Origin of the sequence: Saccharothrix deserti (genome assembly GCF_009769385.1) — a bacterium.
Taxonomy (GTDB): Bacteria; Actinomycetota; Actinomycetes; order Mycobacteriales; family Pseudonocardiaceae; genus Actinosynnema; species Actinosynnema deserti.
Genome location: NZ_VKAB01000035.1, coordinates 1 through 98,872, shown reverse-complemented (window position 1 = coordinate 98,872; position 98,872 = coordinate 1). Strand labels below are relative to the sequence as shown.

Here is a 98,872-nt window from a genome sequence, read left to right as displayed (position 1 = left end):
CGAACAGCCATCCTCACCCAAAGCGTGTCACTAGGCGAATTCGCATTTTTCGCTAGCGGTCACTGCGCTGACCTGCGACTTCATCCGTCGCGTCGACCAGAACAGGCCCGCAACTGTGGAACGCGGGACGAACGAGTGGATTATGTCGAGGTCAGGGCACGAGTCGATCGGGAAACCGGTGAGACGAACGCGACATACTCCGGCTACGACCACAAGCCCGTCAACATGTACCCGAACCCCACTGGACGGACATCGTGACAACCGTGGCACGCCACGACGTCGACCCTGAGCTTGCCGAACAGATGATCGCGGAGTTCTCGGCAAGCCTGCCGAAGTTCATCGACCTGGTGGAGCGGACGCCGCTCGCGTTGACCACCGTGCTGGACCGGTCGCTGACACTGGCGGCGCTGCGCACAGTGCCGGACCCCACCGCGAAGGACGTGCTCACGTGGGACGACCTGGTCACCGCGATGCAGGCCGCGTCGGCGCTGTTCGCGGTGATCGACACGTCTGCCGAGTCGATCGAGTACACCGTCGGCCGCAGGCTGCGCATCCCGACGACTCCGCCGGGGCAGCACAACCGCGCCGGGCGCTGGCTCACCGCGACGTGGCTGGCGGTCGTCTGCCGCGAGCGGCAGCGGTTGACGGCGCTGGCCTCGGTTCCGGAGGAGGTGCTGCGCGCGGCGGATGTCGGCTATGACGCCTACATGCTCTCCTGGGTCGATACGTTGCAGACCTTTTTCCGCAACGGCCCGGACCTCGATGCGAAGTTCGCCGCGACCGTGGAGTCGGTGAACCGCGCCGCGAACACTCCCCAGGAGTTGGTCACGCGGTTGATCTACCCGCCGATGGAGCTGCTGTACCACGTGCTCGACCGCGACGCGGACCGGTTCAACGAGTCGTTGGAACGCGCGCTCGAACTGCACCGGCAGCACTGGTCCACCGGCGGCAGGGAGACGAATCCCGACGGCTTCATCGCGCTGGCCCCGCTGGCGATGGCTGTACTGGCCCAGGAGGTCGGCATAGAGGTCCTGGTGGAATCCGAATACCTGCCCAAGTACCTGCTGTCCGGCGCCTGGGTCGGGGAGACGCCGACCTCCTGAGGGCGTCGGTCGGTTCGATGGTGGCGTCGAGCCCGCCGCACCACTGCGGGGCCGACGACGTGGGGCGGCCTGGATCGCACAGCACCCCGACCGCATCCGTCAACCAGGGCACTGTGCTGTGCGGCGTCAGGTGTCGAAGCGTCCGGCCTTGATCGCGGTCAACATCGAGGTCAGGTCGATGTGCAGGACCGGTCCGGTCGGGTTCTTGCTGTCGCGGACCGCGCCGTTGCCGATCGGCGCGACTTCGACGCAGTTGGACTGCGACTCCGACCGGGACGACTTCCGCCACGTCGGCGCTGGTAGCTGCATGGTTCACACGTCCATTTCGTCTCGCAGGGCGATGATCCGGCGCAGCGACATTGTCGCACTCAGCGCGACTTCACCGAGCCGTGCCGCCCGACGCAGGTAGGGCGTGGTGAACGGCTCGTCGTCCAGGAACGCGCCGGACCGCGCCATCTCGATGTGCACCACGATCGCGGGCGCCACGTCGAGGATCATGAACGCGCTGACGCGTCCGAGTCGCGGCATCGCCCGGATCGGAACGACGCGGATGGTGACGTTCGGTCGCTCGGCGGCCTTGGCCAGTGCGGTCAGCTGGTCGCGGTGGATCTCGTCGTTGCCGATCAACGCGGGTTCGCCGATCAGGGCGGTGTAGTGCACGTCGTCCCGGCCCAGGCGCTGATGCCGGCGTTGCGACGAGGGGAGTTGGCGGCGGAAGCCGGGGCGCACGAGGAGGCCGAACAGGTGCGCGTGGCGGCACATGCGGCGATCGAAGCGGCCGATGCCGCGAACGCGGCGGTGGAGGCCGCGGTCGAGGCGATGCTGACCGCCGAGGAGGCCACCACGGCGGTCACCGTGGCAGTCGCCGCCTGCGGCCGGGTGCCGACGCCTGAACGTGGAGTTCGGACTGCCTGAGCGTTGAACTCACGCGACCGAGTGCTGAACTCCCGGGTCTTGAACGTTCGACTTTCGGGACGTGAGTGTCCGACTCACGGTGGCGTTGCCCTTGTGGGCAACCGGGGCTGCCCCAAGGTTCGCCGGGTAGCCGCTGGTCGCGGATAAGCAGCCGGGTCATCGTGGGAGCGTGATCCACGAGGTTGACGAGGCGCTGAGGCGGTTGGTCCGGGACGACGCGTTGCGCGGCACGGACGTCGAGGTCGCGTTCGAGGCGCCCACGAAGGAGTGGGCCGCGCGGCGGAACGCGCCCACCGTCAACGTCTACCTCTACGACATCCGCGAGGACGTCCGCCGCCGGCAGCGGGGCCTGCTCAACGAGTACGAGAACGGCCAGGTCACCGCCCGCCGCCTGCCACCGCGCCACATCAAGCTGTCCTACCTGATGACGGCCTGGACCCAGCGCTCCGAGGACGAGCACCGGCTGCTGTCCGAGCTGCTGATCGGCTTCCTGCGGCACGAGTCCGTGCCGGTCGGGCTGCTGACCGGGTCGCTGGTGGAGCTCGGACTCCCGGTGCCGATGACGGTCGCCCTGCCCCCGCCGGAGGACCGCGCGTTCGCGGACGTCTGGACGGCGCTCGGCGGCGAGCTGAAACCGTCGCTGGACGTGGTGGTGTCCGCGCCGATCGACTCCGGCCGGGTGTTCGCGGCCGGGCCTCCGGTGGAGGAGGGCATGCGGCTGGCCATGGGCGACGACTCGGTCGGCCACCGCGTGACCGACGACTCGGTCGGCCGCGTGGCGATGAGCCGCAGGCACCCGTGAACACCGGCGGCCCGCCCCACGTGTTCGCCCGGCTCGCCGCGCTGGAGCGGCGGATCAGGGCGGCGGTGGCGGCACGGCGCAGCGCCGACCCCAACCCGGACGACCCGTTCCGCGGCCTCTACCTGTCCGACGAGGCGATCGACGCCCTGCTGGTCTCCCGGCGCGAGCCGTTCGTGCCGTTCCAGGCCTCGGCGGCGTCCGGCCGGCTGGGTCGGCTGGCGGAGACCGCCGGACTGTCCGGACTGGACGTCGAGCTGCTGCTGGTTGCCCTCGCGCCGGACGTGGACAGCCGGTTCGAGCAGTTCTACGGCTACCTGAACGACGACGTGACGCGCCGCCGTGCGACCGCGGGCCTGGCGCTGCGGCTGTGCGGGCTGCCGGAGGCGTCGGCGGCGGGCCGTGCGCGGCTCGACCCGTCGTCACCGCTGCGGTCCGCCGGGCTGCTCGTGGTGGACGACCGGGAGCGGCCGTTCCTGTCGCGTTCGCTGCGCGTGCCGGACCGGGTGGTCAACCACCTGCTGGGCGACGACCTGCCGGACGCCGCGCTCGCGGGTGTCGCGCGGGTCGTGGACGAGGTCACCGCGGCCGACGTCGGCAAGCTGGTGCGCGCGTTCCGGGCCCACGTGCGCCTGGCCTACCTGCGTGAACGTCCGGGTGGCGGTGCCCGGGAGGTGGCCGCCGCAGCGTTGACGCACGCCGGGTTCGCCGTGCTGGAGGTCGACGCGGCGCGCCTGCGCGCGGAACCGGACCAGCAGACGGCGACCGCCGCCGTGCTGCGCGAGGCCGTGTTGCGCCACGCCGGGGTGGTGCTCGGCCCCGTCGAGGAGGAGCCCCCGCTGGCCGCGCTGACCCATCCCGCGATCCCGCTGGTCGTGTTCGGCCCGAACGTGTGGGACCCGCGGTGGAGCGCCGACCCGCCGTTGCTGCACGACGCGTCACCGCTGCCCGCCGCCGACCGCGCCGACCTGTGGCGCACCCGGCTGGACGGCCGCCTCGCGCCCGGCGTCGACCCGGCCGCCGCCACCGCGCACTTCGTGCTGGGGCCGGGTCAGATCACCCGCGCCGCACGGGCCGCGTCGGTGTCCGCGCTGGTCGACGGTGGCGTGGTCACCACGGAACACCTTCGTGCGGGCGCGCGCAGCCAGAACGCGGCCGGCCTGCAACGCCTGGCCCGCCGCATCGAACCCGCCGTCGACTGGGACGACCTGGTGCTGCCCACCGGCGTGGTGGGCCTGCTGCACGAACTGGCCGCCCGCGCCCGACACCGCGACCAGGTCATCGACGAGTGGCGGATGCGGCCGGGCGGCGGCCGGGGACGCGGCGTCACCGGGCTGTTCGCGGGCGACTCCGGCACCGGCAAGACGATGTCCGCCGAGGTCATCGCCGCGTCGCTGGGCCTGGACCTGTACACGGTGAACCTGGCGACCGTGGTGGACAAGTACGTCGGCGAGACCGAGAAGAACCTGGAGCGGATCTTCACCGAGGCGGCGGGCGTGAACGGCGTGCTGCTGTTCGACGAGGCCGACGCGATCTTCGGCAAGCGGTCCGAGGTACGTGACGCGCACGACCGGTACGCCAACATCGAGAGCGCGTACCTGTTGCAGCGCATGGAGACCTTCGACGGCATCGCGGTGCTGGCCACGAACCTGCGCGCGAACCTGGACGAGGCGTTCACCCGCCGGCTGGACGTGGTGGTCGACTTCCCGATGCCCGACGAGCCGCTGCGCCGCCTGCTGTGGGACCGGTGCCTCGGCGTGACGGCGCCGCGCACCGAGGTGGACCTGGACTTCCTCGCGGCGGCGTTCGAGCTGGCCGGCGGGCACATCCGGTCGGCCGCGGTGACCGCCGCCTACCTGGCGGCCGAGTCCGGCGGCCCGGTGGGGATGGCGGAGGTGGTCGGCGCGGTGGCGCGCGAGTACCGGAAGCTGGGGCGGCTGGTGGGTGAGCGGGAGTTCGGGCGCTACCTCGGCCTGGCGGCGGAGGGAGCGGTGCGGTGACTGCCCTTTCGGGCAGCGAGCGCCGCCCTCGTGGTCCTGGTTCCGCGGTGGGCGGGGTTGGAGGATGGATGCGGACTCCTGTCGAGCCGTGGGGCACAGTTAGGGGGCAACCATGCGCGGGCACGAGCACGATCACGACGGTGACGGCGGGTTCCGGCCGAAAGGCGATCGCGCCGAGCGCGACGACCCCGACCTGATGGGACGCGCGGCAGCCGCCGGGCGGCCGGACGTCCTGGGCACCGCCGGGATGCTCGGCCTGCAACGGGCGGTCGGCAACGCGGGCGCGAGCACGCTGGTCGAGGAACAGGCCGAGCAGTCTCACGTGCACGACGTGGTGCGGTCCGGCGGCACGCCGTTGGACCCCGGTGTGCGCGAGGACATGGAAAGCCGCTTCGGGCAGGACTTCGGCGACGTGCGCGTGCACACCGACGGCGCGGCGCACGAATCGGCGAAGTCGGTCAACGCGCAGGCCTACACCGTCGGCTCGAACATCGTGTTCCAGCGCGACAAGTACGACCCGACGTCCGACTCCGGCAAGCACATGCTGGCGCACGAGCTGACGCACGTCGTGCAGCAGCGCAACGGTCCCGTGGACGGCACCGACGCCGGTGGCGGCGTGAGGGTGAGCGACCCGTCGGACCGCTTCGAACGTGAGGCCGGCAGCAACGCCGACCGCATCATGTCCGCGCCCGCGCCCGCACCCGCCGTCCAGCGCGTCGAGGACGAAGTGCCCGAGGAGGAGACCGCGCAGACCTACGTCGCGCCGTCCGTGCAGCGCGAAGAGGACGACGAGGAAACGGCCTGACCGAACACCGGACCCCGCCGTGCCCCAAGCAGGGGCGCGGCGGGGTTTTCGCGTGTCCGGGCCAGGACGGCTGCACCTTTGGGCAGCTATCGGCGTACCCCGGCACAGCCTCGTGGTCGTTTCGCACGTCGTCGAACCGCAGCAGCATTCACGGCACAGCACAAGCATTCGCGGCACAGCACGACACAGCCGGTTCCGCACGACTCGTTCCGCACAACTTGGGGAGGCAACGGATGCCCACCTATCTCTCGCCGGGGGTGTACGTCGAGGAGGTGGAGGCTGGTGCGCGGCCCATCGAGGGCGTGGGCACCGCCGTCGCCGCCTTCGTCGGCTTCGCGGCCCGAGGCCCGTTCAACACGCCGACGCTGGTCTCCAACTGGGGGCAGTACACGCAGGTCTTCGGCGACTTCGTGCCGGACTGCTACCTCGCCCAGTCGGTGTACGGGTACTTCCTCAACGGCGGCACGAACTGCTACGTCGTCCGCATCGGCGGCGAACGGGCCAAGACCAACGGCCAGCTGCCCGCGGGCACCGGCGCGCAGGCCGCGCTGAGCGGCTACAAGGTCACCGCACGCGAGCTGGGCGCCGCCGAGATCACCGTGGAGATCGCCGACGCCACCGGCGAGAACCCGCCGGACGACCGGTTCACGTTGCTGGTCAAGCAGAACGGCAAGGTCGTCGAGACGCACAACGTGACCACCAAGCGCACCAAGGACAACGTCGTCACCGTCGTGCAGGAGAAGTCGAACCTGATCACGATCGAGGAGACGGCGAACGGCGGCGTGGCCAAGGTGGAGAAGGGCAGCGTCACGCTGAAGGACGCGGTCGACCCGTCGCCCGTGCCGCGCAAGATCGCGGCCGACGACTACGTCGGCGACGTCTCCGACCGCACCGGCTTCGGCGGCCTGGAGGCCGTCGAGGAGATCACCATGGTCTCGGTGCCCGACCTGATGAGCAGCTACCAGCGCGGCGCGATCTCGCTGGAGTCGGTGAAGGCCGTGCAGCTGGCGATGATCGCCCACTGCGAGCTGATGGGCAACCGGATCGCCGTGCTCGACCCGCCGCCCGACCTGAACCCGCAGCAGGTCAAGGACTGGCGGATGAACGGCGCGGGCTACGACTCGAAGTACGCCGCGCTCTACTACCCGTGGATCAAGATCTTCGACCCGGCCAGTGACGACCACACGTTCATCCCGCCCAGCGGCCACATGGCCGGCGTGTGGGCCCGCACCGACGCCACGCGCGGCGTGCACAAGGCTCCCGCGAACGAGGTCGTGCGCGGCGCGGTGGCGCTGGAGACGCAGCTGACCAAGGCCGAGCAGGAGCTGCTGAACCCGATCGGCGTCAACTGCGTGCGGTCGTTCCCCGGTCGTGGCATCCGGGTGTGGGGCGCGCGCACGCTGTCGTCCGACCCGGCGTGGCGGTACCTGAACGTGCGGCGGCTGTTCAACTACCTGGAGGAGTCGATCCTCAACGGCACCCAGTGGGTCGTGTTCGAGCCGAACGACGACGCGCTGTGGGCCAGGATCCGGCGCACCATCAGCGCTTTCCTGGTCACGGAGTGGCGCAAGGGCGCGCTGTTCGGGCTCACGCCCGACGAGGCGTTCTACGTCAAGTGCGACCGCGAGACCAACGCCGCCGAGACCATCGACCTCGGCCAGGTGATCTGCGAGGTCGGCATCGCGCCGGTCAAGCCCGCCGAGTTCGTGGTGTTCCGGCTGTCGCAGTTCTCCGGCGGCACCAGCCTCGTCAACGAGTAGTCGTCACGTCGTCATCTCGTCATCGGGTCCTAGTTAAGGCGGTTCGTCATGGCTCTTCCCGACCTCGACACCTCGGTCGGCCACTCGTTCGGCCTCGAAGTCGACGGCGTCGCGATCAAGCAGATCTCCGAGGTCTCCGGGCTGAAGATGGAGCAGGACGTCATCGAGCTCAAGCAGAACACCCCGGACGGCAAGTACGTCATCAAGAAGCTGCCCGGCAGGCCGAAGGCGGGCGAGGTCACCCTCACCCGGGGTCTCACCGGCGACAACAGCTTCGAGCAGTGGGTCAAGGACGCGCACTTCGGCAGGATGGCCAACGCCCGCAAGGGCGGGGCGATCATCGTCTACGACTACGAGGGCCAGCCGATCAAGCGGTACAAGCTGACCAACGCGTGGCCGAAGTCGTTGGAGATCGGGTCGTTGAAGGCCGGCGACACCAGCGTGCTCACCGAAAAGCTCGTCGTCACCTACGAGATGATGGAAGTCGAGTGACGCCATGCGCAGGGTGATGACGGCGGTCGCCCCCGATGCCCCGGTCGCATCCGCCCCTGTTCCTCCGGGTTCGCCGGGTTCGGACTCGGGCGGGCAGATGCGCACGGAGTTCGCCTTCGAGCTGCCGCGCGGGTACGTCGACGACAGCGGTGTGCTGCACCGCTCCGGCGTGATGCGCCTGGCGACCGCGCGGGACGAACTGGTGCCGTTGCGCGACGACCGGGTGCGGGAGAACGCGGCGTACCTGACGGTCGTGCTGCTGGCTCGGGTGATCGTCCGGATCGGGTCGGTGACCGACGTGCACGTCGGTGTCGTGGAGAACCTGTTCGCGTCGGACCTGGCGTTCCTGCAGGACATGTACCGGCGGATCAACAGCGAGGGGCACACCCGTGCGGCGGTGGCCTGTCCCGAGTGCGGGCACGGGTTCAGCGTGGACGTCGCGGGTGGGCGCCTGGGGGAATCGTGACGTACGCGGCCGACCGGCTGCACGAGGAGGTCGCGTACGTGGCGTACCACTTCCACTGGTCGTGGGACTCGATCCTCGACCTGGAGCACCCGGACCGGCTGCGGTACGTGGCCGAGATCGCCCGGATCAACACGAGGATCAGCCAGGGACGGTGAGGGGCGATGTGGCCGTGGCGACGTGAGACGGCTCGGCCGGTGTCGCCGGAAGCGCCGGTGTCGCCGGCACTGCCCGTGCGGCGCGGCGAGTGGCGTGGGCTGCCGCCGATCCAGCGGGTGGTGGCGGCGCACCCGTTGGTGAACCCGGTGGAGCGGTTCTCGGGGTCTTTGGCGTCGTGGCGGTCGCCGGCCTACCTCGCGCCGTTGGCGCACAGGGTTGGAGTGGACGAGCCGTCGGGCGTGATCGACGGTGTCGTGCAGCGCGTGGTCGAGTCGCGTGTGGTCGAGCCGCGTGTGGTCGAGATGCCCGTCGCCCAGCCGCCCGCGCCCAAGCCCCGGAACTTGTGGTCGCGCCTGTGGGGTTCGGCTCCGGCGGCCCCGGCCCAGAGCGGGACTCAGAGCCCTGTCGTTCAACGCCAAGTGACACAAGGTGAAGTGACGCAACCTGAAGCGGCGCAACCGGTGCAGCGGTTGGAGGCGGACAGCGACCCCGAAACCCAGATCGAAGCCGCTGCCGAAGCCGCTGCAGAAGCCGGCGGCGAATTCGGAGGTGGAGTCGGCGGCGAAGTCGGCGGGAACGCGGGTATTCATATCCCCAACCGCGAACCCGAAGCCGCACCAACCCTCGAAGCTTCCGGGCCAACTCATGAAGCCAGGCCAACCCTTGAAGCCAGGCCAGCCCTCGAAACCGGGCCAGTCCTCGAAACCCGGCCGGACCCTGAACCGGAGTCGAGACTTGAAGCCGGACCGAAGCCTGAAGTCGGACCGGTGATCGCGGTCGAACCCAAGCCAGTCGTGGAAGTCGGACCAAAACCGGGACGAGAGGTCGTGTCCAGGCTGGAGGTCGGGCAGAAGCCGGCGGTCCGGCCTGAGCCGAAGCCCGCACCGAGGCCGCAGATCGGGCCGAGCGATGCACCGGCGGTGAGCCGAAACGTTGAGGTTGCCGGCGGCGAAACGCCGGTGGCACACGGGTTGCCGGTCGTGCAGCGGGCAGTAGCTGAGACCAACCCGTCACCGAAACCGGAACCCGCCGCGCCGCCCGAGCCAGCGCACCACCCAGCGCCCGAACTGCCGCAGGTAGGACACACATCGCCGCCCGCAGAACACACATCACCGGCGGCAGAACACACAGCGCCGCACGCAGAACAGGCATCGCCGGCGACAGAACAGGTATTGCCGCAGGCATCGCCGGATCCTGCCCCCACGCCGCCAGAGCACTCGCGCCCGACGCTGGAGGTATCTCGCCTAGCGGACGAGCCATCGCATACAACATCCGAACCCCCCGATGTCGGGCCGGAGCGGTCGTTTGCGACACCCGAGCCCTCGCAGGGACTAGGGATATCGCATACGACAGCTGAGTCGTCGCCGGAAATTGGGCTATTGCATACGGCATCCGAGGCATCCCAGGCGTCCGAGATGGTGCCGGTTCTGCCTTACGCGGCAACGGAGATGGTGTCGCGCGGCAGGTCTGGGGCGAGTGGGTCCGTTGGGGTGCAGCGGGTTGAGGTGTCGGAGGTGGTGAGGTCCGCTGAGTTGCCGGTGCGGCGGACTGCTGAACCTGCGGGTTTGCCTGGTCAGACTCCTGGTCGGTGGAGTGAGAGCGGTCCGGTCGGTGAGGTTGCGGTCGGTGGGGCGACGGAGTCTGTTGCGCCGTTGATCGGGGCTGAGGTGCCGGTGGTCGGTGTGGAGACTTCTCGGTCGCTTGATGTGCCCAGTGCCAGTGCCAGTGCCAGTGCCAGTGCCAGTGCCACCGCCGGTGGGCTGGGCGCGCCGGTTGTCGGGCGTCAGGTCGGGGTTCAGCGGTTGGCCGCGTCCGAGATTGCCCGGCCGGTGAACGAGCCGAAGGTGGAGCTTCCTGCGTCCACGGTCGGGTTGGGGATGCCGATCGGTGTCCAGCGGTTTCGGGGTGAGCCGGCTCCTGCTGACGGCGTCGCAGGACCTGAAGTGACCGGGCCTCTTATCGGAGGTCGGCCTCGGTTGGCCGCGCCGGTGGTGCAGCGGGCCGTTGTCGGGACGACTGGCGCACGTGCGGGGCGGCCGGGGTTGGGGTTGGGGCGGCCCCTGGCCGAGTTCGAGTTCGTGCAGCGGGAGGTCGAGGTACCGCCTTCGCCGTCCGCGACGCCAACGCCTACCGAGCCGATCGAGGCGGTCCCGTCGATCCCGTCGATCGCGGCGTTCTCGGCGTTCTCGGCGGCCCCGGAGACAGGCGCGACGGCAGGGGCAGCAGGCCAGGCAGCCCAAGCAGGGACGGCCGGTCAGGTGGCGGCACCCGGGCGGGAGCCCGAAGAACTGCTCAAGAAGCTCTACGACCCCCTGGTTCGCCGGCTCAAGGCCGAGCTGTGGCTCGACCGTGAACGGCGCGGAGCGTTGACCGATCGGTGGAGGTGAGCGGAATGGCCGAGGTGGATGAGGCGGTGGCCGTGTGCTTCGTCGTGCGCATCGACGACGAGAGCCTCGGCTCCTTCAACAGCTGCGACGGGCTCGGCATCGAGTTCACCGTCGAACAGCGCGAGGAGGGCGGCAACAACGGGATGGTCTGGCAGTTGCCCACCCGTATCAAGTACTCCAACGTCAAGCTGTCCCGCCCGGTCACCAAGGACAGCGCCAAGATCATCAAGTGGATCGCGGGCATGGCGGCCGGCGTCACCCGCAAGACCGCGATCATCGAGGCGCGAACGCTTGCGGGCACGGTGATCGCCAGTTGGGCGCTCTCCGGCGTGGTCCCGGTGCGGTGGAGCGGACCCCAGCTGTCCGCCGACTCCCCGAAGGTCGCCACCGAAACCCTCGAACTCGCCCACCACGGCTTCCTCAGCACGGCGAAGTGACCCCGACATGGCCTCCCCGATCACCTTCACCTCGGCCGGCACGAGTGCCAAGGCCAACAGCTACGCCGCGCCGACGAACCTCCAGAAAGCCCTGCTCAGCGTGCACCGCCCACCGAAGGCGGGCGGCGCGGCCAAGCCGGGCGACCTCATGCACGAGATCACCTTCCAGTTCAACCCGAAGGAGCTCTCGCTCAGCAAGAACGCCAAGTGGGAACGCAGCCGCCAACCGAACGTGGCGAAAAGCGGCACCCCCGAGTTCAAGGGCTCCGACCCGGTCAAACTCGCCCTGGAGGTCTTCCTCGACGCCACCGACCACATGGACGACAGCGTGGTGAAGAAGGTCGAGCAGCTGTTCGCCTGCTGCGTGCCGACGGAGGACAGCCGTCAGCACGGCAAGGGCTCGCCGCCGTGGGTGATCTTCAAGTGGGGCGGCATGACGGGCTTCCCGGCGTTCGTCGGAAGCGTCAGCGCCAAGTACACCCTGTTCACGCCCGCCGGCGTCCCGGTCCGGGCGACCTGCACGGTCAACCTGGAGGAGATCGCGGGCGAGCAGGGCGGCCAGAACCCCACCTCCGGCGCCCTCGCGGCACGCGACTCGCACGTCCTCGTCGCCGGCGACACCCTGCAGTCCCTCGCCTACAAGGCCTACGGCAACGCCGAGCTGTGGCGGGAGATCGCGGAGGCCAACGACATCGACGACCCGATGCGGCTGCGGCCCGGCTCGCGGCTGCTGGTGCCCGCGTTGGAGGAGATCCGCGATGCCCAATGAGACCTTCGCGAACTCCCTCGTGGTCGAGGTGGAGGGCGGCCCGCTGCCCGCCGACGTCAAGTCCCTGCTCACGCACGCGTTCGTGGACGACAGCCGCAACCTGCCGGACGTGTTCGTGCTCCGCTTCCGCGACCCCGGCCACGTCGTGCTCGGCAAGGCCGGGTTCAAGATCGGCGCGAAGATCGCCCTCAAAGTGCAGACGTCCGACCCGGGCGCCCCGCAGCCGTTGATGAGCGGCGAGGTCACCGCGGTCGGCGTGGACCTGGACGCGGGCGGCACGTTCACCGAGGTCCGCGGCTACGACCTGGCGCACCGGCTGTTCCGCGGCAAGAGGGTCGCCTCCTACCCGAACATGACCGTCGCCGACGTCGTGCGCAAGGTCGCGCAGCGGGCGAAGATCCCGGTCGGTCGGATCGACGACGTCAAGGGCTTCGGCCGCCCGCACACCCAGCTCAGCCAGGACGGCGTCAGCGACTGGGAGTTCCTGTCCCGGATCGCCGCGCTGGTCGGCGCGCAGATCGCGGTGGTGGAGGGCAAGCTGGAGTTCCAGCTGCCCGAGGAACCCAAGTCCGCGCCCGCCACGAACGCCAAGGCCAAGGCGAACCCGCTGGTGCTGGAGATGCACCGCAACCTGCTGTCGCTGCGTGCCGCGATCACCGCCGCCGAACAGGTGCCCGAGGTCCAGGTCCGGGGCTGGGACCACGAGAACAAACAGCAGGTCGTGGCCACCAAGCAGCCGAGCGCGCTGGGCACCGAGGTCTCCGGCGTCGACCCGGTCGCGTTGGGCGGGAAGTTCGGCAGCCCGCCGTTCCTGGCCGGCGGCCCGCACCGCACCCAGGCCGAGGCGGACGCGGTGGCCGCCGCGCTCGGCACCCAGCTGGGCGGCGCGTGCGCGGAACTGGCCGGTGTGGCGCGCGGCAACCCCAAGCTGCGCGCGGGCACGGCGGTGGCGCTGACCAACATCGGCGAGCCGTTCGCGGGCAGGTACACGCTCACCAGCACCCGGCACCTGTTCGCCGAACAGGTCGGCTACACCACCGAGTTCACCGTGTCCGGCCGCCAGGAACGCTCCCTCTACGGCCTGGCCAACGGCGGTCCGACCGGTCAAGGCGGACGGGGCCTGGTCCCGGCGGTGGTCAGCGACGTCCGCGACCCGGCGAAAGCGGGCCGGGTCAAGGTCACCTACCCGTGGCTGTCACCGGACTTCGCCAGCGGCTGGGCGCGCACCGTGCACAGCAGCGCGGGCAACGGCTACGGCGAACTCGTGCTGCCCGAGGTCGGCGACGAGGTGCTGGTCGGCTTCGAGCACGACGACTTCGACGCCCCGTACGTCCTCGGCGGCCTCTACAACGGCAAGGACAAGCCGCCCACGCTCACCAAGGACCCGGTGGACGGCAACAGCGGCGAGATCGCGACCCGCGGGTTCGTCTCCCGCAAGCACCACAAGGTCGAGTTCGTCGAGGACGAGGGCATCGTCATCTCCAGCGGCGACGGCAAGTTCGTGGTCAAGCTCGACCAGAAGAACCAGGTCGTCGAGGTGACCAGCGGCAAGGCCGTGACGGTCAAGGCGCAGAACGGCGTGACCATCGACTCCGGCACCGGCCCGCTGGAGCTGAAGGGCCAGAAGATCACCGCCAAGGCCCAGACCGACGTGACCATCGAGGCGGGCGCGCAGCTCAAGGCGTCCGGCACGGCCGGGGTCAAGGTCGAGGGCGCCACGGTGGCCGTGACCGGGCAGGGCCAGGCCGAACTGACCGCGAGCGGCCCGGTGACCGTGCGCGGCGCGGTCGTCCGGATCAACTGAGGGGACGGGGACATGCCACCAGCGGCGAGGGTCGGCGACCCGACCGGACATCCCGGCGTGCTGGCGCCGCCGGGCGTGCCGACCGTGCTCATCGGCGGCATGCCCGCCGCCACCGTCGGCAACCTGCACACGTGCACGTTCCCAGGCCTGCCACCGCACCCGCCGACACCCGTGCTGCCGCCCGGCTGCCCGACCGTGCTGATCGGCGGTAGGCCGGCGGCCCGGATGGGCGACCTGGCGGGCTGCGGCGCGCCGATCGTCGTCGGCTGCCCGACCGTTCTGATCGGAGGGTGACGTGGACTTCATCGGCCGCGGCCTGGCGTTCCCAGTGCACACCGACGCCACCGGTTCCGTCGCGCTCGTCGGCGGCGAACGCGAGATCGTGGAGAGCATCAGGCTGATCCTGGCCACCGCGCCCGGCGAACGCCCGATGCGCCCAGAGTTCGGGTGCGCCATCCACGACCTGGTGTTCGCGCCCGCCGACGCGGCCACCGCCGGCCGCATCGCCTACGAGGTGCGGCTGTCCCTGGAGCGCTGGGAACCGCGCATCACGCTCGACGACGTGTCCGTCGGCTTCGACGAGGTCGACCGCGGCACCCTGCTCATCGACATCCGGTACTCGCTGCGCGGCACGAACGACCCGCGCAACCTGGTGTTCCCCTTCTACGTCATCCCGCCGCACGAGGCCGACGAGGAGGGCGCCCGATGACGTCCCTGCCCACACCCAACCTGGACGACCGGCGCTTCCAGGACCTCGTGGACGAGGCCAAGCGCCGCGTGCAGCAGCACTGTCCGGAGTGGACGGACCACAACGTGTCCGACCCCGGCGTGACGCTGATCGAGGCGTTCGCGCACATGGTCGACGAGCTGCTGTACCGGCTGAACCGGGTGCCCGACCTGCACTACCTGCGGTTCCTCGACCTGATCGGGGTGAAGCTGTTCCCGCCGACGGCGGCGCGCGGCGACGTCACGTTCTGGCTGGCCGCGCCGCGCGACGTGCCGGTGGTGGTGCCGTCGGGCGCGCAGGTGGCCACCGAGCGCAGCGAGGTCGAGGACCCGGTGGTGTTCACCGTGGACCGGGAGCTGAGCATCGTGCCGTGCTCGTTGACGCACCTGGTCACGGCGGTGGCGGACGTCGGCATCCCGCCCGCCGACCGCACCGACGAACTGCGTGACGGCAAGGAACCGGAGGTCTTCGCCGAACCGCCCGCGCCCGGCGACGCCGTCCTCTTCGGACTGTCCGACGCCGTGCCCGGCTGCGCGGTGCTGCTGCGGATCGAGGCGCACGCGCAAGGCCGGGGCGTCGACCCGCGCGACCCGCCGTGGGCGTGGGACGCGTGGAACGGCACCGGCTGGAGCCCGTGCGAGGTGGACCGCGACACCACCGGCGGCTTCAACCAGCCCGGTGACATCGTGCTGCACGTCCCGCGCACGCACGCCGTGTCCGTCATCGCCCGGCAGCGCGCCGGGTGGCTGCGGTGCCGCGCCGTCGCGCCCGCGCCGGACCGGCCGTTCTACCAGGAGCCGCCTCGGCTGGTGTCCGTCACCGCGGCCACCATCGGCGGCACGACCAGCGCCACCCACGCGGACGTCGTGCGCGGCGAGACGATCGGCGTGTCCGAGGGCGTGCCGGGACAGCGGTTCCCGCTCGCCCGCACGCCGGTCGTGGTGGACGACGGCGCGCTGGTCGTGGAAGTCGCCACCCCGGACGGCTGGGAGCAGTGGCAGGAGGTGCGGTCGTTCGCCGAGTCCGGGCCGGGCGACCGGCACGTGGTGCTGGACCGGGTCGGCGGCGAGGTGATCTTCGGCCCGGCGGTGCGGCAACCCGGCGGCGGCGTGCGCCTGTACGGGGCGATCCCGGCGAAGTCCGCCGCGATCCGGGTGCCCGAGTACCGGACCGGCGGCGGGTTGCGCGGCAACGTCGCCCGCGGCCTGCTCCAGGTGCAACGCGACCCGGTGCCGTTCGTGAGCACGGTGACCAACCGGCAGCCCGCGTCCGGCGGGGTGGCGGGGGAGTCGGTGCGCGACGCGGCGCTGCGCGGGCCGTTGCTGCTGCGGACGCGCGACCGTGCCGTGACGGCCGAGGACTACGAGGTGCTGACGCGGGAGGCCGCGCCGGAGATCGCCAGGGTGCGGTGCGTGCCGGCCGGGCCGGGGTCGGCGGCGGTGCGGGTGCTGGTCGTGCCGTCCGTGGGCGCGCACGAGGAGTCGGACTTCGCCGCGTTGCAGCCCGGCGCGGACGTGCGCGGGCGGATCGAGCGGTTCCTGGAGGAACGCCGGTGCGTCGGCGCGCGGGTGTCCGTGGAACCGCCCTACTACCAGGGGGTCACGGTGGTGGCGCAGCTCAAGGCGAAGGCCGGCACACCCGAGGACGTGTTGCGGACGCGGTCCGTGCAGGCGTTGTACGACTACTTCAACCCGGTCAGCGGCGGGCCGGACGGCGACGGCTGGCCGTTCGGGCGGCCCGTGCAGTCCGGTGAGGTGTTCGCCGTGCTGCAACGGCTCGCCGGGGTCGAGCTGGTCGAGGAGATCAAGCTGTTCGGGGCGAACCCGGTGACGGGCGAGCGCGGCAACGCGGTGGCACGGCTGGACCTGCCGCCCAACGCGCTCGCGTTCTCCTACGGACACCAGGTGCGGGTGGCGCGATGACGACCCCGCACCCGCTGGCCGACCGGCTGCCGGCCGTGTACCTGGAGGACCTCTTCACCCAGCGGTTCCTGACCGCGCTGGACGAGGTGCTGGCGCCGGTGTTCACCACGCTGGACGGGTTCGCGGGCTACCTCGACCCGCGGATCGCGCCGGAGGACTTCCTGGAGTGGCTGGCGCACTGGGTGGCGCTCGACGTCGGCGAGGGCTGGTCCGTGCCGCAACGGCGGGCGCTGGTGGCGCGGGCGGTCGAACTGCACCGGTGGCGTGGGACGCGGCGCGGGTTGGCGGAACACGTCGCGCTGCTGACCGGCGGGCAGGTTGAGGTGCGGGACAGCGGCGGCTGCACGTCGACCGACCGTCCGGGCCTGGCGGTGGCCGAGAACCCGCCGAGCGTGCACGTCCGGGTGCGCGTGGCGCGGCCGGGTGAAGTGGACCGGACCCGGCTGGTCGCGGCGATCGCCGATGCGGTGCCCGCGCACGTCGCGGTGGAGCTGGAGGTGGTGGGGGCATGATCGTGTGCGCGCAGTGCGGTGAGAGCAACGCGCCCGGCTCGGAGTTCTGCGGCGCCTGCGGGACGTACCTGGAGTGGGAACGCGCGCAGGCGCGCCAACCCCTGCCCGGTCCGGGGGGACGAAGCCAAGCCGGCCCCGGTCAGACCGGACACGGCCAGGCCGGTCAAGCGCCACCGGACAACCAGCCGGTGTCCTGGCCTCTGCCGACCCGGGGTGGATCGCAGCCGGGTCCGCCGTACCAGCCCGGCCCGCCACCGAACGTCGGTTCTCGGCCGCACCAAGCCGGACCACCCGGACAAGGTGGGGCCGGTCATCCACCGGTCGGGCAGCCCGGCCCGCTACAGCCGGGCGCGATGCGGCCGACCGACCAACAACCCGCCGCCGGCGCGCACCGCCCCCGCCTCACCGAACGCCGCGCACCCCAACCCGGCGACCTGATCTGCGGCCAGTGCGGCGAGGCGAACCCGCCCACCCGCAAGTTCTGCGCCCGCTGCGGCTCGGCCCTGGTCGAGCCCGAGGTGGTCGCCGAGAAGTGGTGGCGACGCCTGCTGCCCAAGCGCAAGCCACCGGAGGCGGGCACGCGTCGCCACCGCCGCACCGGCGCCGCCCGTCGCGGCATCGGCAAGGCGCTCCGCTGGTCCTTCCTGATCGCCCTGCTCGCCGCGATCGGCGTGTACGGGCTCGTCCCGTCCTTCCGCAGCCTCGTCAACACCCAGGCCGTCTCCGTCGCCGAAGACGTGAAGGGCGTCTTCGTCACCGAGCTGACCCCGGTGCGCCCCACCGGCGTCTCCGCCAACGCCGAGTCGCCCGACCACCCGCCGCTGATGGCCGCCGACAACGCGAAGAACACCTTCTGGCTCGCCCCGGTCGAACCACAGCAGCCGGCGCTCCTGCTCGACTTCGGCCGCGAGGTCGACCTGCGCGAGGCCATCGTCCGGGTCGGCAACCCGGACGACCTCCAGGCCGCGCACCGGCCCAAGAAGCTCCACCTCGTCTACTCGACCGGCAAGACGTTCGACGTGGACATCGCCGACACACCCGACGAGCAGAAGGTCGGGATCGAGAACAGCGCGGGCGCGACGAACGTCGAGGTGCACGTGGTCGAGCTGCACAGATCGTTGCGGGGCAACGAGGTCGCGCTCGCCGAGATCGAATTCTTCGCGGTGAGGTGAACGAACGGTGAGACACCTGGCGCTCGTGGCGGTCCTGCTGGCCGGCCTGCTGCTCGCCGACCGGCCGACCACGGCCACGGCCACCGCCACCGCCCAGCCGGGAGTCCTGGCGCCCTACCGGATCGCGGTCAGCAGGGGCGATCCCGGGGACATCTGGAGCACGGACGCCAGAGGCGGCGATCCGCGGCAGATCACCGACACCCCGGACGAGTCCGAAACCGACCCCGCCTACTCGCCGGACGGCACGCGGATCGCCTTCACCCGGTTCTTCGGGGACGGGTCCGACGTGATCGTGGCCGACGCCGACGGCAGCGACGAGCGGTTCCTCCGCTTCGGCAGGCACCCGTCCTGGTCGCCGGACGGCTCCATGATCGCGCTGGTCGCCAGCGGCGTGATCCGCGTGATCCGGGTCTCCGACGGCGTCGAGGTGACCACCATCCCCAGGCCCCGGCACCTCATCGGCCACGACGAGAAGCCCGCCTGGTCACCGACCGGCGACGTCATCGCGTTCGGCCGCCGCACGGACATCGTGAGCCCGCCCCACGTCCAGCCGTACGTCGTGGGCGCGTCCACCTCCGGCACCGGCACGTTCACCACCACCGCGACCGTCCGCACCCCGTTCGTACCCGCCCGTCCGGAGATCATGTTCCTGCTGGACACCACGTCGTCCATGACCGACACGGTGGACAACGTCCGGACCAACATCCGCACGGTGATGGAGCGGATCGCCACCGCCGAGCCGCAGGCCCTCTTCGGCATCGCCACCTACCAGGACGCCACCGACGGCGCGGGCCGCTACCGGCTGGTGCAGAACCTGACCACCAGGGACGTGCTCCAGGCCGTGCTCGACGTGCCCGGGAACTTCCCGATCGGGTTCGGCGGCGACCTGCCCGAGGACTGGTTCAACGCGCTGCACCGCCTCGCCCGCGACCGCGACCCGGACGGCGGCGGCTACGTCACGTTCAGCGAGGACGAGGGCGTCACCCGGATCATCGTGCTCGCCGGCGACGCGGCCAGCCACAACAGCCCGGACACCTGCGATGTCGTGACGTACCCGGACTGTCCTAGCGCCACGCCCTACTGGACCGAGGAGGAGATCACCTCGGACCTGACCGACCGCGGCATCCACCTCGTCGGCGTGCCCGTGCTGATCGTGCAGGACCCGCCGTACCCGGAGAAGCTGGACAACCGGCTCCAGGCCACCCGCCTCGCCGCCGCCACCGACGGGGTGCTGGTCGACGGTTACGAGCCCGACCAGATCGTCGCGGGCATCGAGCACGGCATCACCAGGCTGCCGGTGACCGTGACGCCGGAGGCCACTTGCCCGCCAGGGGTCTCCGTCCGGTTCACCCCGCCCACGGCCCGCGCCGCGGGCGACACGGACGTCACCTTCACCGAGACCGTGACGCTGGGCGAAGCGCCCACGTCACGGGCGGCGGTGGACCTGGAGTGCCAGGTTCGGTTCAGGTTCGACGGCAAGGAGCCCGCCGAGCCGTACGAGCAGTTCATCGACATCAGCCTGGCCGGCCCCGCCCTGCCGACCGTGGTGGTGAACGCGAACGCCGCGCCGAGCCCCAACCGCACGCCCGTGCCGGTCGCCTTCACGGCCACCGCCACCGACGCCGCCGGGGCCCCGCTCACCCCGACCTGCGACGCCACGTCCGGCTCGCTGTTCCCGGTCGGCCTGACCACCGTCACGTGCACCGCCACCGACAGCGGCGGCCGAACCGGCCGGGCGAGCAGCGTGATCACGGTCTACGTGCCGGCGGGAGGGGAGACCGACGACATCTGGCTCGCCCGGCTCGACGGCGCCGACCTCGCGCAGCAGGTCAACCTGTCGTACTCGTTCGCGACGCCGTGCGCCCACCAGGACACCTCGCCCGCGTGGTCGCCGGACGGCAACCGGCTCGTGCACCGGCACGGCGACGTCCTGTGCGTGGCCGACGCCACGGGCGCGAACGCCACCCCGATCACCTCGGGCGGCGAGCCGCCGGACGAACCCGCGTGGTCCCCGGACGGGGCGCTGATCGCGTTCTCCATGAGCGATCCCGACGAGTTCCGCCGCGTGTGGACGGTCGCACCCGGAGGCGGCACGCCCGCCAGGCTGATCTCCTTCACGGAGGAGGACGTCAACCGGCCCGCGTTCCAGCGCCTGCCCGACCTCGTGCTGACCGGTTCCGCCTCGCCCGCCGCGGTTCCCTTCGGCGGCACCACGACCATCAGCCTGCGCGTCACCAACGTCGGCCTGACTGCGCCGAGCGCCGCCGACCTGGCGCTCACCGTGCCCGCCGGGCTGCGCGTGGACGCGATCACCACCACCGTCGGCACGTGCGCGGCGACGACCTGCTCGTTGGGCCGCCTCGCCCCCGGCGATCTCGCCGACGTCCAGGTCACCGTCACCGGCACGGCGGCCGGACAGCAGGTCTTCCGCGCGTCGCTGGCCGACGACGTCAACCCCGGCGACAACCGGGTCGACGTGCCGATCACCGTCGCCGAGGAGATCAAGCCGCCGGACAACCCCGGCTCGCTGTCGCTGGCCGTGGCCGTGGTGCCGCAGGAGAGCTACGTCGGCGGTGACGACCTGGTGCTGTCCTTCCGGGCCCGCAACGGCGCGCCCGTGCCCATGACCGACGTCCGCGTGGTCACCTCCCTGCCGCCGCAACTGCTCCCGGTCAAGGCCGTCGCGGGCTGCGCGGCCGACGGCGCGACCTGCGCCCTGGGCACGCTCGCGCCCGGCCAGGAAGCCGAGGTGCGGGTCACGCTGCCCGCCAAGGCCGCCGTGGAGAGCACGGCAGGCGGCTCGGTGCTCGGCACCGGACCGGACAACAACGCGGCCGACAACACCGCCGTGGCCCGCGTCCTGGTGCGGCAGCCCGAGATCACCGTCGACCCCGGCATCGGGCCGACCGGGTTCGTGCCGCGCGCCACCGGCAAGTCGTTCCCGCCCGGCGCGAGGGTCAAGCTGGCCTGGACGCTCGGCATCTCCCCGACACCGGGTGAGGTCGTCGTGCGCGCCGACGGCACGTTCGACACGCAGGTCCTGGTGTTCCACAACGACCGCATCGGACCCCGGCAGCTCGAAGGCACAGCGCTCCTCGGCCCGCCGTTCGGCGCGGTGCGGTCCAAGGACTTCCTGGTCGTGCCCAGAACCCTGCAACCACCCGATTTCGCCACCCGGGGATGACGCCGACACGGCCGGCTGCCCGTTGGGGCAGCGCCGGTCGCACCACGTCCCACCCTTCCGCCAGTCCCGAGACCGCTCCGACCACCGGAGGATTCACGCCATGGGCGCAACCGCGACGCTGTCCGCCACCGGCTTGGCCGTGGCGCCCGGCGAAGACGTCACCTGCACGGTCGTCGTGCGCAACACCGGAGACCTGGTCGACGAGTTCACCGTGGACGTGGTCGGCGACGCGGCCGGCTGGGCCACCGCCGAACCCGCCTCGGTGAACCTCGTGCCGCAGGCGTCCGCCTCGGTGGTCGTCCGGTTCGCGCCACCGCGCGCCGCCGAGGTGGCCGCGGGCTCGGTGCCGTTCGGCATCCGCGTCACCTCGCGCGAGGACCCGTACGGGTCGGTGGTCGAGGAGGGCGTGGTCGAGGTCGGCGGGTTCACCGACATCTCGGCGGACCTCGTGCCGACCAAGGTGGAGGCCGGTTCGAAGGGCAAGTTCGAGGTGGCCATCGACAACGTCGGCAACCACCCGGTCGCGGTGCGGCTGCACCCGGCCGACCCGGAGGGCGACCTGGAGTTCAAGCTCGACCGGTCCGACGTGATGCTCGCGCCGGGCACGGCGGCGTTCGTGAAGCTGATCGCCAAGCCCCGCAACACGTTCCTGCGCGGACCGTCGCAGCCCCGGCCGTTCCGGGTGGAGGTCGTGCCGAGCTCAGGTCCGCCGCTGTCCGCGGCGGGCACGCTCGTGCAGCGGCAACTGCTGCCCAAGTGGCTGCTGCCCGCGTTGATCACGCTGCTGGCGCTGGCGGCGGTGCTGGCCACGCTGTGGTTCACCGTGCTGCAACCGGCGGTGAAGTCCGCCGCACGGGAAGCCGCCGCGCAGCAGGTCGACGACGTCAAGGCGGCCGTCGACCAGGCCCAGGCGGGCGCCGGGCAGGCGCAGCAGCAGGCGAAGGAGGCCGAGGTCAAGTCCGAGGAGGCCATGAAGGCGGCCGGCCTCGACCCGAACGCCCCGGCCGGCTCGCCGCAGACCCCGAGGCCGAACCAACCGGCGGCCCAGGCGCCCGGCGAGCCCACCGACTTCCGGGTGGCGGCCGACGCGGCGATCGTGACGAACCAGGAGGTGTTCACCGACTTCACCTTCACCCCGCCCGCCGACAAGGCGCTGCTGATCACCGACATCGTGCTCCAGAACCCGCGCGGTGACGCCGGGACGGTGCGGGTCCTGCGCGACGCCAACGGCACCCGCAGCGTGCTGCTCGAAGTGGGCCTGGCCAACTTCCGCGACCTGGACCGGCACTACGTGGAACCGCTGCAGTTCAAGAAGGGCGAGAAGGTCGTGGTCCAGGTGAGCTGCCAGAACCCGACCGAGAAGGGCAACTGCAAGCCGTCGGTGTCCTTCTCCGGCCGAGCCGTGTGAGGTGTCGTCAGATCAGGCCCTCGCGGAGGGCGAACGCCACCGCGTGCGCCCGGTTGCGCAGCTGGAACCGGTTGGTGATGTCGTGCAGGATGCTCTTGACCGTGCGCTGCGAGTAGCACAGCTTCTCGGCGATCTCGCGGGTCTCGAAACCGTCCGCGATCAGCCGCAGCACCTCGGTCTCCCGGTCGGACATGCCCGACATGGTCCAGCCGTTCGGGTTGAGCACGTTGCGCTGCAACCGCGACACCCGGTCCAGCAGCCGGCCCAGCAGGTCCGGCGGGAGGGCGCCCTGGCCCGCGGCGGTGGCCTTCACCAGGCGCACCAACGTGTCGGGCGTCGCGTCGGACCTCCGGATCACCGCGGACACGCCGCTGCTGACCACGTTCAGCAACTCGGGATCGGCGATGTCGCCCGCCACCAGCACGATGCCCGCGCTGCCCGGCGCCTGGAGCCTGCGCAGCAGTTGCCGCGCCTCACCGTCCAGTCCCTCCAGCACGACCAGCGCCACGGGCGCCGGCTCGTCCGGCTCGACCAGCCGGATCTCCGGCCGCGACCGCAGCGCCGCCGTCACCCCGGCCCTGGTGATGGAGTCCGTCGCGTGCAGTGCCACCGCGATCTGCTCTGCGTTCATCTCGTGCTCCCCGCCCTCGTGCCCGGTGTACCCACCTGTTCCGCTGTGCTTGTCGGATGGGCTACAGCGCAATCGTCACGTCCCGGCGCGTCCCGGCACTATGGGCCGGCTGTCCCGACTTGTCCCGATCCGGTGTGTCCCGACGCCTCGCCCAGACCGGCCTGCTTGGCCCGGGACACGGCCTGCGCGCGGTCGGCCACGTGCAGCTTGCGCAGGATGTTCGACACGTGGTTGCGCACCGTCTTCGGGCTGAGCACCAGCGTCCGGGCGATCGCGGTGTTGCCCTTGCCGTCGGCCATCAGCCGCAGCACGTCCCGTTCCCGCGCGGTCAGCTCCGGGAACGCCTCCACCCGCTCACGCGGCGCGCTGCCGAAGAACGCCAGCAGCCGCACCGCGATCGCCGGGCTGAAGATCGCCTCACCCTCGCCGACCGACCGCACCGCGCGCACGATCTGCTGCGGCCGTGACGCCTTGAGCAGGTAGCCCAACGCGCCCGCGCGCATCGCCGCGAACACCGAATCGTCGTCGTCGAACATGGTCAGCACCAGCACCCGGACGCCCGGGTCGTGCGCCACGATCCGCCGCGTCGCCTCCACCCCGCCCACGTCCGGCATGTTGAGGTCCATCACCACCACGTCCGGGTGCAGCGACACGGCCATCGACACCGCCATCCCGCCGCCCGACGCCTCGCCGACCACCTCCAGCCCGGGTGCGGCCGACAGCGCGGCGGCCACCCCGAAGCGGAACAGCGGGTGATCGTCCACGACCAGCACCCGGAGCACGGCGGGTCACACCCCGCCCGCGAGCGGCAGGTCCGCCACGATCCGGGTGCCACCCGCGGCGACGTGCTCCATCAGCCACGTGCCGCCGACCTCGCGGGCCCGCTCGCACATCGAGCCGAGCCCCACCCCGTCGCCCCCGTCCACGACCGCGCCGACGCCGTCGTCCACGACCTCCACGTGCAGGCAGCCGTCCAACCGCAACCGCACCGAGCAGTGCCGCGCGCCCGCGTGCCGCACCACGTTCGTCAATGCCTCGCAGATGATCCGGTAGGCCGCCACCTGCACCGCCACCGGCAGGTCGGGGACGTCCGCGCACTGCACGTCCACCTGGACCGGGTACCGGTCGGTCAACGAGGCCACGTGCGCCCGCACCGCGCCGATCAGCCCTAATCGCGCCAACACCGCCGGGCAGGCGCCGGAGACGAGGCGGCGGATCTCGTCGACCGCCGTGTGCACCTCTTCTTCCAGCCGGGCCAGCAGCGTGCTCGCCGAACCGGGATCGTGGAGGGCCAGGTGGCGGGCCGCGCGCAAGCCCAGCCCTATCGCCGCGAGCGACGGCCCCAGACCGTCGTGCAGGTCCCGCAGCAACCGGCGTCTCGCCTCGTCGGCGGCGTCGGTGGGAACGATGAACTCACGGCGCATGTCCCCTCCCCCCAACTGGGTGAGTGCTCGGCCTGCCTCACCGTGACGCCGGGGCCGCCTCGCCTGTAAGGAGAGTCGCCGGAGTGTCACACCGCGTTTCAGACAGCGGCCAGGTTCCCACGTTGGGAGGAATACGGCCGAAGTGTCGTGACCGAATGACGTATCACGGCGGGCCGGCCGTGCTCCATACGGATAGCGAGGACCACGGGAGGGTGGAATGGGGCAGACGAGCGGCCGGGCCGTGCTGCAGGTCCACCCCACCAGGCTGTGCAACCTGCGCTGCCTGCACTGCTACTCCAGTTCGGGTCCGGACGTCACCGAGTCGATCCCCATCACCGTGCTGTCCACCGTGGTCCAGGACGCCGCCGGACTCGGGTACGACGTGCTGAACGTCTCCGGCGGCGAACCGTTCCTGTACCCCGAACTCCCAGCTCTGCTGCGCGCGGCCCGTGCGGCGGGCATGCGGACAACAGTTACCACCAACGCCGTGGCACTCACCCAACGCCGCATCGGTTTGGTGCGCGGCCTGGTCGATCTGGTGGCAGTCTCACTGGACGGCGACCGGACCACCCACGACCGGATACGGGACCAAGAGGGCAGCTACGGGAAGGCCCTGGCCGGTATCCGCAGACTCACCGAGGCCGGGATCCCGGTCGGCGTCATCACCACCCTGACCCAGGGGAATGCCACCCAACTGGGTGAAATCGCCCTCGCCGCGGCCGAATCCGGCGCCCTGCTGCTCCAAGTGCACCCCCTCGAACCGGAAGGCGCCGCGAACAGGCTGATGGCCGGCGAACGCCCGGACGCCGTCGAACTCGCCTACGCCGCGGTCGAACTGGGCCGGATCTCCCAGGAACACGGCCTAGCCGTCCAACTGGACGCCGTCCCGCGCACCATGCTGGCCCGGAAACCAGAAGCCTTCATGGCCACACCCATCGACAACGACCACCCCCTGGGCCGCTGGCTGACCCCGCTGGTGATCGAGGCGAACGGCACGGCCGTCCCGGTGTCCTACGGCTTCGACCGCCGCTACGCCCTGGGCAACATCCACCACAGGCCACTCGCGGACCTGGCGGCCTGCTGGAACGCCACCCCGTTCCAAGCCCTCTGCAGGTCGACCTGGCAACGCCTGGTAGACGGACGAACCGGCCCCCTCGTCCCCTGGTACGGCCACCTGGTCCGAGCCTCCCGCACCCAACGCCCCGCCACCGCCACCGCCAACACTCACCGCTCATCGATCACCGACCCGGCAACTCGTCCGCCTCCAACGTGTTGATCACCCGATCCGGTGTCACGCCACACTCCTCAGCCCGCTCACACCCGAACGACACCCAGTCCAACTGCCCAGGCGCATGAGCATCGCTGTCGATCGCGAACGAACACCCCATCTCCACCGCCAACCGCAACAACCGCCCCGGCGGATCACGCCGCTCCGGCCGCGAGTTGATCTCCACCGCCGTCCCGTGCTCGACACACGCCGAGAACACCGCCTCCGCGTCGAACGCGGACTCCGGCCGTCCCTTCCCGATCACCAACCGCCCGGTGCAGTGCCCGAGCACGTCCACATACGGGTTGGACACGGCGGCCACCATCCGGGCGGTCATCTCACGCTCCGGCATCCGCAGCTTCGAGTGCACGCTCGCCACCACCAGGTCCAGCCGCTCCAACAACTCGGGCCGCTGGTCGAGCGCCCCGTCCTCCAGGATGTCCACCTCGATCCCGGTCAGGATGAGGAACGGCGCCAACCGGACGTTCAGCTCCGCCACCACCTCCAGCTGCCTGAGCAGCCGGTCGGCGGACAGCCCGTTGGCGACCGTCAGCCTGGGCGAGTGGTCGGTCAGCACCATCCACGAGTGCCCCAGGTCGCGCGCCGTCTCGGCCATCTCGCGGATCGGGCTGCCGCCGTCCGACCAGTCGGAATGGGTGTGGCAGTCGCCCTTCAGCAACGCCCGCAGCGCCTGCCCGCCCACCACCGGCTCACGGAACCGGCTCAGATAGCCGGGTTCCCGCCCGGCCACCGCGTCCGCGATCACCCCGGCGGTGGCCTTGCCGATACCCGGCAGGTCGGTCAACGTGCCCGCCGCGGCCCGCCGCGCCAACTCCCCGTCCGGCAATGCGGCCACGACCTCGGCGGCTCTCCGGAACGCCCGCACCCGGTACGTGGGTTCACCGGCGCGTTCCAGCTGGAAAGCCACCTGCCGCAATGCCCAAAGCGGATCCACGACGTCCTGTCTACTCCGCCCGGCCCAGGAACGCGCGCCAACCGCCGAACCCCGTGATGTCCTCGGCCCCCGCCAACGCGTGCCGCTCGCAGGTGAACCCGGACACCCACGACCCGTCCGCCAGCTCCACCCGCCCGATCGCCATGGGCGTCGGCAACGAGGCCACGAAGTCACCGAACGCCGCCACCGGCAACTCCCACACCTCGGCCTCCACCGCCTTGCCGCCACCGTCCACATCCCGCACCAGCCCCGGCTTGGACGGCACCGTGTCCAGCGCGAACAGCCGGTAAGCGGCGGCCGTGGCGGTCTCCGACACCAACACCCCGCCCCGCGACACCAGCTCGACGTTCAACGGCTGCCCGCTCAGGTGCGCCCCGACCACGGCCACCCGCACCACGTCGGTCACCGACCGTGCGACCGATGCCAACAACGAGTCCGAGTGCCCCGGACCCACCAACGAGATCCCGAACGGCAACCCGTCCACGGTCCCGGCCGGCACCGCCAACGCCGCCAACCCGAACAGGTTCGCGAAGTTGGTGAACCGCCCCAACCGCGCGTTGACCCCCACCGGATCGGCCTCGACCTCCGCGATCGTCGGGTGCTCGACCGTCGTCGGCAGCACCACCGCGTCCACCTGGTCCAACTGCTCGAACGCGAGCGCCCGCAGCCGCGCCAACTCCTCCTGGTCCGCGAACAGCCGATGAGCCGGGATGTCCCGAGCCGCCGAGATGATCGCCCCGACCGTCGGATCCACGACGTCGAGATGAGCGGACACGAACTCACCCACCGCCGTGTACCGCTCAGCCACGAACGCGCCCTCGTACAACAACCGGGCGGCGGCCAGGAACGGCTCCAGGTCGATCGGCACCAACTCCGCCCCGGCGAACCGGAACCGCTCCACAGCCGCCGAGAACGCCTCCGCCCACCCCGGCGCCAACGTCCCCACCGACACCGGCACCCCCAACCGGTAGGGCAGGGACAACGGGGGCGCGACGCCCAGCTCGCCCACACACGCCAACGCCAGCGACGCCTCGTCCACCGTCCGGGCGAAGATCGACACGCAGTCCAGGCTCCGACAGGCGGGCACCACCCCGTCGGCGGGAACCACCCCGTACGTCGGCTTCAACCCGACGATCCCGTTGAACGCCGCCGGCACCCGCCCGGACCCGGCCGTGTCCGTCCCCAGCGCGAGATCGACGATCCCCAACGCCACCGCGACCGCCGACCCGGAACTGGACCCACCGGACACCCGAGCGGGATCGACCGCGTTCCGCACCGCACCGTACGGACTGCGCGTGCCCACCAACCCGGTGGCGAACTGGTCCAAGTTGGTAGTCCCGACCACCACCGCCCCGGCCGCCCGCAACCGCCGCACCACCTCGGCATCCCGCTCCGGCGCGTACGCGTAGGCGGGACACCCGGCCGTGGTGGGCAGCCCGGCCACGTCGATGTTCCCCTTGACCGCGACCAACTTCCCCGCCAACGGCCCCGACGCCACGGCGAACTCGGCCTGGACGTCCTCCTCGGGCCGCAGATCGATCCAGATCTCCGGCCGATCCACCTGCCGAATCCGCTCGTAAGCCGCCGAAACCCGGTTCACGCCGCACCCCTTCCCGCCAGCACGACCAACGCCGTGCCCGGTCCCACCTGGTCACCCGGCGTGGCCAGGACCTGCACCACCTCACCATCGGCGGGAGCGAAGACGACCGCTTCCGACTTCATCGCCTCCAGCGCCAGCAACGGCTCACCGGCCCGGACGTAGTCACCCGGACGGACGTCCACCCGCCACACCGTGGACACGAAAGGCGCCTCCACCACGTGCCCGCCGGGCGGAGCGGTCACCGTCACGGGCTCCACGACCGCCAACTCGGGCTCCGGCCTGGGCGCGAACTCGCCCGCCGCCTCCCACGCCGCGCGTTCCGCCGAGAACGCCGCCGCCTGCCGCGCCCGGAACTCCGCGATGCTCGAAGCGTTGCGCGCCAAGAACTCCTCGTGCTCCGACAACACGAACTCACCCGGCTCGACCCGCAGTTCCAACCGCCCGGCCGCCATGTCCGCCCGCAGGTCCAGCAACTCCTCGGCCGACACCGGGTACCACCGGATCCGGTCGAAGAAGCGCAGCAGCCACGGGTCGCCGGCCTGCCAACTGCGCCACACCTGCACGGTCCGCCCCACGAACTGGTACCCGCCGGGACCTTCCATGCCGTATACACAGAGGTAGGCGCCGCCGATGCCGACCGAGTTCTCCGCCGTCCACGTCCGCGCCGGATTGTATTTCGTGGTCACCAAACGATGTCTGGGATCCAGGGGAGTCGCCACCGGCGCGCCCAGGTACACATCACCCAGGCCCAGCACCAGGTACTCGGCGTCGAACACCGTCCGGTACACATCGTCTACAGTGGACAGACCGTTCACCCGCCGGATGAACTCGATGTTCCACGGGCACCACGGCGCGTCGTCCCGCACCCCCGCCATGTACCGGGCGATCGCCTCCCGGGTGGCCGGGTCGTCCCACGACAACGGCAGGTGCACGGTCCGGCTCGGCACCACCAGATCGCGCGTCGCCGGCAGCGTCTCCTCGACCTCCCGCACCAGGTCCAGCACCTCGTCCGGGTGCGCCCGCACCTGCAACGACCGGATCCCCGGCGTCAACCCGGTGATCCCGCGCTCCGCCAACGCCGAGGCCAGCGCGTGCACCCGCATCCGCAACGCCAGGTCCAGCTGCATCGGCCCGTACTCGACCAGCAGGTTGTCGTCACCACTGCGCCGGTACGTCACCGAAGGCCGCCCCGCCGCCTCCTCCGACCGCGCCAACACGCCACCGTCGACGTGCGCCGACCGCCGACCCCCCGACACGGTCACCGGCACGAACCGCACCGTGTCACCCGGCCGCAACTGCCCGAGCTTCCACCGCTCACCCACCACGACCGTCGCCGGGCACACGAACCCGCCCAGGCTCGGCCCATCGGGCCCGAGCAGGATCGGCAGGTCACCGGTGAAGTCCACCGCACCCACCGAATACGGCGTGTCGTGGATGTTCGACGGGTGCAGCCCCGCCTCGCCACCGTCACTGCGGGCCCACCGAGGCCGGGGCCCGACCAGCCGCACACCGGTGCGCGCCGAGTTGAAGTGCACCTGCCAATCCGTGGCGTAGAACGTCTCGACGTCCTCCACGGTGAAGAACTCCGGCGCCGCGTGCGGCCCCTCGACCGCCCCGATCTCCCAATGATTCGCACTGTGGCTTGAACCGATGGCGGGCACCTCCAACACCGGCACCCGCTCACCACGAGCCGAACCCGCCCGCAGCACGTCCCCGGTCCGCAACGCCCGCCCGCCGTGCCCGCCGAACTTGCCCAACACGAACGTCGACGCGCTGCCCAAGTACGCGGGCACGTCCAACCCGCCCTCGACCAGCACATACGTCCGCAACCCGACGGTCGCCCGCCCCACGTCCAGCACACCGCCCGCAGGCACGACCACCGGCTCCCACTGCCGCACCGCGACCCCGTCCACGGTCACCGAAGCCGACGCACCGGTCACGCACACCGTCGTCGCCACCGAAAACCGCAACGCCGGCCCGTCCACCGTGCACTCCAGCCCCGCCGCGCCCTCGGGGTTGCCCAACACCCGGTTGCCCAGCCGGAACGACCGGTCGTCCATCGGTCCCGACGGCGGTACGCCCACGTGCCAGTACCCGACCCGCCCCGGCCAGTCCTGCACGGCGGTCATCGTCCCCGGCCGCACCACCTCGATGCGCGGCTCGAGATCCCGAACCCCCGCCAACGTCGCCGTGCTGTGCTCACCCGCCGACACGGCCGGCGAAGCGCACACCGCCCGCAGCAGTCCGAGGTTCGTCTCGATCCCGTCCACCCGACTCTCGGACAACGCCGACCCCAGCCGCGCCCAAGCCTCCTCCCGCGAGGAGCCGGAAGCGATCACCTTGGCCAACAACGGGTCATACGACGTACCGACATCCGTCCCCGGCTCCACCCACGAGTCGACCCGGACATCAGCGGGGAACCGGACCGCCGTCACCACCCCCGCACTGGGCTGGAAATCACGCGACGGATCCTCCGCGTACACCCGCGCCTCGACCGCGTGCCCACGCGCCGGGGGCACCTCGAACGACGTCTCACCCCGGGCCAGCCGCAACATCCACTCGACCAGGTCGACCCCGAACACCGCCTCGGTCACCGGGTGCTCGACCTGGAGCCGCGTGTTCACCTCCAGGAACGCGATCTCCTCCCGCCGCGCGTCGTAGACGAACTCCACCGTCCCCGCGCTGCGGTAGGACACCGACGACGCCAACGCCACCGACGCCTCCACCAGCCGCGCCCGCACCGCGTCGGGCAAGTGAGGCGCGGGAGCCTCCTCCACCACCTTCTGGTTGCGCCGCTGCACCGAGCAGTCCCGGTCGCCCAACGCCAGCACCCGACCGGAACCGTCGCCGAACACCTGCACCTCGACGTGCCGGGCGTGCTCGACCAGCCGTTCCAGGAACACCCCTGACCCGTCGAAGTTCGCCGCCGCCATCCGCCGCACCGCCGACCACGCCTCGACCAGCTCGTCGGCGTCCCGGCACGCCCGCATCCCGATCCCGCCGCCACCGGCGGTGGCCTTGAGCATCACCGGATATCCGATCCGCGACGCCTCCGCCACCGCTTCGTCCACATCGGACAGCAGCCCGGTGCCCGCCAGCATCGGCACCCCGGCCGCCCGTGCCGCCGAACGCGCCGTGTGCTTGGCCCCGAACAGCTCCAGCTGCTCCGGCGTCGGCCCGACGAACACCAGACCGGCCTCCTCCACCCGCCGGGCGAACGAGGCGTTCTCGGACAGGAACCCGTACCCGGGGTGCACGGCGTCCGCACCGGTCTCCAGCGCCGCCTCCAGCAGTCGGTCCACCACCAGGTAGCTCTCCCGTGCGGGCGCCGGCCCGAGCCGCACGGCGGTGTCGGCCAGCCGCACGTGCGGCGCACCCCGGTCGGCGTCGGAGAACACCGCGACCGTGCGCAGCCCCATCCGCCGCGCGGTGCGCAGGATCCGCACCGCGATCTCACCCCGGTTGGCCACCAGCAACGTCCGGACCTCCGGCACGTCCGCCATCAGGCGACCTCCAGCCGAACGGGCGTGGGATTGAACCCGTTGCACGGGTTGTTGACCTGCGGGCAGTTCGACACCAGCACGATCACGTCCACCTCCGCCCGCAGCACGACCTTCAGCCCCGGTGACGAGATGCCGTCCACGATGCCGAGCGTCCCGTCCTGTTCGACCGGCACGTTCATGTACCAGTTGACGTTGCTGACGAGATCGCGCTTGCCCAGCCCCCACTTCGCGCCCTCGGCGAGGAAGTTCTCCACGCACGCGTGCTGCGGACGGGTGTGGTGCCCGTACCGGAGCGTGTTGGACTCCTTGCTGCACGCCCCGCCGATGGTGTCGTGCCGCCCGCAGGTGTCCTCGACCACGGTCATCAGCGGGTTGCGCTCGTTCGACATCAGCACGGACCCGGTGGTGAGGAAGATGTTGCCCTGCGCGGTGATCGTGTCCTGGGCGCTGTACCGCTCGGCGGTGTCGGCGGCCGAGTAGACCAGGAAGTCGACCGCCTGGTTGCCCTCCAGGTCGACGATGGTCAACGTCTGCCCCGCGCCGATCAACGCCGACCAGCCCGCGTTGGCCGCGACGACCGTCATGCCGACCCCCTCGCGCTCAGGTACTCGTGGGTGTTCTCGAACGCCCGCCGCCCCTCCGGCGTGGCCGTCCACAGTGGATCGTCCGGTCCGGTCGGCTGATCGCGCCACGCCGTGACCTCCAGCCGCGTGCACGCGCCGTCCGGGTCCAACGGGTGCGCGGTGTTGGCGATCAGCACCACCAGCGGCAGCTCGGCGCGCAACGTCACGACGTCCCCGGCCGGGCCGGTGAAGTGCAGCGACCCGTCCGGCCGGACCCGCGCGCCCTGGAAGAACGACAGGCTCGGCGGCAGGTCCCGCTTGCCCAGCCCGTGCTTGGCCGCCGCCCGCACGAACATGTCCCGCCCCTTCGGCGTCGTGCCGCACAGCGCGTCGTACCCGCTCTCCGACTCGACCGACGCCAGCACCCGCCCCTGGTCGGACAGCAGCAGGTGACCGCCGTAGGCGTTCCACTGCACCTTCACCGTGTCGGCCACGTTGAGCCGTTCCCACGGCTGGTCGACGTGGTGCAGCAGCACGTGCGCGCAGGCCCCGCCCTCGGGGTTGGCCAGCCGGAACACCGTGCCACGGGCGAGCACGCGGTGCGTGTAGCCGTCCGGGGCGACGTGCTCGGCCCACACCGCGCCCTCCGGCGCCTCCGGCCGCTCCACGTCCGTCTCCTGGGCCCGAGCGTGATCACGGGCCCCGTACGTGGTCGCGGTGCTCGGTGATGCGGTGTTGAACGATTCGGCTGCGAGCCCGCTCATGCCGTCACCAGCTCTCCGACCACGACCGGCCTGCGGGTGCGCCACCACGCCACCCAGCCGACCAGCACCGCCGCCGCGACGAACTCCACCGGGAACAGCAGCGCCCACCACGACCCCGTGCCGCCCAGGTCGTACACCTCGGCGCGCGGCCACGCGATGTTCACCACCATCGCCAGCCCGTAGACCACCGCGCCGATGTTGACCACCAGGCCCCAGCGACCCAGCGAGAACCCGTTCGTGGTCGCCGTGCCCCGGAACCGGTGCACCAGCAGCGGCACCGTGACCAGCAGGTACGCCAGGTACACCACGACCACCGAGGTCGCGGTCATCGCGGCGAAGATGCCGGCGTTGCCGAGGTTGAGCAGCAGCAGCCCGATGGCCAGCGCGCCGCACACGACGGCGGGCAGCACGGGCGTGCCGGTGCGCGGGTGCACGCGGGCCAGCCGCCGCGAGCCGGGCAGCGCGCCGTCGCGGGCCATCGCGAACAGCAGCCGGATCGTGCCGGTCTGGATGGTCAACGTGCAGATCACCACCGCGATCGCCACGTCGACCAGGAAGATCCGCCCCGCCACGTCGCCGAACACGGCCGTGATCACGTACGGCAGGCCCTCCAGCCCCAGCCGCCCGTCGGTCAGGCTCGGCGCGGCCATCAACGCGAACAGCACCACCAGCAGCCCGCCGACACCCGACACGAGCAGCGCCCGCAGCACCGCGCGCGGTGCCCTGCGGCCGGCGTCCTTGGTCTCCTCGGACACCGACGCGGCCGTGTCGAACCCGAACAGCACGTAGGCCGCCATCAACGCCGACATCAGCAGCCCGCCGGTCGCCACGCCGCCGGTGTTCTGGACCACGATGTCCGGCCCGCGCACCGCGAACCACGCCAGACCGCCGAGCAGCACGACCACGCCGACCAGCTCGGCGGCCACGCCGATGTCGTTCACCCGGGCCATCACCCGCACGCCGGCCACGTTGATCACCGTCGTGCACGCGATCAGCAGCACGCCCAGCAGCACGGCGTTCGTCGCGCCGGTGGGCGAGGTGACGGCCGGGTCGCCGCCGACGAACTGGAAGCCCGACCACACCGACGGCAGCACGACCTGCAGCGCGATCGCCGCCGCCGCGAGCGCGACCGTGCAGCCCAGCAGCATCATCCAGCCCGCCAGCCAGCCGCCGAAGCCCCGGCCTCCGGAACCCGAGCCGAGGTGCTTGGCCCACTGGTAGATCGAGCCCGCCAGCGGGAACCGGGCGGCCAGCTCGGCGAAGTTCAGCGCGACCAGCAGCTGGCCCAGGATCACCACCGGCCAGGTCCAGAACAGCAGCGCGCCGCCGAACGAGAAGCCGAACCCGAACAGCTGGAAGACGGTGGTGAGGATCGAGACGAAGGAGAAGCCGGCCGCGAAGGCGGAGAACCCGCCGAGGGTCCGGCGCAGTTCCTGCCGGTACCCGAACGGGGCTAGATCATCGGACATGGTTGCGGACCTCCGTGCTGTCTGTGCAGGTCAGAGGATTTCTGTCGTTTGATAGAAATTAAGGTCGATCCGCGACGACCGGATGAAGAACCCGTGACGAGCGGGTTAGCCGGACCCACTGGAGGTGACAGCCGCGTTGCCACTTCCTCACCGCCGCGCCCCACGTGCGACGATGAGTGGGTGGTTGGACGACCCAGGGCGACCGGGGAGTCGGCGGGGGCGCGTGATTCGCGGCGGGACCTGCTCGACGCCGCGGCGGAACTGTTCACCGAGCGCGGGTACACCGCGACGTCGACCCGGGCCGTCGCCGAACGCGCCGGGCTGCGGCAGGCGTCGCTGTACCACTACTTCGGCGGCAAGGAGGACATCCTCGCCGTGCTGCTGGAGGGCACCGTCCTGCCGTCCCTGCACACCGCGCGGGCGTTGCTGAAGGAGGACGCGCCCAAGCCCGCCAAGCTGTGGGCGCTGTGCCGGTTCGACCTGGAACTGCTGTGCGGCGGCACCCACAACCTCGGCGCGCTGTACCTGCTGCCCGAGGTGCGGGCCGAGCGGTTCGCCCAGTTCCACGCCGAACGCGCCGAGCTGAAAGCGGCATATGGGGCACTGGTGGACGACGACCTGGCGGCCGACCTGGTGTTCGGGCTGGTCGAGGGCGTGATCCTCACCAGGCGGTCCAAGTCCATTCCGGACGTGGAGGCGTACGCGTGCGCGGGGGCCGACGCGGGGGTGCGGATCGCCGGCGGAGCTTTCGACTTGGCGGCGGTGCGTGCGGAAGGCTTGCGGCTGCTGGGTCGCTGAACCGAGGATGTCCGCCATGTCCCCACGTGCCGGCACGGTCGGGTCGCGGCGCAGACCCAGCAAGGGTGACCTCACCTCGCAGGCGATACTCGACACCGCCGAGCGTTTGCTCCAGACGCGCTCCCTGGACGACATCGCCGTCGACGAGCTCGCCTCGGGCGCGGGTATCTCGCGGTCGACCTTCTACTTCCACTTCGCGTCGCGGGAAGCGGTGCTGCACGCCCTGTCCGGCGGCATCCTCGAAGCCCTCTACGAGGCGGCGTCGTCGTGGCTGCGGCGCGGCAGCGAGCCACCCGAGGACTCCATCCGGCGTGCTCTGGGCGCCAGCCTCGCCCTGTGGCGCAAACACGGCCCGGTCCTGCGCGCCGCCGTCCGCGCCCGCGACACCGACCCCCTGATGCGCGACTTCTGGACCGGCGTGGCCCGCCGCTTCACCGAGGCGACCGCCTCGCAGATCGACATCGAAAGGGCAGCCGGCACCGCCCCACCGGGCCCGGACGCCAAGTCACTGGCGGCGGTCCTCGTGTCGATGAACGAACAAGCCTTCCTGAACCGCTCGCGCGCCCGCCGATCCGCCGCCCGCGACCGCGAGCTCGTGGACACCCTGACCTGCGTCTGGCTCCGTTCGGTCTACGGCATCTGCCCCTGATCCCGGGTCAGCGGAACCAGGTGCCGCCCGGGGCCCGGCGGTAGCCCAGCGCCCGGTACACGGCGTCCACAAGGGACTGCCCGCGCTCGTTGACGCCCACACCCGGCCCCATCTGCGTCATCACGTACCCGAACGACATGCGCGCCACCGGGTCCGCGAAGCCGAGTGAGCCGCCCATCCCCGAGTGCCCGAACGCGTCCTCGGACATCAGCACGCCCTGGTCGGCGACGGGCAGGTAGTGGTTGTCCACCGACTTCAGGAACCCCGGCGAGAACCGGGTCGGCGCGAGCAGCATCTCGTCGAACCCGGCCGACACCACGCCCGACATGACCGGGACCTGCGTCTCGTCCACCAGCCGCACCCCGTTGTACTCGCCGCCCAACGCCAACGGCCGGTACATCTGCGCCAGCCCGCGCGCGTTGCTCATCCCGCCGACCGCGCCGTACAGCGCCGCGTGCGCCTCACGCGTGTTCGACGCCTCGATGTACCCGCCGTTGTTGGTCAGCAGCAGCGCCTGCATCGACTCGGGCCTGGTCATCGCCGCCGCGTACAGGCTGGGCACGGTCTCGCCAAGTGCGGCCGGGATGGTCGGCGCGACCAGCGGCTCCAGGTCGTCCGGCAACGTCAGCCAGAAGTCCAGCCCCAGCGGACCGGACACCTCCTTCTCGAAGAACTCGGCCAACGACACCCCGGCGACCCGCCGGATCACCTCGCCGATCAGGTGCCCGAACGTCAACGCGTGGTAACCGTGCCGCGTGCCCGGCACCCAGAACGGCTCCTGCCGGGCCAGCAGGTCCGTCATCGACTCCCAGTCGAACATCCCGCCCGCCGGCACCGGCTCCCGCAACGCCGTCAACCCTGCCTGGTGCGCCAGCAGGTGCCGCACCAACGTCCCGGCCTTGCCGTTCTGCCCGAACTCCGGCCAGTACCGCACCACCGGCGCGTCCAGGTCCAGCTCACCCCGCGACGCCAGCACGTGCGCGCACAACGCGGTCGCCCCCTTGGTGCACGACCACACGTGCGTGATCGTGTCCTCGCGCCAAGCCCGCCCGCCCGCGTCACCGCCCCAAAGATCGACCACGGTCTCGCCGTCGACCGTCACGTGCACGCCCGCCCCGACCTCGCCCCGCGCGGCGAAGTTGCGTTCGAACTCGGCGCGGACCTCGGCGAACGCGTCGGCGCAGGTGCCCTCGACAGTCATCGGCCCTCCAGGTGAGTCGTCGACCCCATGCCACCACCGTGAGCCGCGACACGTGAGTAGGGATTCCTCAGTCGGTAGGGCCGCCGAACCCGCCGCCGACTGCTCGGAGCCCTCTTGCTAGCACTTCTCTATCGACTTCGCTACACTTGTGTACGTGGCAGGCTTGAGTGTGCGTGAAGCGGCACAGCGCCTGAATGTGAACCCGGCGCGTGTTCGTGCGCTGCTGAAAGACGGCGGCCTTACCGGTCGGCGCATCGGATTCCAGTGGGTCGTCGACGATGACTCGGTGAGGCGTCGGCTCGACTTGGTCGCGTCGGATCGTGGTCGCCCGCTGTCGCGGAGGAGCGCGTGGAGCGCAGCAGCATTGTTGGACGGACAGGCCACACCCTGGCTGGCCAGCAGTGAGCGATCGCGGTTGGGTGCCCGACTGAAGCGACATGTCGCAGACGGTGTCGACATCTACAGATGGTGGATGCGGAAGCGGGCATCGGTTGCCCGCTATCGCATCGCCGCTGCCGACATCGCCGAGTTGATCGCGGACAGGGCTGTGGTGGTCGGGGGTATCAGCGCGTCAGCACCCCACGACCTGGGGCTGTCGTTCGCGGACGAGGCCGAGGTCTACATCGGTGCCTCCGACGTGACCAGGCTCGTCGACGAGTTCTTCCTGGTCGGGTCCGAGCGCGGAAACCTCGTCCTGCATGTCGAAGACAGCGGTTTCGGTTGGCATCAGCGCACAGCACGCGTGGTCAACGGAGTGTCAGCAGTCCCGAGACTGGTGGTCGCTACCGACCTTCTGGACAGTCACGACACCAGAACCAGGAACGCAGGGGCAGATTTGCTCGGGCACTTGCTGCATTCGATGGCGGACGGGCGTGTTTCGCGTGACTGACGAACATCTACCGGGCAACAAAGAGGTACTCGACGCGCTGGCGGTCGTCAGCGGCGAACCCCGTGATCACCTCGACGCCGCGTTCCGGGCGGCGGTGGAAGACGACGCGACCGCCGCAGCCCCGGAGCATGTCATCGAAGCGCTCGGTGCCGCTGTCCGGCACGTCCGCCTCGCGCCGATCGAGTTCGATGCCAAGGCGCCTGTCATCGAGCCGCTCAAGCGGCTCGTGCTGTCGCCCCCGTCGCTCTGCGAGGCGGACATCGCGGCGTGGCGGAAGCTCTCGAAGGAACTGCCCGTTCGGATCGTGGACATCGTGCGAGATCCGGTCGAACTACCGGCTATGACACCGCCTCAGGAAGCGGCGTGGTCGACCATCCTCGACCTCGAAGACGGGCTGGACTGCCATTGGTCGCTCATCGGCGGCCAGATGGTGGCACTGATCAGCGCGGAGTACGGACAAGCCATCCCGCGGGCAACCACTGACGGTGACATCGTCATCGGCGTCTGGCTCGATCGCGATGCACTGCGGCAGGCGAGCGCACTGCTGACGAAGCGAGGGTTCGCAGAGGACGAGACGGCCGACGGATACGGCTATCGATACCGGCGAGGTACCGCCAGAATCGACCTGCTGGTGCCTGAGGAGATGGGCCGCCAGCAACGAATCCCGACCACCACCACGGGGCGTCGTGGGGTTGAAATGCCCGGCGGGAACCAGGCGTTGATCCGGAGCGAACGCCTTCCCGTTCGGCTTGCTGATCGCATCGGCTTGGTACGCCGTCCCAACCTTCTCGGCGCGCTCGTGGCCAAGTCCGTGGCCTCGGTGGCCGACTCCAGGGATCCCGACCGCCATCGTGAGGACATTGCGGTCCTCGGTCAGATCGCGCTCAATGCGGGTGCATTCCGCAAGATGAGGGGAATGAGTCGGGACAAGGACCGCAAGCGGATGAGGCGTGCCCTTGCCCAGATGCCGGACTCGCACCCGGCGTGGCAGCAGATTCCCGAGCCCCGGGAGGTCTACCACGCGTTGACTCGGCTGGCCGGACCGCCACCGGTTGGGTGAGGGGCGTTCCGGTAGGGATCGGTAGGGTGAGTCACCCCAACGACGGGAGGTCGCCTTTTGCCCTCCTCTTTCGGCAGGAGCTTCTTCGGCACCGGCTTCTTCGGCCGGGAAGACGAACTGGCGGCCGTGTTCGAGGCGGTCGACCGCGTGCCGGCTGCCGGGTTGGTGACCGTCGTGGTGTCCGGTGAGCCGGGGATCGGCAAGTCGAGCCTGCTGGCCGAGGCGTGCCGCCGGTTGCGCGACCGGGGTTGCGCGGTGGCGGCGGCCGAGTCGGACGACGTCAGCAGGCGCATCCCGTACGCGGCGGTGGCGACGGCACTGCGGCCCCACACCGACGCGCTCGACCTCACCGAGGTCCCCGACGCCACCTGGTTCGGCCGGTCCTGCGAACTGGTCGCCCGCGTGCTCACCGGCCTCACCGCCGAACGTCCCGCCGCACTCGTGCTGGACGACCTCGACCAGGTGGACGACGACTCGCTGGCCATGCTCGCCGTGGTGCTGCGCCGGGTCACCGCCGCGCCGCTGGTGCTGATCACCGCCGTCCGCGCGCACCACCACAACCCCGGTGTCGAGGAACTGCTGGACCGGCTCGAACGGCACGCCGAGGTGGTGCGCGTGCGACTGGCCCCGTTGAGCGGCGGTGACGTGGCGCGGATCGTGGAGACCGTGCTGGGCACGCCGGTGGACGACGGCTTGGCGCACGAGGTGCACCAGCGCGCGGACGGCAACCCGTTCTTCGCGGTGGAGATCGCCCGGTCGCTGCGCGAGCTGGACCTGGTGGCGGTGGACGGCAACCGGGCCCGGCTGACGGTGTCACCGTCGGCGATCCGGCTGACCAGGCGGGAAGCCGTGCTGCGCCGGGTCGCGCCGCTGGACCGGGACACCAGGGCGGTCGCCCGCGCGGTGTCGATCTTCCGGCGGGTGCGGCTCGACCAGATCGGGCTGCTCGCCCGGGTGTCGTCGCTGCCCGAGCACACCGTGGTGGACGCGTTCGACGAGTTGCTGCGCGCGCACATCGTGGTCCGCGACGAAGATCGCGGCTACCGGTTCTCGCACGCCCTGGTCGGCGAGGCGCTGTACCAGGAGATCGGCCCCGCCCAACGCCGTCACCTGCACAGCCTGATCAGCGCCCGGCTGCTGGACGACCGCTCGCGCGGCCTGGCCGTGGACGAGATGGAGCTGGCCTGGCACCTGGCCGAGTCCGCGCCGCCCGGTGACCTGCGCGCCGTCCGGGTGATGGCCCAGGCCGCCGCCGCCAACCGCACCACCGCGCCGGAGACGGCGGCGGCGTTGTGCGCGCGGGCGTTGGAACTGCTGCCGGTGGCCGCGCCGGAACGGGCCGGGCTGCTGGCCTCGCAGTGCCGGGCGCTGGCGCACGCGTCCCGACCGGCCGCCGCGATCGCGCCCGGCCTGGCCGCCCTCGACGCCCTGCCGCCCGGCCCGGAACGGTCGCGGTGCGCGGTCGTCGTGCTGACCAGCCTGTTCCTCGTCGGCCGGCTCGCCGAGGCGTTGCGCCTGGCCGACGCGGAGGTGCCGGTGGAGGTGCCGGCCGAGGGGAAAGCAGCCGAGGGGAAGGCACATGCCGACGGCGCACCGGCCGCGTTGCACGCGCAGCGCGCGCTGTTGCTGGTGTTCGCCGGACGTCACGCCGAAGCCCTGGCCGCCGCCGACCGGATCGAGGCCATGCCGTTCACGTCCGCCGCCGAGGGCGTGGTGGTGTTCGACCGGTTGGCCGTGATCACGTCGATGCTGTTCCGGCACGACAAGACGGTGGACTACGCCAACCGCTCCCTGCGTTCGGCCGCCGGTCAGCCGATGCTGGAGTTGCAGGCGCTGGCCGTCGGCGCGTCGACCGGTGCCCTCGCGGGCCTGGTGCACGACGCGTCGTGGCGGCTGCGGCGGGCGGAGGAGCTGCGGGAACGGACGGGCGGCCACGCGTTCCGCGGTGAGTTGGAGATGGCGCGGGTGGCGCTGGACTGGTTCGGCGGCGCGTGGGAGGCGTGCCTGGAGCGCGTCGGTCGGGCCGCTGCCGAGCTGGAGTCGCGGCAGGAGCTGATGATGCTGGACGGCCTGCGCGCGATCGAACTGGAGGTGCGGACGTGGCGCGGCGAGCTGGACATCGCCGCCCGCCTGGCCGCGCTCGACCCGCCGACCAGCCCGAACATGTCCCGCCTGCACGCCTTGGCGATGGCCGGCTACCTGGCCGCGCGCGGTGACGCGGAGGGCGCCCGGACCACCCTGGTCGAGGCCGTGGACGACGACGGCATGACCGCGTACAGCTGCGTGCTGCTGGGTCGCCTGATCGAGTTGGACTTGGCACACGGTCGGGTGGAAGAGGCGCGGCAGACCGTGAAGCACCTGCACGTCGTGTCGGCGGATCGGGTGGCGCCGTGGACCCGCACGACCGTCCGCCGGGTGACCGGTCTGGCCGAGCGGGACGCCGTCGTGCTGCGCGAGGCCGTGCGCGAAGCCGAGACGGGCGGCCTGGTGTTCGAGAAGGCACGGGCGCAGCTGGCGCTCGGTCTGGTCGACCGCGCCGCCGTGCCCGAACTCCTGGAAGCGTATGCAGTATTCCAAAAACTGGGCGCCCACGGCCTGCGCCGCCAGACCGGCGGCCGGCTGAGAGAGTTGGGCGCGAAGGTGCCGCGCGCTCGCGCCAAAGCGCCGGGTGTGCTCACCGAGGCGGAGGAGAACGTCGCCCGACTGGTGCAACAAGGCATGCGCAACCGAGACATCGCCGCAGCTCTGCACTACAGCCCGCGCACGATCGAGGTCTACCTGTCCCGCATCTACGCCAAGCTGCACGTGTCCTCGCGCCTGGAACTGGCCCGCGTCCTGGACGGGCGCGCTTAGTTGTCGTGGACTCCGCACTACCGACCGGTAACCCGGCCGTGTTGCCTCGGTGACGTGGAGGTCGTCGCGGACGCCGGGCACCGGGAGCGCTTGACGGTCCGGCTCGGCGCGGACATCGCAGTCGACCCGTCCGCCCCCGGTGTGGCTCGGCAGAGGATGGTGGTCGCCGCGTTGAGCGAGTCGACCGGCCCGACCTCCGCCGGGCGTCCGCGACCAGTCGCGTTGGCCCGAACCGTCGTTTGAGGAGTCGTATGCGCACCGCCTACACGACCTGCCCGCTGTGCGAGGCCACCTGCGGCCTGGAGCTGACCGTCGAAGACGACCGGATCACGGGCGTCCGGGGTGACCGGCAGGACACGTTCAGCGGCGGGTTCCTGTGCCCGAAGGGGGCCTCGCTCGGCGCGCTGGACGCCGACCCCGACCGCCTGCGCACACCCCTCGCACGCCGGGGCGGCGAGTTCGAACCCGTGTCGTGGGACGAGGCGTTCACCCTGGTCGACCAGCGGTTGAACGAGATCATCGCCGAGCACGGCCGGGACGCGGTCGGCATGTACCTGGGCAACCCGACCGTGCACTCGCTGGCCGGCGGCCTGTACGCGGGCGGGCTGCGCAGGGCGTTGGGCTCGCGCAACGTCTTCACCGCCTCCACCGTCGACCAGATGCCCAAGCACGTGTCCTCCGGCCTGCTCTACGGCGGCATCTTCACCATCCCGGTGCCCGACATCGACCGCACCGACTTCCTCCTGCTCCTGGGCGCGGACCCGTTCTCCTCCAACGGCAGCCTGTGGACGGTGCCGGACGCGCCGGGCCGGCTCAAGGCACTCCGGAAGCGCGGCGGGTCGTTCGTCGTGGTCGACCCCCGCCGCAGCCGCACCGCCGCGGCCGCCGACCGGCACCTGCCGATCGTGCCCGGCACGGACGTGTTCCTGCTGCTGGCCATGGTGAACGAGCTGTTCGCCGCATCCCTGGTCGACCTCGGCGAACTCGCGCCGCACGTCGCGGGTGTGGACGAGGTGCGCAAGCTGAGCGAACCGTTCACCCCGGAGGCGGTGGCCTCGCGGTGCGGCATCGACGCGGACGAGATCCGAGCCCTGACGCACCGGCTGGCAAAAGCACCCCGCGCCGCCGTCTACGGGCGGATCGGCACCACGACGGTCGAGTTCGGCACGGTCGCCAGCTGGCTGGTCGACGTGCTGAACATCCTCACCGGCAACCTGGACCGGCCCGGCGGCGCGATGTTCCCGCTGCCGGCCCACGTCCGACGCGGCACCGGCACCGGCAAGGGCTTCACCACCGGCCGCTGGCACAGCCGGGTGCGCGGCCTGCCCGAGGTGGCCGGCGAGTTCCCGGCGGTCACCCTGGCCGACGAGATCGAGACCCCCGGCCCCGGCCGGATCAGGGCGCTGGTGACGGTGGCGGGCAACCCCGCGCTGTCCCTGCCCAACTCGGCCCGCCTCGACGCCGCGCTGTCCACTGTGGACTTCATGGTGTCGGTCGACCCGTACCTCAACGAGACCACCCGGCACGCTGACGTGATCCTGCCCCCACCGCCGCCCGGCAGGCGCGCCCACTACGACATCGCGTTCCTCTCGTTCGCGGTGCGCAACGTGGCCAAGTACTCCCGCCCCGCCGTGCCGCTCGCGCCGGGCGAGCTGGACGAGGGCGACATCCTGCTGCGGCTGACCGGGATCTTCGCCGGCCTCGGCCCCGCCGCCGACCTCGACGCGCTGGTCGGCCTGCCAGGCGGGACGGAGGCAGAGACGTACACCCGCGAGGAACGGCTGCTGGACGCGCGCCTGCGGTCCGGCCCGTACGGACTGTCGGTGGAGGCCCTGCTCGACCAGCCGCACGGCGTCGACCTCGGCCCTCTGACCAGTCGCGTGCCGGAGATCCTGCGCACCCCCTCCGGCCGGGTCGAGCTGTGCCCCGACCCGATCGCCGCCGACGTGCCCCGCGTGCTGGAAGCCTTGCGCACGCCGACCGACGGCCTGGTCCTGGTCGGCCGCCGCCACCTGCGGTCGAACAACTCGTGGCTGCACAACGTGCCGGCGCTGGTGAAGGGCAAGCCGCTGTGCACCCTGCTGGTCAACCCGGCCGACGCCGCACGCCTGGGCCTGCAGGACGGCTGCGCGGCCCGCGTCACCTCACGCGTCGGTGAGGTCGAGGCGACCGTCGAGATCACCGCCGACATGGCCGCCGGCGTGGTCAGCCTGCCGCACGGCTGGGGCCACGACCGGCCGGGCACCCGCCTCACCACCGCCCAGGCGCACCCCGGCGTCAACGTCAACCTGCTCACCGACGACCTCGCGCTGGACCCGCTCTCCGGCACCGCCGTGCTCAACGGCGTCCGCGTGCACGTCACCCCGGCCCAGCCCACCCCGTCCACCCCGGCCCAGCCCACCCCGCCGGCCGGGCAAACGCAACCCGCGGCCCAGTGAGGAGCACCGCCATGCCCGTGACCACGGCGCGCGTCATCGCCGACCTGCCCTTCGTGGCCGCCCAGGTGCACGACGACCGGGTGGCGTGGCGCCACCAGCGTGACGGGCAGTGGCACGACCTGACGTTCACCGACGTCGCCGAGTGGGTCATGGAACTGGCCTCCGGCCTGGTGCACCTGGGCGTCGAGCCGGGCGACCGGGTGTGCGTGCTGTCGGAGACCCGGCCCGAGTGGTCGGCGGTGGAGCTGGCGGTGCTCGCGGCGGGCGGCGTGGTGGTGCCGATCTACCCGTCCAGCGCGCCGGAGGAGTGCGCGTGGATCATCGGCGACTCCGGCGCGGTGGTCCTGATCGCGGAAACCTCCGAGCAACGCGCCGAGGTCTCCGGGATCCGCGACCAGGTGCCCGCGCTGCGGGACGTCATCGTCATCGAGGACGGCGGCCTGGCCGAACTCCGGTCGCAAGGCCGCACGTCACCGCTACCGGGCGAGCTGGACGACCGCCGCGCCGCGATCGACCCCGACGACCCGACCGTCATCATCTACACCTCGGGCACCACCGGCCCGCCCAAGGGCTGCGTGCTGACCAACCGGAACTGGCTCACCATGTGCCGGCTCACCGAGGAGCTGTCGTACGTCGTGCGGGACGACGTGGTGTACCTGTTCCTGCCGCTGGCGCACGTGTTCGCGCAGATCGTGCTGCTGTCCGGGATCTTCACCGGGGCCGCGGTCGCCTTCTACGGCGGCGACACGTCGAAGATCGTGCCGGAGCTGTCCCAAGTGCGGCCGACGTTCCTCCCGTCCGTGCCCCGGATCTTCGAGAAGATCTACACCGTCGCCACGGCGAGCGTGCCGGAAGACCAGCTGCGCCAAGCCGTCCGGGTCGGCTTGGCCGTCCGCGAGCTCCAGGCCGCCGGGCAACCCCTGCCCGCCGACCTGGCCGCCGCGTTCGACCAGGTGGACCCGGTCTTCGCCAGAGTCCGGGCGATCTTCGGCGGCAGGCTCCGCCAGGCCCTGTCCGGCGCGGCGCCCATCTCGGTCGAGGTGCTGGAGTTCTTCACGGCCGCCGGCGTGCCCGTGCTGGAGGGTTACGGCATGAGCGAGTCGACGGGCGTCGGCACGGTCAACACGTTGGCGCGGCACAAGCTCGGCTCGGTCGGCACGTACGGCATGTCGGGCCTCCAGCTGAAGGTCGCCGAGGACGGCGAGATCCTGATGAACGGCCCGCACGTGTTCGCCGGCTACTGGAACAACCCCGCCGCCACCGCCGAAGTCCTCACCGACGGCTGGCTGCACACGGGTGACCTCGGCGTGATCGACGACGACGGCTTCCTCACCATCACCGGCCGCAAGAAGGACATCATCATCACCGCCGGCGGCAAGAACATCGCCCCCGCCAACGTCGAGAACCAACTCCGCCAGTCCCGCTGGATCTCGCACGCCGTCGTCTACGGCGACCGCAAGCCGTACCTGGTCGCCCTCATCACCCTGGACGAGGACGAGATCGTCCCGTGGGCCACCGCCCAGGGCCTACCGACGGACCTGCCCACCCTCGCCCGGACGCCGGAAGTCCAAGCCCTGGTCCAAGGCGTGGTCGACGAGGCCAACTCCCACTTCGCCCACGTCTCGCAGGTCAAGCGCTTCACCGTGCTGGACCGCGACCTGAGCCAGGAGGACGGCGAGCTGACCCCGACGTTGAAGGTCAAGCGCAGGGTCGTGCACACCACGCACGCCGAGCGGTACGACGGGCTCTACCGCTGAACCGGCCCGGTGGCCCGCGCCCGTGCCCGCGCCCGCCGCAGGCGCGGGCCACCCTCGACGTCCGCCCGCAGGTCGTGCTCGTCCGGCCACGCGGCGATGGTCGCGGCGATCGCGGCGGGTTGGTCGTCCGGCGTGTGATGACCGGCGACCCCGTGCCCCGCGATCTCCAGGCTCACGACGTTCGCGGCGCACCAGTGGAGTCGAGGACGTGTGCGACAGGCATGGCGTTTCCCCCTGTCTTCGGCCGGGTCACTTGAACGCGGCGACGTTGCGCGCCGCCCACTCGGCGAAGGTGCCCGCCGGACGGCCGAGGACCCGCTCCACGTCCGGGCTCACCCGCTGCTCGTCGGACGACGGCGTGCCGAGGATACCGAGGGTGGCCTCCACGACCGGCTCGGGCATGTACTGCACCATCTGCGCACGCGCCTCTTCGCGGCTCTGCTCGACGAACCGCACCGGCTCGCCCAACGCGTCCCCGATCGCCGCGGCCTGCTGCCGGGGTGAGATCGGCTCCGGCCCGGTCAGCGTGTAGACGGCGCCGCCGTGGCCTGGCTCGCGCAGCGCGACGGCGGCGACCTCGGCGATGTCGTCCGGGTCGACGGCCGGCAGCGCGACGGCCCCGAACGGTGCCGTGACCACCCGTTGTGCGCGGACCGAATCGGCCCAGTGGAGCGTGTTGGAGTCGAAGTTGCCCGGCCGCAGCACCGTCCACTCCAGACCGGACTGCTTGACGGCGTCCTCCAGGTCCGAGGGGTGGCGTCGCGTGCCCACGCCCTGGGAGGACAGCAACACGACCCGTCGGACGCCGACCGCCCGCACGACGGTCACGACGTCCTCGATGTTGCCGTTCGCCAGGAACTCGGCGGAGGTCAGCAGGAACAGCGCTTCGGCTCCGTCGAGGGCGGGCTTCAGGCTTTCCGGCTCCACCAGGTCGGCCCGCACGTGCCGCACGCCCGCGGGCACGTCCGCCGCCGAGATCCTCCGCGACACGGCGGTTACCTGCTCACCGCCCGCGACGAGCGCCCGCACCAGCGTCCGCCCGATGTTCCCCGTCGCACCGGTCACCACGATCATGATCACTCCCTTGCCCGAGTTCCAAGTACTCGGAGGAAGCTACTGTCCCCGGTATAGTAGGTACCTAGAGGAAAGTAATGGTGGAAGGGGCTCATCGTGACCGGTACCACATCCCGGGCGGAGGTCAGCCCGGAGCAGGCGTGCCCCATCGCCCCGGTGGTCGACATCGTCTTCAGCCGCTGGACCACCCCGATCCTGTGGGCGCTCAACGAGTACGGGCGCCAGCGGTTCGTGGAACTGGCCCGCCGCATCACCACGATCACGCCCAAGGTGCTGACCCAGCGCCTGCGGCAACTGGAACGCGACGGCCTGGTGGTCCGCACCTACCACGCCGAAGTCCCACCACGGGTGGAGTACGAGATCAGCGACCTGGGCCGCAGCCTGTCGCCACTGTTCGCGTCACTCTCCGAGTGGTCGGTCAACCTGGACAAGGTCGAACAGGCCCGCCTCGCCTACGACGCCAGGCAACCACCCTCCGCTCGACGCTGAAGCTGAAGCTCAAGCGAGCGGCGGCGCGTGCTGCCAACCGGGTCCTCGTGTGATCGGATCCAGGGTCGTGGACCCGGACCACGTGCGGTGGCAGGTGTCGCCTCTGTCGTGGTGCGGGTGCCGGTGTCGGCATCCGATGGGCAAGTCGGATCGAGGAGGTCGGGCGGTGGACCGGACGGCGTTGGACGCGCTCGCGGCCGGCATGGGGGAGCGCGCCGATCTCGGGCGTGAGCAGGTGTTCAAGGAACTCCGGGAACGCCGCGATGTCGCCGATGGAGTCCGTCTACGTCGCGTCGCGCGTCCTCGGCATCTCCAGGTCGGAGGCGAAGGCGGCCATCTTCGCGAGCGCCGCGTGGCGTGACCGGCGCGAGGACTGGGAGCGGCTTCACGCCGAACTCGAAACCTGACTCGATGACCGACGCCACTCGCCCGGGATGATCTCGACCGAGTTGCAAAGGTGTCTTTGCAACGGTAGCTTTGCATCATGGTCGCACCACGGGAGATCTCTGACGTCGACGAGTTGCGGACGCTCGCGCACCCGTTGCGCCAACGGATCCTGCGGCACCTGGCGCAGCACGGTCCGGCGACGGCCAGCATCCTGGGCAAGGCACTGGGGGAGAGCAGTGGCGCCACCAGCTACCACCTCCGGATGCTGGCCAAGCACGCCTTCGTCGAGGAGGTGCCCGAGCGGGCCCACGGTCGGGAACGGTGGTGGCGGGCGCCGGTGCAGGACCTCCGCTCGCCCCGCGCACCGGAGGACCCGGAGATGCGGGCCCTCGTCGAGCAGCTGAACCAGCTCAAACTGGCCGCCGATCAGGAACTGTTCGCCGGTTTCCTGGCCCGACGGGCGGAACTGGGGGAGTGGGCGGACGCGCTGCCGTACTCCCGCGGCTCGATCCGCGTGACCCTCGCCGAACTGCACGAGTTCTTCGACGAGTACATGGCGTTGCTCAAGCGCTACCAACGACCGGTGGAGGAAGCACCCGCGGACGCCCGGCTCGTCGCCGCCCGCTTCTTCGCCTTCCCGGTCCCCGACCCCGGCGCACCACAGCCGGACGACCGCACCTGAAAAGCCCTGGGCCGCCGAGCTGGCACTCGACGGCCCAGGAAGACGGAAGTCGCAGCACCACGCCGAAACCGGCGTGTCCTCGTACGCACGAACCTCCTCGGGAAGGAGAGCACCTGTGCTCCCCGAACGCAACTCGTCGATTCGCCATGCCCTCGAACGACTGCTCGTGGCGATAATCGCGACAGCCGCGACCACCGGCCTCGCAGCGCTGTCACCGATGCCGTTCGCCCAAGCCGCACCCGCCACCGCCACCGTCGCCACCACCGCACCAACCGGCTTGACCGAGCAGGACGTCACCTTCTCGAGCGGTGACCTGACCCTGCACGGCACCGTGATCGCCCCGGCCGACACCTCGGACACACGGCGGCCCGGCATGGTGATGGTGCACGGCTCCGGCCGCGTGTCGAGGGAGGGCTACCGGGAGGAGGCGGAGTCCTTCGCGCGTTCCGGCATCGTGACGCTGATCTACGACAAGCGCCCGAAGCAGTCCAAGTCCGACGTCGATTTCACACTGCTGGCGGACGACGCGCTGGCCGGGTTGCGGGCGCTTCGGGCCAACGCGGGCGTGGACCCCGCCCGGACCGGCCTCTGGGGTGTCAGCGAGGGCGGCTGGGTCGCGCCGCTGGCCGCGTCCAAGTCCCCCGACGTGGCGTTCGTGGTCACCGTCGGCGCGCCCGGCGTGTCGCCCGAGCGCCAGCAGTCGTGGAACCTCGCCAACCGGCTCGCCGCCGCCGGGGTGTCCGGCTCCCTGGTGGACACCGTCTCGCGCACCACGCTCGGCCTCCTCGTCGGCGCGGGCCTGTTCCCCGAGTCCGGCTACGACCCGGCGCCGGTGCTGGAACGGATCAACCGGCCGGTGCTCGGGCTGTGGGGCGATCTCGACCGGGTGATCCCGGGAGCCGAGAGCATGCGCACCTTCCAGGAGGCGTTCGACCGGGCCGGCAACAGCCACTACACCCTGCGGGCCGTCCCCGGCGCCGATCACACGATGCGCCGTTCGCCGGACGGCTACCAGAAGTCCGACGAGATCTCCCCGGCCTACCTGGAGCAGGTCGCGTCCTGGGTCGACGGGCTCGCCGCGGGACCACCGGCCGCGAGTGCGGGCGCACCGTCGCAGCAGGAGCGGCAGAGCACGCCGGTCGAGCCGGGATCACCCCGGGTGCAGGTCGCCGCCTTCGTGGTGCTGCTGTCGGCGTTCGCCGCATACGGGTTGAGCGCGCCGGCCCAGCGGTTGCGCGGGCGTCGCGGCGTCCCACCGGTCCGACGTCCGGCGCGCTGGCTCGCGACGACCGGCCTGCTGAGCGTGGCGGGGCTGCTCGGTTACCTCGGCTACCTCGCGTCCAGCGGCGCGAAGAACCTCGGCCCGGTGGTGCTGGGCCGGCCGGTGCCGTGGCTGGTGCTGCAGTTCCTCGCGCTGGGCGTCGTGGCCGCCACCGTGGCCACGGCCGTGGTGTCGTGGCGGGCCAGGTCCGACCTCTCCGGGGTGCACCGAGTGCGTCTCGGCCTCCTGGTCGCCGGTGGCGTGGTGTTCGTGCCCTGGGCACTGCACTGGGGTCTGCTGCTGCCGTAACCGCGGGCTAGTCCGGGTCCTTCGGGTCCTTGTCGCCCACGATGTAGGGCAGTCCCATCAGGAACGTGCGGCCGGGCCCGAGTTCGCGGGCACGGCGTACTGGAACTTCCCGGGGTTGGCCTTCACCCGGGCCGGCAGCTCGTCGATCATGCCCTGCGTCGACCGCAGGTTCCCGGCCACGTCCAGCACGTTCAGCTCCACCGGCGCGGACGGCTTGTCGGGCACCGAGCTGTACGTCGGCGCGGCGGGACCACCGGTCGGCGCACCGCAGGCGGCCACCACCAGCACCGCGGGTAAGAGCACGGCGGGCAAGCCGAACCGCGTCGTCGTCGAGCGCATTCGCTCCCCTCCCGACGGGCGGTCCGCACACAACACCCGGTGAGTCCGAACGTCGAACGGATCGGGGAGTGTCCGAACGCCGAACCAATTGAGAGCGCCACTGGACGTTACTGGGGAAAGCCCTTACCGTTTGCGTACCAGGACGATGACTGCACGTGACCGGCTCGGGGGTCGACAAGTTGCGCAAGCGCAGACCCTGATCCCGAAGCGGGCGGATCACATCGTCCTGTCGACCTGCCTTCGCCGCGGGTCGGACCCTCCGCCGCCACACCGCCGCACCCACACCGCCGCACCCTTCCCCCTCCGTTCGGGGGAGTCGCCAACGATTGTGGAGGCTTCTGTGGCACCACGTACCCGGCGCTTGTCGACCGTGCTCGGCACGCTCGCCACCGCGCTCGTGGTGGCCGCGCCCGCGAGCGCGGCCCCTGTTGTGTCGTCCCGAGGAGAACCCGCGTCCGGCTACCAGATCGGAGCGGTGACGCAACTGGCCACCGACACCGACGTGCCGTGGGGTCTTGACTTCCTGCCCGACGGTTCGGGTGTCTACGCCCGCCGCGACGCGTTCAACATCGTCAAGCTGTCCCCGTCCGGGGTGAAGACCAACCTGGGCACGGTGCCGGGCGTCGCGGGCACCGGAGGCGAAGGCGGCCTGCTGGGCCTTGAGGTGTCGCCGAACTTCGCGTCGGACAACTACCTGTACATCTACCACACCTCCGCGAACGACAACCGGATCGTGCGGATGAAGGTGCAGAACAACGCCCTGGTCCCGAGTTCGCACCAGGTCCTGCTCAGCGGCATCCCCCGCAACCGCTACCACAACGGCGGCCGGCTGCGGTTCGGCCCGGACGGCAAGCTGTACGCGGGCACCGGCGACGCGCAGAACGCGAACTGGGCGCAGGACCGGAACAACTTCGGCGGCAAGGTGCTGCGGCTCAACGCCGACGGCTCCGCGCCGACCGACAACCCGTTCTACGGCAACGGCGGCAACGCCCGGTACGTCTGGACCTACGGCCACCGCAACGTGCAGGGCCTGGCGTTCGACGGCCAGGGCAGGCTGTGGCAGGCCGAACTGGGCAACACCGTGATGGACGAGCTGAACCTGTCCGAGAAGGGCGGCAACTACGGCTGGCCCGCGTGCGAGGGCACGTCCGGCACCTGCTCCGGCTACATCGCGCCGAAGCGGACGTGGAGCACCGCCAGCGCCTCGCCCAGCGGTATCGCCATCGTCGGCAACGCCCTGTTCGTCGCCGCGCTGCGCGCCACCAGGTTCTACGAGTTGACGATCAGCGGCACGTCGGTCGGCTCGCAGCAGACGCACTTCCAGGGCACGTACGGCCGGCTGCGCACGGTCGAACCCGCACCGGACGGCACCCTGTGGCTGACCACCAGCAACGGCGACGGCGACAGCACGCCGAACAACTCCAACCGCATCCTGAGGGTGCAACTGAACTGAGAGGGCTGACCTGAAAGGGCTGAACTGAGAGGTCGCCGCCGAACCGAGCGCACGAGGTGGTCCCCACCAGGACCGCCTCGTGCCGTTCAGCGCCCGTCGAAGCGGACCTCCCCGACCAGGTGCGCCGTCTTGAACGCGGCGGCGAACGAGGTGATGTGCCCGCGCAGCAACTCGGCGGCACGGTCGGCGTCACGGGCCTCCGCCGCGTCCAGGATCGCCACGTGCTCGGCCGTCTCCGCCGCCCACGTCGCCCGCAGCCGCCACCCCGTCGCCGAGATCAACGCGCCCCGGTCGCCCAGCCCGTCCAGCACGTCAACCAACAGCGGGTTGCCGCACTCGTAGTACAGACCCCGGTGGAACCGGCGGTTCGCCGCGCTCCGCACCGCGCTGTCCTCGGTGTCGGCCTCGTTCAGCGCGTCCCGCGCGACGAAGAAGTCCACCTCGCGCCGCACCGACCGGGCCAGCGCCTCCGGCTCCAGCAACGCCCGCAGGTCGTACACCGAGCGCACCAGCTCGGCGTCCACCGCCCGCACCACCGCGCCCTTGTAGTTGCTGATCGTGACCAGGCCGGATCCGGCGAGCAGCTTCAACGCCTCGCGCACGGGCGTCTTCGACACCCCGAAACCCTCCGCCAGATCGGCCTCGACCAGCGGATACCCCGGCGGGAACCGTCCACTGAGGATCTCGTCCCGGATCGTGTCGCGGACGAAGTCGGTCCTGGATTTCGGAGCGGGCCTTTCGTACATCATATACGAGAGGCTACTTCCCAAACATCACCACCACGTTGAACCGAACGTCCCACGGGTCCGTGTCAGGGGTGCCAGTCACCAGTCCAGCCACCAGTCCGGTCGCCAGCAGAAGGGCACCCGCCGATGCCGTCCACCCGCCGCACCACCAGCGACGACCGCCGCCGCAACCCCTCGCCGCTCGGCAACCGTCCGAGCGCGAGCTGAACGACGAGCGCGAGCTGAACGAGAAGAGATGCACGATCCGATCCTCGAACGCACACTGCGCCAGGTCCGCACCGAGAAGGCGCGCGACCGGAAACGCCGCGGTGGCGTCGTCACGGCGGTGAGCACCGCGCTCGCCGCCGCGGTGTTGGCCGGTGGTGTCTACCTCGGCCGGCACAGCGTGTCCGGGGAACGGGTCCTGGTCGCCACCACGGCGACCGGTGTCCGGATGACCGCCACCCTCACGCCCGCCGACGGCTGGGTGCGGCTGCGCGCGGTCGTGGACGGGATCGACGCCGGTGAGAAGTGCCAGCTCGTCGTCACGGACCTGCGCGGCAGGCGTTACGTGGCGGGCGGTTGGGTCGCCTCACGGCCGGGTGACTCACGGCCGGGTGACTCACGGCTGGGTGATTCACAGCTGGGTGACTCACGGCTGGGTGACTCACGGCTGGGTGACTCACGGCTGGGTGACTCACGGCTGGGTGACTCACGGCTGGGTGGCACCGCCCTCGCGGGCGCGGCCATGGTCGACCTGGACGAACTCGCCACGATCAGCGTGGTGACCGTCGAAGGCCGCGTCCTGGTCACCGCCACCCCGTACGACACCGCCACTCGGACACGCTGAATCACCCGTTCGGGGCAAGTCGGACGGCGCGTTCGCGCGGTGGGCCGTCTCAGCGGGGCGGCGGGCCGGTGCCCGGTCGGGGGTGTCCGAATAAGCTGTCGTGCGTGAGGTGGGCGCCCCTGTTGCTGTTACTCGTGTTGGTCGCCGGCTGCGCGGACAGCCGGACGGTGGCCATCGACGAGGTGCCGGTGGCGGTGGAGGCGGTGGTCACCACCCAGGACGCGTCCACCGGCACGTTCACCGTCGACTGCGGGCGCAACGAATCGCGCCACCTCAACGCGGACAACATGGTCATCGCACCAGGTCAGCCGTTCGGCGCGCACCACACGCACGAGTACGTCGGCAACCTGGGCACGAACGCCCTGTCCACCGAGGAGTCGCTGGCCGCCGCCGCGACCACGTGCGCGGCGGGCGACCCGTCCACCTACTACTGGCCCGTGCTGCGGCTGACCGACCGGACCGGGCACGACGCGCACCAGCCCGGCGGCGGGGTGCACGGCAACACCGGTGAGGTGCTGCCGCCGTCGAGCGTGAGCATCACGTTCACCGGCAGCACGGTCAGCGAGGTCGTGCCGATGCCGCGGTTCCTGCGCATGATCACCGGCGACCCGGCGGCGCTGAACACCGGGCGCGGGCGGGCGCGGTGGAGCTGCACCGGGTTCGAGGACCGGCACACCGACCGCTATCCCGAGTGCGCGCCCGGCAGCAAGGTGCTGCGCACGTTCGACTTCCCCAGCTGCTGGGACGGCCGCAACACCGACAGCCCGAGCCACCGGGCGCACGTCGAGTTCCCCGAGTCCAACGGGGTGTGCCGGAAGGGGACGTTCCCGGTGCCGAAGCTGCGCGTCCGGGTCGCCTACGACGTGCCCGCCGGGCGGCCGTACGCCATCGACAGCTTCCCCGAGCAGCTGCGCGACCCGCGCACCGATCACGGGATGTTCGTCAACGTCATGCCCGACGCGCTGATGGACCGCGTCACGACCTGCCTGAACACCGGCCAGACCTGCTCCTAGGAACTTTCTCGCGCCAACGGTGAACCGAACGCGTCCGGCGTCCGTGTCCGTGGCGAGAGTTGACGAGAGGAGTGGGTGGATGGCGGCTCTGTGGTCCCGGAAACGGGAGGCCGCGGCCGATGAGGCACTGATCCGATCCCTCTACGAGGAGCACGGTCGGGCGCTGCTCGCCTATGCGACGCGGTTGACCGGTGATCGGGCGGCGGCCGAGGACGTCGTCCAGGAAACCCTCGTGCGCGCTTGGCGGCACCCGGACGCCCTGGTGAACGGCAAGGGCTCGGTCCGCGGCTGGCTGCTCACGGTGGCGCGCAACATCGTCACGGACCGGATCAGGGCGAAGGCGGCCCGGCCCCAGGAGGTGGCCGAGACACCGACGACCCCGCCGGTGGAACGCGACCACGCCGATTCGGTGGTGGATTCGATGGTGGTGCTCGAAGCCCTGGACCGGTTGTCGTCCGATCACCGCGACGTGCTGATGGAGATCTACTTCAACGGTCGGAGCGTGACCGAGGCGGCCGCGGCGTTGGGCGTGCCTCCGGGAACGGTGAAATCGAGATCGCACTACGCGCTGCGGGCGTTGAGAGAGACGTTCGTCGGACAACAGGTCGCGCTGAAGGGGGTGGCCGGATGACCACGAACCACGATCCACAACTGCTCGGCGCCTACGTGCTGGGCGTGCTCGACGCGCGGGAGGTGCGTGCCGTGGAGGACCACTTGGCGTCCTGTGCGCGGTGCAGCGCCGAGTTGGCCGAGCTGCGGGCGATGGAAGAAGCCATGGGCGACGTTCCGCCCGAGGCGCTGCTCGACGGCCCACCCGAGGGCGGTGACCTGCTGTTGCAGCGCACTTTGCGGCAGGTGCGGTCCGAACGCGCCGGTCAGGTGCGTCGTCGTCAGGTCGGCATGGGGTTGGTGGCGGCGGCCGTGGCCGCGGTCGTGCTGGGCGGTGGTTTCGCGGTCGGCCGGGGCACCGCGCCGGAGGTGGGCTTCGCGCAGACGTCGACGCCGCCCGCGCCGCCCGCCGGGACCATGCTCGGCTCGGCCACCGACCCGGAGACCGGTGCGCGGATGACCGTGCAGGTCAAACCGGCGGCCGGGTGGGTGCGGGTGAACGCGTCCGTCGCCGGTATCGCGGAGAACGAGAAGTGCAAGCTGTTCGTCGTCGCCAAGGACGGCAGCAGGCAGGAAGCGGGCAGTTGGCTGGTCTCGTCGGCCGGTGAGAAGGACGGCACCAACCTCGACGGCTCGGCGCTCATCGCGCCCGAGGACGTCGCGGCGATCGAGGTGCGCAACTTCGAGGGCGAGCAGATCGTCACCGTGCCCGTGTAGGTCACCGTGCCCGTGTAGGACCGTGGCCTGTCCGAGGGGGAAGCCCCCGTGCGCTCACCGCGCGCGGGGGCCTTCGACTGTTCGGGGCCTGTGAACGTCGTCGGGGCTTGATTCGCGGCCGGAGCGGGGTCACACGTTGGCGAGCATGGCCAGGATGTCGTCGTAGGTGCCGTTGGCTTCCGCGTAGCGCACGAACTTGGCGCGCTCCACGATGATCTCCTTGGCGTCGGGCTGGGTGCTCAGGAGGGTCATGGTCTCGGTGAGGAAGTCGTCCAGCGGCATGGAGTTCTCGTCGTTCTCCTGCCCCATCAAGGCCGTCCGCACGGCCGGCGGGGCGAGTTCGATCACCTGGACAGGGGTGTCGGCGAGTTGCACGCGCAGGCTCTCGGTGAACGAGTGGAGGGCGGCCTTGGTCGCGTTGTAGGTGGGGGTGATCGGCAGCGGCACGAACGCGAGCGCGGAGGAGACGTTCATGACGACCGCGTCGTCCTTGTCCACCAGCAGCGGCAGGAAGGTGTAGGTCATCCGGATCGTGCCGAGCAGGTTGGTGGTGACGGTGCTCTCGGCGACGTCGAGAGAGCCGGGGTCGAGGAGGTCTTCCCGCAGCATGATCCCCGCGTTGTTGATCAGGACGTTCAGCTCCGGGTGGTCGGCCGCCACCTTTTCACCGACGCGCGCGATCGACGCGGGGTCGGCGACGTCGAGGAGGATCGTCTCGACGCCCGGGTGGTCGGTCGCGATCCGGTCGAGCAGTTCCTCGCGTCGGCCGGCGACGATCACCTTGTTGCCCGCCTCGTGGAAGCGCAGGGCCAGGCCGAGCCCGATGCCCGAGGTGCCGCCGGTGATCAGGATCGTGTTGCCGGTGGTCTTCATGCGGTGTTGTCCCCTTCGCGGCGGGGTAGAGTGGACCTAAGCGGACAACTGTCCGCCGGGTCCGAACGTACCGGACAGTTGTCCGCTTAGCAACGTCGGTCCGGCCGTGCGTTGGGAAGGGGGGAGTGGTGCCGGAGGAGAAGGACGCGCCTCAGCGCTCGGACGCCGTGCAGAACCGCGAGCGCATCCTGGAAGTGGCGCTGGCGGAGCTGACCCGCTCGGCCGACGTCCCGTTGAGCGCGATCGCGAAGAAGGCGGGTGTCGGGCAGGGCACGTTCTACCGCAACTTCCCCAACCGCGAGACCCTGGTGCTGGAGGTCTACCGCTACGAGATGCAGCAGGTCGCCGACGCCGCGACCCAGCTGCTCCGGACCCGGCCGCCCGACCAGGCCCTGCGGGAGTGGATGGACCGGCTCGCCCAGTACGCCATCGCCAAGGCAGGTCTGGCCGACGCGATGCGCCAGGCCGTCGGCACGTCGGGCGGCCCGGCGAAACCGGGGTACGCCACGATCATCGAGGCGGCCGAACTCCTGCTCCGCGCGGGTGAGGAGGCGGGGGTCATCCGGCCGGGAGTGACCGCGGACGACTTCTTCCTCGCCACCGCCGGCCTCTGGCAGATCGATTCCCAGGGGGACTGGAAACCTCGCCTCACCCGGCTCCTGGACCTCGTCATGGACGGGCTGCGCGCAGGAGCCCCCGGACCGCGCTGACCGTGCTGACCGCGCTGACCGCGCCGACACGGCGATCCGGGGCAGCGCGTCTGTCCGAGGTGAAGCCCCCGTGCGGCATGGCATCACGCACGGGGGCTCGCTCTCGTCAGGGCTTGAGCACGACCTTGCCCACGGTGGCGCGGCCTTCCAGCGCGGTGTGCGCCTTGCCGGCCTCGCTGAGCCGGAACGTCGTGGTCAGCGGGATGAGGCGCTGGTCGGCGAGGGCGCGGAGGGACAGTTCCTCCAGCGTCCGCAGGTTCATGCCCTTCATCATCCGCGGCCCGACCGCCACCGACGCGGTGAGGCCGCGGCTGTAGAGGTCGGTGGTGTCGATGCGGGTGGGTTCGCCCGCCGACCAGCCGAACATGATGATCCGGCCGCCGATGCCCAGCAGCTCCAGGGCTTTGCGGCCGGGCTCGCCGCCGACGCCGTCGAGCACCACGGTCACCTCGCCGAGCCCGTCGGACCAGCCCGGCCGGGTGTAGTCGGCCACGACGTCCGCGCCCAGTTCGCGGACCAAGTCCAGCTTGGCCGTGCTCGCCACGCCGACCACCTTGGCCCCGATCGCCTTGGCCTCCTGCACGAACAACGCCCCCAACCCACCTGCGGCCGCCGTCACCAGCACCACGTCGTCCGCGGTGATCTCGGCGATCCGCAGTACACCGATGGCGGTGCGGCCGGTGCCGATCATGGCGACCGCCGCCTCGTCGGAGACGTGGTCGGGCAGTTCGTGCAGCGACGCCGCGTTGGCCACGGCGAGCTCCGCGTACCCGCCGCCGGCCTGCCCGAGGTGGGCGGTGACCCGCTTGCCCAGCCAACCCGGCTCGACCCCGTCACCGAGCTTGGTGACGACCCCCGCGACCTCCCGACCAGGCGTCATGGGCAACTCGGGCAACGGGAAGGGCCCACCGTGCTCACCCCGTCGGATCGACGTGTCGAGCAGGTGCACCCCCGCCGCCGACACCGTGATCCGCACCTGGCCGGGCCCCGGCTCCGGGTCGGGCATCTCCTCGTAGCGCAGCGTCTCGGCCGGACCGAACTCGTGCTGGCGGATGGCGTGCATCTCGTAATCCCCTCTGCTGTGGACGCCCGCCACGCTAGGAGTTCGAGTTAACTGGAGGTCAAGGGTCGAGCGATCTTGGTGTGACGGGTGAACTGCGCGGGCTCGGTCCGGCCCCCGCCGGTCGCGGTGGGGGGACCGGTCGTCGTCACTGTGCGAGGTCAAAAGCCGAGGAGGACTCGGTCATGCCCGGCGCGCGGTTCCGGCGGCACCTCTGCCGGCGCTACTCGATGGTGTGGACGGCCGGCCGCGCCAATTCGCATACACCATAAATGTTTTGACGACAACGGGTCGCCGGAGAGATAGTCGTACCGACACCGCGGTGGTGTTCTACTAGCTCGAAGGGGATCTTCGTGAACAGCAGGGAGACCGAGTGGAACGGCTCGGCCACGCGCCCGTCCGCTGACTGCGGCAAGCGCTCCTGACCTGCCCGTACGTCGGATCCGACGAGACGGCGCGGAATTATTCGAAAACCGTATCGACTGATTTGTCACGGTGATCGGCACGCATTTCGCGCAGTACGACGGCCCGACCTTCATGGGGTGGGTCGGGGCGGATAAACCCCGGCACGACGGGGGAGAGTGACTCCTGTCGGGAACGGGGGGCGGGTTCGTGCGCCCGTCCCCTACCTCCATTCGGCCTACAACGCGGGTCCGGGTCTCCCGGACCCGTTTGCCGTTCGAGTCGGGTGGGTAGTCGGTGGTCGTCCGGAGCCCGGTTGTCGGGCTCGTGGTCCTCAGTTGGAGGGCGAGATGACCCACCACTCGACCGTCGGTCGTGTCAAGGTCGCGGGTCTCCAGCCCGCCCAGGTGCTGGCAGGCCTGGTCGGCCTGGTCTTCCTCGCGTTGGGTGTGCTGGGCTTCGTGCGCACCGGGTTCGGTGACTTCGCGGGCGACCAGCACGCGATGCTGCTCGGGTTCGCGCTGAACCCGCTGCACAACGTGGTCCACCTGGTGTTCGGTGTGCTCGGCCTGCTCATGGCGAGCGGTTCCGGCCTGGCCCGGCTGTACGGCTGGATCCTGTTCATCGGCTACGGCGCGGTGCTGCTCTGGGGCCTGGCGCTGGCCGGCGTCTTCTCGACCAACCCGGTCGAACGCCTGGGCAACCCCTTGGCGCTCAACGTCAACGACAACTGGCTGCACCTCGGCCTCGCCGCCGTGGGTCTGCTGATCGCGGTGCTGCCCGCGCGGCGCAAGATCGTCGTGCCGGAGCCGGAGCCGGTGGTCGACCAGCGGACCGGGGAACCGGTCGTGGACCGGCGTGACGACCCGAAGCGCTACGAGCGGGACGCGAGCATCCGCGACCCGCGGGCGGACCCGGCGACCCAGGAGATGCCGACCCAGCGCGTCGACTCGCGGCACGACGATCCGCGTGACCCCGGCGCGCACCGCGACGACCGGATCGAGTCGATGGACCCGACCGTGAGCCCGCGGCCGGTCCAGCCGATCGACCCGGCCATCGCCGAACAGCACAAGGCGCGGTTCACGCGCTGACAGCGCAACGCGCCGACGGCACAAACCACAGCGGTGCACGGTCCGAAGTGGACTGTGCACCGCTGCTGCGTGTTCAGACCGCGGAGTTCATCCGCTGGACCTGGTCGTCGTCCAACTCGACCTCCAGCGCACCCAGCGTCTCCTCCAGTTGCGCCACCGTGCTGGCCCCCACCAGCGGGATGATGCCCTTGCGCAGCACCCACGCCAGCACGACCTGGTTGACCGTGGCGCCCAGCTCACCGGCCACCTCGTGCAGCACCGCCAACCGCCGAGTGGTGCCCGGGTGGTCGAAGTGCTCGTCCAACGGCTTGTCCCGGTACCGGCCGGCCAGCAGCGAGAAGTACGCCACCAGCGACACGTCCCCCTCGGCCGCCGCGTAGTCGAACAGCTCGTCGGTCATCTGCACGTGGCCGTTCTCCGGCAGCGTCACCCCCGGCCGCGGCTGGACGTAGCTGTACCGCTGCTGCACCGCCGTGTACAGCGGCCAGCCGTTGGCCCGCGACACCGCCCGCGCCCGCTCCAGCCGCCACGTGGCGTGGTTGCTCGCCCCGATCTCACGCACCGTGCCCGCCTCGGCCAGCGCGGCGAACCCGCCGAGCGTGTCCTCCAGCGTGACGCTGCGGTCCTCGACGTGGCTGTAGTAGAGGTCGATGTGGTCGATGCCCAACCTCTTCAGGCTCGCCTCGGCGGCACTGCGGATCGTCTCCCCGGACAGACCCTCGGCGTTCTCCAGGCCCGTGCCCGGCGTCCGCGGCCGGGCGCCCATCTTGGTGGCGACCACCACCTCGTCGCGGTTGCCCCGCGCGGCCAGCCAGCGGCCGACCATCTCCTCGCTCTCGTCGCCCGTGCCGCCGTCCCAGAACACGTAGTTGTTGGCCGTGTCCAGGAACGTGCCGCCCGCCTCGACGAAACGGTCCATGATCGCGAACGAGGTCTGTTCGTCCACGTACTTGCCGAACGGCAGCGTGCCCAGGGCCAGGGTGCTGACTTCCAGTGATCCGATGTGCTGTCGCCTCATGCCGGCAAGCCTGGGTGCTGGAGTGCGCTCCAGGTCAAGCCCCCGGCTCGTGGCATCCTGGACGGCGATGTCGACGATCACGAAGTGGGCTCCCGCCGTCCTGGCGCTGGTGTTGGTGGCCAGTCCCGGCGTGTGGCGGTACAGCAGGCACGTCATCACCATCGCGCACGAGGCCGGACACGCCCTCGTCGCGCTGCTCACCGGCCGCAGGCTGGAGGGCATCAAGCTGAACTCGGACACGTCCGGGGTCACGGTGTCGCGCGGACGGCCCACCGGGGTCGCCGTGGTGCTCATGTACTTCGCCGGGTACGTGACGCCGTCCCTGCTCGGCCTGGGCGCGGCGGCGCTGGTGACGGCCGAGCACGTCCGGCCGTTGCTGTGGGCGACGGTGGGGTTGCTCGCCGCGATGCTGATCATGATCCGCAACGCGTTCGGCGTGCTGTCGGTCGTGCTGACGGGCGCGGTGATGTTCACCGTGTCCTGGTACGCCACGGCCGAGTGGCAGGCGTCGTTCGCGCTGTTCGTGACGTGGTTCCTGCTGCTGGGCGGCGTCCGGCCGGTGGGGGAGTTGCAGGGCAGGCGGATGCGCGGACGCGCACCGCAGTCCGACGCCGACCAACTGGCCCGGATCACCCGCGTCCCCGGCCTGGTGTGGGTGTTCCTGTTCGCCGCCGTGACGGTCGGCACGCTCCTGCTGGGCGGCCGGATGCTCCTGCCGCTCTAGCCCCTGTGCCGCTCCGGCGCTGTGCTGCTCCGGCGCTGTGCCGCTCCGGCGCTGGGCGGCTTTAGCCCGGGGTAGGTCCGGGTAACCCCTGCCTTTCGAGGGAGGGCGCCATGACCACCACCGTCGCCGACTTCGTGCTGCGCCGCCTCCGCGACTGGGGCGTCGACCACGTCTTCGCCTATCCGGGAGACGGCATCAACGGTCTGGTCGCGGCCTTCGGGCGCAGCGACGACCAGCCGAGGTTCATCCAGTCGCGGCACGAGGAGATGTCCGCGCTCGAAGCCGTCGGGTACGCGAAGTTCAGCGGACGCGTCGGCGTGTGCCTGGCCACGTCCGGGCCCGGCGCGATCCACCTGCTCAACGGCCTGTACGACGCCAAGCTCGACCACGTGCCGGTGGTCGCCGTCGTCGGGCAGACCGCCCGCACCGCGATGGGCGGCAGCTACCAGCAGGAAGTCGACCTGCACGCGTTGTTCAAGGACGTCGCGTCCGAGTACCTGGTCGACGTGACGGTGCCCGAGCAGCTGCCCAACGCGCTGGACCGGGCCATCCGGACCGCCGAGGCGCAGCGCGCGCCGACCGCGGTGATCATCCCGGCGGACGTGCAGGAACTGGAGTACACGCCGCCCGAGCACGCGTTCAAGCACGTGCCGTCCAGCGCGCCGAGCCACTCGTGGGCGACCGCCGTGCCGTCGCAGGACGACGTGACCCGCGCCGTGGAGGTGCTGAACGCGGGGGAGCGGGTGGCGATCCTCGTCGGACAGGGCGCGCGGGGCGCCGCCGACGAGGTGCGCGAGATCGCCGACGTGCTCGGCGCGGGCGTGGCGAAGGCGTTGCTGGGCAAGGACGTGCTGCCCGACGACGAGCCGTGGGTGACCGGTTCGATCGGACTGCTCGGCACCCGGCCCAGCTACGAGCTGATGCGCGACTGCGACACGTTGCTGATCGTCGGCTCCAGCTTCCCGTACTCGCAGTTCCTGCCGGAGTTCGGCTCCGCGCGGGCGGTGCAGGTCGACGTCGACGGCCGGATGATCGGCATGCGCTACCCGACCGAGGTCAACCTCGTCGGTGACGCCGCCGCGACGTTGCGGGCGATGCTGCGCGCGTTGCGGCGCAAGGAGGACCGGTCCTGGCGGGAGACGGTCGAGCACAACGTCGCCGACTGGTGGGAGACGTTGCAGGCGCAGTCCTTTGTGGACGCATCGCCGGTGAACCCGATGCGGATCATGTGGGAGCTGTCGCCCCGGCTGCCCGAGGACGCGATCGTCACCGCGGACTCCGGGTCGGCGGCCAACTGGTACGCGCGGCTGGTGAAGATGCGCGGCCGGATGCGCGGGTCGCTGTCGGGGACGCTCGCCACCATGGGCGCCGGCGTGCCGTACGCGATCGGCGCGAAGTTCGCCCACCCGGACCGGCCCGCCGTGGCGCTCGTCGGCGACGGCGCGATGCAGATGAACGGGCTCGCCGAGCTGATCACCATCGCCCGCTACCACGGCGAGTGGGCCGACCCGAGGTGCGTGGTGTGCGTGCTGCACAACAACGATCTCAACCAGGTGACGTGGGAACTGCGGGCGATGGGCGGCGCGCCGAAGTTCGAGCAGTCCCAGGTGCTGCCCGATATCGGGTACGCGGCCTTCGCCCGGTCGATCGGGCTGGACGGCATCGACGTGGACGACCCGGTGGACCTCGGCGCGGCGTGGGACCGGGCGTTGTCCGCGTCCCGGCCCGTCGTGCTGGACGTGCGGTGCGACCCGAACACGCCGCCGATCCCGCCGCACACGACGTTCGAGCAGACCAAGGCCACCGCCGAGGCGATGCTGAGGGGCGATCCCGATGCGTGGGACGTGGTCAAACGCGGCGTTCGGACCAAGGTTCAGGAAATCCTGCACGGGTAACCGTTGGCCATGGTCAGCATCGGTTACTTCCTCTCCAGTGAGGAGTTCGGACCTCGTGAGCTCGTGCGGCAGGCGCGGTGGGCGGAACAGGCGGGCTTCGAGCGGCTGTGGATCTCCGACCACTACCACCCGTGGAACGGCGAACAGGGCGACAGCCCGTTCGTGTGGTCCGTGATCGGGGCGCTGTCCGAGGTCACCTCGTTGCCCATCACGACCGCCGTCACCTGTCCGACGCTCCGGATTCACCCGGCCGTGGTGGCCCAGGCCGCCGCGACGGCCGCCGTCCAGTGCCGCGGCGGGTTCACCCTCGGGGTGGGCACCGGTGAGGCGCTGAACGAGCACATCTTCGGCGACCGGTGGCCGTCCGCGCCGGAACGGCTGGAGATGCTGGAAGAGGCCGTCGAGGTGATGCGGGCACTGTGGACGGGCCACGAGGTCAGCCACCGCGGCAGGCACTACACGGTCGAGAACGCCCGGCTCTACACGCTGCCGCCGTCACCGGTTCCGGTGTACGTGTCGGCGTTCGGGCCGAAGGCGGCGGTCGTGGCCGGCCGGATCGGGGACGGCCTGTGCTCCACCATGCCCGACGCGTCGCTGATCTCGAAGTTCCGCTCAGCCGGTGGCGAGGGCAAGCCGACGCAGGCCGGGTTCAAGGTGTGCCACGCGTCGTCCGCCGAGGCCGGCGTGAAGACCGCCCACCGGTTGTGGCCCAACGAGCACCTGCCCGGCGAACTGGCCCAGGTGCTGCCGACGCCCCGGCACTTCGAGCAGGCGTCGACGCTGGTCACCGAGGAGATGGTGGCGTCCGCGCTGCCCACCGGGCCGGACCCGCAGCGGTACGTGGACGCGGTCCGCGAGTACGCCGACGCGGGCTACGACGAGGTGTACGTGCAGCAGATCGGGCCCGACCAGGAGCAGTTCTTCTCGTTCTGGGCCGATTCGGTGGCGCCCGCGCTGGGTCGTTCACCGGTGGGTTCGCAGCAGGGAGGTGCGTGATGACCGATCCGAACGAACGTCCGCTGGACGAGACCGAGCAGCTGGACGAGGACGAACTCGACGTCGACCCGCTCGAGGGTGGCATCGACCCGCCCGAGCACTGGAGCGGCGCCGACCGCCACGGCACCACTCAGCGCGAGCTGCGCGAGCGGGAGAGCCTGGACGAGCGGTTGGCGCAGGAGGAACCGGAGTAATCCGACACGGTGGTCCGGCGTGGGTCAACCCCTTTGGCCCACGAATCCATCCGATGAGGCGCAGCACGTTTGCCCTCCCCCGACCAGCGGGTACGCCGTGATCAAGCACCTGTGACACCGCAAGGGGGTTCATCCGATGACCAGCACCGCGCGCCTGCCGAAGCCCGTGACCGACGTCTGGGACTGGCAGAAGGACGGGCTGTGCCGAGGCCGGGACAGCGCCGTCTTCTTCCACCCGGACAACGAGCGGGGCTCCGCCCGCGCCGCCCGTGAGGACAAGGCGAAGCAGCTGTGCGCCCGCTGTCCCGTCGTGGTCCGGTGCCGTGAGCACGCGCTCGCGGTCCAGGAGCCGTACGGCGTGTGGGGCGGCATGGGCGAGGACGAGCGCCGCCGAATCATCGCCAGCCGCCGCCGCTCCGCCGCCTGACCAGCACAGCTCTGCCCGCAGCACAGCTCTGCCCACCGCACGTTCTGCCGCCCGACCCGCCCAGTTCACCGCCGCCCTGGCAGACCGCAGCACTCCGGTCGTTCCCCCCGACCGATCCGCACCCCTGACCGATCCGCACTCCGGTCGCTCCGCCCGACCGGTCCGACCGAGCCGGCCGCCCCGGCCTCCACCCCAGGGGCCGAATCCCCGGAACATGCCGAGGCCGCCTGACCCGGAAGTCAGGCGGCCTCGAATCGTGTCGGCGTATTCGTGTTCGGCGTAGTCGTGTCGGCGTCCCACCCGGTCGCGCGGTGAGTCCTATTCGGTCAGACCTTCGCGCAACTGCCGCAGCGTCTTGGCCAACAGCCGCGACACGTGCATCTGCGAGATGCCGACCTTCTGCGCGATCTGAGTCTGCGTCATGTTCCCGAAGAACCGCATCACCACGATCTTCCGCTCCCGCTCCGGCAGCTTCTCCAGCAACGGGTGCAGCGCCTCCCGCTGCTCGATCGCCTCCAGCTCCGGGTCCTCCTCGCCGAGCGTGCTGCCCAGCGAGATGGAGCTGTCGTCGGCCACGAGCAGGTCGTCCAACGACGCGCTGTGGTAGGCGTTGCCCGCCGCCAGTCCCTCGTGGATCTCCTCGCGGCTCAACCCGAGGTGCTGCGCCAGCTCGCTCGGCGTCGGCGCCCGACCAAGCTCCTGCGACAGCCGGGCCGACCCGGCGTTGATCGCCAGGTGCAGCTCCTTGAGCCGCCGCGGCATGCGGACCGACCAGCTGGAGTCCCGGAAGTACTTCCGGACCTCCCCCATGATCGTCGGCACCGCGAACGACAGGAAGTCGCTGCCCCGCTCCGGGTCGAACCGGTCCACCGCGTTGATCAGGCCGACGGTCGCGACCTGCACCAGGTCGTCGTACGGCTCACCGCGGTGCCCGAACCGGCGCGCGATGTGCTTGGCCACGGGCAGGTGCTCGGTCACCAGCTCGTCGCGCAGCCGCTCCCACGCAGGGTCTTCCTTGGCGGTCGCGGCGAGCTGGACGAACAGCGGCGCCAGGTGGTCGTAGTCCCCCTGCGCGCCGGACCGCGTCGTGCCCCCGTCCGACCCCGTCACGCATCCACCGTCCCCAGTGACCGCTTGACCAGGTCGATGTGCACCTCGTACGCGTCCGCCTGCGGCGCGACCCACGTCGTGACCGAGTCGACCAGCGCGCTCAGCACGCGCCACCCGAAGCTGTCCCGGTCAGGAGGCGCCGACCGCTCCGAACCCACCTTGGTGAACACCTGCACCGAGCCGTCCACCACGATGAACTGGGCGCTGAGCACCGCACCCTGCGTGGCCAGCGAGATGAGCGTCGAGCACGCCTCGTCCACCGCCAGCTTCAAGTCCTCGATGGAGTCCAGGTCGAAGTCCTGGCGCATGGCGATGTCGGCGGCCACGGCCCGGACGATCGACAGCTGCGTGGGGTCGGCCGTCATCCTCAACTCGACCCCGGCCAGGGCGTTCTCCGACTCACCGCTCCGCGGCTCAGTGTGCGACACGCTCACCTCGTCGTCCGTTCTGTCTCGTTGTGTTGCTGAAGCTAGCGGTACCCGAACTGATCGTCGCTCACACGTGTAGCCGACGCGCGGGCTGGGAAGACTGACTGGTGCGACGGGGAGGGCTTGTGACCGATCAACTCGCGGACCACCACTGGGGAGTGGAGTTCCCGGCACAGGCCGGGCAGCTCGCGGCGGTCCGCGCCCGGCTCGACGACTGGCTGGCCGGTGAGGGCCTCGGCGAGGACGACCGGTACGACCTGCTCATCGCGGTGAACGAGGCGGCCAGCAACGCCGTTGAGCACGCGTACGGCCCCGACCAGCCCGGCACCGTCCACATCGACGCCGAGGCACGGCCCGACGGCACCGTGCGCGTCGTCGTCGCCGACTGCGGCACCTGGCGCGTGCCGCCGCCCGCCCTGTCCAGCCGAGGTCGCGGGCTGCTGCTGATGCGCGAGAACGTCGACGAGGTGCTGGTCGACCGGCAGCCGAGCGGCACGACCGTCACCCTCGTCGTGACGCCGCGGCACAGACGTCGCGGCACGTTCGCCGCCGCGCCACCACTGCCGCCGCCACGGCCACCGGCGCCGCCCGAACCCGTGCACGTCACCGCGCGCGAGGGCTGGGTGGAGGTGCTGGTGCTCGGCGACGTGCCCGCGCCCGCCGCGCCCGCCATCCGCCGCCGCATCCTGACCGCCGCCCGCGGCGGTTCCGTGCCCGTCGTGGTCGACCTGCGCGCCCTCGGCGAGCGCAACGAGGGCCTGATCCGCAGCCTGCGGGCGGTCGCCGAGGCGGCCGCGGCGGCGGGCAACCGGGTCGTCGTGCGCGCGCCCGAAAACGGCCACGCCCGCCGCGCACTCGTCGCGGCGGGCGTTGATCAAGTCATCGACTTGGTGCCGCACGTCTAGACCCGTTCGGTCTCTGTGGTCTCTGTGGTCTCTGTGGTCTCTGTGGTCTCTGTGCGTTCAGGCATCTGCCGTCAGCGGACCTCGTCGGCCTCCAGCGCCTGCTCGACCGACTCGAACACGCTGAACACCTCGCCCAGGCCGGTGGCGGCCAACGGTCGCGTCACCGCGCGCTCCACCGCCGCGACGCGGAACGCCGCGCCCCTGCGCTTGGCGTGCTGCGACGCCTCCACCAGCACCGCCAGGCCGGCCGAGCCCAGGAAGCTCACCCTGGACAGGTCCAGCACGAGCGTGCTGCTGGCATCGAGGTGCTGCAGGACGTCCGCCCGCAGCTGCGGGGCGGTGAGCATGTCGACCTCACCGCTCACCGCCACCACGGTGACGCCTTCGGCCACGGTGCGGACGGCGAGCCCGAGCTGCCCGGCCCGCGGGCTGTTGGCCGCGGCGGACTCGGCTCCGCTCGTCGCCACGACGTCCGGATCCTGAACCGTCACGAGGCTCTCCTCTTCAGCTGGAATCGCTGGGTGGGAAGCCCGGGCACGCGAACGCGCGCAGCACGGATGAGCAGCGTGGCGGAAACGTGCCCGCTAGCCGGACTTCCCGGCGCGGCTGTTGGCTCAACCGCTGCGCCACCCACCGTACGTAGCCCGTGGCGACACCACAAGCTCGTGGGCGGCATCATGATCAGTACCAGTGTAGTGCGGCTTTCGGTGTGCGGCGGGTGACGCACGGTGAACGGTTTGGAGCCGGCGAGGCCGGTTACACCTCGGGAGAAGCGGTTCGAAGGGTTCTGCGCAACTCGTCGACTCCAACCGTCCGGTGGGCGAGGACGCGGCCGGAACCGGAGGTGGGCTCCACCACAGTCGCGCAGAATCCGGTGCGGGGGATAACGCCGCGAAGGTCGTGAGCGACACCCTTGGTGGAGGGATTGAAGAACATGAGCACCAGAACGGAAACCGAGTCCGAGCCGGCTAAGCCCAGGGCAGCGCGTGCCGGCACAACCGGCGCGGGTCCGCTGCCCACAGCCCCGTGCAGCGTGGTCTGGAGCAAGGGCCACGCCTACGTGCTCGAAGGTTTCCGCGCCCGTTGGGTCGGCGTCGACGACCGGGGTCGTCCGCAAGCGCTCAGCGGTGACGAACTGCAACGCCGCGGCTGGAGCCGCACCCGCGCCCACTGACCCACCCCACACGCGCCCACCACCGCGTGTGTCCAACGCTCAACCCGCGTGTGTCCTACACCCAGACCGCGTGTGTCCTACGTTCGGAACACCCGAGTTGAACGCTCGGAACACGCGAGTCCACCCGGACACCGCGCGTCCTCCGGTCGATCACAGCGAGTCGGCCATCGGGGCACGTCGGGCGGCCTCTAGAGTTCGTGCGTGCCGCGCGATCCAGCCGACCGGCTGCTGACCATCCCGAACGCGCTCAGCGTGTTGCGGCTGCTCGGCGTGCCCCTGTTCCTGTACCTGCTGCTCGGCCCGCAGGCCGACGGCTGGGCACTGGTGGTGCTGGTCGCCGCGGGCCTGTCCGACTGGCTCGACGGCAAGATCGCCCGCTGGCTCGACCAGACCAGCAAGCTCGGCGCCCTGCTCGACCCGGCCGCCGACCGGCTCTACATCCTCGCCACGCTGCTCGCCTTCGTCGTGCGCGGCATCGTGCCCTGGTGGGTGGCGGTGGTGCTGGTCGGCCGCGAAATCATCGTCGGCGCCTGCCTGCCCGTCCTCCGGGCCCGCGGCTACGGCCCGTTCGAGGTCAACTACCTCGGCAAGGCCGCCACGTTCAACCTGCTCTACGCGTTCCCCATGCTCCTGCTCGCCCAGGGCACCTCCACGGCCGCGCAGATCGCCCGTCCGGTGGCCTACGCGTTCATGATCTGGGGCGGCGCCCTCTACCTCTGGTCGGGCGTGCTGTACGTCTACCAGTTCACCCTCGCGTTGCGCCGACGGCCGGGGGTCGCGCCCGGCTGAACGCGACGTGGGAAGATCCGGCAGCGAAGATCCACCGTCATTGAAGGAGCACACCGCGGTGATTCCCGAGGAGCTCAAGTACACCGAGGAACATGAGTGGGTGCTGCGCACAGGTGAGGACACTGTGCGCGTGGGCATCACCGACTACGCCCAGGAGCAGCTCGGCGACGTCGTGTTCGTCCAGCTCCCCGAGCTCGGCGAACAGGTCGCGGCCGGTCAGACGCTGGGTGAAGTGGAGTCCACCAAGAGCGTCTCGGACATCTACGCGCCGCTCGCCGGTGAGGTCGTCGCCCGGAACGACTCGCTGGACCAGCAGCCCGACCTGGTGAACTCTGACCCGTACGGCGAGGGGTGGATGGTGGAATTGCGGCTGGAGGACCCGTCCGCGGTCGACGACCTGCTCGACGCCGCCGCTTACCAGGAGCTGGCGGCGGCGGAGTGACGTCGATCTTCCGGCGGCTCTTCGGTTGGTTGGGGAGCCGCTCCTCAGACAAGGGTTCGGGCACGATAGGTTCTAGCGGTCTCGAAGGTTCCAGCAGCAGGAGGAGAGCTCAGGTGAGCACGAACGACGGGCCAGGCGTTCCGCCCGAGCAGTCCCCGGAGCGGACCTCCGTTTTCCGGGCCGACTTCCTCGCCGAGGTCGAGGGCGCCGAGGCACCCGCCCAGGAGCCGGCCGTCGCCGGTGTCGACGCGCTGCCCGCTGGGTCGGCTCTGCTCGTGGTCAAGCGCGGCCCCAACGCGGGGTCGAGGTTCCTGCTGGACCGCGACACGACCAGTGCGGGTCGGCACCCCGACAGCGACATCTTCCTCGACGACGTGACGGTGTCCCGCCGGCACGCCGAGTTCCGCCGCGAGGGTGGCGAGTTCGTGGTCATCGACGTGGGCAGCCTCAACGGCACCTACGTCAACCGCGAGCCCGTCGACCAGGCGGTGCTGGCCAACGGCGACGAGGTGCAGATCGGCAAGTTCCGCCTGGTGTTCCTGACCGGTCCGGGCGCCGGGGGCCAGGGGGCCTGAGCGATGGGGCTCCGGTGACGGCGGCCGGGCGGCCACGCGGGGGGTTGAGCATCGGAGCGGTGCTGGCGCAGCTCCGATCCGACTTCCCCGACGTCACCATCTCCAAAATCCGGTTCCTGGAGTCGGAGGGGCTGGTCCGCCCGGCGCGCACGGCCTCGGGGTACCGCCAGTTCACGACGGCGGACGTCGAGCGCCTGCGGTACATCCTGGCCGCGCAGCGGGACAGGTACCTGCCGCTGAAGGTCATCAAGGAGCAGTTGGACGCGGCCGACCAGAGCGCGTCCAAGGCGTTGCGCGCGGTCGACCTCACCCCGACCGCCGGGCACCGGGTCACCCGCGAGGACCTGCTGGCGCGGGCGGGCATCGAGCCCGGCGTGCTGGCGGACCTGGAACAGCACGGCCTGATCAGGGCCGGTGCGGGCGGGTTGTACGACCACGAGGCGGTGCAGATCGCGTCGACCGTGCGGGCGATGGTCGAGCACGGGTTGGAGGCGCGTCACCTGCGCCCCTTCCGCGCCGCCGCCGACCGGGAGGTCGGGCTGGTCGAGCAGGTCGTCGGCACCCTGCACCGGCAGCGTGACAGAGCGCGAGCCGACGAAGTCGTGCGGGAGTTGGCGGCGCTCTCGGTAACCCTGCACACACTCCTCGTGAAGGTCGGTTTGCGAGATGTCGCAGGTGGTGTCGCAGGTGGCCGCGTTTCGTCGAGGTGAACACGTGTCCGCATCGTGATCCGAAGGTGCCGGGCGGTTGCGCACACAGCCCGCTTGGCGGGTAGCGTCGAACGGGTACGTGGGGGATCCTCGTTGGTAGCGGGGACGCCAGAATTTCAGCGCGCTGAGGGAGGCGAGACCCGATGAGCGAAATGCGCGTCGTCGGCGTGCGGGTGGAACTACCTGCCAACCAGCCGATCCTGCTGCTGCGCGAAACCGAGGGCGAACGGTACCTGCCGATCTGGATCGGATCGGTCGAGGCCACGGCGATCGCGTTGGAGCAGCAAGGTGTCCGTCCTGCCCGGCCGTTGACGCATGACCTGCTCAAGGACGTCATCGGTGCCCTCGGCCGGCAGCTGGAGCAGGTCCGGATCACGGACTTGCAGGAGGGCACGTACTTCGCGGAACTCGTGTTCGACGGTGACATCCGGGTGTCCGCGCGGCCCAGCGACTCCGTGGCGTTGGCGCTGCGGATCGGTGTGCCGATCCACGCCGAGGAGTCGGTGCTGGCGGAGGCGGGCCTCATCATCCCGGACGAGCAGGAGGACGAGGTCGAGAAGTTCCGCGAGTTCCTCGACTCCGTCTCGCCGGAAGACTTCCGCGGCGCCGACACGTAGCCGACGACCGCCCGCCGCTGTGGTCGGGTGGTCGCGTGTGCCCTGGTGGGCACGTGCAGTCGCGTCATGCTTGGAATGGGTCCCGTGCAGGGGCCCTGCTTCGTCCTGCGGGCGTTGCCGCAGGTCCCGGAACGCTTCCCGCAGGGGTCCCCGCCGAGGGGGCCCCTGCTTTGATTCTGCCGCCCGCGATGGCTGCCGGCTCCGGGCGTGCCCGATGGCCCTGGCCCACTTGGTGCCGGGCCGCACGGCGAGCGTCGCGTCGGTCCCGCGAGAAGTGCGACCGGTCGGGCGACACCTACGAGGGGCCGGGACGTCGGCCGTGTGCCGTGAACGACCCCTCGTAGGTGTTTGCGGTGCGTTGTGGATCAACGCTGCATGCCACCCCCCGGTGTCACACCCATGGGTTACACAACGTCAACGTTATTCCGCTAAACGATCACTAAACGTCACCCGAATGGCTTACATCGGGCGACGCTCTAACCCTCTACTTGACGTTTACGTCAGACACGCCCCGCGCGTCGCGTTGACCTGCCCCCTAGGCGGTCTTACCGTCGAGCTCAGGTGAATTGCCACGGTGTGATTCGGACACCGCGGCGGCTTCACGTTGGTCGCCGGTCGTCGTGACCGGACCGAGGGGAGGCAGGCGTGGTCGAGGAAGCGCCCATCCGGGCCGGATCCGGCGAACAGGGTGAACTGTTCCCGGACTCCTCGCTGCCGGACGAACTCGTCGGGTACCGCGGCCCCGCCGCGTGCCAGATCGCGGGAATCACCTACCGCCAGCTGGACTACTGGGCACGCACGGGGCTGGTCAACCCGACCATAAGGAGTGCCCACGGCTCGGGTAGCCAACGGCTCTACTCGTTCAAGGACATCCTGGTCCTCAAAGTCGTCAAGCGGCTCCTGGACACCGGTGTCTCGTTGCAGAACATCCGGGTCGCGGTCGACCACCTGCGCCGCCGCGGCGTCCAGGACCTGGCCCGGATCACGCTGTTCAGCGACGGCACCACCGTCTACGAGTGCACTTCGCCGGAGGAGGTGGTGGATCTGCTCCAGGGCGGCCAGGGGGTGTTCGGCATCGCGGTGAGCGGTGCGATGCGGGAGATCAGCGGCACGATCCACGAGTTCCCCGCCGAACGCGCTGACGGCGCCGAGATCGTGGACGCGGCCGACGACGAGTTGTCCCGCCGCCGCCGCACCCGGGCGATCGGTTGAACCCCCGGCGAACGCCGGTAAACCGTTGAGATCCACGTCGCGCCCGCGATACCGCGGGCGCGTCAGCCGGGTACGATTTCGCACGTAGTCGCTTTATCCCGCGCGGGAGAGTCCGAGGCAGCAGTCTCGGCGCCGAAGGAGCAACTCCTCCCCGGAACCTCTCAGGCGCAAGGACCGCGCGGGTGAGACGCCTCTGGAAAGCGGGTCGGCCAAACCGGATCGACCCCGCCGACGGTGCAAGCCCGCCAGCCGGGTGAAGCTCTCAGGCTGCCCGCCGACGGGCAGAAGACAGAGGGGGAGGGCAACGGCAGAAGTGTTTCCCCTGCGGGAAACCGGCCCAGCCCTGGAGGCGCATCAATGACGCAGGACCGCATCCCCCTCGCCGCACTCGAGCACGGCACCCCGTTCGCCGACCGGCACGTGGGCCCGCGGCCCGCCGAGCTGGCGCGCATCCTCGACGTGATCGGCGTCGGCTCCCTGGAAGAGTTGGCGCAGCACGCCGTGCCCGAGTCGATCCGCGAGCGCGACCTGGTGCTGGACCTGCCGTCGCCCGCCACCGAGACCGAGGCGCTGGCCGAACTGCGCGCCCTCGCCGCCCGCAACCGCCCGATGACCCAGATGATCGGTCTCGGCTACTACGGCACCACCACGCCGCCGGTGATCCGCCGCAACGTGCTGGAGAGCCCGGCCTGGTACACCGCGTACACGCCGTACCAGCCGGAGATCTCCCAGGGCCGTCTCGAAGCGCTGCTCAACTTCCAGACCATGGTCGGCGACCTGACCGGCCTGCCGCTGGCGAACGCCTCGATGCTGGACGAGTCCACCGCCGCCGCCGAGGCGATGACCCTGGTCCGCCGCGCGGGCCGGTCGAAGTCGGACAAGTTCGTGGTGGACGCGGACACGCTGCCGCAGACCCTCGCCGTCATCGAGACCCGCGCCGAGCCGCTGGGCATCGAGATCGTCACCGCCGACCTGTCGCAGGGCCTGGAAGGGCTCGGTCTGGGCGGCGACTACTTCGGCGTGCTGCTGTCGTACCCCGGCGCGTCCGGCGTGGTCCGCGACCACGCGGGGGTGATCGCGGAGATCCACAAGGCCGGCGCGCAGGCCGTGGTCGCCGCCGACCTGCTGTCGTTGACGCTGCTGCGCCCGCCCGGCGAGATCGGCGCGGACGTCGTCGTCGGCACGACCCAGCGGTTCGGCGTGCCGATGGGGTTCGGCGGTCCGCACGCGGGCTACATGGCGGTGCGGCAGGGCTTGGAGCGGCAGCTGCCCGGACGGCTCGTCGGCGTGTCGGTCGACGCGGACGGCTCGTTGGCCTACCGCCTGGCGCTGCAGACGCGTGAGCAGCACATCCGCCGGGAGAAGGCGACCAGCAACATCTGCACCGCGCAGGTCCTGCTCGCGGTGATGGCCTCCATGTACGCCGTCTACCACGGGCCGGAAGGGCTGAAGGCGATCGCGTCCCGCGCCCACCGGATGGCGACCGTGCTGGCGGCGGGCCTGGCGGAGGCGGGCGTCGAGGTCGTGCACGGCGAGTTCTTCGACACCGTGCGGGCGCGTGTCGAGGGCCGTGCCGCCGACGTCGTGTCCGCCGCGCGTGACCTGGGTGTGAACCTGTGGCAGGTCGACGCCGACGTGGTGTCCATCGCGTGCGACGAGACGACCACGCGCGAGCACTTGGAACTGGTGTGGAAGGCGTTCGGCGTGACCGTCGCCGACGTGGACGGCCTGGACGCCGACACCGCCGACGGCATCCCCGCCGACCTGCGCCGCACCAGCGACTACCTGACCCACCCGGTGTTCCACTCGCACCGCTCCGAGACCGCGCTCCTGCGCTACCTGCGCGCGCTGTCGGACAAGGACGTGGCGCTGGACCGCAGCATGATCCCGCTGGGCTCGTGCACGATGAAGCTCAACGCGACGGCCGAGATGGAGCCGGTCACGTGGCCGGAGTTCGCCGAGCTGCACCCGTTCGCGCCCGCGTCGGACGCTTCCGGGTTGTTGACGATCGTCGGTGACCTGGAGCGGTGGCTGGCCGAGGTCACCGGCTACGACGCGGTGTCGTTGCAGCCCAACGCGGGCAGCCAGGGCGAGTTCGCGGGTCTGCTGGCGATCCGCGCGTACCACCGGGCGAACGGCGACGCGCACCGCGACGTGTGCCTGATCCCGTCCAGCGCGCACGGCACCAACGCCGCGTCCGCCGTGATGGCCGGGATGCGGGTCGTGGTGGTCAAGTGCGACGAGCACGGCAACGTGGACGTCTCGCACCTGCGCGCGACGATCGAGGAGCACCGCGACTCGCTGGCCGCGATCATGATCACCTACCCGTCGACGCACGGTGTGTACGAGGACACCGTGCGCGAGGTGTGCGGGCTGGTGCACGACGCCGGTGGTCAGGTGTACGTCGACGGCGCGAACCTCAACGCGCTGATCGGGCTCGCGCAGTACGGCAAGTTCGGGTCGGACGTGTCGCACCTGAACCTGCACAAGACGTTCTGCATCCCGCACGGCGGCGGCGGTCCCGGTGTCGGGCCGATCGGTGTGCGGTCGCACCTCGCGCCGTTCCTGCCGAACCACCCGCTGCAGCCGTTGGCCGGTCCGGCTTCCGGTGTCGGTCCGATCAGCGCCGCGCCGTGGGGTTCGGCGTCGATCCTGCCGATCTCGTGGGCGTACGTGCGGATGATGGGCGCGGACGGGCTGCGCCGGGCGACGTTGACGGCGGTGGCGGCGGCGAACTACGTGGCGCGGCGGTTGGACGAGCACTTCCCGGTGCTCTACACCGGTGAGGACGGGTTCGTGGCCCACGAGTGCATCCTCGACCTGCGGCCGATCACGAAGGCGACCGGTGTGACGGTGGACGACGTGGCGAAGCGGTTGGCGGACTACGGGCTGCACGCGCCGACCATGTCGTTCCCGGTGGCGGGGACGCTCATGGTGGAGCCGACCGAGAGCGAGGACCTGGGCGAGATCGACCGGTTCATCGAGGCGATGATCGCGATCCGGCACGAGATCGACCGGGTCGGGTCGGGCGAGTGGCCGGTGGACGACAACCCGCTGCGCAACGCGCCGCACACGGCGGCGTCGATCACGGCCGAGTGGAACCACCCGTACAGCCGTGAGGTGGCGGTGTTCCCGGCGGGCACGTCGGCGCCGAAGATCTGGCCGCCGGTGCGCCGCATCGACGGCGCCAAGGGCGACCGGAACCTGGTCTGCTCCTGCCCGCCCGTCTCCGCCTACGGCGGCTGATCGGCACATCATCCCGCTCGGGAACCCTGGTTGCGAGTTCGCGCTCGCGACCAGGGGTTTGTGCTGTGCGGGGACCCACGACCCGGCCTGGGCGACCCGCACAGGCCGGGTCGCCACCCGACGTCTCGATCAGGGCAGGTGGTAGTCCAGTTCGAACCGGCCCGGCTCGCCCTGGGCCCAGGTGATGCGGCCGGTGCCGGTGAGGCCGGTCAGGGCGTCGGTGGCGGAGACGACGGTGACGGTGGCGTCGGCTACGCCGTCCCGGTAGCCGCCGGTGTGGTGGAGGACGAAGGTGCCCTTGCGGCCGTCCAGGGTGCCGGTGACGACCTCGTAGGCGGTCGAGACGCAGGAGTCGTCGTCCGGGTACGACATGACGAATCGCATGTCGCCCACGGCTTCCAGGGCGCCGCTGTACGCGACGGTCATGGCGCCGGTCGTCTGCTTCGGGCCGGTGACCTCGTCGTAGCGCTTGCCGTCCCAGGTGTGCTCGTCCCAGCTCTTCATCTCGGCACCGGCGGTGGCGTGTGTGGTCATGGCGGGAATCGTGCCGGGCATACCTGACAGCTCCTGTCAGGATGGGTCGATGCGCGCGAGTCGGTTGTTGTCCCTGCTCCTCCTGCTCCAGTCACGCGGGCGGATGACGGCTCAGGAGTTGGCCGACGAACTGGAGGTCTCGGTCCGCACCGTCTACCGGGACGTCGAAGCGCTCGGTTCGTCCGGTGTCCCGGTGTACGGCGATCGCGGGCCGGCCGGCGGTTACCAGCTGGTCGACGGCTACCGCACCCGGCTCACCGGGTTGACCACCGAGGAGGCCGACTCGCTGTTCCTCGCCGGTATGCCGGGCCCGGCGGCCGAACTCGGGTTGGGCGCGGTGGTGGCCGCGGCGCAGCTCAAGGTGCTCGCCGCACTGCCGCCGGAGCTGCGGTCGCGTGCGGCGCGGGTGCGGGAGAGGTTCCACCTGGACGCGCCGGGCTGGTTCCGCGGCAACGAGGGGACGCCGCACGTGGCCGAGATCGCGGAGGCCGTGTGGCAGCAACGACGCCTCCGCATCCGGTACGTGCGGTGGGCGCAGGTCGAGGTGGAGCGGACGGTCGAGCCGCTCGGCCTCGTGCTCAAGGCCGGGACCTGGTACCTCGTCGCGCGCACCGACGACCTGCGCACGTACCGGGTCTCGCGGGTGGTGGAGCTGACCGCGTCGGACGAGCCGTTCGACCGGCCGGAGGGGTTCGACCTCGCCGAGTACTGGCGGGGCTGGTCGGAGCGGTTCGAGGAGCGCATGTACCCGATGCGGGTGACGGTCCGGATGACGCCGAACGGGCTCAAGAGCGCCCAGGTCCTGCTCGGCCTGGTCGCGGCCCGTGAACTCCGCGAGGTCGAGCCCGAAGGCGACTGGACGACCGTGCGGGTGCCGGTCGAGTCGTTGGACCACGCGGTGGTCGACCTGCTCCGCCTCGGTCCGGAGGTCGAGGTGCTGGAACCACCGGAGCTGCGGGAGCGCGTCATCGCCAGGATCGCCGCGATGACCGCTGTCTACCAGCGGTGAACGTGCTACGGTTACACGTGTAAGAGAATTCTTACATGTGAAGGAGCGCCATGACGGGCAGCCGGCCGACCGGTGACGAGCTGGTCGAGGTGCTGGCCGCGCTGTCCAACCCGTTGCGGCTGCGCATCGTGGCCACGCTGGCGGGCGGGCGCGACTACGTGAGCCACCTCGCCCGCGTGATCGGGGTGAGTCGGCCGCTGCTCCACATGCACCTGCAACGGCTGGAGGCGGCCGGTCTGGTCGTCGGCAGCCTCGAGCTGTCCGAGGACGGCAAAGCCATGAAGTACTTCGAGGTCGCGGACTTCGACTTCACCCTCACCCCGTCGGCGCTGGCCGAGGCGGTCCTGACCCTGACCACAGCGGACCAGAAGCGCGGTCCGGCACGCGAGGAGCCTTCCTGATGGATCTCAGCGAGACGACCTGGCCCGCCGCCATCCTCACGGTCGGCGTCCTGTTCCTGGTCCTGGTCTTCGTGATGTTCCTGCTCAACAGCTTCCTGGAGATGCGCAAGGCGAAGATCGACGCCGGGCAGGCCGAAGGGCTGCGACAGCTCGTGCGCCGCTACGAGCAGCTGGCCGAGAACACCCTGGACGTCCAGCAGCGCACCGCCGCCGACCTGGCCGACCTGCGCACCCGCACCGCGTCCGTCGAACACATCCTCAGAACGGTGGAGTGACCATGAAGGCGATCGTGCACGACGAGTACGGCGAGCCGGACGTGCTGGACTTCCGGGAAGTCGACCGGCCCGAGCCGGGCGGGAAGCAGGTGCTGGTGCGCGTGCACGCGGCGGGGGTGAACATCGCCGACTGGTTCATCATGACCGGCACCCCGTACATGGTGCGCCTGGCGGGCTTCGGGTTGCGCAGGCCGACGAAGCGGCCCGTACCCGGCACGGACGTCGCCGGCACCGTGGAGGCCGTCGGCAGCGCGGTCACCCGGTTCAAGCCCGGTGACGAGGTGTTCGGCGAGGGCCGGGCGACGTTCGCCGAGTACGCGTGCGCCGACGAGGACGACCTGGTCGCCAAGCCCGCGAACGTGACGTTCGAGGAGGCCGCGGGCGTGCCGCTGGCCGGGATCACCGCGTTGCAGATGCTGCGTGACGCCGCACGCCTGTCCTCCGGGCAGCGGCTGCTGGTCAACGGCTCGTCCGGCGGCATCGGCACGTTCGCGGTGCAGATCGCGAAGTCGATGGGCGCGGAGGTGACCGCGGTGTGCGGCCCGCGCAACGTCGAGCTGGTGCGGGAACTGGGCGCGGACCACGTCGTGGACTACTCCCGCGAGGACTTCACGCACACCTCCGAGCGGTACGACGCGATCCTCGACCACGTCATGAACCACCCGTTCTCCGCGCTGCTGAAGCTGCTCACGCCCACCGGTGTGCTCATGCCCAACAGCGGCAACGGCGGCAAGTGGCTCGGTGGGGCCCGGCACACGATCAAGGCCGCCGCGCTCTCGCCGTTCACGCGCCGCCGGCTCGCGCCGCTGCTCGCCCGGACCACGCGCGCCGACCTGGAGGAAATGGCCCGCATGATGGAATCCGGGCAGCTCGGGACCGTTGTCGGCGGCACCTACCCGTTGAGCGACGCGGCACGGGCCGTCCAGCACGTCGCCGAGGGCCACGCCCGCGGCAAGGTCGTCATCACCGTCCAGAGCACGGGCTAGCTGGACAGGAGTTGGCCGAGGGCGGCGTCCACACCGCGACCGTCCTCGACCACCGACAGCGTGCCGCCGGTGGACCGGGCCAGTTCGGTCAGCGGTTCGCGTTCCGGGTCGGGGCCGAGCGCGATGACGTCGATCACGACGTCCTTGCCCGGCTGCTTGACCGCCGCGAGCCGCGACGTCAGCTGCTCGAACGTCAGCCCGCCGTCGTTCACGCCGTCGGTGAGCACCACGATCCGGTTGCGCTTGCCGTCCTGGTGGTCGGCCAGCATCCGCTCGTACAACGCGAGCACGCTGGTGTAGAGCTGGGTGGCGCTCTGCGGCTTCAGCGCGGCCACGCCGTCCAGCAGCGCCTGCCGCTGCCCGGCGACCGGCCCGGTGGGCACGACCTGCCGGTACGGCTTGTCGCCGTCGAGCTGCCGGGAGAACTCCCACAGCCCGAGCGACCCGGACAGCGACCGGTTGACCTGCCCGGACAGCGCCTGCTTCACCCAGTCCATCCGGCTGCGGCCCTCGCCGCCGGGTTCCTCCATCGACTTCGACGTGTCCACCAGCACGGTGACGACCTGGCCGTTGTCCGCGGTCGCCCACGCGGCCGAGATCTGCTGGGTCGTGTTGGCGTCGGCGGGCGTGAGCATGTCGGTGACGGCGGCCCAGCGGATGCCGGGCGACGGCTTGGGCCGCTCGGTGGTGGCGTCGACCCGCAGGCCCGCGCCGGCCAGGATCTTCTGCTGGTCGTCCTCGCGCAGGAACTCCCGGAACGCCTGCGACGCGCGCACCTGGGCCTCACCGACCCAGTCGCCCGCCAGCGGCACGAACGGGAAGTCCGCGATCGGCGTCGGCCCGCCCGCCGCCACCCCGTACAGGGGCTGCGCGGGCGCCGTGCCGCTGTCCTTGCCGGTGTTGTGCCGGTACAGGTCCACCTCGAACACCGGCACCGCGCTGAACCCGGCCGCGTTCACGGCGGTGTCGCCGGACAGCTGGTTCAACGCCTCCCACGTGCCGACGGGCGTCTGCGCCGGCTTGGACGACGCCAGCCTGCTCATCGTGCTCTTCACCGGGTCGAGCGCCAGCATCTCGGTGGTGACGGGCCCCTTGCCGTCGGGGCTCGCGCCGGCCAGCGCCGACTGCACGGCCATCGCGGTGGCCGAGTTCGTCGCCGGATCGGGCATCGCCACCTTGAACTGGCCCCACTCGGGGTGCCCGAACCTGCCCCAACCGTCCGCCGCGCTGGTCAGGTCCGGCAGGTCGGTCCACCGGAACCCGGCACCGGACTGCACGGCCTGCGCCGGCTCCTGGTGCAGGGCGAGCAGCACGGGGCTCGCCGCGATCGACTCGGGCGCCGCGCCGAGCAGGGTGGCGTTCTGCGCGCCGAGCCGGTTCGCCCACAGCATCGAGTCGGTGATCCACGCGTGCGGGCGTTCGCCGAGCTTGGCGGTGTCCCAGCCCTGGGTGAGGCCTTGCAGCACGACCTCGGAGTCGATCGACTGGACCTCGACCTGGATGCAGTGGTCGTAGACGACGGGCCGCTGCTTGCTCCACGCCTCGGCGACCTGCTTGACCGCCTCGGCGACGTTGGGCGTCGCGGAGACCCGGAGCAGCGCCTCGCCCTCGTTGCACTCACCCGCCTGTGCGGCGGCACGGCGTTCCAGGATGCCGCCGACCCAGCTCCAGCCGAGCCAACCGAGCACCACGAGGACCACCAGGGCGACGATGGCCACCGGCCACGTCGCGATGCCGCGCCGCACCTTCGTCCGCAGCGCGCGGTGTCGAGACATCGTCTTCCCTCTCAGCGTCCGACCGACTACGGCTGGCGAATCCCGACCGGCGTCACGCTAACAGGTGACAACTGTGAAGTGGGTGAAGTCACTCGGAGTCATCCCGCGGTGACGAGACCGGCCGACAGCACCCGGGTCAGCTCGATCAGCCGGGCTCGCAGCGGCGCGGCGGCCTCGGCGAACGCGCTCTGCTGCCGCACGTACTCGGCACGGCCCTCGGTCGTCTCGATCGGCACCGGCCGGTAGCCCAGCCCCGTCAGGTCGTACGGGCTCGCCCGCATGTCCAGCTCGCGGATCCGCAGCGCCAGCTCGAAGCAGTCCGCGACCAGCTCGGACGGGGTGGCCGGGTCGAGCTTGTAGGCCCACTTGAACAGGTCCATGTTCGCGTGCAGGCAGCCCGGCTGCTCCAGCTCCACCTGGGTCTCGCGGGTCGGCTGGAGGGCGTTGCGCGGCCGGGCGTCCGGGGTGAAGAAGCGGAACGCGTCGAAGTGCCCGCACTGCACCCGCTGCGACTCCACCACCCGGTCGGTGCCCGTGCTGCCCAGCCGCAGCGGCCACGCGTTGTGCCGCACCTGTTCCGGCTGCTGCCGGTAGACCATCGCCCATTCGTGCAAGCCGAAGCAGCCCAGTCGGGGCACGCGGCCGGCGGTGGCGGTGAGCAGTCGGCCGGCGAACACGATCGTGTTGGCCCGTTCCCGCGCGAACGCCTCCACGTCCAGCGTTACGCCGTCGTCGGTGCGCTTGTAGACGGGCCACTTGAGGTAGGCGCGCGCCGCGTCGCCTTCGAGGACCACGCCGGGGCCGGGGTGCCAGCGTTCCAGCCGGGACGGGCGTTGCGAGTAGTACGAGAAGAGGAAGTCCAGCACGGGGTGCTTGACGCCGGCGGCCTTGCGCTCGTGGTGCGGGCCGGTCCAGCGCCGGACGCGGTCCGCGTGCGCGTCACGGCGCGCGGTCCACTCGGCTTCGGACAAAACGACCCCCACAACCAGCCAGGGTACTTCCCCGCGGACCGGTGCCGGGCCGAGACCGGTGCGCGATGACACCACCTCACGTGCCTCGCGTCGGCTGACCGCGAGACCGGGGGGGCCGGCTTGGTCACCCGCGCTGAAAACGTCTGGGCGGCGTCACCCTCTGCTGACAAGGTGTTGACCATGTCCAGGGGGTGGGTGCGGCTACAGGCCGTCGTGGTGTCCGGTTCGGTGGCCGAAGGCCTGATGTTGGCGGTGGTGCCGTGGATCGCGGCGACGATCACCTCCGATCCGCGTCAGTTATCGCTGGTCAACGTGGTGGGCCAGTCGCCGTGGCTGTTGTTCTCGCTGTTCGCGGGTGTGCTGATCGACCGGGCGCGGCGCAGCACGGTGCTGGCGTCGGCGTACGCGGTGCAGGGGTGTGCGGCGTTGGCGCTCGCGGTGGCGGGTGCGACGGACGCGTTGAGCCTGCCGTTGCTGGTGGTCGTGGCGTTCGTGGTGACGTCGGCGCAGGTGCTCGGTGACGGTGCGACCGGCGCGTTGATGCCGGAGGTGGTCGAGCCGGAGCGGCTGGCCACGGCGAACACGCGGCTGATCGTGATCGATCGGGGCGTGGTGCAGTTCGTGGTGCCGCCGGTGGCCGGTTTCCTGGTCGCGTTCGGTCTCGGCACGCCCGCGTGGGTGGCGTGCGTGGCCGCGGTGGTCGCGTTCGCGTTGGTGCGGGGTCTGCGGTCGGCGCAGGCCACGCCGTCGGCCAAGCACCCGTTGCGCGATATCGCCGAGGGGTTGAAGTTCCTGGTGGCCACGCGGCTGCTGTTGTCGATCACGATCGCGGTGGCGCTCGGGTCGTTCGCGGCGAGTGCGGCGATCGCGATGTTCGTGCTGTACGTCAAGGAGGAGTTGGGGCTCGGGTCCGTCGGGTACGGGGTGATGCTGGCGTGCACGGCGGCCGGGTGGGTGCTGTCGTCGTTCGTGGTGGGCCGGGTGGTGGGCAGGCTCGGCTACGCGTGGTCGATGCGGCTGGCCCAGGCCGGCATGGTGGTCACGCTGGCGCTGATCGCGGTGCTGCCGCCGTGGGCGTGGGCGATCGGGGTGGTGTCGCTCGTCCAGTCGGCGATCGTGATGGTGTGGAACGTGTGCTCGCAGTCCAGCAGGCAGCGCTTCACGCCGCCCGCGCTGCTCGGGCGGGTGCTGACCAGCCACCGTGCGCTGGCCTGGGGGCTGACCCCGCTGGGCGCCCTGGCCGGTGGTTTCGTGGCCGCCGGGTTCGGGCTGCGGGCGGTGTGGGTGATGGCGGCGCTGATCCAGGTCCTCGCCTTGGCCACCGCGTGGCTCGGGTTGTCGCCACGGGCGTTCCGGGAGGCGGAGGCGGTCGCGGCGAGCCGCTGAACAGGTCAGAGCGGGGGGATCAGGCCGGGGAACTTGCGGGCACCGTTGCAGTGGGGGCATTCCCGGCCGTTGTCCACGGTGCGCGGCGCGCCGCCGATGACCGCCGACGTCGGGTTGGCGATGAACCCGGCCCCGCCGCACAGGTGGCAGATGGTGCGGGGCTCCGAGGTCACGCCGAACAGGTCGTCCTCGTCCTCGACGTCATCCTCGTCGAACCCGTCCTCCTCCTCTTGGGAGTCGAACTCGTCCTCGTCGTCGTCATCCTCATGCGGATCCACGTGACCAACCGTAGTCGGGTGGGGCCGCGTCCCGGCGGACCGGCCCCACCCGCCGCGGTCAGGGCCGCTGCCCCGGCTGGTCCACGATGGCCTGCGCCGCGATCGCGTCGAAGTTCGTGCCGAGCAGCTCGTACGTGGTCGGGTCGAACACGATCACCACCGGCGTGGCCTTCGACGACGACCCCGGCGGGGTCGGCCAGGTGATGCCGATTCCCGGCCGTCCCGCGCCGTCACGCGCGTCCTGCACCACGCTCAGCCCCGGCACGCGCGCCGCCGCCTCGTACAGCGCGGCCCTGGCGAGCGGCGGCAGGTAGGACTCCCTGATCAGGCCGAGCACGTCCTTGCCGCGCGCGTTGACGCTGCCCGGCTCGCCGCTGGCGTTCGCGTCGAGGTAGGCCAGCATGCCGTCCACGTCGGTGGGCAGGTCCGACCGGTACGCCGGGCGGGGCTCGCACGGCTCGGTGCCGAGCACCACCTCGGGGTCCTTGAACACGTCCATCTGCCCGTCCTTGCACCCCGCCATCCGCGTCGTCGAGCTGTCGTGGTTCTTCAACAGCCCGTCGCGGGTGCCGTCGACGGACAGCCAGATCTCCCGTTCCCCGGCGCCGCCGGCGGGGCCGCCCGCGAAGGTGCTGCGGGTGTAGACGAACTGGTCCGGCCGGGGCGGCGCCGTCGGGTCGGCACGGGCCGTTTCGGCGGCGTAGCCGAGCAGCCGCACCGCGTCCGTCACCGGCTTCACCTCAGCCGACGACGCGGACGGTGACGGTTGCGACGGCGCGGTGGCCACCGCCTGCCCGCCGGTGGCCGGCTGACCCGCCGGCATCAGCGTGATCGTCGCCGCGACGGCCGCCGCCAGCCCGATCGCCGACGCGCCGACCAGCGCGTACCGGGACCGCCGCTTGCGCAGCCGCACCGGCCCCCGCCCGGAGATCCCGGCCAGGAACGCGGCCCGCGCGGGCGCCAGCGCCGCCTGGTCCGGCAGGGGCGTCTCGTCGCCCAGTTCACGCACCAACTGCAGTTCATCCATTGTTCAGCAACTCCTCGACCTCGGTGGGGTTCTGCCCGCCCAGCGCCTGCCTGACCTTGCGACGGGCCCGGTGCAACCGGGACCGCACCGTGCCGACGGGGATCGCCAGCGCCGCCGCGACCTCCTCGTAGCTCAGCTGTTCCCACGCGACCAGGAGCAGCACGTCCCGGTCCTCGTCGGACAGCCCGCCCAGCGCGCCGGCCAGCATCGACCGCATGGCGCGGGCGGTCACCTCGGCGGCGACGCGGTCCGCGTGGTCCTGCTCGGCGGCGTCCGCCTGGCCGGCGTTGTCCGACGAGCGGGCCTGGTAGCGGCGTGCCTCCTGCCTGCGGTGCTGTCCGACGAGGTTGGTCGCGATGCCGTACAGCCACGGCCGGGCGTCCGGTCGGGCCTGGTCGTAGCGCTGCCGCTTGTCGAACGCGGTGAGGAACGTCTCGGCCACGAGGTCGTCCGCGACCTGCGGGCCGAGCCTGCGCGCGAGGTATCGCTGGATGTGCGGCGCGTGCCGGTCGAAGATCGCCGCGAAGGCGTTCGGCTCGTGCCGCGACCGGTCGATGATCTCGGCGTCGGTGGGTGTCATGGTGGCCTTTCCGGCTGTTCCCGGGTGAAGGGCGGTCGCCTGTTGTCCACCGACGGGCCCGATCGGGTTCACGGGTGTGAGCGGAAGTTGACCGGTGTGTGAGGCCCCTGCGGTAGCAATGACATCCAAAGCGGATCAGGGGGAGCAAGTGGACAAGGTGAAAGCGGTGCAACGCCGACGTCCCGTCGGCGCGGCCGAAGGCCGGATCCTCACCACGCCGGTGGGGCTGGCGTTCCCGCGGGACGTCACGTTCGAGACGTGGGAGCAGGCGGGGCAGCGGATCTCGCGCATCGCCAGCTCCTCGGCGTGGTACCTGGGCGACTGGCTCGTCTTCGGCCAGGACAAGTACACGGACCGGTACCGGCGGGCGGTCGAAGCTGTGGGGCTCGACTACCAGACGCTGCGCAACTACGCGTGGATCGCGCGCAAGTTCGAGGCGTCCCGGCGCCGTCCGGGGCTGCCGTTCCAGCACCACGCGGAGGTCGCGGCGCTGCCGCCCGAGGAGCAGGACAAGTGGCTGGACCTCGCGGAACGGGAAGGCTGGTCGCGGACGGCGCTGCGGCGGGCGCTGCGGGACAGCCGCGACCCCGGCTCGAAGGTGTTCCGCGCGGTGATGCCGCGGGTCAGCGCGGACACCGAGGCGGTGGACCGGTGGCGGCGGGCCGCGATGGCCGCCAACGCCGATTTCGAGGCGTGGATCGTGGCGGCCCTCGACCGCGCCGCCGACCAGGACCTGGAGCTGGTCAGCGTGCCGCCGCTGGCGGTGTCCGCCCAGGAGAGGCCCACCGACCGGGAACGGGAGCTGGTCGGCCTGCCCGCTGTGCGGCCGGCGTCATGATGTCCTGGCGACGCCCCTAGGCGGACGACGGTGGTGCGGGTGTCGGAATCACGACACCCGCACCACCCCGGTCACAGCTCGCGACGGACGTGGGTGCCGTCGCGGACCGTGCCGACGTACTCCTCGACCAGGTCCTCCAACGCCACCACGCCGTGCACGACACCATCGGCGGACACGGCCTGCGCCAGGTGGCTCTGCGAACGCCGCAGCGCCGCCACCGCGTCGTCCAGGCTCGCGTCCACCGACACCTGCGGCAGGCCGCGCACCCGGTTCGGCGGCACCCGCGTCGACGGGTCCGCGTCCGCCAGGTCCAGCACGTCCTTGACGTGCAGGTACCCGATCAGCCGGTCGTCCTCGCGCACCGGGAAGCGGGAGAAGCCGGTGGCCGACACGGCGGCCTCCACCTCGCCCATGGTGGGCCGCACGGACACCGACGTGATCCGCTCCAACGGCACCAGCACGTCCGCCACGGTCCGCTCGGCCGACGACAGGGTCTGCGCCAGCCGCCGGTGCTCGGAGTCCTCCAGCAGGCCCTCCTGCCGCGACTGCCCGATCAGCAGGGCCAGCTCGTCCCGGGTGTACGCGGACTCCAACTCGTCCCTCGGCGTCACGCCCACGAGCCGCAGCACCGCCGTCGACGCCACGGTGAACCCGCGCAGCAGCGGCGCGACCAGGCGGCAGAACCACAGGTGCGCGGGCACCAGCAGCAGCGCGGTGCGCTCCGGCCCGGCGATGGCCAGGTTCTTCGGCACCATCTCGCCCAGCACGGTGTGCAGCGCCACCACGATGATCAGCGCCAACGCGAACGCCACACCGTGCAGCACCGCGTCCGGCACGCCGATGCCGTGGAACGGTGCCTCCAGCACCGCCGCCACCGCCGGCTCGCCCAGCGCGCCCAGGCCCAGCGAGCACAGCGTGATGCCGAGCTGCGCGCCCGCGATCAGCAGCGGCAGCTCGCGGCCCGCCTTGATCACCGTGCGGGCCCGGGTGCTGCCCTGCTCGGCCAGCGCCTCCAGCCGGTCGCGGCGGGCGGTGATGATGGCGAACTCGGCGCCGACGAAGAACGCGTTGCCCGCCAACAGCAACATGATCACCAGGACGCTCACCGCGACACCCCCGACGCGTCGACCGCGGGATCGACCCGGGCCACCCGCAGCTCGGCCACCCGGTGCCGGTCCATCTGCACCACGGTGATCCGCCAGTCGTCCACCCGGATCTCGTCACCCGCGTCGGGGATGCGACCCAACCGCGCCAGCACCAGGCCCGCCACGGTCTCGTAATCGCCCTCGGGCATCCGGAACCCGGTCGCCTCGGCGACCTCGTCGTCCCGCAGCAGCCCGGACACCAGCCACGCCTCGCCGCCCAGCCGCCGCACCGGCGACGTCTCCCGGCGGTCGTGCTCGTCGCGCACGTCGCCGACGATCTCCTCGACGATGTCCTCCAACGTGACCAGGCCCGCCGTGCCGCCGTACTCGTCCACGACCAGCGCGGTCTGCAGGCCGGAGGCGCGCAGCCGGTCCAGCAGCGCGTCGCCCTCCAACGTCGCGGGCACCGTCTGCACCGGCCTGGTCAGCGCCGACACCGGCGTGGTCGCCCGCTGCGACCGGGGCACCCCGAACGCCTGCTTGACGTGCACGATGCCGCGCACCTCGTCCAGGTCGCCGTGGTACACCGGGAACCGGGAGAAGCCTGTCTTTTGCGCCTTCGCCACCAGGTCCAGCACGGTCGCGTCCGCGCGCAGCGACTCGACCCGCACGCGCGGCGTCATCAGCTCCTCGGCGGTGCGGTCGCCGAACCGCAGCGAGCGGTCCAGCAGGGTCGCGGTGCCGGGGTCGATGGTGCCGTGCTCGGCGCTGGAGCGGATCAACGCGCCCAGCTCCTGCGGCGACCGGGCCGACGCCAGTTCCTCGGCGGGCTCCACGCCGAGCCTGCGCACGAGCCAGTTCGCGGTGCCGTTCAGGCCGGTGATCAGCCACCGGAACACGGCGGAGAACCCGGCCTGCACGCCCGCGACGGCCCGTGCGGTCTGCAGCGGCCTGGCGATGGCGAGGTTCTTCGGCACCAGCTCGCCGAACACCATCGACAGGGCCGTGGCCAGCGCCAACGCGATGGTCAGCGCGATCGGCCCGGCCGCCGACTCCGGCACGCCCAGGCCGGTCAGCCCGGGTGAGACGAGCTCGGCGATGGCGGGTTCGGCGATGTAGCCGGTGATCAGCGTGGTGATGGTGATCGCCAACTGGGCGCCGGACAGCTGGAACGACAGCGACCGGTGTGCCTTCTCCACCCGCCGCGCCTTGGCGTCGCCGACCTGGGCGACGTGCGACTCGACGGTGCTGCGCTCCAGCGCGGTCAGGGAGAACTCGGCGGCGACCGCGATGAACGTGCCGATGGTGAGGACCACCACGGCGCCGAGGCCGAGAACGCTGAGAAGGATGGTCATCGGACCCGCCTACGGCGGGTCGGGCGGGGCTGGCAGCCGGGTATCGGACCCGGCTCGGTACTGCAGCCCGGGGACTGCGCGTCGCGCACGGAAGGGATCACTCCTCGTGAGGGGTGGTCGAACGGGGTCCAGTTTAGAGCGTAACCGCCGGTCAGCGCAGTCCGGTACCGCTGGGCGACGAAGTGCTGGCCCGCAGCACGACCTCGCCCGCCACCCGGACCGTGCGCGGGCCGTCCGCCACGTCGTCCAGCACCAGCCGTGCCGCCCGCTCGCCCATGTCCTCCAACGGCAGCCGCACCGTGCTCAGCGCCGGCACCAGGTCGCGCAGGGTGGGGATGTCGTCGAACCCGGCCACCGAGACGTCCTGCGGCACCCGCAGCCCGTGTTCCCGCAGCGCCGCCATCGCACCCATCGCCATCACGTCGTTGACGACGAACACGCAGGTCGCGCCGGTGCGCGCGGCGATCAGGTCGGCCACCGCCGCGTAGCCGCCGTCGCGGGTGAAGTCGCTGCCGATGATGTTCGCGTCGGGCAGCGCCAGGCCCGCGTCGGCCAGGCCGGCCTTGAACCCGGACACCCGGTCGCGCGCCACCAGCAGGTCCGGCGGACCGCCCAGCACGGCGAACTTGCGGTGGCCGAGCGCGGCGAGCTGACGGGCCAGCGCCCGCGCGCCGGCCCGGTTCGAGGGCACCACGGTGTCCGCGCCGAGCTTGGCCTGTGAGACGCACGCCACCCGGCCGCCCTGCGCGGTGAACGCGGTGATCTCCTCCGCGAGCCGCTGCGATGCGTGCCGGTCGGTGGTCCGGCTGCCCGCGATCACCACGGCGCGGGCCCGGTGCGCGCGCAGCGTGTTGACCAGCTCCACCTCGCGGCGCGGGTCGCGGCCGGTGGTGCCGAGCACCACGACGAGGCCCGCGTGCTCCGCGATCCTCGTCACACCGGCGGCGATGCTGGAGAAGTAGGGGTCCGCGATGTCGTGCACCACGAGGCCCACCAGCACGCTGGAGTTGCGGGCCAGCGCCTGTGCCGACGCGTTGGGCAGGTAGCCGAGCTCGCGCGCGGTGCCGAGCACCCGTTCGCGCAGCTCTTCGCTCACCTGCCGGGTGCTGCCGTTGAGCACGCGCGACGCGGTCGCGAGTGACACACCCGCGAGCTTCGCCACTTCCGCCAGCGTGACCTGCCGCGACGCCAACGCCGCCTCCTTCGCCCGTCCTGGTCGGGGAGAGTAGTCCGCCGGGGTGTTGACGTCCCGGAGGAGCCGACCGTAGCGTGTTGGAAAGCGCTTTCCACATCACTTGAGCGGGGTGTACGCATGGCGGTGCGCACGATCGGCGTCGCGTTGAACGGGGTCACGGGGCGGATGGGGTACCGGCAGCACCTGGTCCGGTCGATCCTGGCCATCCGCGAGCGCGGCGGGGTCAGGATCGGCGACGACGTGCTGGTCCCCGAGCCGCTGCTGGTCGGCCGCAACGCCGCCAAGCTGAAGGAGATCGCGGAGCGGCACGACCTGCCGCGCTGGACCACGGACCTGGACGCCGCGCTGGGCGACCCGGATGTCTCCGTCTACTTCGACGGGCAGGTCACCTCGGCGCACGTGGCCGCGTTGACCAAGGCGATCGACGCGGGCAAGCACGTCTACAGCGAGAAGCCGGTCGCGGCGACCCCCGAGGAGGTGCAGGGCCTGGCCCGGCACGCCGACGCGGCGGGCGTCAAGCACGGCGTGGTCGCGGACAAGCTGTACCTGCCGGGCATCCGCAAGCTGAGGCGGCTGCTGGACGGCGGGTTCTTCGGCCGGGTGCTGTCGGTGCGCGGCGAGTTCGGCTACTGGGTGTTCGAGGGCGACTGGCAGAGCGCGCAGCGGCCGTCGTGGAACTACCGCGCCGAGGACGGCGGCGGCATCGTGGTGGACATGTTCTGCCACTGGAGCTACCTGCTGGAAGGGCTGCTCGGGCCGATCGAGGCGGTGACCGCGCGGGCCGTCACGCACATCCCGGAGCGGGTGGACGAGAACGGCGCGCCGTACGCGGCGACGGCGGACGACGCGGCGTACGCGATCTTCGAGATGGCCGGCGGCGTGGTGGCGCAGGTGAACTCGTCGTGGGCGACGCGGGTGAACCGCGACGAGCTGGTCGAGTTCCACGTGGACGGCACGCTGGGCAGCGCGGTGGCCGGGCTGCGCAACTGCAAGGTGCAGTCCCGGGCGATCACGCCCAAGCCGGTGTGGGACCCGGACGTGCCGTCGTCCATCGACTTCCGGTCGCAGTGGCAGGAAGTGCCGGACAACGAGGTGTTCGACAACGGGTTCATGGTGCAGTGGGAGGAGTTCCTGAAGCACGTCGCCGTCGGTGCGCCGTACTCGCACGACTTCCACTCCGGGGTGCGCACGGTGCGGTTGGCCGCGCTGGGGCTGGAGTCCTCGCGCACCGGTCGGCGGATCGAGGTGCCGGCGTGACCTCCGTGATGTTGCCCGGCCGGGACGGGGCGTTCCGGAAGCACCGGCTGCGTTCGCCGCGGGTGTGGGAGAAGGGGCCGTTCGAGTCGCGGGTCGCGTTCGCGGCGGCGCACGTGGTGGCCGACCCGTTCGGCGGCAACGTCCCCGGCGCGCCAGCCGTGCTGGACTGGGACGCGACGCTGGCCTACCGGGTGCGGTTGTGGGAGCACGGTTTCGGCGTCGCCGAGGCCATGGACACCGCGCAGCGCGGCATGGGCCTGGACTGGGACACGGCGTTGGAGCTGATCCGGCGCAGCGCCGCGATCGGCGGCGGCCGGTTGTCGGCGGGCGTCGGCACCGACCACGACACCGCGGACCCGTTGACGGCGTACCGGGAGCAGTTGGCGGCCGTCGTCGAGGCGGGCGCGCAGCCGATCCTGATGTGCAGCCGGAAGCTGGCCGCGGCGGCGCGTGGGCCCGAGGACTACCAGAAGGTGTACGGGGCGCTGCTGGAGGAGGTCGACCAGCCGGTGATCCTGCACTGGCTGGGCACGGCGTTCGACCCGGCGCTGGAGGGCTACTGGGGTTCGTCGGACGTCCCCACGGCGACCGGGCACTTCCTGGACCTGATCAAGGCGTACCCGGACAAGGTGGACGGGGTGAAGGTGTCGCTGCTGGACGCCGCGCACGAGGTGGAGTTGCGGCGGGCGCTGCCCGCCGGCGTGCGGTGCTACACCGGCGACGACTTCAACTACCCGGAGCTGATCGCCGGGGACTCCGTCGGGTACAGCGACGCGCTGCTGGGGATCTTCGACGCCATCGCGCCGGCCGCGTCCACCGCGTTGCGCGCGTTGGACGCCGGTGACCTGGTCCGGTACCACGAGGTGCTGTCGCCGACGGTGGCGTTGTCGCGGCACCTCTTCGGGACGCCGACGTACTACTACAAGACCGGTGTGGTGTTCCTGGCCTGGCTGGGCGGGTTCCAGGACGCGTTCGGCATGGTCGGCGGGTTGCAGTCGGCCCGGGACGTGGTGCACCTCGGTGAGGCGCTGCGGTTGGCGGACCTGGCCGGGCTGCTGCCCGACCCGGACCTGGCGGCGGCGCGGTGGGGACGACTGCTGGACGTGCTGACGTGAGGCTGTCGCTGAACCAGGCCACCGTGAAGCGGGCGTCCGTGCCCGAAGTGGTCGAGGTGTGCGTGCGGAACGGGATCCCGGCGGTCGGGCTGTGGCGCGACCCGGTGGCCGAGTACGGGCTGGAGCGGACGGCTTCGCTGGTGGCGTCGGCCGGGCTGGAGGTGTCGTCGCTGTGCCGCGGCGGGTTCTTCACCGGGCTGGACCAGCGGCTGGACGACAACCGGCGGGCGATCGACGAGACCGCCGCGCTGGGCGCGCAGTGCCTGGTGCTGGTGCCCGGCGGGGTGCCGGACCGGGACCTCGTGGCCGCCCGTGCGCGGGTCGCGTCGGCGTTGGAGGTGTTGGCGCCGTACGCGGCTTCGGCCGGGGTGCGGTTGGCGTTGGAGCCGATGCACCCGATGTTCTGCGCCGACCGGGGCGTGGTGTCGACGTTGGGGCAGGCGTTGGAGTTGGCCTCGCCGTACCCGGACTCGGTCGTCGGCGTGGTCGTCGACGCCCTGCACGTGTGGTGGGACCCGGCGCTGGCGGTCGACGTGAAGCGGGCCGGCTCGCGCATCCACTCCTACCAGGTGTGCGACTGGGTGACGCCGCTGCCGGCCGACGTGCTGCTCGGGCGCGGGCTGCCCGGTGACGGGCACATCGACCTCGTCGGGCTGACCTCGCTCGTCACCGACGCCGGGTACACCGGGTACGTCGAGGTCGAGGTGTTCAACGAGGAGGTGTGGGCGCGGCCGTTCGACGCGGTGGCGGCGGACCTGGTGGCGCGGCACGCCACGGGGTGGGAGCCGGTCGTGGACGGCGGCCACGACCGACTCCCGGTCACCCCTTAACGGGGCAGTTCCCGGCCCGCGGCGAGCAGGCGCAGCGTGCTCACGGACGGCACCAGCGCGTACAGCGCACCGGTGGTCCGCACGAAACGGGCGAACGTCAGACGGGTACCGGCCACGGTCGCACGGCCGTGGCCGCCGATCACCGGGTCGGTGCCCGTCGGCGCGCCGCGCTCGCCCGCCGCGAAGTCCGGGTTGCCCGCCCACGCCTGCTGGACGAACTCGAACTGCTCCTCCAGCGACGTGCAGTGGGCCACGAACACCAGGCCGCACTCGCCGTCGTCGGTCGGGCCGAACGGGATGCCCCGGCGCAGGATGCGGTGCTGCCGGGGCGTCCGGTGCGTGAACGACCTCGGGTTGGTCTTGCGGATGTGCGCCGAGCACGGTGTCGTCGTGCCACTCGGGTCGTCGGAGTAGTCGAAGTCGTTGAGGCCCGTGTCGGCGAGCGGTCGGCCGTCCTTGTGGCGGCCGATCAGCTTCGCGCCCATCTCCACCGGGCCGGTGTTCGCGCGTTTCGCGTGGTCCTCGACGGCCCGGTTCCAGCCCTCGACGTCCTGGGTGAGGCGGCGGATCACCTGGATCGAGCCGTCGGTCAGCCAGGCGGCGGCCTTCGGGCGTTCGGACTCGGTCGGGTGGCCGAAGACGAACTCGCCCGGGTTGACCAGCAACGCGCCCGCGTGGCCGAGGCGGTGGCCGGGCCTGTCCAGGTCCTCCTGGTGGAAGTCCCGGATGCCGGGCTGCGAGATGCCGTCCTTGTAGCCGAAGTGCTCGCGACCGCGCCGGCTGCCGGGGAGGGTGTCGCCCTGCTGCTCGTGGACCACCGTGACGCCGAGGAGGGTGTCGAGCAGGTCCAGGGTCTGGCCGGTGCTCGCGAGGCGGTCCGCCGAGTCGGACGCGACCGTCACCACGGCGTGGACGTGCTGGTCCGCGCGACCGAACAGCCAGTTCCGCGGCGCCGAGTCGCCGGTGTCGCCGTTGGCCGGGGCCGCTTGTTCGGCGGTGTGCGGGAAGTGGTCGCGGAGGTCCTGTTCCGTCGCGTCCGGGTTGATGCTCAACGCGACGACGCCCTCAGGGGTGAGGGACACGTTCGTCCACGTGGCCCGCATGTTGGCCGGGTCGTTGCCGAACATCGTGCGGGCGAGGGAGAACGCCTCGTTGAAGTCCTCCACGTCGGCCGTGACGGCGATGTGGCCGAGCAGGGCGGCCAACCAGGTGCGGGCCGCCTTGGCGTCGGTGAAGCGGACGAAGCGGAACTGCTGGTGGTCCTTGTTGAACGCGGCCAGCACGTTGCCCTGGATCTCGCGGGACCCGCGCAACGGCAGACACCCACTCTGCCGATCGGCGTGCAGGTGCAGCAGGTCGGTCATGCCATCACCCCCTGCCCTACAGGAGGCTCACCCTGCGCTCTGGATACGTCGCTGTGCGTTGGACTGTTCGACAGGCGTCGTTGCCGCATCGAGCCACACCAGGTGCGCGCGCCGCGTCCCTGTCGACCGGGAGCTGATCTCGAACAGGGTGCGTGCCCTTTCGGCGCTCTGGGAGCTGAGGTGGAAGCCGCCTTCCACGGAGTCGACCTCGGCGCGGTCCTCGAAGGCCACGCCGTAGCCCGCGACGCGGGCGCCTTCCCGCTCGCCGTACTCCTCCACGACGGCGAACAGCCGTGGGGCCTCGTCCGCCGCCAGTTCGTGCACCAGCGCGGCGAACTCCTCCTCGCCCAGCGGTTCGATCGTGGTCGGTACTGCGTGCTCGGCCAGGTCGTTCACGCGCTTTCCCCTCGATGCTCTGAATGAGTTGTCCGGCGGATTTGCCGAGGATGCGTAGAGGTGGCGCTGGTGGGTGAGAGGTCGCTACGCACACGCTGAAGCCCGCCCCCTGGCGCGTGGGGGCGGGCTTCAGCGTTGGTGCTACTAGAACAGCGTGATCAGCCGCCGTTGCCGGGGCGGTACGGCTGGACGCGGTAGGTGTGCGGGGTGTTGGCGGTGATGCGCAGCACGGAGTCGTACAGCGTGCGGCCGAGGGCGGCGCGGGCGCGCAGGGCCGGGTGGGTGGCGCTGTAGTTGTCCGCGTTGGCGGCCTGGTTGCCGCTGTACTGGCCGGACGCGAACAGCGCGTACGTGATGATCGGCTTGCCGTTCGCGTCGAACACGATGCCGGCCTCGTTGCGGCCGTCCGCCTCCCAACCGGCCTTCGTGGCCACGTTCAGCCGCTCCGCCGACGACAGGTTGAGCCTGATCCCGTCCGTGAACGAGGTCAGCGACCGCAGCACCGTGAACAGGTGCTGGGTCGACTTCGCCGACAGCAGCTCACCCGCCGCCAGCCTGCGCAGCATGGTGAACGTCTCCCGCGCCGTGGTGGTGCCCAGGTAGAACCGGTTCGGGTTGGCGACCGGCACGACCTGCGTGTGCACGAAGCCCTTCGAACGCAGGATCTCGTTCAGCTCCGCCGCCGGCACGACCAGGCCGCACAGGCGCACCGCGGTGTTGTCCGACACCGTGAGCAGGTTCGCCAGGGCGTGGCCCACGGTCACCGAGCTCGGGTAGCCGCCGTCCAGGTGGAAGATGCCGTCGGTGTCCCGGATGACGATGGCGTCGGTGACCTCCACCCGCTGGTCGAGGCTGATCAGGCCGCGGTCGACCTTGTCCAGCAGGGCCACCGCGACCGCGATCTTGTTCACGCTGTACGCCTCGACGACGCGGTCCGCCTCGACCTCGACGGCGGGCTTGATGACGCCGTCGGTGTTGGCCACGCCGATGTACGACGACCACGTGCCACCCGCCAGCGCCGTGTGCAGCGAGTACTTGAACGCGATCTTCGCGCGGGCCAGGTCGGCCGTCGTCGGGATCAGCGCGTCCCAGTCCGCCTCGGTGGTCTGCGCGTGCGCCGTCCCGGTCGCGGCGCCCAGCACTGCGGTCGCCGCCGCCGCCGAGCCCAGTCCCAGCGCGAACCTGCGGTTGATGTTCATGTGCCCCCAATCAGTGGATACACCCATACGACGCCACGAATGGCTCTGGCGTTGCGCCGATCCGGTGAATTCGATCTAACCAGCGGTAATCTCCGGGCATGGGACTAGGGGTGTTCCTCATCACGGGGGCCAGTCGCGGCATCGGCGCGGCGACCGCGCGGCTGGCCGCCGAGGCCGGGTACCGGCTGGTCCTGACGGCCCGGGACACGTCGTCGCTGGCCGAGCTCGCGGCCCGGTTGGGCGGCCCGGACCGGGTGTGGGTGGCCTCGTGCGACGTGCGGGAGTTCGACCAGCTCGCGGCACTGATGGGGCGGGTCGAGGAGGAGTGGGGGAGCCTCGACGTGGTGTTCGCCAACGCGGGCACCAGCGTGACGACCTCGTTCACCTCGACCGACGGCCCGCCGCCCGCCGAGTGGAGCGACATGGTGCTGACCAACGTGTGCGGGCCCGCGTTCACCGCGCGTGCCGCGATGCCCGCGTTGATGCGCCACGGCGGGCACCTGGTGCTCACCGGGTCGGCGGCCGGCCGGGGTGTGCGGCCGGGGAGCCTCTACTCGGCCACCAAGTGGGCGGTGACGGGGTTGGCGCAGGCCATCCGCGCCGAGTGCGTCGGCACGGGCGTCCGCGTCACGCTCGTGCAGCCGGGCCTGACCGACACGGGCGGCATCCCGCCGTCACGGATGGCCGACCCGAAGCTGGCCCCCGAGGACGTGGCGCGCGCCGTGCTGTACGCGGTGAGCCAGCCGCCGACAGTGGACGTCAACGAGATCCTGGTGCGCCCGGTGGGGCAGGACGCCTACCGGTGAGCCTCGACCCGACCTCCCGCAACGCGGCCAGCAGCTCCGGTGACGCGTCGAGCGTGTAGTCCGCGCCGAGCAGCAGCAGGTCCGCGGCCACGTGCTCGATCGCGTTCGCGCCCAGCCGCACCCGGCACGTCCGCTCGTCGACCGCCTCCACCCGGCCCGGCAGCGCCACCACCAGCCGCGACCGGACGACCGCGGCGGGCGCGTCGACGGTGGCCGTGCAGGTGAACCGGTAGGGGGCGGTGGTCAGGGACCGCGCCACGTACTCGGCCGGGTCGGAGGGCAGTTCGCGGGGCGTGAAGCGGCGGCCGGTGGCGCGTGGCGCGTCCATCCGGTCGACCCGGAACGTCCGCCAGTCCTCCCGTGCCGGGTCGTACGCCAGCAGGTACCAGCGCCGGTAGGCGGTCACCAGGCTGCGCGGCTCGACCCGGCGCTCCTCGCCGCGGTGCGTGAACGCCACCACCTCGTGGTCCCGGCACGCCGCCGCCAGCACGCCCAACGCCGCCGGATCGGACACCGGGCCGTCCACCGTCATCACCGCGATCGCGTCCCGCACCGCGCCGATCCGCTGCCGCAACCGCGCCGGCAACACCTGCTCCAGCTTCGCCAACGCCCTGGTGGACGACTCCTCGATGCCGTTCACGCCCGCCGCCGTGCGCAGGTCGACGGCCACCGCCACCGCCTCGTCGTCGTCCAGCAGCAACGGCGGCAGGTTCCGGCCCGACGCGAGCCGGTAGCCGCCCGCCGTGCCGGTCGTGCCGTCCACCGGGTAGCCCAGCTCGCGCAGCCGTTCGATGTCGCGGCGCACCGTCCGGTCCGTCACGCCCAGCCGCTCGGCCAGCTCCGGCCCCGTCCAGTCGCGCCTGCCCTGCATCAGCGACAGCAGGCGCAGCATTCTCCCCGGCATCGTCATCACGGACATGCTATGTCCTAAAGGACTTCTAGTGTCCTGAGTCGTTGATTCGTTGGCAGTACCGAGCAAGGTTGTCGAGGATCTCGTCGGCGGTCTTGGTCCAGACGAAGGGCTTGGGGTCGTCGTTCCAGGCGTCGATCCAGGCTTCGACGTCG

98 protein-coding genes, 2 pseudogenes and 1 riboswitch are annotated in these 98,872 nt (G+C 71.3%); of the genes and pseudogenes, 64 read left to right on the top strand and 36 right to left on the bottom strand.

Features of this window, described 5'->3' with window-relative positions; all coding sequences use genetic code 11:
* Positions 1 to 263 precede the first annotated feature (263 nt).
* Positions 264 to 1,103, top strand: a complete 840-nt coding sequence (locus FM051_RS39485) for an immunity 49 family protein (RefSeq protein WP_158852242.1) — start codon at positions 264 to 266, stop codon at positions 1,101 to 1,103.
* Between the two features lie 126 nt (positions 1,104 to 1,229).
* Here the strand turns inward: FM051_RS39485 and FM051_RS39480 are convergent, their stop codons facing one another.
* A complete protein-coding gene (locus FM051_RS39480) occupies positions 1,230 to 1,412 on the bottom strand; it encodes a DUF397 domain-containing protein (protein WP_158852241.1) in 183 nt (60 codons plus the stop codon).
* A 3-nt stretch (positions 1,413 to 1,415) separates the two neighbouring features.
* Positions 1,416 to 1,763, bottom strand: coding sequence for a Scr1 family TA system antitoxin-like transcriptional regulator (locus FM051_RS39475; RefSeq protein WP_158852240.1), 348 nt, complete (start codon positions 1,761 to 1,763; stop codon positions 1,416 to 1,418).
* Here FM051_RS39475 and FM051_RS39470 point away from each other — a divergent pair.
* From FM051_RS39470 to FM051_RS39380, 19 genes are all read left to right on the top strand, one after another.
* The gene (locus FM051_RS39470) at positions 1,758 to 2,018 is read left to right on the top strand and encodes a hypothetical protein (protein WP_158852239.1); all 261 of its coding nucleotides are present in this window, start codon (positions 1,758 to 1,760) and stop codon (positions 2,016 to 2,018) included. The two genes, FM051_RS39475 and FM051_RS39470, sit on opposite strands and share 6 nt — an antisense overlap.
* A gap of 169 nt (positions 2,019 to 2,187) precedes the next feature.
* Positions 2,188 to 2,820 carry a Pvc16 family protein gene (locus FM051_RS39465; RefSeq protein ID WP_158852238.1) on the top strand — a complete coding sequence of 211 codons (633 nt, stop codon included), beginning with the start codon at positions 2,188 to 2,190 and terminating at the stop codon, positions 2,818 to 2,820.
* Complete coding sequence (locus FM051_RS39460; RefSeq protein WP_158852237.1) at positions 2,817 to 4,817, top strand: ATP-binding protein; 2,001 nt, start codon at positions 2,817 to 2,819, stop codon at positions 4,815 to 4,817. Before FM051_RS39465 ends, FM051_RS39460 begins: the two co-directional genes overlap by 4 nt.
* A 112-nt stretch (positions 4,818 to 4,929) precedes the next feature.
* Entirely contained in the window at positions 4,930 to 5,622 is a 693-nt protein-coding gene (locus tag FM051_RS39455; RefSeq protein ID WP_158852236.1) for an eCIS core domain-containing protein, read from the top strand.
* A 233-nt stretch (positions 5,623 to 5,855) separates the two neighbouring features.
* The gene (locus tag FM051_RS39450; protein WP_158852235.1) at positions 5,856 to 7,382 is read left to right on the top strand and encodes a phage tail sheath family protein; all 1,527 of its coding nucleotides are present in this window, start codon (positions 5,856 to 5,858) and stop codon (positions 7,380 to 7,382) included.
* A gap of 48 nt (positions 7,383 to 7,430) precedes the next feature.
* Positions 7,431 to 7,874, top strand: a complete 444-nt coding sequence (locus FM051_RS39445; protein WP_158852234.1) for a phage tail protein — start codon at positions 7,431 to 7,433, stop codon at positions 7,872 to 7,874.
* Between the two features lie 4 nt (positions 7,875 to 7,878).
* Positions 7,879 to 8,340, top strand: coding sequence for a hypothetical protein (locus FM051_RS39440; protein WP_158852233.1), 462 nt, complete (start codon positions 7,879 to 7,881; stop codon positions 8,338 to 8,340).
* Positions 8,337 to 8,495 (top strand): DUF6760 family protein, encoded by a 159-nt coding sequence (locus tag FM051_RS50915; protein ID WP_106618461.1) that lies wholly within the window; start codon positions 8,337 to 8,339, stop codon positions 8,493 to 8,495. The genes FM051_RS39440 and FM051_RS50915 overlap by 4 nt, the downstream gene beginning before the upstream one ends.
* Positions 8,496 to 10,472: 1,977 nt before the next feature.
* The gene (locus FM051_RS39430; protein ID WP_158852232.1) at positions 10,473 to 10,883 is read left to right on the top strand and encodes a hypothetical protein; all 411 of its coding nucleotides are present in this window, start codon (positions 10,473 to 10,475) and stop codon (positions 10,881 to 10,883) included.
* Positions 10,884 to 10,888: 5 nt separating this feature from the next.
* Positions 10,889 to 11,320 carry a phage tail protein gene (locus FM051_RS39425; RefSeq protein ID WP_158852231.1) on the top strand — a complete coding sequence of 144 codons (432 nt, stop codon included), beginning with the start codon at positions 10,889 to 10,891 and terminating at the stop codon, positions 11,318 to 11,320.
* A gap of 7 nt (positions 11,321 to 11,327) precedes the next feature.
* Positions 11,328 to 12,089, top strand: a complete 762-nt coding sequence (locus FM051_RS39420; RefSeq protein WP_158852230.1) for a CIS tube protein — start codon at positions 11,328 to 11,330, stop codon at positions 12,087 to 12,089.
* Positions 12,079 to 13,893, top strand: a complete 1,815-nt coding sequence (locus FM051_RS39415) for a VgrG-related protein (RefSeq protein WP_158852229.1) — start codon at positions 12,079 to 12,081, stop codon at positions 13,891 to 13,893. The genes FM051_RS39420 and FM051_RS39415 overlap by 11 nt, the downstream gene beginning before the upstream one ends.
* 12 nt (positions 13,894 to 13,905) lie before the next feature.
* A complete protein-coding gene (locus FM051_RS39410) occupies positions 13,906 to 14,187 on the top strand; it encodes a PAAR domain-containing protein (RefSeq protein ID WP_073890403.1) in 282 nt (93 codons plus the stop codon).
* A 1-nt stretch (position 14,188) separates the two neighbouring features.
* Positions 14,189 to 14,602 carry a GPW/gp25 family protein gene (locus FM051_RS39405; protein ID WP_158852228.1) on the top strand — a complete coding sequence of 138 codons (414 nt, stop codon included), beginning with the start codon at positions 14,189 to 14,191 and terminating at the stop codon, positions 14,600 to 14,602.
* On the top strand, positions 14,599 to 16,542 hold the full coding sequence (locus FM051_RS39400; protein ID WP_158852227.1) for a putative baseplate assembly protein: 1,944 nt from the start codon (positions 14,599 to 14,601) through the stop codon (positions 16,540 to 16,542). Before FM051_RS39405 ends, FM051_RS39400 begins: the two co-directional genes overlap by 4 nt.
* Positions 16,539 to 17,054 carry a phage tail protein gene (locus FM051_RS39395; protein ID WP_158852226.1) on the top strand — a complete coding sequence of 172 codons (516 nt, stop codon included), beginning with the start codon at positions 16,539 to 16,541 and terminating at the stop codon, positions 17,052 to 17,054. Before FM051_RS39400 ends, FM051_RS39395 begins: the two co-directional genes overlap by 4 nt.
* On the top strand, positions 17,051 to 18,226 hold the full coding sequence (locus FM051_RS39390) for a zinc ribbon domain-containing protein (RefSeq protein ID WP_158852225.1): 1,176 nt from the start codon (positions 17,051 to 17,053) through the stop codon (positions 18,224 to 18,226). The genes FM051_RS39395 and FM051_RS39390 overlap by 4 nt, the downstream gene beginning before the upstream one ends.
* Before the next feature lie 7 nt (positions 18,227 to 18,233).
* Positions 18,234 to 21,410 (top strand): HYR domain-containing protein, encoded by a 3,177-nt coding sequence (locus FM051_RS39385; RefSeq protein ID WP_158852224.1) that lies wholly within the window; start codon positions 18,234 to 18,236, stop codon positions 21,408 to 21,410.
* Between the two features lie 100 nt (positions 21,411 to 21,510).
* Positions 21,511 to 22,818, top strand: a complete 1,308-nt coding sequence (locus FM051_RS39380; RefSeq protein WP_158852223.1) for a COG1470 family protein — start codon at positions 21,511 to 21,513, stop codon at positions 22,816 to 22,818.
* 7 nt (positions 22,819 to 22,825) lie between these two features.
* Here FM051_RS39380 and FM051_RS39375 read toward each other — a convergent pair whose 3' ends face one another.
* The 3 genes from FM051_RS39375 to FM051_RS39365 form a co-directional block, all read right to left on the bottom strand.
* Positions 22,826 to 23,449, bottom strand: a complete 624-nt coding sequence (locus tag FM051_RS39375; RefSeq protein ID WP_158852222.1) for a helix-turn-helix transcriptional regulator — start codon at positions 23,447 to 23,449, stop codon at positions 22,826 to 22,828.
* A 98-nt stretch (positions 23,450 to 23,547) separates the two neighbouring features.
* Complete coding sequence (locus FM051_RS39370) at positions 23,548 to 24,231, bottom strand: response regulator (protein ID WP_158852221.1); 684 nt, start codon at positions 24,229 to 24,231, stop codon at positions 23,548 to 23,550.
* Positions 24,232 to 24,237: 6 nt separating this feature from the next.
* Positions 24,238 to 24,873, bottom strand: coding sequence for a sensor histidine kinase (locus FM051_RS39365; RefSeq protein WP_158852220.1), 636 nt, complete (start codon positions 24,871 to 24,873; stop codon positions 24,238 to 24,240).
* Positions 24,874 to 25,090: 217 nt separating this feature from the next.
* Here FM051_RS39365 and FM051_RS39360 point away from each other — a divergent pair, with 217 nt between their 5' ends.
* The gene (locus FM051_RS39360) at positions 25,091 to 26,149 is read left to right on the top strand and encodes a radical SAM/SPASM domain-containing protein (RefSeq protein WP_158852219.1); all 1,059 of its coding nucleotides are present in this window, start codon (positions 25,091 to 25,093) and stop codon (positions 26,147 to 26,149) included.
* Here the strand turns inward: FM051_RS39360 and FM051_RS39355 are convergent.
* The 6 genes from FM051_RS39355 to FM051_RS39330 are packed head-to-tail and all read right to left on the bottom strand — an operon-like array spanning position 26,112 to position 34,994.
* Positions 26,112 to 27,095, bottom strand: a complete 984-nt coding sequence (locus FM051_RS39355) for a PHP domain-containing protein (protein WP_158852218.1) — start codon at positions 27,093 to 27,095, stop codon at positions 26,112 to 26,114. The genes FM051_RS39360 and FM051_RS39355 overlap by 38 nt on opposite strands.
* A gap of 10 nt (positions 27,096 to 27,105) precedes the next feature.
* Entirely contained in the window at positions 27,106 to 28,695 is a 1,590-nt protein-coding gene (locus FM051_RS39350) for an allophanate hydrolase (protein ID WP_158852217.1), read from the bottom strand.
* Positions 28,692 to 32,198 (bottom strand): 5-oxoprolinase/urea amidolyase family protein, encoded by a 3,507-nt coding sequence (locus tag FM051_RS39345; protein WP_158852216.1) that lies wholly within the window; start codon positions 32,196 to 32,198, stop codon positions 28,692 to 28,694. Before FM051_RS39345 ends, FM051_RS39350 begins: the two co-directional genes overlap by 4 nt.
* A complete protein-coding gene (locus FM051_RS39340; RefSeq protein ID WP_158852215.1) occupies positions 32,198 to 32,782 on the bottom strand; it encodes an urea amidolyase associated protein UAAP2 in 585 nt (194 codons plus the stop codon). The genes FM051_RS39345 and FM051_RS39340 overlap by 1 nt, the downstream gene beginning before the upstream one ends.
* A complete protein-coding gene (locus FM051_RS39335; RefSeq protein ID WP_158852214.1) occupies positions 32,779 to 33,525 on the bottom strand; it encodes a DUF1989 domain-containing protein in 747 nt (248 codons plus the stop codon). Before FM051_RS39335 ends, FM051_RS39340 begins: the two co-directional genes overlap by 4 nt.
* Positions 33,522 to 34,994 carry an amino acid permease gene (locus tag FM051_RS39330; RefSeq protein ID WP_158852213.1) on the bottom strand — a complete coding sequence of 491 codons (1,473 nt, stop codon included), beginning with the start codon at positions 34,992 to 34,994 and terminating at the stop codon, positions 33,522 to 33,524. Before FM051_RS39330 ends, FM051_RS39335 begins: the two co-directional genes overlap by 4 nt.
* Before the next feature lie 180 nt (positions 34,995 to 35,174).
* Here FM051_RS39330 and FM051_RS39325 point away from each other — a divergent pair, with 180 nt between their 5' ends.
* Positions 35,175 to 35,792, top strand: a complete 618-nt coding sequence (locus FM051_RS39325; protein WP_158852212.1) for a TetR/AcrR family transcriptional regulator — start codon at positions 35,175 to 35,177, stop codon at positions 35,790 to 35,792.
* 16 nt (positions 35,793 to 35,808) lie between these two features.
* A complete protein-coding gene (locus FM051_RS39320) occupies positions 35,809 to 36,441 on the top strand; it encodes a TetR/AcrR family transcriptional regulator (RefSeq protein ID WP_158852211.1) in 633 nt (210 codons plus the stop codon).
* Between the two features lie 7 nt (positions 36,442 to 36,448).
* Here the strand turns inward: FM051_RS39320 and FM051_RS39315 are convergent, their stop codons facing one another.
* On the bottom strand, positions 36,449 to 37,642 hold the full coding sequence (locus FM051_RS39315) for a serine hydrolase domain-containing protein (protein ID WP_158852210.1): 1,194 nt from the start codon (positions 37,640 to 37,642) through the stop codon (positions 36,449 to 36,451).
* 154 nt (positions 37,643 to 37,796) lie between these two features.
* On the opposite strand from FM051_RS39315, the gene FM051_RS39310 reads away from it, so the two are divergent.
* From FM051_RS39310 to FM051_RS39285, 6 genes are read left to right on the top strand one after another with little or no spacing between them, the layout of a single operon-like run.
* Complete coding sequence (locus FM051_RS39310; protein WP_158852209.1) at positions 37,797 to 38,531, top strand: helix-turn-helix domain-containing protein; 735 nt, start codon at positions 37,797 to 37,799, stop codon at positions 38,529 to 38,531.
* Complete coding sequence (locus FM051_RS39305) at positions 38,524 to 39,591, top strand: hypothetical protein (RefSeq protein ID WP_158852208.1); 1,068 nt, start codon at positions 38,524 to 38,526, stop codon at positions 39,589 to 39,591. The genes FM051_RS39310 and FM051_RS39305 overlap by 8 nt, the downstream gene beginning before the upstream one ends.
* Positions 39,592 to 39,648: 57 nt before the next feature.
* On the top strand, positions 39,649 to 42,444 hold the full coding sequence (locus FM051_RS39300; protein WP_158852207.1) for a helix-turn-helix transcriptional regulator: 2,796 nt from the start codon (positions 39,649 to 39,651) through the stop codon (positions 42,442 to 42,444).
* A 54-nt stretch (positions 42,445 to 42,498) separates the two neighbouring features.
* Positions 42,499 to 42,687 (top strand): hypothetical protein, encoded by a 189-nt coding sequence (locus FM051_RS39295; protein WP_158852206.1) that lies wholly within the window; start codon positions 42,499 to 42,501, stop codon positions 42,685 to 42,687.
* 8 nt (positions 42,688 to 42,695) lie between these two features.
* The gene (locus tag FM051_RS39290) at positions 42,696 to 44,882 is read left to right on the top strand and encodes a molybdopterin oxidoreductase family protein (protein WP_158852205.1); all 2,187 of its coding nucleotides are present in this window, start codon (positions 42,696 to 42,698) and stop codon (positions 44,880 to 44,882) included.
* Positions 44,883 to 44,893: 11 nt separating this feature from the next.
* Positions 44,894 to 46,639, top strand: coding sequence for an AMP-dependent synthetase/ligase (locus tag FM051_RS39285; protein ID WP_158852204.1), 1,746 nt, complete (start codon positions 44,894 to 44,896; stop codon positions 46,637 to 46,639).
* On the opposite strand, the gene FM051_RS39280 is transcribed toward FM051_RS39285, so the two are convergent.
* Together FM051_RS39280 and FM051_RS39275 are read right to left on the bottom strand one after the other, a co-directional pair.
* Positions 46,630 to 46,815, bottom strand: coding sequence for a hypothetical protein (locus FM051_RS39280; RefSeq protein WP_158852203.1), 186 nt, complete (start codon positions 46,813 to 46,815; stop codon positions 46,630 to 46,632). The two genes, FM051_RS39285 and FM051_RS39280, sit on opposite strands and share 10 nt — an antisense overlap.
* A 73-nt stretch (positions 46,816 to 46,888) precedes the next feature.
* Positions 46,889 to 47,713: an NAD(P)H-binding protein gene (locus FM051_RS39275; RefSeq protein WP_158852202.1), complete on the bottom strand. Its 825-nt coding sequence runs from the start codon at positions 47,711 to 47,713 to the stop codon at positions 46,889 to 46,891.
* Positions 47,714 to 47,809: 96 nt separating this feature from the next.
* Between FM051_RS39275 and FM051_RS39270 the strand changes: the two genes are divergently transcribed.
* The 4 genes from FM051_RS39270 (at position 47,810) to FM051_RS39260 (ending at position 50,841) form a co-directional block, all read left to right on the top strand.
* Positions 47,810 to 48,202: a winged helix-turn-helix transcriptional regulator gene (locus FM051_RS39270; RefSeq protein ID WP_158852201.1), complete on the top strand. Its 393-nt coding sequence runs from the start codon at positions 47,810 to 47,812 to the stop codon at positions 48,200 to 48,202.
* 272 nt (positions 48,203 to 48,474) lie between these two features.
* Positions 48,475 to 48,609 (top strand): hypothetical protein, encoded by a 135-nt coding sequence (locus tag FM051_RS53405; RefSeq protein WP_274383862.1) that lies wholly within the window; start codon positions 48,475 to 48,477, stop codon positions 48,607 to 48,609.
* A gap of 77 nt (positions 48,610 to 48,686) precedes the next feature.
* A complete protein-coding gene (locus FM051_RS39265; RefSeq protein WP_158852200.1) occupies positions 48,687 to 49,271 on the top strand; it encodes an ArsR/SmtB family transcription factor in 585 nt (194 codons plus the stop codon).
* A 115-nt stretch (positions 49,272 to 49,386) separates the two neighbouring features.
* Positions 49,387 to 50,841 (top strand): alpha/beta hydrolase family protein, encoded by a 1,455-nt coding sequence (locus FM051_RS39260; RefSeq protein ID WP_238412971.1) that lies wholly within the window; start codon positions 49,387 to 49,389, stop codon positions 50,839 to 50,841.
* Between the two features lie 57 nt (positions 50,842 to 50,898).
* On the opposite strand, the gene FM051_RS39255 is transcribed toward FM051_RS39260, so the two are convergent.
* On the bottom strand, positions 50,899 to 51,180 hold the full coding sequence (locus FM051_RS39255) for a hypothetical protein (protein WP_238412970.1): 282 nt from the start codon (positions 51,178 to 51,180) through the stop codon (positions 50,899 to 50,901).
* Between the two features lie 334 nt (positions 51,181 to 51,514).
* Here FM051_RS39255 and FM051_RS39250 point away from each other — a divergent pair.
* Positions 51,515 to 52,633 (top strand): annotated as a pseudogene (locus FM051_RS39250) (PQQ-dependent sugar dehydrogenase); the annotation flags it as partial.
* An 86-nt stretch (positions 52,634 to 52,719) separates the two neighbouring features.
* Here FM051_RS39250 and FM051_RS39245 read toward each other — a convergent pair.
* Positions 52,720 to 53,382, bottom strand: coding sequence for a GntR family transcriptional regulator (locus FM051_RS39245; protein ID WP_158852198.1), 663 nt, complete (start codon positions 53,380 to 53,382; stop codon positions 52,720 to 52,722).
* Positions 53,383 to 53,614: 232 nt separating this feature from the next.
* Between FM051_RS39245 and FM051_RS39240 the strand changes: the two genes are divergently transcribed.
* From FM051_RS39240 to FM051_RS39225, 4 genes are all read left to right on the top strand, one after another.
* Positions 53,615 to 54,208: a hypothetical protein gene (locus FM051_RS39240; RefSeq protein ID WP_158852197.1), complete on the top strand. Its 594-nt coding sequence runs from the start codon at positions 53,615 to 53,617 to the stop codon at positions 54,206 to 54,208.
* Between the two features lie 104 nt (positions 54,209 to 54,312).
* The gene (locus tag FM051_RS39235; RefSeq protein ID WP_158852196.1) at positions 54,313 to 55,221 is read left to right on the top strand and encodes a DUF1996 domain-containing protein; all 909 of its coding nucleotides are present in this window, start codon (positions 54,313 to 54,315) and stop codon (positions 55,219 to 55,221) included.
* Positions 55,222 to 55,300: 79 nt separating this feature from the next.
* Positions 55,301 to 55,852 carry a sigma-70 family RNA polymerase sigma factor gene (locus tag FM051_RS39230; RefSeq protein WP_158852195.1) on the top strand — a complete coding sequence of 184 codons (552 nt, stop codon included), beginning with the start codon at positions 55,301 to 55,303 and terminating at the stop codon, positions 55,850 to 55,852.
* Positions 55,849 to 56,547 (top strand): anti-sigma factor family protein, encoded by a 699-nt coding sequence (locus FM051_RS39225; RefSeq protein WP_158852194.1) that lies wholly within the window; start codon positions 55,849 to 55,851, stop codon positions 56,545 to 56,547. The genes FM051_RS39230 and FM051_RS39225 overlap by 4 nt, the downstream gene beginning before the upstream one ends.
* 129 nt (positions 56,548 to 56,676) lie before the next feature.
* Here FM051_RS39225 and FM051_RS39220 read toward each other — a convergent pair whose 3' ends face one another.
* Positions 56,677 to 57,420 carry an SDR family oxidoreductase gene (locus tag FM051_RS39220; RefSeq protein WP_158852193.1) on the bottom strand — a complete coding sequence of 248 codons (744 nt, stop codon included), beginning with the start codon at positions 57,418 to 57,420 and terminating at the stop codon, positions 56,677 to 56,679.
* 128 nt (positions 57,421 to 57,548) lie between these two features.
* Here FM051_RS39220 and FM051_RS39215 point away from each other — a divergent pair, with 128 nt between their 5' ends.
* Complete coding sequence (locus FM051_RS39215) at positions 57,549 to 58,130, top strand: TetR/AcrR family transcriptional regulator (RefSeq protein WP_158852192.1); 582 nt, start codon at positions 57,549 to 57,551, stop codon at positions 58,128 to 58,130.
* Between the two features lie 106 nt (positions 58,131 to 58,236).
* On the opposite strand, the gene FM051_RS39210 is transcribed toward FM051_RS39215, so the two are convergent.
* Positions 58,237 to 59,193, bottom strand: a complete 957-nt coding sequence (locus tag FM051_RS39210; RefSeq protein WP_158852191.1) for a zinc-binding dehydrogenase — start codon at positions 59,191 to 59,193, stop codon at positions 58,237 to 58,239.
* A gap of 749 nt (positions 59,194 to 59,942) precedes the next feature.
* On the opposite strand from FM051_RS39210, the gene FM051_RS39205 reads away from it, so the two are divergent.
* A complete protein-coding gene (locus FM051_RS39205; protein WP_158852190.1) occupies positions 59,943 to 60,683 on the top strand; it encodes a DUF4383 domain-containing protein in 741 nt (246 codons plus the stop codon).
* A gap of 73 nt (positions 60,684 to 60,756) precedes the next feature.
* Here the strand turns inward: FM051_RS39205 and FM051_RS39200 are convergent, their stop codons facing one another.
* A complete protein-coding gene (locus tag FM051_RS39200) occupies positions 60,757 to 61,701 on the bottom strand; it encodes an aldo/keto reductase (RefSeq protein ID WP_158852189.1) in 945 nt (314 codons plus the stop codon).
* A gap of 67 nt (positions 61,702 to 61,768) precedes the next feature.
* On the opposite strand from FM051_RS39200, the gene FM051_RS39195 reads away from it, so the two are divergent.
* The 5 genes from FM051_RS39195 (at position 61,769) to FM051_RS39175 (ending at position 65,937) form a co-directional block, all read left to right on the top strand.
* Positions 61,769 to 62,425 (top strand): M50 family metallopeptidase, encoded by a 657-nt coding sequence (locus tag FM051_RS39195; RefSeq protein ID WP_158852188.1) that lies wholly within the window; start codon positions 61,769 to 61,771, stop codon positions 62,423 to 62,425.
* Between the two features lie 110 nt (positions 62,426 to 62,535).
* Positions 62,536 to 64,320 carry a thiamine pyrophosphate-requiring protein gene (locus FM051_RS39190; protein ID WP_158852187.1) on the top strand — a complete coding sequence of 595 codons (1,785 nt, stop codon included), beginning with the start codon at positions 62,536 to 62,538 and terminating at the stop codon, positions 64,318 to 64,320.
* A gap of 9 nt (positions 64,321 to 64,329) precedes the next feature.
* Positions 64,330 to 65,316 carry a TIGR03557 family F420-dependent LLM class oxidoreductase gene (locus FM051_RS39185; protein ID WP_158852186.1) on the top strand — a complete coding sequence of 329 codons (987 nt, stop codon included), beginning with the start codon at positions 64,330 to 64,332 and terminating at the stop codon, positions 65,314 to 65,316.
* A complete protein-coding gene (locus FM051_RS39180; protein ID WP_158852185.1) occupies positions 65,316 to 65,510 on the top strand; it encodes a hypothetical protein in 195 nt (64 codons plus the stop codon). The genes FM051_RS39185 and FM051_RS39180 overlap by 1 nt, the downstream gene beginning before the upstream one ends.
* Positions 65,511 to 65,646: 136 nt before the next feature.
* Entirely contained in the window at positions 65,647 to 65,937 is a 291-nt protein-coding gene (locus tag FM051_RS39175; protein ID WP_158852184.1) for a WhiB family transcriptional regulator, read from the top strand.
* Positions 65,938 to 66,255: 318 nt separating this feature from the next.
* Here the strand turns inward: FM051_RS39175 and FM051_RS39170 are convergent, their stop codons facing one another.
* Positions 66,256 to 67,047 carry a SigB/SigF/SigG family RNA polymerase sigma factor gene (locus FM051_RS39170; protein WP_158852183.1) on the bottom strand — a complete coding sequence of 264 codons (792 nt, stop codon included), beginning with the start codon at positions 67,045 to 67,047 and terminating at the stop codon, positions 66,256 to 66,258.
* Positions 67,044 to 67,475 (bottom strand): ATP-binding protein, encoded by a 432-nt coding sequence (locus FM051_RS39165; protein ID WP_238412969.1) that lies wholly within the window; start codon positions 67,473 to 67,475, stop codon positions 67,044 to 67,046. The genes FM051_RS39170 and FM051_RS39165 overlap by 4 nt, the downstream gene beginning before the upstream one ends.
* Before the next feature lie 125 nt (positions 67,476 to 67,600).
* On the opposite strand from FM051_RS39165, the gene FM051_RS39160 reads away from it, so the two are divergent.
* Positions 67,601 to 68,380 carry an ATP-binding protein gene (locus FM051_RS39160; RefSeq protein WP_158852181.1) on the top strand — a complete coding sequence of 260 codons (780 nt, stop codon included), beginning with the start codon at positions 67,601 to 67,603 and terminating at the stop codon, positions 68,378 to 68,380.
* A 71-nt stretch (positions 68,381 to 68,451) separates the two neighbouring features.
* Here the strand turns inward: FM051_RS39160 and FM051_RS39155 are convergent, their stop codons facing one another.
* A complete protein-coding gene (locus FM051_RS39155) occupies positions 68,452 to 68,871 on the bottom strand; it encodes an STAS domain-containing protein (protein WP_158852180.1) in 420 nt (139 codons plus the stop codon).
* 443 nt (positions 68,872 to 69,314) lie between these two features.
* On the opposite strand from FM051_RS39155, the gene FM051_RS39150 reads away from it, so the two are divergent.
* From FM051_RS39150 to gcvP, 8 genes are all read left to right on the top strand, one after another.
* Positions 69,315 to 69,554: a hypothetical protein gene (locus FM051_RS39150; protein ID WP_158852179.1), complete on the top strand. Its 240-nt coding sequence runs from the start codon at positions 69,315 to 69,317 to the stop codon at positions 69,552 to 69,554.
* A gap of 201 nt (positions 69,555 to 69,755) precedes the next feature.
* The gene (gene clsA / locus FM051_RS39145; protein ID WP_158852178.1) at positions 69,756 to 70,343 is read left to right on the top strand and encodes a cardiolipin synthase ClsA; all 588 of its coding nucleotides are present in this window, start codon (positions 69,756 to 69,758) and stop codon (positions 70,341 to 70,343) included.
* A 58-nt stretch (positions 70,344 to 70,401) separates the two neighbouring features.
* Positions 70,402 to 70,785 (top strand): glycine cleavage system protein GcvH, encoded by a 384-nt coding sequence (gcvH, locus tag FM051_RS39140; protein ID WP_123748469.1) that lies wholly within the window; start codon positions 70,402 to 70,404, stop codon positions 70,783 to 70,785.
* Positions 70,786 to 70,898: 113 nt separating this feature from the next.
* Positions 70,899 to 71,360 (top strand): glycogen accumulation regulator GarA, encoded by a 462-nt coding sequence (gene garA, locus FM051_RS39135; RefSeq protein ID WP_033427969.1) that lies wholly within the window; start codon positions 70,899 to 70,901, stop codon positions 71,358 to 71,360.
* Between the two features lie 14 nt (positions 71,361 to 71,374).
* Entirely contained in the window at positions 71,375 to 72,070 is a 696-nt protein-coding gene (gene ftsR / locus FM051_RS39130; RefSeq protein ID WP_158852177.1) for a transcriptional regulator FtsR, read from the top strand.
* A 143-nt stretch (positions 72,071 to 72,213) separates the two neighbouring features.
* Positions 72,214 to 72,687 (top strand): bifunctional nuclease family protein, encoded by a 474-nt coding sequence (locus FM051_RS39125; protein WP_053720858.1) that lies wholly within the window; start codon positions 72,214 to 72,216, stop codon positions 72,685 to 72,687.
* Between the two features lie 645 nt (positions 72,688 to 73,332).
* Positions 73,333 to 73,899, top strand: coding sequence for a MerR family transcriptional regulator (locus tag FM051_RS39120; RefSeq protein WP_158852176.1), 567 nt, complete (start codon positions 73,333 to 73,335; stop codon positions 73,897 to 73,899).
* Positions 73,900 to 73,992: 93 nt separating this feature from the next.
* Positions 73,993 to 74,086: riboswitch (glycine riboswitch) on the top strand.
* A gap of 170 nt (positions 74,087 to 74,256) precedes the next feature.
* Positions 74,257 to 77,145 (top strand): aminomethyl-transferring glycine dehydrogenase, encoded by a 2,889-nt coding sequence (gene gcvP / locus FM051_RS39115; protein WP_158852175.1) that lies wholly within the window; start codon positions 74,257 to 74,259, stop codon positions 77,143 to 77,145.
* A 129-nt stretch (positions 77,146 to 77,274) separates the two neighbouring features.
* Here gcvP and FM051_RS39110 read toward each other — a convergent pair whose 3' ends face one another.
* On the bottom strand, positions 77,275 to 77,679 hold the full coding sequence (locus tag FM051_RS39110) for a DUF3224 domain-containing protein (RefSeq protein WP_158852174.1): 405 nt from the start codon (positions 77,677 to 77,679) through the stop codon (positions 77,275 to 77,277).
* Between the two features lie 49 nt (positions 77,680 to 77,728).
* Between FM051_RS39110 and FM051_RS39105 the strand changes: the two genes are divergently transcribed.
* The 4 genes from FM051_RS39105 to FM051_RS39090 are packed head-to-tail and all read left to right on the top strand — an operon-like array spanning position 77,729 to position 80,350.
* Positions 77,729 to 78,688, top strand: a complete 960-nt coding sequence (locus tag FM051_RS39105; protein WP_158852173.1) for a helix-turn-helix transcriptional regulator — start codon at positions 77,729 to 77,731, stop codon at positions 78,686 to 78,688.
* 50 nt (positions 78,689 to 78,738) lie between these two features.
* On the top strand, positions 78,739 to 79,089 hold the full coding sequence (locus FM051_RS39100) for an ArsR/SmtB family transcription factor (protein WP_158852172.1): 351 nt from the start codon (positions 78,739 to 78,741) through the stop codon (positions 79,087 to 79,089).
* On the top strand, positions 79,089 to 79,364 hold the full coding sequence (locus FM051_RS39095) for a hypothetical protein (RefSeq protein ID WP_158852171.1): 276 nt from the start codon (positions 79,089 to 79,091) through the stop codon (positions 79,362 to 79,364). Before FM051_RS39100 ends, FM051_RS39095 begins: the two co-directional genes overlap by 1 nt.
* Before the next feature lie 2 nt (positions 79,365 to 79,366).
* Positions 79,367 to 80,350, top strand: a complete 984-nt coding sequence (locus FM051_RS39090; RefSeq protein ID WP_158852170.1) for an NAD(P)-dependent alcohol dehydrogenase — start codon at positions 79,367 to 79,369, stop codon at positions 80,348 to 80,350.
* On the opposite strand, the gene FM051_RS39085 is transcribed toward FM051_RS39090, so the two are convergent.
* Both FM051_RS39085 and FM051_RS39080 read right to left on the bottom strand, forming a co-directional pair.
* Positions 80,347 to 82,125, bottom strand: a complete 1,779-nt coding sequence (locus FM051_RS39085) for a substrate-binding domain-containing protein (protein WP_158852169.1) — start codon at positions 82,123 to 82,125, stop codon at positions 80,347 to 80,349. The genes FM051_RS39090 and FM051_RS39085 overlap by 4 nt on opposite strands.
* Before the next feature lie 98 nt (positions 82,126 to 82,223).
* On the bottom strand, positions 82,224 to 83,114 hold the full coding sequence (locus FM051_RS39080; protein ID WP_420803653.1) for a 3-methyladenine DNA glycosylase: 891 nt from the start codon (positions 83,112 to 83,114) through the stop codon (positions 82,224 to 82,226).
* A 162-nt stretch (positions 83,115 to 83,276) separates the two neighbouring features.
* On the opposite strand from FM051_RS39080, the gene FM051_RS39075 reads away from it, so the two are divergent.
* Positions 83,277 to 84,482 (top strand): MFS transporter, encoded by a 1,206-nt coding sequence (locus tag FM051_RS39075; protein ID WP_158852167.1) that lies wholly within the window; start codon positions 83,277 to 83,279, stop codon positions 84,480 to 84,482.
* A gap of 5 nt (positions 84,483 to 84,487) precedes the next feature.
* On the opposite strand, the gene FM051_RS39070 is transcribed toward FM051_RS39075, so the two are convergent.
* Genes FM051_RS39070 through FM051_RS39060 form a run of 3 tightly spaced genes read right to left on the bottom strand, consistent with a single transcriptional unit; the run spans position 84,488 to position 86,367 of the window.
* Positions 84,488 to 84,760, bottom strand: coding sequence for a hypothetical protein (locus FM051_RS39070; protein ID WP_158852166.1), 273 nt, complete (start codon positions 84,758 to 84,760; stop codon positions 84,488 to 84,490).
* A 58-nt stretch (positions 84,761 to 84,818) separates the two neighbouring features.
* On the bottom strand, positions 84,819 to 85,787 hold the full coding sequence (locus FM051_RS39065; RefSeq protein ID WP_158852165.1) for a CU044_5270 family protein: 969 nt from the start codon (positions 85,785 to 85,787) through the stop codon (positions 84,819 to 84,821).
* Positions 85,780 to 86,367, bottom strand: a complete 588-nt coding sequence (locus FM051_RS39060) for an RNA polymerase sigma factor (protein ID WP_158852164.1) — start codon at positions 86,365 to 86,367, stop codon at positions 85,780 to 85,782. The genes FM051_RS39065 and FM051_RS39060 overlap by 8 nt, the downstream gene beginning before the upstream one ends.
* A 148-nt stretch (positions 86,368 to 86,515) precedes the next feature.
* Here FM051_RS39060 and FM051_RS39055 point away from each other — a divergent pair, with 148 nt between their 5' ends.
* Complete coding sequence (locus tag FM051_RS39055; RefSeq protein WP_274383861.1) at positions 86,516 to 87,205, top strand: LmbU family transcriptional regulator; 690 nt, start codon at positions 86,516 to 86,518, stop codon at positions 87,203 to 87,205.
* 71 nt (positions 87,206 to 87,276) lie between these two features.
* On the opposite strand, the gene FM051_RS39050 is transcribed toward FM051_RS39055, so the two are convergent.
* From FM051_RS39050 to FM051_RS39040, 3 genes are all read right to left on the bottom strand, one after another.
* Positions 87,277 to 88,293: a hemolysin family protein gene (locus tag FM051_RS39050; protein ID WP_158852245.1), complete on the bottom strand. Its 1,017-nt coding sequence runs from the start codon at positions 88,291 to 88,293 to the stop codon at positions 87,277 to 87,279.
* A 14-nt stretch (positions 88,294 to 88,307) separates the two neighbouring features.
* Entirely contained in the window at positions 88,308 to 89,645 is a 1,338-nt protein-coding gene (locus FM051_RS39045; protein ID WP_158852163.1) for a hemolysin family protein, read from the bottom strand.
* A gap of 151 nt (positions 89,646 to 89,796) precedes the next feature.
* Entirely contained in the window at positions 89,797 to 90,837 is a 1,041-nt protein-coding gene (locus FM051_RS39040) for a LacI family DNA-binding transcriptional regulator (RefSeq protein WP_158852162.1), read from the bottom strand.
* 120 nt (positions 90,838 to 90,957) lie between these two features.
* Between FM051_RS39040 and FM051_RS39035 the strand changes: the two genes are divergently transcribed.
* From FM051_RS39035 to FM051_RS39025, 3 genes are read left to right on the top strand one after another with little or no spacing between them, the layout of a single operon-like run.
* The gene (locus FM051_RS39035; RefSeq protein WP_158852161.1) at positions 90,958 to 92,097 is read left to right on the top strand and encodes a Gfo/Idh/MocA family protein; all 1,140 of its coding nucleotides are present in this window, start codon (positions 90,958 to 90,960) and stop codon (positions 92,095 to 92,097) included.
* Positions 92,094 to 93,212: a dihydrodipicolinate synthase family protein gene (locus FM051_RS39030; protein ID WP_238412968.1), complete on the top strand. Its 1,119-nt coding sequence runs from the start codon at positions 92,094 to 92,096 to the stop codon at positions 93,210 to 93,212. Before FM051_RS39035 ends, FM051_RS39030 begins: the two co-directional genes overlap by 4 nt.
* The gene (locus FM051_RS39025) at positions 93,209 to 94,042 is read left to right on the top strand and encodes a sugar phosphate isomerase/epimerase family protein (protein ID WP_238412967.1); all 834 of its coding nucleotides are present in this window, start codon (positions 93,209 to 93,211) and stop codon (positions 94,040 to 94,042) included. Before FM051_RS39030 ends, FM051_RS39025 begins: the two co-directional genes overlap by 4 nt.
* On the opposite strand, the gene FM051_RS39020 is transcribed toward FM051_RS39025, so the two are convergent.
* The 3 genes from FM051_RS39020 to FM051_RS39010 form a co-directional block, all read right to left on the bottom strand.
* On the bottom strand, positions 94,039 to 95,406 hold the full coding sequence (locus FM051_RS39020) for a Dyp-type peroxidase (protein WP_158852159.1): 1,368 nt from the start codon (positions 95,404 to 95,406) through the stop codon (positions 94,039 to 94,041). The two genes, FM051_RS39025 and FM051_RS39020, sit on opposite strands and share 4 nt — an antisense overlap.
* Before the next feature lie 27 nt (positions 95,407 to 95,433).
* Complete coding sequence (locus tag FM051_RS39015; RefSeq protein ID WP_158852158.1) at positions 95,434 to 95,802, bottom strand: hypothetical protein; 369 nt, start codon at positions 95,800 to 95,802, stop codon at positions 95,434 to 95,436.
* Positions 95,803 to 95,960: 158 nt separating this feature from the next.
* On the bottom strand, positions 95,961 to 97,001 hold the full coding sequence (locus FM051_RS39010; protein WP_158852157.1) for a serine hydrolase: 1,041 nt from the start codon (positions 96,999 to 97,001) through the stop codon (positions 95,961 to 95,963).
* Positions 97,002 to 97,099: 98 nt separating this feature from the next.
* Here FM051_RS39010 and FM051_RS39005 point away from each other — a divergent pair, with 98 nt between their 5' ends.
* On the top strand, positions 97,100 to 97,807 hold the full coding sequence (locus FM051_RS39005; protein WP_158852156.1) for an SDR family oxidoreductase: 708 nt from the start codon (positions 97,100 to 97,102) through the stop codon (positions 97,805 to 97,807).
* Here the strand turns inward: FM051_RS39005 and FM051_RS39000 are convergent.
* Positions 97,761 to 98,726, bottom strand: coding sequence for a helix-turn-helix transcriptional regulator (locus FM051_RS39000; protein ID WP_238412966.1), 966 nt, complete (start codon positions 98,724 to 98,726; stop codon positions 97,761 to 97,763). The genes FM051_RS39005 and FM051_RS39000 overlap by 47 nt on opposite strands.
* Before the next feature lie 19 nt (positions 98,727 to 98,745).
* Positions 98,746 to 98,872, bottom strand: a pseudogene (locus FM051_RS50165) (IS630 family transposase); the annotation flags it as partial.

What these genes read in the sequence shown, in the direction of transcription:
- FM051_RS39480 (WP_158852241.1), bottom strand. Translation starts at nt 1,412, where the DNA reads ATGCAGCTACCAGCGCCGACGTGGCGGAAGTCGTCCCGGTCGGAGTCG.
- FM051_RS39455 (WP_158852236.1), top strand. Translation starts at nt 4,930, where the DNA reads ATGCGCGGGCACGAGCACGATCACGACGGTGACGGCGGGTTCCGGCCG.
- FM051_RS39450 (WP_158852235.1), top strand. Translation starts at nt 5,856, where the DNA reads ATGCCCACCTATCTCTCGCCGGGGGTGTACGTCGAGGAGGTGGAGGCT.
- FM051_RS39445 (WP_158852234.1), top strand. Translation starts at nt 7,431, where the DNA reads ATGGCTCTTCCCGACCTCGACACCTCGGTCGGCCACTCGTTCGGCCTC.
- FM051_RS39440 (WP_158852233.1), top strand. Translation starts at nt 7,879, where the DNA reads ATGCGCAGGGTGATGACGGCGGTCGCCCCCGATGCCCCGGTCGCATCC.
- FM051_RS39425 (WP_158852231.1), top strand. Translation starts at nt 10,889, where the DNA reads ATGGCCGAGGTGGATGAGGCGGTGGCCGTGTGCTTCGTCGTGCGCATC.
- FM051_RS39420 (WP_158852230.1), top strand. Translation starts at nt 11,328, where the DNA reads ATGGCCTCCCCGATCACCTTCACCTCGGCCGGCACGAGTGCCAAGGCC.
- FM051_RS39415 (WP_158852229.1), top strand. Translation starts at nt 12,079, where the DNA reads ATGCCCAATGAGACCTTCGCGAACTCCCTCGTGGTCGAGGTGGAGGGC.
- FM051_RS39410 (WP_073890403.1), top strand. Translation starts at nt 13,906, where the DNA reads ATGCCACCAGCGGCGAGGGTCGGCGACCCGACCGGACATCCCGGCGTG.
- FM051_RS39400 (WP_158852227.1), top strand. Translation starts at nt 14,599, where the DNA reads ATGACGTCCCTGCCCACACCCAACCTGGACGACCGGCGCTTCCAGGAC.
- FM051_RS39395 (WP_158852226.1), top strand. Translation starts at nt 16,539, where the DNA reads ATGACGACCCCGCACCCGCTGGCCGACCGGCTGCCGGCCGTGTACCTG.
- FM051_RS39390 (WP_158852225.1), top strand. Translation starts at nt 17,051, where the DNA reads ATGATCGTGTGCGCGCAGTGCGGTGAGAGCAACGCGCCCGGCTCGGAG.
- FM051_RS39380 (WP_158852223.1), top strand. Translation starts at nt 21,511, where the DNA reads ATGGGCGCAACCGCGACGCTGTCCGCCACCGGCTTGGCCGTGGCGCCC.
- FM051_RS39375 (WP_158852222.1), bottom strand. Translation starts at nt 23,449, where the DNA reads ATGAACGCAGAGCAGATCGCGGTGGCACTGCACGCGACGGACTCCATC.
- FM051_RS39365 (WP_158852220.1), bottom strand. Translation starts at nt 24,873, where the DNA reads ATGCGCCGTGAGTTCATCGTTCCCACCGACGCCGCCGACGAGGCGAGA.
- FM051_RS39360 (WP_158852219.1), top strand. Translation starts at nt 25,091, where the DNA reads ATGGGGCAGACGAGCGGCCGGGCCGTGCTGCAGGTCCACCCCACCAGG.
- FM051_RS39345 (WP_158852216.1), bottom strand. Translation starts at nt 32,198, where the DNA reads ATGGCGGACGTGCCGGAGGTCCGGACGTTGCTGGTGGCCAACCGGGGT.
- FM051_RS39340 (WP_158852215.1), bottom strand. Translation starts at nt 32,782, where the DNA reads ATGACGGTCGTCGCGGCCAACGCGGGCTGGTCGGCGTTGATCGGCGCG.
- FM051_RS39335 (WP_158852214.1), bottom strand. Translation starts at nt 33,525, where the DNA reads ATGAGCGGGCTCGCAGCCGAATCGTTCAACACCGCATCACCGAGCACC.
- FM051_RS39330 (WP_158852213.1), bottom strand. Translation starts at nt 34,994, where the DNA reads ATGTCCGATGATCTAGCCCCGTTCGGGTACCGGCAGGAACTGCGCCGG.
- FM051_RS39320 (WP_158852211.1), top strand. Translation starts at nt 35,809, where the DNA reads ATGTCCCCACGTGCCGGCACGGTCGGGTCGCGGCGCAGACCCAGCAAG.
- FM051_RS39315 (WP_158852210.1), bottom strand. Translation starts at nt 37,642, where the DNA reads ATGACTGTCGAGGGCACCTGCGCCGACGCGTTCGCCGAGGTCCGCGCC.
- FM051_RS39290 (WP_158852205.1), top strand. Translation starts at nt 42,696, where the DNA reads ATGCGCACCGCCTACACGACCTGCCCGCTGTGCGAGGCCACCTGCGGC.
- FM051_RS39285 (WP_158852204.1), top strand. Translation starts at nt 44,894, where the DNA reads ATGCCCGTGACCACGGCGCGCGTCATCGCCGACCTGCCCTTCGTGGCC.
- FM051_RS39275 (WP_158852202.1), bottom strand. Translation starts at nt 47,713, where the DNA reads ATGATCGTGGTGACCGGTGCGACGGGGAACATCGGGCGGACGCTGGTG.
- FM051_RS53405 (WP_274383862.1), top strand. Translation starts at nt 48,475, where the DNA reads ATGGAGTCCGTCTACGTCGCGTCGCGCGTCCTCGGCATCTCCAGGTCG.
- FM051_RS39265 (WP_158852200.1), top strand. Translation starts at nt 48,687, where the DNA reads ATGGTCGCACCACGGGAGATCTCTGACGTCGACGAGTTGCGGACGCTC.
- FM051_RS39255 (WP_238412970.1), bottom strand. Translation starts at nt 51,180, where the DNA reads ATGCGCTCGACGACGACGCGGTTCGGCTTGCCCGCCGTGCTCTTACCC.
- FM051_RS39245 (WP_158852198.1), bottom strand. Translation starts at nt 53,382, where the DNA reads ATGATGTACGAAAGGCCCGCTCCGAAATCCAGGACCGACTTCGTCCGC.
- FM051_RS39240 (WP_158852197.1), top strand. Translation starts at nt 53,615, where the DNA reads ATGCACGATCCGATCCTCGAACGCACACTGCGCCAGGTCCGCACCGAG.
- FM051_RS39230 (WP_158852195.1), top strand. Translation starts at nt 55,301, where the DNA reads ATGGCGGCTCTGTGGTCCCGGAAACGGGAGGCCGCGGCCGATGAGGCA.
- FM051_RS39225 (WP_158852194.1), top strand. Translation starts at nt 55,849, where the DNA reads ATGACCACGAACCACGATCCACAACTGCTCGGCGCCTACGTGCTGGGC.
- FM051_RS39220 (WP_158852193.1), bottom strand. Translation starts at nt 57,420, where the DNA reads ATGAAGACCACCGGCAACACGATCCTGATCACCGGCGGCACCTCGGGC.
- FM051_RS39210 (WP_158852191.1), bottom strand. Translation starts at nt 59,193, where the DNA reads ATGCACGCCATCCGCCAGCACGAGTTCGGTCCGGCCGAGACGCTGCGC.
- FM051_RS39205 (WP_158852190.1), top strand. Translation starts at nt 59,943, where the DNA reads ATGACCCACCACTCGACCGTCGGTCGTGTCAAGGTCGCGGGTCTCCAG.
- FM051_RS39200 (WP_158852189.1), bottom strand. Translation starts at nt 61,701, where the DNA reads ATGAGGCGACAGCACATCGGATCACTGGAAGTCAGCACCCTGGCCCTG.
- FM051_RS39195 (WP_158852188.1), top strand. Translation starts at nt 61,769, where the DNA reads ATGTCGACGATCACGAAGTGGGCTCCCGCCGTCCTGGCGCTGGTGTTG.
- FM051_RS39190 (WP_158852187.1), top strand. Translation starts at nt 62,536, where the DNA reads ATGACCACCACCGTCGCCGACTTCGTGCTGCGCCGCCTCCGCGACTGG.
- FM051_RS39185 (WP_158852186.1), top strand. Translation starts at nt 64,330, where the DNA reads ATGGTCAGCATCGGTTACTTCCTCTCCAGTGAGGAGTTCGGACCTCGT.
- FM051_RS39180 (WP_158852185.1), top strand. Translation starts at nt 65,316, where the DNA reads ATGACCGATCCGAACGAACGTCCGCTGGACGAGACCGAGCAGCTGGAC.
- FM051_RS39175 (WP_158852184.1), top strand. Translation starts at nt 65,647, where the DNA reads ATGACCAGCACCGCGCGCCTGCCGAAGCCCGTGACCGACGTCTGGGAC.
- FM051_RS39150 (WP_158852179.1), top strand. Translation starts at nt 69,315, where the DNA reads ATGAGCACCAGAACGGAAACCGAGTCCGAGCCGGCTAAGCCCAGGGCA.
- FM051_RS39125 (WP_053720858.1), top strand. Translation starts at nt 72,214, where the DNA reads ATGAGCGAAATGCGCGTCGTCGGCGTGCGGGTGGAACTACCTGCCAAC.
- gcvP (WP_158852175.1), top strand. Translation starts at nt 74,257, where the DNA reads ATGACGCAGGACCGCATCCCCCTCGCCGCACTCGAGCACGGCACCCCG.
- FM051_RS39110 (WP_158852174.1), bottom strand. Translation starts at nt 77,679, where the DNA reads ATGACCACACACGCCACCGCCGGTGCCGAGATGAAGAGCTGGGACGAG.
- FM051_RS39105 (WP_158852173.1), top strand. Translation starts at nt 77,729, where the DNA reads ATGCGCGCGAGTCGGTTGTTGTCCCTGCTCCTCCTGCTCCAGTCACGC.
- FM051_RS39100 (WP_158852172.1), top strand. Translation starts at nt 78,739, where the DNA reads ATGACGGGCAGCCGGCCGACCGGTGACGAGCTGGTCGAGGTGCTGGCC.
- FM051_RS39095 (WP_158852171.1), top strand. Translation starts at nt 79,089, where the DNA reads ATGGATCTCAGCGAGACGACCTGGCCCGCCGCCATCCTCACGGTCGGC.
- FM051_RS39090 (WP_158852170.1), top strand. Translation starts at nt 79,367, where the DNA reads ATGAAGGCGATCGTGCACGACGAGTACGGCGAGCCGGACGTGCTGGAC.
- FM051_RS39085 (WP_158852169.1), bottom strand. Translation starts at nt 82,125, where the DNA reads ATGTCTCGACACCGCGCGCTGCGGACGAAGGTGCGGCGCGGCATCGCG.
- FM051_RS39075 (WP_158852167.1), top strand. Translation starts at nt 83,277, where the DNA reads ATGTCCAGGGGGTGGGTGCGGCTACAGGCCGTCGTGGTGTCCGGTTCG.
- FM051_RS39065 (WP_158852165.1), bottom strand. Translation starts at nt 85,787, where the DNA reads ATGGATGAACTGCAGTTGGTGCGTGAACTGGGCGACGAGACGCCCCTG.
- FM051_RS39060 (WP_158852164.1), bottom strand. Translation starts at nt 86,367, where the DNA reads ATGACACCCACCGACGCCGAGATCATCGACCGGTCGCGGCACGAGCCG.
- FM051_RS39050 (WP_158852245.1), bottom strand. Translation starts at nt 88,293, where the DNA reads ATGTTGCTGTTGGCGGGCAACGCGTTCTTCGTCGGCGCCGAGTTCGCC.
- FM051_RS39045 (WP_158852163.1), bottom strand. Translation starts at nt 89,645, where the DNA reads ATGACCATCCTTCTCAGCGTTCTCGGCCTCGGCGCCGTGGTGGTCCTC.
- FM051_RS39035 (WP_158852161.1), top strand. Translation starts at nt 90,958, where the DNA reads ATGGCGGTGCGCACGATCGGCGTCGCGTTGAACGGGGTCACGGGGCGG.
- FM051_RS39020 (WP_158852159.1), bottom strand. Translation starts at nt 95,406, where the DNA reads ATGACCGACCTGCTGCACCTGCACGCCGATCGGCAGAGTGGGTGTCTG.
- FM051_RS39010 (WP_158852157.1), bottom strand. Translation starts at nt 97,001, where the DNA reads ATGAACATCAACCGCAGGTTCGCGCTGGGACTGGGCTCGGCGGCGGCG.
- FM051_RS39005 (WP_158852156.1), top strand. Translation starts at nt 97,100, where the DNA reads ATGGGACTAGGGGTGTTCCTCATCACGGGGGCCAGTCGCGGCATCGGC.
- FM051_RS39000 (WP_238412966.1), bottom strand. Translation starts at nt 98,726, where the DNA reads ATGTCCGTGATGACGATGCCGGGGAGAATGCTGCGCCTGCTGTCGCTG.